Origin of the sequence: Curtobacterium sp. NPDC089991 (assembly GCF_044748425.1) — a bacterium.
In the GTDB taxonomy this organism is placed as follows: domain Bacteria; phylum Actinomycetota; class Actinomycetes; order Actinomycetales; family Microbacteriaceae; genus Curtobacterium.
Genome location: NZ_JBIVGB010000004.1, coordinates 168,067 through 283,409, shown reverse-complemented (window position 1 = coordinate 283,409; position 115,343 = coordinate 168,067). Strand labels below are relative to the sequence as shown.

Sequence of the window (115,343 nt, the reverse complement as noted above, 5' to 3'; positions counted from 1 at the left end):
GCAGCAGGCTCGGGCCATCGCGACGGGCGTCGAGCACTGGCGCACCCACTGGCCGCGCAACACGGGCGTGGTGATGTGGCAGCTCAACGACCTGTGGCCGGTGTCGTCGTGGTCGGCGATCGACTCGGCGGGGCGGCTGAAGCCGCTCGCGCACGAGCTGCGTCGGTTGTACGACGACGTCCTGCTGACGATCCGTCCCGTGTCGCGGGTGGCGGTCGCGCCGTCCGCCGTCTCCGGGCCGGCTGCTTCGCCGGCGTCGTCGCCCGTCTCACCGGTCTCCGGAGCGGTCGCGCCCGCCTCGCCGGTCGCGTCCGGTGCGGATCGGACGGGAGGCCCGGATCACCCCGGCCACTCGGCCTCCGCAGGCGAGACGGCTGATCTGGGCGACGTGGCGGACACCCTGTCCCTCGGCGTCTCGCCCGGTGCGTTCGGGTCCTCGCCCGTCGAGGTCGCCGTCCGGTCCACGCGCGGCGGCCACGACAGCGTGGTGCGCGTGCGACGGGTCACCACGGCCGGCACGATCCTGGCCGAGGCGTCGTTGCCCGTGCGCTTGTCGTCCGCCGGGGTCGCCGTCGTCGCCCTGCCCGAGTCCGTCGGCGTGGTCGACGACCCCGCGCGGGAGCTCATCGTGGCGGACATGGACTGGCGTCGGGCGGTCTGGACACCGGGCCCCGACGTCGACGTGCGGTGGGAACCCGCGCGGTACCGCACCTGGTTCACACCCGTCGACGGCGGGCTCGACCTGACCGTCGAAGCCGAGACGCTCGTCCGCGACCTGCTCGTGCAGCCCGACCGGGTGACCGCGTCCGGTGTGGTGGACCGCGGGTTCATGACCCTGCTGCCCGGGGAGCGGGTGACCTTCCGGCTCACCGGTGTGACCGAGGCCGACATCCCGGCGCTCCGTGCCGAACCCGTCCTGTGGAGCCTGGACCGCGCGCTCGAACATTGATATACAGAACGACACAGTGATATATTTTGTGGTGCGCCGCTCGCTGTCGTGACCCGACGACTCCGGCGTCCGGTCGACCTCCCGTCGGCCCGGTCGACAGGAGGACCCCACCATGTCGCTCGCGATGCGCCCACCCACCGCTGCCATCACCGTTCCCCCCGCCGCCGCACCGACCACCGCGCCGCCGTCGGCACCCGCGGGTGGTCGCCGAGGCTTCGCCCCCGCCGTTGCCCTGCTGGACGTCGGACTGCTGGTCCTGGCGTTCGCGGTCGCCCACGTCGCGCGCTTCCCCTGGGAGCTGTCGGCCGTGCGACCCCAGGCCGGCTGGATCGAGTTCGCGACGGCTCCGGTGATCATCCTGGTCTGGATGGCCCTGCTGTCGATGTTCCGCACCCGCGACCCACGCATCGCCGGCATCGGCAGTGACGAGTACCGCCGGCTCGTCACCGCGAGTCTGGTCGCCGTCGCCGTGGTGGCGGTCGTGGCGTACGCCGCGCAGCTCGACCTGGCCCGGGGGTACGTGGCCATTGCCTTCCCGCTCGGGCTCCTCTTCCTCGCTGTCGGGCGGAAGGCCGTCCGCACCGTCCTGGCGCGCAGTCGTGCTCGCGGGCAACGGTTGCAGGACGTCCTGATCGTCGGTGACACCGAGGACGTCCGCTACGTCGGGCGACGGATCGCCGCGACGCCCAGCGCCGGGTACCGGGTCCGCGCGGTCGTGACCGACTGCGAGCCGGTGGGCGCGACGATCGACCTCGGTTCGGCGTCCGTCCCGGTGGTCAGCGGGATCGACGACGTCCTCGCGCTGGCTCGTTCCGAGGGAGTCTCGGCGGTCGTCGTCGCCGGCGCCGTACGCGGCGGGCACGAGCGACTGCGCCGCCTCGGGTGGCAACTCGAGGAGCACGGCGTCGAGCTCGTCGTGTCGTCGCCCCTCGCGGACATCGCCGCGGGTCGCGTGCACGAGCGTCCCGTCGACGGCCTGCCCTTGATGCACGTGGAGACCCCCGACTACCGCCGTCGCACGGGCAAGCGTCTGCTCGACGTCGTCGGAGCCGGCTTCGGTCTCCTGCTGCTGGCGCCCGTGCTCGCGGTGATCGCGCTCGTCATCCGGCTCGACGACCGCGGTCCGGTGTTCTTCCGCCAGACCCGTGTGGGCCGTGGGGGCGCGGAGTTCTCGATCCTGAAGTTCCGCACGATGTGCGTCGACGCCGAAGCGCGGATGGCCGCACTCCAGGCAGTGAACGAGGGTGCGGGCCCGCTCTTCAAGGTGAAGGACGACCCCCGCGTCACCCGCGTCGGGGCGTTCTTGCGGAAGACGTCGCTCGACGAGCTGCCGCAGTTGTGGAACGTGCTCACCGGTTCGATGAGCCTGGTCGGACCCCGCCCGGCGCTCCCGCGCGAGGTCGCCCTGTACCAGGACTTCGCCGACCGCCGACTCCTGGTCACCCCGGGGATCACCGGCCTGTGGCAGGTCAGTGGCCGGTCGGATCTGGACTGGGCCGAGGGTGTGCGGCTCGACCTGCACTACGTCGAGAACTGGTCGTTCCTGCACGACCTGGTGATCCTCGCCCGGACGGTGCCGTCGGTGCTCCGGTCGCGCGGCGCGTACTGAGGGCGCTGCGGCGGATCGGCCCGGCACCTTCCCTGTGCGAACGGTGTCCGTTCCGGGTCCCGGCCTGGGCATCGGGGAGCGGGAGAGTTACGATGGGGGGAACACGGACTTCCGCCGCGTGGGTCGAAGAAGACCTGCGGACGGCGACCAGTTCCAGATCAAGGAGTCATGATGCTCGGAAACCTCGGCGGCGTACATCTGCTGATCATCCTCGGGATCGTCATCCTGCTGTTCGGCGCGACGAAGCTCCCGGCGCTCGCCAAGGGCCTCGGGCAGTCGATCAACATCTTCAAGAAGGAGATGACCGACGACGAGAAGAAGGCTCAGGCAGGCGACACCACGGTGCAGAACACCGCGGCCCCGACCAGCACCGTGCCGAACGCTCCCGCCGAGCCCGCCGCCGGTCCGATCCTGAACCCCGGCCCGAGCGCGCAGCCGAACACCGACTCCCGGCGCTAGAACACCAGCTCAGGACACCCAGCCCCGTCCTGTCGGCAGCCCCCGCGACCACATCGGTCGCGGGGGCTTCGTCGTGCGGGGCGCGCAGCGGTCCGAGGGGGCGCAGGATGAGCACATGACCACTGCCGCACCCCGCGCGACCGCGCCGCTCCGGGACGACCGGCGCACCGTGCTCGTGGTGGCGATCCTGTCGTCGTTCGTCGTCGGGCTCGACTCGAGCGTCGTCAACGTGGCGCTCCCCGCGATCCGACAGGAGCTCGGCGGCGGACTCGTCGTGCAGCAGTGGACCGTCGACGCGTACCTGGTGACGCTCGGCTCGCTCATCCTCGTCGCCGGATCGCTGTCGGACGTGTTCGGCCGGGTCCGGATCATCACGTGGGGGCTCGTCGTGTTCGGGATCGCCTCGGTCGCGTGTGCGATCGCCCCGACGGGGGAGTTCCTGATCGTCTCGCGGGCGTTCCAGGGCGTCGGCGGCGCCCTGGTGACCCCGAGCGCGCTCGCCCTCATCGTGGCGGCGTTCCGCGGGGCAGCGCAGTCGAAGGCGATCGGCACGTGGACCGCCTGGTCGAGCGCGTCGACGATCCTCGGACCCGTGGTCGGCGGGCTGGTGGTCGACAGCATCGGCTGGCGGTGGATCTTCGTGCTCACCGCCGTCCCGATCGCGGTGACGATCCCGCTCGTGCTGCGGATCACCGGTGACGTGCACCCCGCCGTCCGACCGCGCATCGACGTGGTCGGCGCCGTGCTGGCGGTCGTCGGGGTCGGTGGGGCGGTGCTCGGGCTCATCGAGCAGGAGCGGCTCGGGTGGGGCGCGCCCGTGGTGGTCACCGCGCTCGTGCTCGGTGCCCTGGCACTCGGGGCCTTCGTGCCGTGGGAACTCCACGTGACCCGGACGACCGGTTCGCCGCTGGTGCCGCTCGCGCTGTTCCGGGCCCGCAACTTCGCGGTGGGCAACCTCGCCACCCTGTCGATCTACGGCGCCCTGAGCATGGTCTTCTTCGTGGTCACCCTGTTCCTGCAGGAGGTCTGGGGGTTCCCCGCCTGGCTCGCCGGTCTGGCGACGCTGCCCCCGACGGTGGTCCTGCTGCTGGTCTCCTCGGCCGTGGGCGGGCTGGCGGGACGGTTCGGGCCGCGCTGGTTCATGGCCGCGGGCCCGGCGGTGGCAGCGGTCGGTGCGCTCCTGATGCTGCTGGTCGGTGCGCAGCCGGACGGGTACTGGATCGCGGTGTTCCCGGGCCTCGTGCTCATCGGGTTCGGGATCGCGCTCATGGTGACACCGCTGACCAGCGCCGTGCTCGGGTCGGTGCCGCAGTCCGAGGCCGGCGTCGGGTCGGCCGTGAACAACGCGATCGCGCGGATCGCCGGGTTGGTGATGGTCGCGCTCGCGGGCGTGGTCCTCGGCGGCGAGATGAGCGTCGCCGGCCTGCACCGGGCGGTCGTCGTCATGGCGGTCCTCCTGCTGGCCAGCGCGGTCGTCAGCGCCGTCGGGATCCGGAATCTCCCGGCGCCGACGTAAGTTGAGTGCAGTAGACTCAAGTGCAACACCACCGCAACGAAAGGACGGAACGCATGGCGAACCTCCAGGGTGCTCCTGACTCGCAAGAGCGACAGAAGACCGCCCTCGAGCAGTACGGCGTCGACCTGACGGCGATCGCTCGCAGCGGCAAGCTCGACCCGGTCATCGGACGCGACTCCGAGATCCGACGCGTCAGCCAGGTGCTCACCCGCCGCACCAAGAACAACCCCGTGCTCATCGGCGAGCCCGGCGTCGGCAAGACCGCCGTCGTCGAGGGGCTCGCGCAGCGCATCGTCGCCGGCGACGTCGCCGATTCCCTCAAGGACAAGCGGCTCGTCTCGCTCGACATCTCCTCGCTCATCGCTGGCGCGAAGTACCGCGGCGAGTTCGAGGAACGCCTCAAGGCCGTGCTCAAGGAGATCAACGACTCCGACGGGCAGGTCATCACGTTCATCGACGAGCTGCACACCCTGATGGGTGCCGGTGGCGGCGAAGGGTCCGTCGCGGCCTCGAACATGCTCAAGCCGATGCTCGCGCGCGGCGAACTGCGGCTCATCGGGGCGACGACGCTCGACGAGTACCGCGAGTACATCGAGAAGGACGCCGCCCTCGAGCGACGCTTCCAGCAGGTCTACGTGGGGGAGCCCAGCGTCGAGGACGCCGTGGCGATCCTCCGCGGGCTCAAGGAGCGCTACGAGGCGCACCACAAGGTCACGATCAACGACTCCGCACTCGTCGCAGCGGCCAGCCTGTCGAACCGGTACATCTCCGGTCGGCAGCTGCCCGACAAGGCGATCGACCTGATCGACGAGGCCGCCAGTCGGCTCCGCATGGAGATCGACTCCAGCCCGGTCGAGATCGACGAGCTGAAGCGGAACGTCGACCGGCTGCGTGTCGAGGAGTTCGCGCTCAAGCAGGAGAAGGACGACGCCTCGAAGGCCCGGCTGGAGACCCTGCGGAACGAGCTGCGCACGCGCGAGGAACGACTGGGCGAGCTCGAGCAGCGCTGGCAGGCCGAGCGGGCGAGCCTGAACCGCATCGGTGAGCTGAAGCAGCAGCTCGACGACCTGGGTGTCCGCGAATCCCGCGCTGAGCGGGACAACGACTTCGAGACGGTGTCCCGCATCCGGTACAGCGAGAAGCCCCGGATCGCAGCTGAGCTCGCCGCCGCCGAACAGGCCGAGTCCGCCGACCGCATGGTGAACGACAGCGTCACCGACGAGGACATCGCCGCCGTGATCGCGCAGTGGACGGGCATCCCCCTCGGGCGGCTGCTGCAGGGCGAGACCGAGAAGCTCCTGCACCTGGAGAACGAGCTCGGGCGCCGGATCATCGGGCAGCGCACCGCCGTGAACACCGTGTCCGAGGCCGTCCGTCGCACCCGCGCCGGCATCTCCGACCCGGACCGTCCGACCGGATCGTTCCTGTTCCTCGGACCGACCGGCGTCGGCAAGACCGAGCTGGCCAAGGCACTCGCGGAGTTCCTGTTCGACGACGAGAAGGCCCTCGTCCGCATCGACATGAGCGAGTACGGCGAGAAGCACTCGGTCTCGCGGCTGATCGGCGCCCCGCCCGGGTACGTCGGCTACGAGTCAGGCGGGCAGCTCACCGAGGCCGTCCGGCGTCGCCCGTACTCCGTCATCCTGCTCGACGAGATCGAGAAGGCGCACCCCGAGGTGTTCGACGTGCTGCTCCAGGTGCTCGACGACGGCCGGTTGACGGACGGGCAGGGGCGCACGGTCGACTTCCGGAACACGATCCTCGTGCTGACGTCGAACCTCGGCTCGCAGTTCATGACCGACCTGACGCTGACGGACGAGCAGCGCGAGGACGCCGTGCGCGAGCTCGTGCAGCAGGCGTTCCGGCCGGAGTTCATCAACCGCCTCGACGACATCGTGGTGTTCCAGGCCCTGACGGCCGACGACCTCGGTCAGATCGTGTCGCTCTACGTCGACCGGCTCGCCCGACGCCTGACCGACCGCCGGCTCGAACTCGCGGTCACGCCCGAGGCGCGCGGGTGGCTGGCCGAGCGCGGGTACGACCCGCTCTACGGCGCACGGCCGCTCCGCCGCCTCATGCAGCGGCAGATCGACGACAAGCTGGCGCGCGCGATCCTGTCCGGTGACGTCCGAGACGGCGACACCGTCCGGGTCGACGTCGCCGAGGACGGCGACGGTCTGACCGTCGAGCCGTTCCAGCTGGCGGAGGTCGTCGAGGAGTAGGCGGCGGCCGCGGTGGGTGGGGTGACCAACGGGAGGCCCGGTGCCGGTTCCTGGGACCCGGCACGGGCCTCCCGGGTTGGCTGCAGGGCATGCCTGAGATCCGCGCGATCCGTCGCCTCACCGACACCGTCGAGCACGCGAGCGTGCTCGACAAGGCCGTCGACATCGACCGTTCGGTCGTGAACGCCCTCGCCCGGCCGAAGGCCCTGCGGCAACTGCTGCACGGTGTGCCGTTCGGGCACCCGCTGCACCCGCTCATGGTGCAGGTACCGCTCGGGGCCTGGATCTCGGCCGCCGTGCTCGACGTCTTCGGCGGGAGGGGCAACGCGAAGGCCGCGAAGACCCTCGTCGGCGTCGGCCTGGTGTCGTCCGGCAGTGCGAGCCTCGCCGGGTACGTGGACTGGTCCGAACTCGACCGCGAGCAGCTGCGCACGGGATGGGTGCACCAGGCCGTCAACTGGGTCGGCATCTCGCTGTACGGCCTGTCGTGGTGGCAGCGCAAGAACGGCAACCACGGCGCCGGCAAGCTGCTCGGGTTCGCCGCGCTCGGTGTCGTGGGGGTGGGCGGGTACCTCGGCGGACACCTGGCGTACCGCCAGCGCGCCGGCGTGAGCGACCACGGTGAGGTGCCGTTCGACGCGTGACCACTGATACGGAAACGTTATGTGGACGAAACGCGGTACGTGAAATGCTCGTCCCATGGATCGACTCAGCACCGACACCGTTCCCCTGACCGGCCTTCCCGCCCGCGGCGGCCTCGAGTTCATCGTCCACATCGACGAGGCGGCGGGGGTCGTGTCACTCGACCTCACCGCCGCGTGACCAGCCGTGCGGGTCCTGGTCGTCGATGACGAAGCAGCCCTCGCCGACCTCGTCGCAAAGGGCCTGTCGCGGCAGGACATGGCCGTCGACGTCGCCTACCGCGGCGACCACGCCGACGAACTGCTGGCCGTGAACGACTACGACGTCGTGGTGCTCGACCGTGACGTGCCGGGCGTGCACGGCGACGAGGTCGCACGTCGGCTGGCGTCGCGCGGCAGCCTGACCCGCATCCTCATGCTCACCGCGGCGACGACCCTGACGGACCGCGTGCACGGCCTCGAGCTCGGCGCCGACGACTACCTGGCCAAGCCGTTCGAGTACCCCGAGCTCGTCGCCCGCGTCCGGGCGCTCGGCCGCCGCAGCGTCGCACCGGTCGCGCCCGTGCTCGAACGCGCCGGGATCGTCCTCGACACGAACCGCCGGATGGCCACCCGTGACGGCCGACCGCTCGACCTGACCTCGAAGGAACTCGGGGTGCTCGAGGCGCTCCTGCGAGCCGACGGTCGCATCGTCTCCGCCGAGGAACTGCTCGAGAAGGTCTGGGACATGAACATCGACCCGTTCACCGCTGCCGTACGGGTGACGATGTCGAAGCTCCGCAAGAAGCTCGGCCGCCCCGATCCGATCCGGACGGTCCCGGGCGAGGGGTACGCCCTGTGAGACGGGTCCGACGGACCTGGAGCATCCGGGCGCGCACCGCCCTGGCGTTCGCGCTCGCGGCGATGGCGCTCGCCACCGGGGTGGTGGTGTTCTCGAACGTGATGTCCCTGGCCGGGGTCGGTGCGGGTCTCGACACGACGGCGATCCGCGGAGCCTCCCCGGCGGAGACGTTCGTGACCGCCTCGCCGGTGCCGATCGGCGAGCGCTCGGCAGCGCACGACGCACCCTCCACCACGGTCGCGGTGGTCCGGCTCGTCGCCGTGCAGCAGTGGCAGTGGTCCGCGATCGGCATCGCCGGGGCGGGCCTCGTCGCCGGTGGCGTCGGGTGGCTGGTGAGCAGGCGCATGCTCCGACCGATCGACCGGATCACCGCGACGGCGAACCGGATCACGGCGTCGAACCTGCACGAACGCATCGCACTCGAGGGCCCGGACGACGAACTCCGACGGTTGTCCGGCACCGTCGACGACCTGCTCGACCGGCTGCAGACCGCGTTCGAGAGCCAGCGACGGTTCGTCGCGCAGGCGTCGCACGAACTCCGGACCCCGCTCGCGGTCCAGCGTGCCGCGATGCAGATCGGGTTGCACGACGGTGCCGGCGCCGATGACGTCCGAGTGGTGCGCGAGGAACTGCTCGAGCAGAACCGGCGCACCGAGCACCTCGTCGAGTCCTTGCTCGTCCTCGCGGAGGCCGATCGAGGGCTCGCAGGCGTCGGGACGTCGATCGACCTCGTGGCCATCGCCGACGAGGTCGTCGCGGGAGCCGCCGGGAGTGCGCACGAGGCGGGCGTGACCATCACCCACGAGGGCCGAGCTGCGCCTCCTGGCAGACCCACCATCACGGGTGAGCCGATGCTCGTCCGGCAGTTGCTCGTCAACCTCGTCGGCAACGCCGTCGAGTACAACGAAGCCGGCGGCTTCGTCCGCGTCACCACGCGCAGCGACGGCCTCGTCGTGGAGAACTCCGGGCCGGTCGTGCCGGACGAGGTCGCGCCACTGCTCGTCGAACCGTTCCGACGCTGCCCCGAGGTCGCATCCGGCGGTCGGCACAGCGGCCTCGGCCTGTCGATCGTCGCGTCCATCGTGCACGCGCACGGGTGGCGACTCGTCGTCACCGCGCGCCGTGCGGGCGGCCTGCGCATCGACGTTTCGTCGGTGTGACCCCACGCGTACCGGGGACGAAACACCGGGTCCGCTGTGCTGGTCCCATGAAGCCATCCACGAAACACTCCACCACCACCACCATCGTCGCCGTCGCCGCAGCCGTCGTGCTCTTGCCCGGTCTCCTCGCCGGCTGTTCCGGAGCGCCGTCGACCGACTCGACCGACACGGCCTCGGGCGGCGGCAAGGGGGCCGGGGCCTCGCTCGCGTCCTGCATGCGTGACCACGGGTACGACATGCCGGACCCGTCGTCGGATGGGAGCACCCTGTCCCTGTCGGCTCCCGACGGCATCGACGACGAACAGTGGAAGGCGGACCTGCAGGAGTGCATGGGCGACGCCGGAGCCGGTGAGGGGTTCCAGGCGGCGAAGCCCGCCGGGACGCCGGAACAGCGGAAGCAGATCGCGGAGTGCATCCGTGAGAACGGGTTCGCCGACTACCCCGACGGTGATGATGCGATGTCCACGTACCGGCCCGACGACCAGGACGCGTTCCAGGACGCGTCGTCGACGTGCTTCGACGAGGTCCTGGGCAAGGGCGGCAGCTCCGGTTCGAACACGACGGTGCAGCCGTGACGACCGTCCTGACCAGGCGTCGAGCGCTCGTCACGAGCGCGTGCCTCGTCGCGGTGCTCGCCGCAGGCGCTGGCACGTGGTTGTTCATCGACCTGCAGGCTGCGCCGTCCTCGGCAGCAGCCGAGTCCGGGAAGCAGCAGCACCCGACCGCCGCGGTCACGAAGGGCGACCTGACGGACTCGAAGGTGTTCGCCGGGACCCTCGGGTACGGCACGGCCACCGGGGTCCCCGGCGCCGCCTCGGGCACGCTGACCTGGCTCCCCGCGCCCGGGCAGGTCATCAGGAGCGACGAGTTCCTGTACGCGGTCGACGAGCGCGGGGTGCGGGCGATGCACGGCACGGTGCCGATGTGGCGCTCGCTCGAACGCGGGCTGACGGGCACCGATGTGCAGCAGCTCAACGACAACCTCGCCGCGCTCGGGTACGACGTCGCGCAGGACGACTCCTTCGGCCCGCGGACGCAGCGCGCCGTGCGGCAGTGGCAGGAGGACCGGGGGCAGGAGGTCACCGGCGTGCTGACCTCGGCGGACATCGCGTTCGTCGACGGGGACGTGCGTGTCGCGACCGTCGACGGGAAGCTCGGCCAGCCGGCGGAGGGAGGGAGCGGTGACGTGCTCTCCGTCACGAGCACGAAGCGCATCGTCGTCGCCACCGTCTCACAGCGCGACGCCGAACGGCTCGCGGTCGGCACGGAGGTGCGGGTCAGGATCAACGGCGCCGGGGCACCGACGACGGGCGAGGTCACCGACGTCCAACCGAGCTCGGGAGACGACGCCGGGTCCAAGGTCGACGTGTCCGTCGCGTTCGACCCCGGCTCGCGACGGCTGCCCGCTGCGGCGTCCGCGCAGATCGACGCCGCGGGAGCCACCGAGAAGGACGTCCTCTCCGTGCCGGTCGCGGCACTCGTGACGACGGGGAACGGCGCGTACGCGGTGGACGTGGTGCGGCGCGACGGCACGACGAAGCGGGTTCCCGTGACCCCCGGGTTCATCGCCGACGGCCGGATCGCGATCACCGGGAAGGTCGCGGAAGGCGACCGCGTGGTGGTGCCGGGATGAGCGGCACGGGGCCGGTCCTCGCCCTGCGCGAGGTCACGAGGACCTACGGCGACGTCGGCGCGCTCCGCGGGGTGACGCTCGACGTCGCCGCCGGGGAGCTCGTCGCGGTCGTCGGTCCGTCCGGGTCCGGCAAGTCCACGATGCTCAACATCGTCGGGACCCTCGACCGTCCCACGCAGGGCTCGGTGTCGATCGCCGGGAACGACGTCGCGACCATGTCCGACAACGCCTTGTCCGCGCTGCGAGCCGAGCACGTCGGTTTCGTGTTCCAGCAGTTCCACCTGCACGCCGGTGCCACCGCGGCGGAGAACGTCGCCGACGGGCTCCTGTACTCGGCGACCGGGCGACGTGAACGGCGCCGACGTGCCCACGAGGCACTGGAACGGGTCGGCCTCGGGCACCGCACCGACCACCGCCCGACCCAGCTCTCCGGGGGTGAGAAGCAGCGCGTGGCCATCGCCCGCGCGATCGTCGGGAACCCCACGATCCTGCTCGCCGACGAGCCGACCGGCGCGCTGGACTCCGCCTCCGGTACGGCGATCGTGACGCTCCTGCGTGCGTTGAACGCCACCGGCACCACGGTCCTCGTCATCACGCACGACCTGGGCCTCGCAGCCTCGTTGCCGCGGCAGGTCCGGATGCGTGACGGTCTGGTGGAGCACGACTCGGCGGTCGGGCCGGCTGGGCCGCACCAGTCCGCTGCGGACATCGCCGCCGCCATCGGTGGTGGCCGGTGACCGGCGTGCGAGCACGGTTGGGTGCCGCTGACCTGCTCCGGCTCGGGGTGTTCGGGCTGCGCACCAGACCTGGCCGTGTCGTCCTGTCGGCGCTCGGCATCGCGATCGGCATCGCCGCGATGATCGCCGTCGTCGGGATCTCGTCGTCGAGCAAGGCGAAGCTCGACCAGGTGCTCGACGCCCTCGGCACGAACGTGCTCACCGCCACGCAGGCCCAGGGGTTCGGCGACGTGCCGCCGTTGCCGTCCACCGCACTCGAGTCGGCACTCCGCCAGGACGACGTGCAGTCGGCTGCCGCGGTCGGCACCGTGGTCGACGCGGCCGTCTACCGCAACGAGTTCATCCCGCCGCCGGAGACGAAGGGCATCGGCGTGATGGCGGCTTGGGGCGACGTGCCGCGCGTGCTCGGCGGCGAGCTCGGGTCCGGGCGCTGGATCGATGACTCGGTCGTGGCTCCGCCGCAGGTGGTGCTCGGTGCGGCCGCCGCGTCGGCACTCGGCATCGACCGGGTCCGTGCCGACAGCCGCGTCTGGATCGGCGGGCAGTGGGTGCAGGTGGTCGGGATCCTGGAGCCGATCGCGCTCGCCGACGACCTGGACAGCCAGGTGTTCGTCCCCCGCGGCCTCGCCCGGCAGCTCGGGTTCGACGGGGCGCCGACCGCCGTCTACACCCGCGTCGACCCGTCGCGAGTCGCACCAGCACGGGACATCCTGGCGAATGCGATCAGCCCGGGGTCCCCGCAGGACGTCGGCGTGACCCGACCGTCCGACGCGCTCGCCGCGAAGGACGCCACCGACGACTCGTTCACCGGGTTGCTCGTCGGCATCGGCGGCGTGGCCCTGCTCGTCGGCGGCATCGGCGTCGCGAACACGATGGTGATCACCGTGCTGGAACGTCGTGCCGAGGTCGGGGTGCGGCGAGCCCTCGGAGCGCGGCGGCGGAACATCCGCGACCAGTTCCTCGTCGAGTCGCTGCTGCTGTCGTTCCTGGGCGGGGTGGCCGGTGTGGTGATCGGGGTCGGGGTGACGGTCGCCTTCGCCCTGGCGCAGGGGTGGCCGGTGGCAATCCCGCTGTGGGCCGTCGGCGGCGGGCTCGGCGCGACCGTCGTGATCGGCGGTGTGTCCGGGTGGTACCCGGCAGCGCGCGCAGCGCGCATCCCACCGACGTCCGCCCTGGCGGCCGTCTGAGGCCGTGGTGGTGATCCGGGAGGCCCGGTGCCGGTCTGCGGGACCGGCACCGGGCCTCCCGGTCGTTCCGTCCACCCCGTCGACGCGCGGCGCAGATCATGGCTGGTCATGACCAGTCGTGTCAAGCATTGGCGACGATCTGTTCGCCATCCGTGATCCCCCGGAAACACGCGGATCGAACCCGCTCACAGGGACCGATCCAACGGTTGACAAGGGCTCTCGGAAGGTTTTCTATTGCGAATACGCAACGACCTTTCATAAAGGCCGGACCAAGGGAGTCAACGTGACACGCACGCGTTTCGCCGCACTCGGTGCGCTCGGCCTGGCGGCCGCGCTCGCCCTCACCGGGTGCTCCGCCGGAAGCAACGGAGCTTCCGACGGCGGCACGAAGGCCATCGGCACACCCGATGGCAAGGGCAAGACCATCACCGTCTGGATGATGAACGGCGACCTGAGCGACAAGGTCCTCGACGCAGCTCAGAAGCAGTTCACGAAGGACACCGGGGCGAAGGTGAAGATCCAGACCCAGCAGTGGGACGGGATCACCACGAAGCTCACCACGGCGCTCGCCCAGGACGACGCCCCGGACGTGGTCGACCTCGGCAACACCCAGGTGCCGGTCTACGCAGCGGCCGGCGGACTCATGGACCTGACGCCGTACCGCGACGAGCTCAAGGACGGCCAGACCTGGCTCACCGGGCTCGAGGGGCCGGCCACGGTGGACGACAAGCTCTACGGTGCTCCGCTGTTCGCCGGCAACCGTGCCGTCGTCTACAACAAGAAGGTCTGGAAGGACGCCGGCGTCACCGACGTGCCGACCACCTACGACGAGCTCACCGCCGACCTGGACAAGGTCAAGGCCGCCAACACGGCGAGCGACTTCTCCGCCTTCTACATGCCCGGCCAGTACTGGTACGGCGGGCTGCAGTGGGTCTGGGACGCCGGCGGCGAGATCGCCTCCGACAAGGACGGCAAGTGGACCGGGAAGCTCGACTCCGACGACGCCGTGCAGGGCCTGACGGCGTGGAAGACGTTCCAGAACGACTACTCCGCGAAGTCGACGCAGGACATCAACACCGACAAGCCCTCGCAGAGCGACGTCTTCGCGCAGGGCAACACCTCGGCGTTCCTCGGCTCGGCGTGGGAGATCGGTTCGATCACCACCGCGAAGCCGGCGCTCGCCGACCAGATCGGCACGTTCCCGATGCCCTCGCAGACGGACGGCAAGACGCAGCCGGTGTTCCTCGGTGGCTCCGACCTCGGGATCCCGGCGAAGGCCGCCAACCAGGACCTCGCGCTGTACTACCTGAAGATCCTGACCTCGAAGGAGTTCCAGCAGGACCAGGTGTTCGGTGTGGACGGCTGGGAGCCGAACTCGACCGAGCTGCTCGACGCCGTGGCCGACGACGTCGACACCCTGCACAAGCCGTACTTCGCGGCAGCGGGCACGAGCCGTCCGACCCCGGCGACGCCGGGCTGGGCGACCATCGAGGGCGACGCGTCGTTCCAGTCGATGTTCGCGGACATCGCCACCGGGCGGAAGTCGCCGGAGCAGGCCGCCGAGGGCTTCTCGAAGCACCTCACGACCGCGCTGAACGCGCAGCAGTAGTCGATGACCTCCACTGCAGAGCAGGCGACCGGTTCGGAGCAGTCCGAGCCGGTCGCCGGCGGCGGGGGGACCGGGGGCGCGGGCACCGGGGGCACCGGGGGCAGCGTCGGTGCCGGGTCGGGGCGGCCGGTTCGTCCCGGCCGCGGGGCGCGTCGTCGGTCGGTGGTGGCGTCGCGCGCACCGCTCGTCCTGCTGGCGCCCGCGGCGATCCTGCTGCTCGCGCTCGTCGTCTACCCGCTCGTCCGGCTCGTCGTCATCTCGTTCCAGGATTACGGACTCCGGGCGATCTTCACCGGGGAAGCCGGGTTCGCGGGGGTCTCGAACTACACGAACGTCCTGACCGACGCGTCGTTCTGGCCGGTCATCCTGCGCACCGTCCTGGTCACCGGGGCGATGGTGCTCGGCACGATCGTCATCGGGATGGGCGTCGCGCAGCTGCTCACCCGGTTGGGCGTCGGGATGCGCACCGTGGTCAGCGTCGTGCTCGTGCTGGCCTGGGCGATGCCGAACGTCGCCTCGAGCCTGGTGTGGCAGTGGCTGTTCCAGCCCTTCTACGGCGTGCTCAACTGGCTCATCACGCAGCTGCGGGTGTTCGGCGACCACACGCAGGACAACTGGGCGTCGCACCCCGGGCAGGCGTACACGATCGTGCTCACGCTCGTGATCTGGCAGGCCGTGCCGTTCGTCGCCCTGACGCTCTACGCCGCACAGTCCCAGATCGCGCCGGAGTACTACGAGGCCGGGGCGCTCGACGGTGCCTCGACGTGGACGATGTACCGCGCGATCACGCTGCCGGCACTCGCCCCGACGCTGCTGCTCGTGTCGATCCTGTCGGTGATCTGGGACTTCAACGTCTTCAACCAGATCTGGTTGCTCACGAGGGGTGGTCCGGAAGAGGCCACCCTGACGCTCGGCATCTGGACGTTCGTGAAGTCGTTCGTCTCCAACGCCTACGGCCAGGGGGCCGCGATCGCCGTCATCTCGACCGTGATCCTCGGCGCGCTCACCAGCTACTACATCCGCCGGCTCGTCCGCAGCGGGGAGGAGGACCTGTGACCGTCTCGAATGCTGCGCCGGTGCGGGCGCGGAAGCGGAAGCCGCGCGTGGTGGCGAACACCATCGCGGTGGTGTTCTGCCTGGTGTGGGTGTTCCCGATCTACTGGATGGTGAACACCGCCTTCAAGCCGGCGGACGAGGTCACCACCATGACCCCGATCTGGGCACCACTGCACCCCACGCTCGACAACTTCACGCGCGCGCTCACACAAGAGGGCTTCCTGGTCTACCTGCGGAACTCGACCATCGTCGTGGTGGCCGCCGTGCTGCTGTCGATCGTGGTCGGGTTCCTGGCATCGGCGGCGCTGTCGCGGTTCCGGTTCCGCGGGCGGCGGGCGATCCTGGTCGGCATCCTGTTCGTGCAGATGATCCCGTCGGGCGCACTGCTCATCCCGCTGTTCCTGTCGTTCCAGACGCTCGGTCTGCTCAACAGCTACGTCGGGCTGATCCTGGCGTACGTCGCGAGCGTGCTGCCGTTCTCGATCTGGGTGATGCGCGGGTTCTTCGTAGCTGTACCCGTCGAGATCGAGGAGGCCGCGAAGGTCGACGGGGCCGGCACCTTCCGGATCCTGTGGAGCGTGCTGTTCCCGCTCGTGATGCCGGGAGTCATCGCCACGAGCGTGTTCGCGTTCATCGCGGCGTGGAACGACTACCTGATCGCGTACGTGATGCTCAAGGACCAGGGGATGTACACGCTGCCGGTCTGGCTCGCGGGCTTCTCGACGAACAAGGGCACGGACTTCGGCGGGCTGATGGCGGCGAGCGTGCTGTTCTCGATCCCCGTGGTCGTCTTCTTCCTCATCGTGCAGCGCCGCCTGGTCAGTGGCATGACCGCGGGAGCCGTCAAGGGCTGACGTGCTCGACCGAACACCCCGTCGCACACGCGCGGCGGGGTGTTCGTGCGTGTGGGGTGTTCGTGCGTGTGGGGTGTTCGTGCGTGTGCCGTCCGTCGAGGTTCCACGACATGCCGCGTGCTGGACGCCGAGGTTCCACGGACGGGCTGTGGGCGCCGCGAGATGCCGAGATTTCGGAACCTCGGGGGAGGGGGCGGGGACGGAGCGGGGGAGCGGGACGAGTGCGGGTGGTTGTGTTTGTGTGGGTTTGTGGCTTATGGTTCCTGAAACCCACGGGAACGAAGGAGTTCGGGCATGTACGCAACCGAGCGGCACGATGCGATCGCAGCAGCGCTGCAGGACGCCGGCCGGGTCTCCGTCGCCGATCTGGCCGAGCACTTCGACGTCACCACCGAGACCGTGCGCCGTGACCTCGACACCCTCGAGTCCGCCGGGGTCCTGCGCCGCGTGCACGGGGGAGCGGTGCCCATCGGCCGCTCGAGCGTCGTCGAACTCTCCGTCGCCGAGCGCGAAGGGCAGCACGGTTCCGCGAAGTCCGAGATCGCCCGAGCCGCGATGCGCCTGGTGCCCTCGACCTTCACCGGCTCGATCGCGATCGACGCCGGCACCACCTGCGCCGCTGTCGCCGCCGAACTCGCACGCTGGGAGCCCGCCACCGCCGGCGCGACCCTCACCGTCATCACGAACTCCGTCCCGATCGCCGCGACCCTGCAGCACAGCGAGCACGTCGAGCTGCACCTGCTCGGTGGCCGGGTGCGCGGGGTCACGAGCGCCGCCGTCGGGACCGCCACCGTCGAGCAGATCAGCGCCCTGCGGCCCGACATCGCGTTCGTCGGCACGAACGGCCTGTCCGCCGGCTTCGGGCTGAGCACCCCGGACGAGTACGAGGCCGCGGTCAAGGGCGCCTACGTCCTCGCCGCCCGCCGAGCCGTCGTGCTCGCCGACGCCGCGAAGCACGGGGTCGAGGCCCTGATGCGCTTCGCCCGGCTCGACGAGATCGACACCGTGGTCACCGACCAGGAGCCGCCGGCCGACCTCGCCGGCGCCCTGACCGACGCCGACGTCGAGGTCGTCGTCGCATGAGCCGCCGCATCGTCACCGTCACGCCGAACCCGAGCCTCGACCGCACCATCGAGCTCTCCGGCGAACTGCAGCGCGGCGCCGTCCAGCGTGCCATCCGCTCCACCGCGGAGCCCGGCGGCAAGGGCGTCAACGTGTCCCGCGTCGTGGTCGCGAGCGGTGGGGACACCATCGCCGTGCTGCCCGGCGACGAGCTCGACCCCGTGCTGCTCGGCCTCGCCACGCGCGGCATCCCGACCGCCGCCCTGCCGATCGGTGCGCCGCTCCGCTCGAACGTCACCGTGACCGAGCCGACCGGCACCACCACGAAACTCAACGAGCCCGGTCCCTCGCTCGCCGGTCGGCTGGACGACCTGGCCGACCTGGTCGCCGACACGGCCGCGGCGACCGCCACCGGACCCGCCGCCCGCTGGGTGGTCTTCGCCGGCTCGCTCCCGCCCGGACTCCCCGACGACGCGCTCGCCGTGCTCGTCCGCGCCGTCCGCGCACGCCACGGTGAGGACGTCCGGATCGCGGTCGACTCGTCCGGCGTCCCGTTCACCGCACTGCTGCAGTCCGGCGAGCGGATCGACCTGGTCAAGCCGAACGCCGAAGAGCTCGCCGAGGTCGTCGGCGGCGACCCCGACACCTACGAGCAGGACCTCGACGCCGCCGTGGCCGCTGCCGAGCGGTTGCGCGACCGGAACGTCGGCTCGGTCCTGCTGACCCTCGGCAGCGCCGGCGCCGTGCTGGTGTCGGACGAGGGCGCCTTCGCCGCCGCAGCACCGCGGATCGTCGCCCGCTCCACCGTCGGCGCGGGGGACTCCTCGCTCGCGGGCTACCTGCTCGCCGAGGTGGCCGGAGCGTCCCCCGAGCAGCGCCTCGCCCAGGCCGTCGCGACCGGAGCCGCCGCCGCAGCCCTGCCCGGCAGCGACGTGCCGGCCCTCGACCACACCGACCCGACGGCGATCTCGGTCCGGGTGCTCACGACGCACCCGGCGCCCGAGCCCGCCTGACCCCCGCCCCAGCTCGAACACCCCCACTCCCCGAACACCTGCACGACCCGCGCGATCAGCGCCATTGCGAAGGAGCAAGCACATGTCCGCAGACTCGAGTCCGCGCCTCATCAGCGCCCAGCTCGTCGGCCTCGACGAGGACCTCGGTGCCACCTCGGCCGACGTCATCCGCGTCCTCGCCGACCGCGTCGCCGCGACCGGCCGCGCCGCCGACGGCCGGGTCCTGGCCGAGGACGCCATCAAGCGCGAGGCCAGCGTCGGCACCGGGGTTCCCGGCGGCATCGCGATCCCGCACGCCCGTTCGGCATCGGTGTCCGAGCCGACCCTGGCGTTCGCGCGTCTCGCCCGGAAGGTGTCGTTCGGCGCCCCGGACGGCGACGCCGACATCGTGTTCATGATCGCCGTGCCCGAAGGGGCCGACAAGGACCACCTGACGGTCCTCTCGACCCTGGCCCGTGCGCTCATCCGCGACGACTTCACCGCCGCCCTGCGCGCCGCAGCCACCCCGGACGAGATCGTCCAGCTCGTCGACCGCGAGGTGAGCGGCGAGGTGTCCGAAGCCGGCGTCGGGAAGGCGAGCAGCGCCTCCAGTCCGACCGCCGCACCCGCGCCGGGCCGCAAGGTCTTCGTCGGCGTCACCGCCTGCCCGACCGGCATCGCGCACACCTACATGGCGGCCGACGCCCTCGTCGCCGCGGCGCAGCGCGCCGGTGCCGAGATGCACGTCGAGACCCAGGGGTCCTCGCAGGTCGAGCCCCTCGACCCCGCCCTCATCGCCCGTGCCGACGCCATCGTGTTCGCGGTCGACGTCGACGTCCGCGACCGCGGTCGCTTCGCCGGCAAGCCGCTCGTTTCCGGACCCGTCAAGCGCGGCGTCGACGAGCCCGACAAGATGATCGCCGAGGCCATTCGTGCCTCGGACGACCCGAACGCCGCACGCGTCCAGGGCGGTGCAGCCGTCGACGGTGCGTCCACCGCCAAGAACGAGCACTTCGGCCAGGCGCTCAAGCGCTGGCTGCTCACCGGCGTCAGCTACATGATCCCGTTCGTCGCGGGCGGCGGGCTGCTCATCGCGCTCGGCTTCCTGCTCGCCGGCTACGGCATCGCGCTCACCCACGGTGACGACGGCGTGAACAACGCGGTCTTCGCGCTCCAGCACTACAACCTGGTCGACCTGCCTCCGGAGGGGCTGCGCTACTACCTCGGTGCCGCCGCGTTCCAGATCGGCTCCGTGTCGCTCGGCTTCCTCGTCGCAGCGCTCGCCGGGTACATCGCCTACGCCATGGCCGACCGACCCGGCATCGCGCCCGGCTTCGTCGCCGGTTCCATCGCCGTCTTCATGAACGCCGGGTTCCTCGGTGGCCTGATCGGTGGCCTCATCGCCGGTGCCGCGGCGTACTGGATCGGTCGCATCCCGACCTGGCGCTGGCTGCGTGGCCTGATGCCCGTCGTGATCATCCCGCTGTTCGCCTCGATCATCGCCTCCGGCCTCATGCTGCTCGTGCTCGGTGGACCGATCGCCTGGCTCATGACCCAGCTGACCGAGTTCCTCAACTCGCTGTCCGGCGCCTCGGCGATCCTGCTCGGCATCATCCTCGGCCTGATGATGGCCTTCGACCTCGGCGGCCCGGTCAACAAGGTCGCCTACGCGTTCGCCGTCGCCGGGCTCGGCGCCGGGACCGCCACCAACGTCGTGCCGTTCGAGATCATGGCTGCCGTGATGGCTGCCGGCATGGTGCCGCCGCTCGCCCTGGCACTCGCGTCGACCGTCCTGTACCGCAAGGGCTTCACGAAGCCCGAGCGCGAGAACGGCAAGGCCGCCTGGCTGCTCGGGGCGTCCTTCATCTCCGAGGGAGCGATCCCGTTCGCCGCGGCCGACCCGCTGCGCGTCATCCCGGCGTCGATGGTCGGTGCCGCGGTCACGGGTGCGATCTCGATGGCTGCCGGTGTGACCTCGCGGGCGCCGCACGGTGGGATCTTCGTGTTCTTCGCCATCGGGGACGTCGCGATGTTCATCGTCGCGATCCTGGCCGGCACGATCGTGTCCGCGCTGGTGCTCGTCGGGCTGAAGAAGTTCGTGCGTCGGGCCCCGGCGGCGGACGCCGCCGTGTCCGAGACGGCAGACGACCGCGTGGCCGTCGCCGTGTAGTCGACGTCACCGCGTGACGGACGGGAGGCCCGGAGCCAGCTGGCGCCGGGCCTCCCGTCCGTCCGTGGTCGCGACGCACCGCCGGCCGCACGTCGGGCGGTCACGTTCCGTCGCTGGCGTGGCGCCCAAAAGACGAGACGTGACCGCGCGCCGGCACTGAACGGGGTGTCGTGACCACGCGAGGAGCACGCGCGTCCCCCTACTCGGCGATGTTGGCCGTGATCGCGTCGATGTAGGCGGCGCGGTCCTCGCGCGAGTGCGGCCGCCCCGGGACGCCCGGACGCTGCTCCCACGGGAACGGCCCGGCCTCGTGCCGGTACTCGATCCCCATCGCCTCGAGCCGCGCCGTGTGCTCGGCCAACCGCCCGCGGAACTCGGCGACGTCGCGCGGCCCGGTGACGTCCGCCGACCAGAGCGCCTCGGCCAGGGCGGCCACCCGCGGGAACAGCTGGTAGTCGAGCTTCCGCGCGGTGTCGACGTGCTCGGTCCACATGTTGCCTTGGCCGCCGATGACGTGGGCGCGCTCGGACTCGGTCAGGCCGGACGGCACCGGGTCGAACCCGAAGACGTCGTCGACCGTCAGCACGATGGACACCGGGATCGGTTCGGTCGCCAGGTCGCTCTGGCGGTAGTCGAGGTAGGCCTGGTCGTCGGGCGACGAGATCACGTCGTGCCCGCGCTTCGCCGCCGTCCGGGCGCCGGTCAGACCGCGCCACGACACGATGGTCGCCGAGGGGTCGAGCGTGCCGCCCTCGAGGATCTCGTCCCAGCCGAACGCCTGCCGCCCGTGCGAGGCGACGTGTGCCGCGAGCTGCCCGATGATCCAGGCCTGCAGCTGCTCTTCGTCCTCGAGCCCGAGTGAACGCATGCGCTCCTGCGTGCGGGGGTCCTCGACCCACTGCACCTTCGGGCACTCGTCGCCGCCGATGCCGATGTAGCGGGAGGGGAAGAGCGCGATGACCTCGTCGAGGACGTCCTTGAAGAAGTCGACGGTGCTGTCGTCGGCGTTCAGGACGTCGTCGGCGATGCCCCACTCGGTCCAGACCTCCACCGGCGTCTCGGGGTGCACGCCGAGCGACGGGTAGGCGGCCAAGGCGGCACGGACGTGTCCGGGCGTCTCGATCTCGGGGACGACGGTGACGAACCGGTCCGCTGCGTAGGCGACGATCTCGCGGATGTCGTCCTGCGTGTAGTACCCGCCGTGCGGGCGGCCGTCGAACGCTGCGGGGTGCAGCACACCGTCGGCGTCGGGGACGTGCGCGCCCACCTGGGACTCGCGGCGCCAGGACCCGACCTCGGTCAGGCGCGGGTACTTCCGGATCTCGATGCGCCAGCCCTGGTCCTCCGTCAGGTGGAAGTGCAGCCGGTTGATCCGGTGCGCCGCGAGCTGGTCGACGACGCGCATGACCTCGTGCTTGGTGCGGAAGTGCCGGGCGACGTCGAGCATGACGCCGCGCCAGGCGAAGGCGGGGGCGTCCTCGACGATGGTGGACGGGACGGACCATGGCCCGGTGCCGACGCGGCCGCTCCGGTACACGTCGGCGGGCAGCAGTTGGAGGAGCGCCTGGACGCCGTAGAACACGCCGGCGGCCGAGCCGCCCGCGACGTCGACACCGTCGGGTGTGACGGTCAGGCGGAAGGACTCGGCGCGCTCGCCCTCGGGCGACGGCGGACCGGCGGGCAGGGAGGGATCGTCGGTGACGCGCAGCGAGATGACGCCCGTCCGCACCGACCCGTCGGCGGAGGCCGCCCCGTCGACGGCCACGTCCTCCGCTGCGTCGCGGACCGGCTGGCCGGTCGACGCCCGGAGCGTCTGCTGCAGGTACAGTCGGACCGATCCGCTCGCTGCGTCCGCTGCGATGCGGGTCGACGGGGTGATCTCGAAGGCGCCGGTACCGGGAACGGCGCGGCGCGGTCGTGGGATGAGCATGTCGGAGTCCACCATTCCTCAATGATCTTTCGTAATGTGGAGGCTATGGCCGTGGACGAGACCGTGTCAACGATCCCGAGTGTCGTGGGGACGACGCCGGGTGTGCTCCGACTCATGAACTCCCGGGCCATCCTCGACGAGCTCCTGCGCGACGACGCGTCGCGCACCGTGACCGAGCTCAGCCGCACCGTCGGGCTCTCCCGCCCCACGGTCGAGGCGGCGCTCGCAGACCTGGTCGACGAGGGCTGGGTGACCGAGGCCGAGGCGATCGCCACCCCGAACAAGGCCGGCCGCCGGGCCAAGCGCTTCGCCGCGGACGCCACCGCCGGTTCCGTGCTCGGCGTCGACCTCGGACTGCACGGCATCGTCGGCATCCGCGCCGACCTGCGCGGGAACACCCTCACCCGGGTCGAGGAGCGCTACGCCGACCTCGCCGACGCGGAGCAGGCCTGGACGAGCGTGCAGGACGTCGTCCGCCGCCTGACGGCCGACTCGGAGGCGTCACCGGTCCTCGCCGCCACGTTCGGCGTCCCCGCCGTCGTCGACCGCGCCGGCGAGATCGACTACACGGTCGCGGTGCCCGAGTGGGTCGAGCGCCGCGTGCCCGGCCGGATCCAGGACCTCTTCCCCGGCATCGCGACGTTCTTCGACAACGACGCCAAGCTCGCCGCCACCGCCGAGGCGATGTGGGGGCGCTTCCGGGGCGTCCAGGACGGCCTGTACCTGGTGATGGGTCGGCAGATCGGTGCGGCCTACGTCATCGACGGGGCGTTGGCGCGCGGGGCGCGCGGTGCGGCTGGCGAGATGGGCGGCCTGGCCTCGACCGGGTGGCCCGGTGCGCCGGCCCGCCTGGAGGCCCGGATCGCGTCCGACACGGACCTCGAGTCGGTCTTCGCCGCGGCCGGGCGCGGGGGCGCAGCGCCGGGTCGCGTCGGCGAGGACGGTCCGGACCCGGCGGCGGTCGACGTCGTCCGCGCCTTCGCGGACGACGTGGCACCGGGTGTCGTGCAGCTCGTCACGACGATCGACCCCGAGGTCGTGGTCGTCGGGGGCGAGGTCCTGCCGGCGGCGTCGGTGTTCGCCGAGGCGCTCGCCGCGGTGGTCACGCCCCAGCTCCGGCACCCCGTCGAGATCGTGCCGTCGACGGTGGGTCGTGACGCCGTCGCCCGCGGTGCCCTCGCGCGGTCGCTGACGCACGTGCGGACCTCGCACATGGGACTCGGCTGACGTTCAGGTACCGCGCCGGGTCCTGACAGGGCGCTCAGGGATGCTGGGGGCATGACGACTGCCGTGACCGCCCGTGCCATGACCGTCGCCACCGGCGACTCCACCGCTCCCTCGGACCTCGGCGGACTCTCCGGCCTCGTGCTCCAGATCATCGACGCCCTGGGGGAGTGGGGCGTCGCGCTCATGCTCTTCATCGAGACGGTGTTCCCGCCGATCCCGTCCGAGGTCATCCTGCCGCTGGCCGGGTTCCTGGCGGGTGCCGGGCAGATGAACCTCGTGCTCGTCCTCGCGCTGGCGACGCTCGGGTCCTACCTCGGGGCGCTGGTGCTCTACTGGCTCGGCGCGAAGATCGGGTTCGAGCGCACCACGCGGTGGTTCGGCAAGCTGCCCCTGGTCGACGAGGACGACTTCCGCAAGGCCGCCGCGTGGTTCCACCGGCACGGCAAGAGCGCCGTGTTCTTCGGCCGGTTCGTCCCGATCGTGCGGAGCCTCATCTCACTGCCCGCCGGTGCTGACCGCATGCACCTCGGCACGTTCTCGGTGTTCACGATCATCGCGAGCGGCATCTGGAACAGCGCCCTGGTGCTGCTCGGTGCTGCCTTCGGCTCGCAGTACGACCGCGTCGAGCAGTACACCGAGTGGATCGACCGGGTGCTCTACGTCGCGATCGCGGTCGTCGTGGTGACGTTCGTGGTCCGGCGGGTCCGACGGTGGCGCGCGGACCGCCGCGCGGACGGGGGCGGCAACGGCGACGGTGCCGCGAGCGGGGGCGCACGAGGTCGTCGTCGCGCCGAGCCCGCCCGCGACTGAGTCGGTCGTCGTCAGGCCTTGGTCAGCGCCGACTCCTTGTGCGCGGCCTGCTTGCCGCTCTTCTCCGACTCGACGATCCAGTACGGATCGTCGTCGGTCGGCTTGAACGTCTGACCGTCGAACTCGAAGTCGCTCGTGCGCTTCCGCACGAGTTTCCCGGTCGTCTTCCCTTGCGAGGTGTTCCAGTGCACCTCGTCACCCTTCGTCAGTGCCATCGCTGTCCTCCTTGCGTGATCGCTCACCCTGGTCGGAGGTCGAACGGTACCCTGATGCATCCGCATGAACACAGGGAAGTACGCCGATCACGATGTCATAACACCCGCCCAAAAGCGGGGTCGGACGCGTACCGTTTCTCGTGAGCCAACACGCCGGCAGCAGCCGCGGAACCTGCGGCTCCCGACGGAACGACGGACACCATGACCCTGCTGGACGGCTTGCGGACGGAGACGGTCCTGTCGGGCCGGTACCGACTGGTGAAGCTCATCGGCACGGGTGGCATGGGGACCGTCTACGAAGCCCGCGACGAGCACACCTACCGCGCCGTCGCCGTGAAGCTCTTCGCGACGCCGGACAAGATGACGACGGCCGACCGCGTCCGCCAGGAACGCGAGATCCGGCTCCTCAGCATGCTGTCGCACCCCGGGCTCATCCCGCTCTACGACGCCGGCACGCACGACTTCCCCGACGGCCCGCACCGGTTCATCGTGATGGAGCTCATCGCCGACACGACGCTGCTCCGCCGACTGTCCGAGGGGGCCCTGCACAACTACGAGGTGGCCGACCTCGGCGCCCAGCTCGCCGACGCCCTGGCCTACGTGCACTCGCGCGGCATCGTGCACCGGGACGTCAAGCCCGCCAACATCCTGATCAGCGACGAGGGCTCGTCCGGCTTCGCCCGGACCGTGAAGCTCACCGACTTCGGCGTCGCGCACTTCGTCGACGGCTCCCGCCTGACGAACGACGGCACGATCATCGGCACGGCGGCGTACCTGAGCCCCGAACAGGTCGCCGGTGAGCCGATCAGCTTCGCCACCGACGTGTACTCGCTCGGACTGGTGCTGCTCGAGTCCCTGACCGGCAAGCAGGAGTACTCCGGCACCCTGATCGAGGCGGCACTGGCCCGCCTGCGGCACGACCCCGAGATCCCGGACGACGTCGCCTCGGAGTGGCGCGAACTGCTCAGCCGGATGACCGCCCGCGACCCGGAGCGTCGTCCGACCGCGGTCGCGATCGCGAACGCCCTGCGGGGCGGCTCCACGCAGGTCACCGGCCCCGTGCCGCTCGGACCCGAGCGGGTCAAGCACCAGCGCGACCACCGGATGCACCGGGCGGCCCACCGGCACGCGAAGCGCGGGACCTTCTCGGCTGTCCGCCGCTGGCGTCGGCGGAACGTGCTCGTCGGCTCGTTCGCGGCGTTCGGCGTGCTGGTCGCGTGCGGCTCCGCCTACGTCGCGGGCATGCTGCACTGACGTCGCGAGCTCGTCCCGTTCGTCCGTGGTCCCTGGCAGGATGGACAGCATGACCGACCAGCGCTGGATCAAGATCTGCGGCCTGTCGACGCCCGACACCGTGGACGCCGCCGTCGATGCGGGCGCCGACGCGGTCGGGTTCGTCTTCGCCGCGAACAGCCCCCGCACCGTGACGGCCGACCTGGCGAAGGAACTCGTCGAACGGCTGCCGGACGGCATCGACGCCGTGGGGGTCTTCCGCGACCAGAAGATCGACGAGATCGTCGGCATCGCGTCCGAGGTCGGGCTCACCACCCTGCAGCTGCACGGTGGCGAGGCCGCGACCGACTTCGCCCGAGCCCGTGACGCCGGCTTCTTCACCATCCGAGCCCTCGCGGCCGAGGACTACCTGCGCGAGACCGCCGAGCAGCGCGCCTCGTACGACCACGACCTGCTGCTGCTCGACGCCGCCGTGCCGGGCAGCGGTCGACTGATCGACCCCGCTGTGATCGAGGGCGGGATCGACGAGGCCTGGATCCTGGCGGGCGGCCTGACCCCCGCCAACGTCGTCGCCGCGGTCGAGGCGCTCGACCCCGACGGTGTCGACGTGTCGAGCGGCGTGGAGTCCGAGCGCGGCGTGAAGGACCCGGCCAAGATCCGCGCGTTCGTCGAGGCCGTCCGCAGCCTGGGCTGACGCGGGGTCAGCTGCCGCGCCGTCGGCTGCCGCGCGGTCAGCGCAGGGTCGGGATGAGCTCGGTCAGGAAGGCGTCGGTGTCCTCCCAGCCCTCGACCGCGTGGCACGGCACACCGAGGGCCTTCACCGGGTAGTCGTTGCCCTCGGGGTCGAGCCGGTCGCCGACGAAGAGCATGTCGTCGAGCGCGATGCCGGTGATCTCGGCGAGACGCTGCATGCCGTACGCCTTGTCGATGCCCTTGCGGGTGATGTCGACGCTGGTCGAGCCGCCGGATCGCACCTCGAGGTCGGGGAGCTCCGCCTGCACGCGTCGACGGAGGTCGTCCTTCTTCGCGCCGGTCGGGTCCCACTGCTTCTTGACGTCGACCGGAGCGGCCTGGCCGAGCGCGGAGAACGTGATCTGCGACCCGCGGTCCTCGAGGATGTCACCCCAGGTCTCGGACTCCCAGTAGCCGGCGTCCTTCGCGACGGACTCGACCGCTGCGAGGGCGCGCGCCTTCTGGTCGTCGGTGAGGTCCTCGGCGTACTGCAGGGCCCAGTCGTCGTCGGACCAGCGGTAGTACCGCGTGCCGCACGTCGGCAGCAGGTGCAGGTCGTCGAGGGTCAGGCCGTCGCGGTGGCGGAGCGGGGTGACGAGTTGCTGCTCGAACTGCGTGAAGTTGCCGCCGGAGATGACCGCGACCGGCACGACCTCGAGCAGGGACGCGAAGGTCTCGAGCATGCGGGGGTCGAGGGAGGACTTCGACGGGGCGAGGGTGTCGTCCAGGTCGAAGGCGACGAGGCGGGGCGTGGTCATGCCCCGATCCTGCCAGAGGCCACCGATCACGTGCCGGGTGCGGTGCTCACAGCGCCCGGCACGTGCGCGATGTCTGCGGGGTCACGCGCGGTCACGCGGGTCAGGCGCGGTGCGTCGCGGGGACCCGGTCGCGGTCGTACGTGATGTCCGTGTAGCCGTGCGGCGCCGGGTTGCCGTCGTCGTCGAGGTTCACGAACACGACCTCGTCGATGGTGAGGATGCTGCGGTGCGTGAAGAGGTTGCGCGCCTCGGCCCGCATCGTGAGCGAGCTGCGGCCGAAGCGGGTGGCGACGAGGCCGATCTCGACGATGTCGCCCTCCTTCGCCGAGGACACGAACTCGATCTCCGACATGTACTTCGTGACGACCTTGCCGTTGCCGAGCTGGATGATCGCGTAGACCGCGGCCTCTTCGTCGATCCAGCGGAGCAGGCTGCCGCCGAACAGGGTGCCGTTGGCGTTGAGGTCCTCGGGGCGGACCCACTTGCGGGTGTAGAAGTTCATCTCGGGCTGCATGTCACGACATTCTACGCGGCGGCAGCGGCAGCGGAGACGACAGCGGCCGCGCCCCACAGGGACGCGGCCGGACGTTGGTACCGAGGACTACTCCTTGACGAGCACGACCTCGTCGAGCGGCAGGCGGGTGCGCGGTGCGACCTCGCGCTCGGCCGCCTTCTCGTCGAGCTGCGACGGGTGCGCCACGGTGCCGATGGCCGTGACGGTGAAGGGCAGGAAGCGCTCCGGCAGGTCGAACGCGGCGCGCAGGCCGGCGGCGTCGATGCCCGCCATCTGGTGCACGTGCAGGCCCTCGGCGTGCGCCTGGACGGTCAGGGCGGCGAGCGACTGGCCGAGGTCGTACTGCGCGAAGGGACGCTCGTCGCCGTCCTCGGTCACGGTCTCGAGCACGCCGACGACCAGGGCGCTGGCACGGAAGGCCCAGGCGGCGTTGAAGCCGAGCAGGTTCTCGTTGATCTTGCGGAACGTCTCGGTGCCACGACGGCCCGCGATGAAGCGGCGGGGCTGGAAGTTCATGGCCGACGCGGCCCAGCGGGCGGCCTCGAGGACGGCGTCGAACTGTTCGTCCGAGATCGTCGCGGTCTCGTCGTAGGAACGGGGGCTCCAGCGCTCTTCGAGCAGGGGTACGAGGGGCTGGCTGGAGTCGGTGGACCGGGTGAGGGTGTCGGCGTTCGTCGAGGTCATGGTGCCTGCAACGGTATTCGATGCGAACGCATTTCCGAGCTGAGCGACGTCACATGGTGCAAGGATGGACGCGATGGGTGGCGTGTTGACCGGCTTCGCGATCATCGGCGCGATCATCGCCGGTGGGTACGTCGTCGGGCGCATCGGACTGCTCGGCCCGCACGCACAGTTCGTGATGAGTCGCCTCGCGTTCTTCGTGCTCATGCCCTGCCTGCTCTTCCACACCATCGCCTCGGCCGACATCGAGTCGCTGCTGTCCCCGATGCTCTGGGTCTCGCTGCTGAGTGCCGCCGTGGTCGCACTCGGAGCGGCGGCCGTCTTCCGGTTCGTGCTGCGGCGTCCGGTCACCACCACGACGGTCGGGGCCCTGGCCGCGAGCTACGTCAACGCGAACAACATCGGCCTGCCGGTCGCCGTGTACGTGCTCGGGCAGGCGACCGCGGTCGTGCCGGTGATCCTGCTGCAGCTCATCGTCATCGCGCCGGTCGCGTTGACGATCCTCGACGCCGCGACCTCGGGCGCCGGCGGCTGGGGACGCCGGATCTCCGGGCCGTTCCGGAACCCGATCATCATCGCCTCGCTGGTCGGCCTCGTGTTCTCGGCGACCGGCACCACGCTGCCCGACCCGGTGCTCGAGCCGTTCTCGCTGGTCGGTGCGGCAGCCGTGCCCGTTGTCCTGCTGTCGTTCGGGATGAGCCTGCACGGTGCCGCGCCGCTGCGGGACCCGGCGATCCGGACGGACGTCATCGTGGCGTCGTCGATCAAGCTCGTGGTGATGCCGGCGGTCGCGTACGTGTTCGCCCGGTTCCTGTTCGGGCTCGGCGACCAGGACGTCTTCGTGCTCACCACCCTGGCGGCGTTGCCGGCGGCGCAGAACGTGTTCAACTACGCGCAGCGCTACGACGCGGCGGTCCCGGTCGCCCGCGACGTGGTGCTCCTCTCGACGATCGGCTCGGTCCCCGTCCTGGTCGCGATCGCCGCGCTGCTGCACCCGTAGCGCGCCCTGGGCGCACCGCGAGGCGGACGGGAGGCCCGTGGCGGGGCCGCCCCGTGCCTCCCGTCCGCCGTGGGGTCGCGTGCACCGCGGATGGTGAGCAGGAATGGTCGGGTCGCGGTCACCGACTCGACCATTGCTGCTCACGAAGCGCATCGGGGGCGCGCGTACGCTGACACCCACGGGGCGGACCCGCCTCGGGACCACGACGGACGGAGACCTCCGATGGACACGATGGCGATGATGAAGAACATGTCGATGACGGACATGCCCATGGAGATGGACATGGACGTGATGCAGGACACGATGATGGCGATGAACGCCGCGTCGATGGCCGCCACGATGTGCTCCGCGAGCGACATGCGCATGGGCGGCGACATGGCCACGTGCGCAGCGATGTGCTCCAACACGGCGATGATGGCCGACACCGGCATGCGGATGATGATGCGTCCGGCCGGCATGGACCTGCCGAGCATGCAGGCGATGCTCATGGCCGTGATGACGATGGGCACGATGTGCGCCGCCGAGTGCCGGAAGCACATGGACATGGACGAGTCGTGCCGCTACTGCGCCATGGCCTGCGACGAGATGGTCGCGAAGTGCGAGGCGATGCTCGCCTCGATGTCCGCCTGAACCAGGCCGACCGTCTGCGCCAGGCTGTCTGCCTTCACTCCATGCTGCGTGCCGTGGTCTGACGACCGCCGGCGCTGAGGATCTCCGCCACCGGGTGGTGGGCGACCGGATCGCCGACCGACAGGAAGGCGTCGGCGTCCGCCACCCGGAGCTGGGTCACGCCGCCGTCCAGGAACACCACGACGGCGTCGGCGGGACGGGTCTCGACGACGATTCCGTCGCGCCAGGCGCCGGGGGCCGCGTTCGCCATGACGCGCTGGATGGGAAGGATCGTCGTGCGGGACATGGCTTCACCTGCTCTCGAAGGGGTTCGGTGCAGGAAATCTACGTCGGCGCCGTCACCTGCTCAACGAGGGCGGACGCCGGGCGTAACAGAACGCGTCACGGCCGCGTGACCACTCAGAAGATCATCGGGCGGTCGTCGTCGAGCGACGTGTCCAGGTCGAGGTCGACCACCACGGGGACGTGGTCGCTCGGGGCGTCGCCCTTCCGCTCGTTGCGGTGGATCGAGGCATCGGTGACGACGTCGGCGAAGGCCTGCGAGCCCATCACGAAGTCGATGCGCATGCCCTCGTTGCGCGGGAACCGCAGCTGCTTGTAGTCCCAGTAGGTGTAGCCGTCGGGCACGATCGGCCGGACGACGTCCTGCAGCCCCTTCGCCTCGAACGCCCGGAACGCGGCGCGCTCGGGTTCGCTGACGTGGGTGTGGCCCTCGAACACGCGGACGTCCCACACATCGGTGTCGAGCGGTGCGACGTTCCAGTCGCCCATCAGCGCGAGCGGGGTCTCCGGCGACGCGGCGATCCACTCGGCGGTGCGGTCGGCCAGCCGCGCGAGCCAGTCGAGCTTGTACGTGTAGTGCGGGTCGCCGACCTCGCGCCCGTTCGGCACGTACAGGCTCCAGAGCCGCACGCCGTCGACGGTGACGCCGATGGCCCGGGCCTCGACGGGCAGGTTCGGCCCCTCGTGCCCCTTGAGGAAGCCGGGCTGGCCGGGGAAGTCGCGGGTCACGTCCTCCATCGGCAGCCGGCTGGCGAACGCGACACCGTTCCACTGGTTCAGGCCGTGCGCCTCGACGTGGTAGCCGGCGTCCTCGAACGCCTGCACCGGGAACTGCTCCGGCTTGCACTTGATCTCCTGCATGCCGAGGACGTCGACGTCCTCGCGCACCAGCCAGTCGACGACCCGCCCCACTCGGGTGCGGACGGAGTTCACGTTCCAGGTCGCCACGCGCATGGCATCGAACCTACCGGGGACGACCGACCCCGCCGTGCAGCGCGCCGCCTGCCGCTCTCGGGCGCAGCGCGGCACGATGGTGTTCGCTGGAAGTCCAGCAAGCGAGCGCAGGAGGCACTGATGGCATCGACGACGAACCGCGTCGACGGGACCGTGACGACCGGCACCACCACCACGCAGGTCACGGCCAAGGGCAAGACGATCATCGACGACACCGTCGTCGCCAAGGTCGCGGGCATCGCCGCGCGTGACGTCCCCGGCGTCTACGCCCTCGGCGGGAACGCCTCACGGGCCTTCGGCGCCATCCGCGACGCGATCGGCTCGAGCGCGCTCGGCCAGGGCGTCCGCGTCGAGGTCGGCGAGACCCAGGTCGCCGTCGACCTGACGATCGTCGTGGACTACCCGATCCCGATGATGGACGTCGCGTCCGCCGTGCGCGCCGCCGTCACGAGCGCCGTCACCGAGCTCGTCGGGCTCGAGGTCACCGAGGTCAACATCGCGATCAACGACGTGAACATCCCCGCACTGAACGGCACCGCCGACGACCTCGACGGCGAGGTCCGCGAGGGCCGGGTCCGGTGAACGCCACCGTCGTCGGGATGGGCGTCGGCGCCCTCCTCGCGATCGTCGCGGTGACCCTCGGGTTCTGGGCGTTCGTGGTCGTCGCCGTCTGCATGGCCGTCGGCGGCCTGGTCGCCCGCATCGTCGCCGGTGACGTCGACGTGCGTCGCCTGGTCGACGTGCTGCGCGGACGCCGGAGCTCGTCGTGACCGACGCCGCCGTCGCCACGGTCGGCGACAGCGGCTCCCGGCTCCGCGGCTCCGACCGCATCGGCACGTCGGCGCTCGTGCACACCGCCCAGGCGGTCGCCGCCGAAGCGCTGCGCGTGGCCTTCCGGGAGGTCCGTGCCCGGGTCTCCGACGACGGCCGCGGCGCGCTGGCGGTCGAGATCACCGCCCCGCTCACCCTGCCCGTGCTGGGGACCCACGCGGTCCCCGACGAACCCGTCGTCACGAGCGCGCACCGGGCCCGCGGCACGATCGCCGAGCGCCTCCGGACCATCACCGGCCGACAGGTGTCCCGGGTGACCGTGACGTTCGCGTCGTCGGTCGTCGACGTCCCGCGGAGGGTCCGGTGACCGCCGTGGACGGCCGGACTGTATCGGTTCCCGACGCCGGCCCTGCACCGTCCACCGAGCACGCCGCCACGTACCGCCGTCTGCTCCGCCGCGAGACCCACGTGTCCCGGTCGGGCGCCGTCGTCATCGCGATGCTCATCACCCTCGTGCTCGCAGCCGCTGCCGTCTTCGCCGGTGCCCTCGTGCTGCTCGACCAGAACGTCCTCGGCGTCGACCCGCGTGCCGTGGTGGACGCCGCCCTCGCCGCGCCGGACGGCCTCGACACCACGCTCGTCGTCGGGATCGCGGCGATCGTCGCCCTCGTCGGCCTGGTGCTCCTGCTGCAGGGGTTCCTGCCGCAGCGGCGTCCGCGCCACGCGATGGCATCCGACCGGCTCGCCGTCGTGGTCGACGACGAGGTGCTCGCCTCCGCCGCGGCACGTGCCGCCCGTTCCGTCACGCGGCTCGGGCCGGATGCCGCCGTCGGCACCGTGGGCCGCCGGACCGTCGAGGTGGTGCTGCGTCCCGCCGCCGGCGTCGACGTTCCCGCAGTGGCCGCGACCGAGGCCGTCGAGCACGAGTTCGCGGGGATCGACGCGCTGCCCGCCCTCGCTGCACGGGTGCGCGTCCAGCCGACCGGACGGGTGGACGGATGAACGCGACCAACCGTGGGCTCGGCCGGACGGCACTCGTCGTCGTCGGGCTCGTCCTGTTCGTCGCCGGGGTCGGTGCGATCCTGGTGCAGACGGCCCAGGGCCTGCCGCTCGTGGCGTCCTGGTGGCGCACGGCCGGCGACGCACTCGCGGGCCTCGGCACGGACACGTCGCGCGATGACTCCCTGCTGTCGTGGACGTGGGTGCTCGGCGGCGGGGTCGTCGTCGGCATCCTGGCGATCGTGGTGCTGACGACGCTCGGCGGTGGCCGTGCGGGCACCGTCGTCGAGAGCGACGGATCAGCTGACGGCGTCGCCGGTTCGGTGCGCGTCGAGTCCGCGGCCGTGCAGCACGCGCTGTCGTCGGCGATCGGGGAGCTGCCGCAGGTGGCCTCGCTCGCGGTCGACGTCTACCGCGTCCGCGGCGGCCGGGCGATCCGGGTGCGGGTCCGTCCGCGCCGGGGTGCATCACCGCGCGAGGTCACCGAACGGGTCGAGGCCGTCGTGGCCGACCTGGACGCCCTGCTCGGTGAACGCCTGCCGGTCCTGCTCGAGATCGCACGCGGTGGGGCCGGGTCCTCGCGCCCGGACCGCGTGCACTAGGTCGGTCGTGGTGCGGTCGATCGGCGGGCTGCCGGGGTCGAAATCCGTCGTCCCCGTGCCGCTGGTGGTCGTGGAGGCCGCCCGGGGCCGCGAGGTCGCCCTGGTCTGGCACAACGAGATCGGCGGCACGACGTTCCGGATCGGCCCCGACGAGCACGCCGAGGAGTTCGTCAAGGTCCTGCCGCACGCCTACGGCCGGTGGATCGGCAACGAGGCCGCGCGACTGGAGTGGGCGTCACGGTACGTGCGGGTGCCCGAGGTGCTCGACCACGGTGCGGACGACGACGGCGTGTGGCTGCACACCCGTGCCGTCCCCGGGTGGAGTGCCGTCGACCCGCGGTGGCACGACGAACCCCGGACCGCGGTGGTCGCGGTGGGCGAGGGCCTCCGCGCGTTCCACGACACCCTGCCGGTGGACGACTGCCCCTTCGTGTGGTCGACCGTGGCGCGGCTCGACCGGGCCCGCGCGGCGGGTGCCGACACGGATCGTCTCGGGCCGGAGCCTCCCCGCGACCTGACGGTGGTGTGCCATGGAGACCCGTGCACGCCGAACACGCTCATCGGCGCTGACGGCCGGTGGAGCGGGCACGTCGACCTGGATGCCACGGGTGTCGCCGACCGCTGGGCGGACCTGGGGGTGGCGACGATGGCGCTCGGGTGGAACTACGGGCCCGGGTGGGAGTCGTTGTTCCACGAGGCGTACGGGGTGCCCGACGACCCGGAGCGGACGGCCTGGTACCGCGCGCTGTGGAACGCCGACGTGGACGACCTCGGGGACTAGAAGGCGACGCCCCGCGCGGACATGAACGGCACCGGGTCGGTCGTGGCGCCGTTGATGTGCACCTCGATGTGGCTGTGGCACCCGGTCGACTGGCCGGTCGACCCGACGAGCGCGATGAGCTGCCCCGCGGAGACCTGCTGGCCGATACCGACCCGGAAGCCGCCGTTGACGATGTGACCGTAGGCCGTCTGCACGCCGTTGCCGTGGTTGATGCGGACGTAATTGCCGTAGCCGCCGTACCAGCCGACGTAGTCGACGGTGCCGGCCGACGCGGCGACGATGGGCGTCGAGCAGCCGCTGGCCAGGTCGGTGCCGTCGTGCTTGATGACGGTGCCGTAGATCGGGTGCACGCGGTAGCCGTACGGGCTGATGACGTAGCCGCTGGCCGGACGGACCCAGCCCTGACCGCCACCCGAGCCGGCGGAGCCGCCACTGCCCGAGCCGCTGCTGCCGGAGCCGCCACCGCCGCCGGACGATCCGCCGCCGGCGTTCGCTGCTGCCGCTGCCGCCGCGGCCAGTTCTCGGGCGGCACGGGCTTCGGCCTCGCGCGCGGCCTTCGCCTCGGCTGCCTTGCGGACGCGCTCACCCTTGGCGAACTCGGCCTCGGTCCGGACACGGCCGGAGACCAGGGTCGCGAGCTGGGCGTCGAGACGGGCCTTGTTCGACTGCTGTTCGTCGTACGCGGTCTGCACGGCGTCGGAGGCGGCCTGCGCCTCTTGCATGCGGGCCTCGGCCTTCGCGGCGAGGCTGTCGAGTTCTTCGGAAGCGCGGTCGGCCTGGGCTTCGAGCGAGCGGGCGACGCCCGCGTCGACGCTGGCGGCGGCCTGGACACGCTCGGCCTGTTCGGACAGCTTGCTCAGCGCGCCGAGGTCGTAGAGCAGGTCGCGGGCGTCCTCGCCCTTGGTGAGCACCGAGGTCGTGACGTCGGCACCGCCCGAGCGGGCCATCTGCGCGGCGAACTGGCCGGCCTGCGCGGCGCTCTGGTCGGCGACCTTCGCGTGTTCGTCGGCGTCGGCGCGGAGCTTCTGCTCCTTCTCGGCGGCGTCCTGCGCGTCGGACTGCGCGTCGAAGAAGACGTCGCCGAGTTCCTTCGCCTTCGCCTGGGCGGCTTCGACCTTGGCGTCGAGGTCGCTGATGATGCCCTTGATCTCGGTGATCTGCCCCTGCTTCGCGGATTCCTTGCCGCGGGCGTTCTTGACCTCGTCCCACGTGGGGTAGGTCACCGCCTGCGCAGTGGGTGCATCGACGACGACCGTACCGACGAGGCCCGCGAGTGCCAGTCCGGTGACGGCGAGGCGGAGGCGCACGGAGGCACGAGGGGTGCGGTGGCTGGTGGGGCGAGACATCGACCACGAGCCTATACATCCGTACAGAGAAGATCGGACGCCGACGCGCCGCTGTGGACAACTCCTAGAACCCGCGCTCCTGACGGATCTCGTCCGCACTGCCGACCACGTCGCGCCGGAGGACGTCCGCGCCGGAGGTCCCCGCGTAGTCGTAGACGTCGAACCCCGTGCAGTGCGTGATCGTCGCCGGGGCACCGAGGGAGTCCTCGACCGCGGTGGTCCACAGGTCGTGCGACCCGACCACCACGAACGTCGGGTCGGCGTCACGGTAGGCCCCGAGGTCGACGAGCCACGGGTACGTGTCGAAGGTGTCGCGGACCTGCAGCAGCTGCACGTTCGTCGCGGAGTACGTGGCGAGTGGCCGCACCGTCCAGAACTGGCCGACCCCGGTGACCGATCGTCCGTCCGCCCAGCGGTCCAGGCAGGACGACGGCGTGTACCGGGCGGTGGCGACGGCGTGCGCGGTGCTCGGTGCGGTGGCGACCCCGGCGGCGAGGACGGCGACGGCGGCGATCGCGACGGTGGCGCGGACCCCGCGGAACGGCCGGTGCACGCGGGTACGGCGGACCGCGGTGCGCGTGAGTTCGGCCACCGCGACGAGGGCCAGCAACGGTGCGGTGACGACGGGCTCGAGGTACCGCGGCGTCTCCGACCCGACGAGGACGACCCCGATCGACGCCGCGACCACGGTCACCAGGGGCAACGCGGTCGCGACGAGCACGGTGCGTGCGGTCCGGACCCGCCAGGCCCACACCGTGCCGCCGACGGTGACGAGCACCCCGACGAACATCAGGAACAGCCCGGCGTCGCCCGCCGCCGTGCCGGCTCGCACGTCGGTCAGCGCCGCGAAGAACTGCAGGGTCTCCACCGCGCGCGACGGCCGGACGTAGGTGGACGGGTCGAGCGACACGAAGGGCTGCAGCGGGATCCGCGCCAGGTACCCGAGCAGCGACCCGACCGTCACGGTGCCGGACAGCAGCAGCGCGGGACGCCACGGCACCCGGCGCACCGCCGCCAGCAGCAGGAGCGTGACCACCACGGGTGCGGCGGACCACGGCACGTACAGCGGGTTCGACGCGGTCGTGCAGAGCGCCACCAGTCCGAGCACCACGAGCACGACGACCGACGCCCGCCCGACCCGCACGGCGCGGAGCACGAGCACCGCGGTGCCGAGCATCGCCAGCACCACGCCGTAGTAGTACGTCGTGGTCAGCAGCAGGGACGCCAGCTCGAGCGACGTCGCGGTGCCCGACGACTCCGTCAGCACCAGCAGGGTCACGAACGCCACGCTCGCCGCCGACACCGTGACTCGGGCCGCTCGTCCGGCCGACGGCATGAGCTCGTTCGCGGCAGCCCGCACCAGCGCGTACACGGCCAGCAGGACGAGCACCCCGTTCAGCGCCAGGGCCTGCTGCGGGGTACCCGTGACGAGGGCACAGAGCAGGTAGACCGGCAACTCGGGGAAGAAGAAGAGCGCCGGGGACATCGCCCACTCGAACGGTTGCCCGAGCTGCATCGACCGGTGCACCAGGGGCAGCAGCACCGAGTCGCCGTCGTACCAGAGCAGGGCGACCCGTTCCGTGGCGACGACGTGGCGGAGGGCGATGACGGACAGGGCCAGCGCGACCAGGGCGCCCAGTGCCTCCCGTCCGATCGCCCCGGCCACACTGCCGGACCGACGGCCGCCGGACGGAGCCGGCGCCACGGCGGAGCGACGCGGTGCTCGGGGCATGTCCCGGAGCGTACCGAGGGCTGCTCGGGACGACCCCACAGGACGGGGGAGCGCGCTGCGAGTCCGACCGGCTACCCTTGTGCGCTGTGACCGACGCGCGCGAACAGTTGATCCAGTACATCTCCTCCGAAGCGGTGTTCCACGGCGACTTCACCCTGACCAGCGGGAAGAAGGCGACGTACTACATCGACCTGCGGAAGGTCAGCCTGGACCACCGGGTCGCGCCGCTGATCGGGCAGGTCATGACCGAGCTCGTGCAGCAGGTGCCGGACGTCTCGGCCGTCGGCGGACTCACCATGGGTGCCGACCCCATCGCCAGCGCCGTGCTGCACCAGGCCGCCGCACAGGGCCTGACCTACGACGCCTTCGTCGTCCGCAAGGAGCCCAAGGACCACGGCCGCGGCAAGCAGGTCGAGGGTCCTGACCTCAAGGGCAAGCGCGTCGTCGTGCTCGAGGACACCTCCACCACGGGCGGCTCGCCGCTCAAGGCGGCCGAAGCGCTCGAGCGCGAGGGCGCGATCATCGCCGCCGTCGCGGTCGTCGTCGACCGCGACACCGGCGCCAAGGAGACCATCGAGGCAGCCGGGTACCCCTACTTCGCGGCCATCGGGTTGGCTGATCTGGGGCTGACCGCGTGAGCGGGGAGCGTCCGGACGACGCGCGCGACCCCGAGGACACGGCCGGCCCCGCAGCGGCGGCCGACGGTGCCGACGGGGTGGACGGCCAGGAGGCCCGGCGCGCGTCCGACCCGGACGCTCCGTTCCACGGTCTCCGCAGCGCCGCGGACATCTTCGGCGCCCCGCGGGGCGAGGAGGACTGGCCCTCGCGACGAGAGCGCCGCGAGGCCGAGCGCACCGCACGCGAGACGGGCGCACCGTTGCCGGAGCCGTTCGAGGCTGCGACCCCCGAGGCGTCGGCGCCCGAGGCGCCCACCGCGCCTGCTGCTCCGGTGCTGGACGACGGCGCGACGCAGGCCATCTCGATGCCCGAGCAGCTGTCGGCGCCGTCCGAGAGCCCGGACGCCGCCGCCGAGCACGAGCGCTCCACCCTGCGCGACCGCATCCCGCCGGCCGCCGTCGTGCCGCCGAACCCCACTGCGCCGCACCCCTCGTCGATCGTGCTCCCGACCGCGCAGACCCACCGCGACGAGCGCGCCGCGGCGTCGCAGGCCATCGAGGACGAACGTCGCCGCGTCGACCCGTTCGGCGAGGGCCGTGCCGACGTCGACTGGCTCGGCCGTGCGACCGGCTCCGGCGCACCCGTCCCGCCCTCCGGGCCCGTGGCACACCAGCCGCTCGGCGTCGAGAACGTGCTGCCCCCGTCCGAGGAGCCGCCGAGCTTCACCGACCTGCTCCGGATCGCCGGCACGGGGTCCGTGCCCACGCAGGGCGCCGGACCGGACCGGCCGTTCGACTGGGCCATCCGCGACGACGAGACCGGCGAGGTCCCGACGACCCTGACCGGCGACTCCTTCGACACGACGGCGTTCGGTGGCAGCGGCTCGTGGTCGCTGGCGGACGAGACCGACTCCGAGGACGAGGTCGTCTCCGGCGAGGTCGACACCCCGGTCGACGGGGTGCCGCAGGCGCCGCGGACGTTCCCGGTGCCCCCGGCGGTGCCGACTGCTGTTCCGGCTGCTGCCGTGCCGCCTGCTGCTGTGCCACCGGGGGCTGCCGTGCCGCCTGCTGCTGTGCCGCCGGCGGTTCCCGGTGCCGGGCCGGTGGCTCCCGCGGAGCCGACCGAGGCCCCGGACGCGACCCGCTCCGCTGCCGAGGGTGACGGGGCGGACGCGGCCACGGGCCTCCCGGACGCCGCGACCACCGCGCTGCCGGTCGCCGGGACGCCCTGGTGGTCCGAACCCGACGCGACCGTGCCGCCGACCGCTGCGCCGCCCCTCGTCGAACCCGCGGCGTCGCCCGCCTACCCGGCGCACCTGCCGCCCGCGGTGGGCCAGGACCTGGACGCCGTCCTCGGCCTGCGCCGGGACGACACGGGGGCGCAGCCCACGGCGTTGCCGGCCGCGGCGCCGGACGAGCTGGACCAGTCCGAGTGGGACGGCCGCGAGACCAGCGACACGAGTGCGATCAAGGACCTGTTCGGTACCGAGGCCGTCGGGCAGCTCGGCGGCACGGGCTACGACCCGGAGGACACCGGGACGCGGATGATGCCGGCGGCCGCGGTGCCGTCGGCGGCTGCCGGTGCCGGTGCCGGGGCGTCGTCGCCTGCTCCCGCTCCGTCGGGCCAGCCGGTCGAGCGCGACAACTTCATCAACCAGGGTGCGGCGCGCCTGCGGAGCGAGGGCAAGCGCGGCAAGCAGCTGCTCGTCTACGGCTCGATCGCCCTGATCGTCGTGCTCATCGTCCTGGTGTTCCTGCTGTCGAAGTGGATCCTCGGCAACAACATCTCCGACCAGGAGATCGCGCCGACGAAGTCCCCGGCGGCAGCGTCATCGGCTCCGGCGACTCCTTCGACTGCGGCGTCTGCCGCTCCCTCGGACGAGGCCGCTGCTCCGGCTGCGACGCTCCAGTTCGCCACCACGCCCGCGCTGCCGGGCGAGCACGCCTGGACCGACCTGGCCGGCGGGGAGTGCCTGTCGCCGTTCACCAACGCCTGGGCGCAGAGCTTCACGGTCGTCGACTGCGCGACGCCGCACATCGGGCAGCTCACCGCACGGATCGCCGTCGACGGGGACGCCTACCCGGGGGCCGAAGCCCTCGCGACGCAGGCGGCCGACCAGTGCCAGTCGGACGCGGCGCTGAACGCTTCGGCGGCTGCGGCCGTCGGGGACGTGCAGGTGCAGGGGTCGTACGCGCCGGACCAGGCGACGTGGGACCAGGGCGACCGGTTCATCTCGTGCTTCGTGACCCGGTCGTCGGGGCAGGAGCTCACGGCGTCGTTGGCGCCGGGGGCGTAGGGCGGCTGCGGCTGCTGCTGCGGCCGGCTGTCGGCGGCGGCTGTCGGCTGGACGAGTGCGTGCGGGCGCATCTTCCGACGATCCACGACGTGATCGACGCGTGTTCTGTCGGCACATGCGCACGCATCGGATGCGTGTGCAATGAGCGACGTTCCACGAGTTGATCGTCTGGTGGATCGTCGGAACATGCACACGCATCCGTGGCGCGCGAGCCAGGCCGCGGTCGGTGGTCGCCGGGTCAGGCGGCCGCGGGGACCTTCGCCGACACGTCGGACAGGGTCTGCAGCTCGTCGGCGCTGAGCTCGAGCTCAGCCGAGGCCAACAGCGCCGGCAGCTGCTCGGTGTTGCGGGCGCTGGCGATCGGCGCGACGACGTCCGGCTGCGCCTGCAGCCACGCCAGGGCGACGGTCGCGAGCTCGGTGTCGCGGGCCTCGGCGATGGTGGACAGGGCGTCGACCACGGCGAGCCCCTCGTCGTTGAAGTAGCCCGACACCTGGCCCTCGCGGTCCTTGCCGGCGAAGTCCTCCTTCGAGCGGTACTTGCCGGTCAGGAACCCGGCGGCGAGTGCGAAGTACGGCACGACGCCGAGGCCGTGCGCGTGGGCGAGCGGTGCGATGTCGGACTCGTACGGCTCGCGGGTGACGAGGTTGTAGTGCGGCTGGATCGCGACCGGCTGCGCGAGGCCGTTCTCGGTCGCGATGCGGATCCACTCCTCGGCGCGGTCCTTCGAGTAGTTCGAGATCGCGGTGTAGCGGACGATGCCGTCCGTGACGAGCTGGTCGAAGGCGTGGACGGTCTCCTCGAGCGGGGTCGACTGGTCGTCGAAGTGCGCGTAGTACAGGTCGATCCGGTCGGTGCCGAGGCGCTGCAGGCTGGCACGGGCGGCAGCGGCGACGGTGTCCGCGCCGAGGCCCTGGAACTGCGGGTGCTGCGAGCCCTTCGTGGCGATGACGACGTCGTCACGCTTGCCCGAGGCCGCGAGCCACGAACCGATGACCCGCTCGGACTCGCCGCCCTCGTTGCCGGGGGCCCACGCGGAGTACACGTCGGCGGTGTCGATGAAGTCGCCGCCCGCCGCGGTGTAGGCGTCGAGGACCTGGTGGGAGGTCGACTCGTCCGCCGTCCACCCGAAGACGTTGCCGCCGAGGGCGAGGGGGAACACGTGGAGGTCGCTGGTACCGATGCGGGGCATACGGGGGTCCTTTCGTGGTCGGGCGAGCGGTCCTCGATGCGAACCGCTCCTCGGCCGACGCTATGCCCCGAGGCTTGACACGGCCCCGGTGGCAGCGGGTTGCATGGACCCATGACCGCACTCACCGATGCCCTCGCCGACCTCCGTTCCTCGGTGCGGCTGCAGGCCGTGATGGCCGCCGGGACCACCCCGGACGCGGGCGACCTCGACGTGCTCGTCGAGCAGTGCGCCGTCGAGCCGGACTTCTTCGTCCGCGACATGCTCACCTGGGCGCTGACCCGGCACCCGTCGGCCGACGTCGTCGCGCGGGTGGTCCCGTCGCTCACCCGTTCCGAGCCTCAGGCCCGTAGCCAGGCGTTGCACACCCTGTCGAAGGTCGGCGACCCGTCGGCTTGGCCGTCGGTGCGCCCGTTGCTGGCGGACCACGACGACGACGTGCTCCGCGCCGCCTGGCGGACCGCCGTCGCGCTCGTGCCCGACGACGAGCGGGGCGACCTGGCCCGGACGTTGGCGGTGCAGCTCGGGGTCGGTCCGCGCGACCGGCGGCTCAGCCTGTCGCGGGCACTGGTCGGGTTGGGCGAGGAGACGGTGGCGCCGGTGCTCGCAGCGGCTGCAGCCCGGGGCTCCGACGCCGTGCGGGACCACGTCGCCGACACGGAGCGGCTGTTGCACGACCCGGACGCTGCGTCCGCGCTCGCCCTCGAACGGGCTCGGCGCGAGGTGGCGCTCGGCCGCACCCGGTCCGCCAAGGGCTAGGGCCGGTGGGCGCGCCCGGCTGGGCGGGTCGAGTGGTCGAGAACCGTCGGCGTCGCGGTGGTGGGGCGGGCGCGTCGCGCGGTCACGAAACCCCGTGCCCTGGGCGCCGAGTGGTCGTGAACCGTCGGTCGCGGGGCTGTCGGGCGGCGGTCCCTGACCGCTCGGCGGACGTGAGCGGGGTGTCGTGACCAGTGGGGGCGACGGACGGGAGGCGCGTGGCGGCCGCGCACCGGGCCTCCCGTCCGACACCACGCGCGTTCGCGGGCCGCGGTGCGGTCGCAACGCCCCGTGCCCTGGGTGCCGAGTGGTCGTGAACCGTCGGTTGCGGGGCTGCCGGGCGACAGATGGTGACCGCTCGGCGGACGTGAGCGGGGTGGCGCGGGCGGGCCCGCTCAGTCGGCGTCGGGAGCCAGCCAGATCGCGGTCGCGGCGGCGGCGGGCAGGTCGACGAGCGCCTCGGCGCCGTCGGCCCCACGTCGGGAGACCGCGATGACGCCGGCGTAGTCCCGCACCCGCTCGACCCGCAGGTGGGTGCCGAGACCGACCCCGAGCTCGTCGAAGTACCGCAGCAGCGAGGGGTCGTCGTCGGACACCCGGTCGACGGTGCCGCACGCGCCGGGCTCGATCGCACCGAGCAGGGTGCCGAGCGTGGCGGGGACGGTGCCGTCCGCGGCGGGGATCGGGTCGCCGTGCGGGTCGTGGGTCGGGTGCCCGAGGTCGGCGTCGACCCGGTCGAGGAACCGCTCCGACACCGCGTGCTCGAGCGCCTCGGCCTCGGTGTGGACCTCGTCCCAGGTGTAGCCGAGGCGGGACACCAGGAACGACTCGATCAGCCGGTGCCGCCGGACCATCGCGACCGCGACCTGCTGCCCGAGCGGCGTGAGCACGACGCCGTAGTACGGGGTGTGCTCGATGAGGCCGTCGCGGTCGAGCTTCTTCAAGTTGCCGGACACCGTCGAGGCCGACACCTTCAGCGTCGCCGCGATGTCCCGCGTGGCCAGTCCGCCGCCGCCGCGCTCCCCGGCCTTCCAGATGAGCTTGACGTAGTCCTCGGCCATGGTCGACAACGAGGGCAGGCGCATACCGCCAATCGTACGGCTGCACTGGTACAACCGGGACGTGCACCAACCCCGTCGTCGCCGCTGGCCGGTCCCGCCCTCGCTGCTCATCGGCCTCGCGCCCCTCGTGGTCTTCGCGGCGATCAGCGCGTGGCGGTCACGGCCGAGCGACGACTACCCGACACTCGGCCAGACTGTCGACAGCGTCGTCCGTGCCCTGGTGATCCCCGAGGGCATCGCCGCCGTCGCGCTCGCCGTGGTCGTCACCGGGCTCGGGTGGTGGCGGATCGCGACCGTCGACCGCACCCGGACGCCGCTGCGCTGGTCCGCGCTCGCACCGGCGCTGGTGCTCGTGGTGTGCCTGGTGCGGCTGCCCCTGATCGACTGGACGGCGCTGCCCGCGCACTACTTCCTGCTGCTCACCGTCGGGGTGCTGTTCGTCGGGGTGTTCGAGGAGCTGATGGCCCGGGGCATGCTCCTGGTCGGGTTGCGTCGCCGGGTGCCCGAGTTCGGGGTGTGGGCGCTGTCGTGCGTGCTGTTCGGGCTGCTGCACCTGCTCAACGCGCTCGCCGGGGCCGGGATCGGACCGACGATGATCCAGGTCGTGTTCGCGGCGTCGTTCGGCTCCACGCTGTACGTCGCCCGCCGAGTGACCGGTTCGCTGCTCGTCCCGGTGCTGCTGCACGCGTTCTGGGACTTCGGGTCGATCGGGTACTCCGCGACCGCTGACCCGTCGGACACGGGTCGCGTCGTGGTGCTCGGCCTGATCGGGCTGTTCTCGTTCGCCGTCCTGGGCTTCGGGATCGTCGCGGGCGGCATGGTCGCGTGGCGCGACGACCGGCCGCGTCGCCTGGCGAAGCGGTGGCGTTCCGTGCCGCCGATGGCGGCCTTCGCCCTGGAGGCCCGTGGCGACCTGGCAGCGCCGGCTGCGGCCCGGTAGCGGCCCGGCTCCAGAGCCGGGCGCGCGGGCGCGCGGGCGCGCGCAGCAGCGCCCGGTGGCGCGGGCCGTCAGGGCTTGCGACCGACCGCGAAGACCCGACGGAACGGGTACACGGTGCCGTGGGCGCTCGCCGGGTACGCCTCGCGCAGCGCCGCCCGGTACCGGTCGACGTACTCCGCCGTCAGCGCACCGGAGGGGTCGGCGGCGTCGAGAGCCGCCAGTGCCGGTCGCAGCCCGGTGCCGCGCACCCAGTCGAGCACCGGGTCCTCGCCCGGCAGCAGCTGCGCGTAGGTCGTCTCCCAGGCGCGGGCGGCGAACCCGGCGTCGAGCATGATGCCGAGGTAGCCGGCGGGGTCGAGCACCGGGTCCTCGCGCAGGACACCGTCGAGCGCTGACGCCCAGGGACCGGAGGTCCCGATCGACCGCATCAGGGCGTGCGACGGGGACCCGAAGTTGCCCGGCACCTGCATCGCGAACCACGATCCGGACGGCATCGCGTCGAGCCACCGCGGCAGCAGCTCCACGTGCGACGGTACCCACTGCAGCGCCGCGTTCGTCACGACCACGTCGTCGGTCGGCCCGGGCGTCCAGTCCTCGATCGCACCGAGCTCGAACGACAGGTTCGGCAGGTCGGCCAGAGCGGGGTCGGCCGCAGCCGACGCGAGCATCTCCGCCGAGCTGTCGATCCCGACCACCGGCGACGAACGCCACCGCGCTGCCACCGTGGCGGTGAGGGACCCGGGACCGCAGCCCAGGTCGACGACGCGCCGCGGGGCCTCCCGTCCATCGTCCGCTGGCCACGCGACCTGCGCGACCAGGTCGTGGAAGGGGCGCCCGCGGTCGTCCGCGAACGCGGCGTACCGCGACGGGTCCCAGCGCACCGCTACAGCTCGACCTCGAAGGGGGCGGTGCGCACGAGCTCGTGCACGCCGGAGATGACCTCGCTCGGACGGAACGGGTAGCGGTCGATCTCGGCCTGGTCGCTGATGCCCGTCATCACGAGGACGGTGTGCAGCCCCGCCTCGATGCCGGCCTGCACGTCGGTGTCCATCCGGTCGCCGATCATGCCGGTGTTCTCGGAGTGCGCGCCGATGCGGTTCATCGCCGAGCGGAACATCATCGGGTTCGGCTTGCCGACCACGTACGGCTGCTTGCCGGTCGCCTTCTCGATCATGGCGGCGATCGCACCCGTGGCGGGCAGGACGCCTTCGGCCGACGGGCCGGTGGCGTCGGGGTTCGTGACGATGAAGCGGGCGCCGTCGCGGATCAGGCGGACGGCCTTGGTGATCGCTTCGAACGAGTAGTTGCGGGTCTCGCCGACGACGACGTAGTCGGGGGCGGTCTCGGTCATGATGAACCCGGCTTCGTGCAGGGCGGTGGTCATGCCGGCCTCGCCGATGACGAACGCCGAACCGCCGGGCATCTGGGACTTGCAGAAGTCGGCGGTGGCGAGGGCGCTCGTCCAGATGCGCTCCTCGGGGACGTGCAGGCCCGAGCTCCGGAGCCGGGCGCTGAGGTCACGCGGCGTGAAGATCGAGTTGTTCGTCAGGACGAGGAACTCGGTGCCCTCGTCGAGCCACTGCTGGATGAGCTCGGGGGCACCGGGGAGGGCCTGGTTCTCGTGGACGAGCACGCCGTCCATGTCGGTCAGCCAGCACTCGACGTCGTCGCGGGTCGCCATGGCCTCACCCTACTGCGCACGGCCGACGGGCCGGCCCGTCAGACGGGTTCCTTCGAAGGGGCCGGGAGGCGCGGATCGGCTCTTGCGCGTCGGCTCCGGACCCGAGATGGTCGAGTCACCGAACGCCACTCGGCTTTGCCCTAGGCTTTTCGTGACACGTACCGAATCAAGGAGAACCCGCCGTGCTCGTCGAACCCGGATCCCCGACCGCCACGCCCCGCCCCGCTGCGGTGCCGGACCTGGAAGCGGCTCCCGATCTGGTCGAGGCGACACCGCGACGACGTCGGGGCCGGCCCAACGTGCTGAGCCGCGAGCAGGTGATCGACGCCGCGACGGCGATCGCGAACGAGGACGGCCTCGACCGCCTGTCGTTCCGTGCGCTCGGGGTGCGGCTCGGCGTCGCGCCGATGACCGTGCACCGGACCATCGGCGGCCTCGACGACCTGCACGGTGAACTCGTCCGTCGCACCGTCGACGAGTTCACCGCCACCTTCGTCTGGCCGGACGAGTGGCACGCCGTGGTGCGCACCTTCGCCACGACGTTCCGCGACCTGATGCGCACCCACCCCCTGGTGCTCGAGTCGCACAGCCGGCGCGGGGCCCTGGTGTCCACCGAGTCCGACGCCGTCGTGGCGAAGGTCGTCGGGGCGCTCCGCTCCGCCGGGCTGGCCGATGCCGAGGCGATGTACGCGTTCTTCGTCGTGTACGACTTCGTGGTGGGGCACACCTCGGTGGAGATCGGGCGTGGAGATGCCGAGGCCGGGCGTCCCGAGCGGCACGCGCTCGTCGGAGAGCTCCTGGGGGAGCACTCGTACGACGCACGCTTCACGCTCGGGCTCGACGTCCTCATCGCCGGGATCGAATCGCGCGTCCGCTGAATTTCGGTACGCTTCCCAACAAAAAAAGATGTGAGATACCGTCTTTCACGATGTCCACTCAGTACCAATCCCCACAGTCTTCCGTTCCGCAGTCCTACGGTTCCGTCCCGCACCGCACGAACACCCTCGCGATCATCTCGCTCGTCGCGGCGTTCGTCGCACCGCTGATCGGGTTCATCCTCGGTCTCGTCGCGATGTCGCAGGCGCGCAGACGATCCGAGGGGGGCCGCGGCCTCGCGCTCGCCGCGGTCATCGTCGGTGGGGTGGTCACGCTGCTGTACATCGGGCTGTTCGTGACGATCGCGGTCCTCGCGGCGAACACCCCCGATCCGACGTACTCGTACTGACCGACCACGCACGTCGATCATGAGCACCACCGATCCGGCCGCCGCCCTCCGTGCGAAGGCCGCCGCGCAGCAGGGCAGCGCCCGTGCACTCGTCCTGACGATCGTGTGGGCGGCGCTCCTGCTCGCCGTCGGCGTCGTCGCCGGGTACGCGCTCGGGTCCGTCCTCGGCACCATCCGGGACATGACCGTCAACAGCGTGTTCTCGGACACGCCGGACCCGGAGTACCCGTGGTGGGCGATGCCCGTCGCGGTCACGGGGTCGGTCGTCACGCTGGGCATGTACTCGAAGTGGAACCACCGCTTCGCAGGCCGGGCGTCGGAGTTCGTCGGGGTGGGACCGGTGAGCATCTGGCTCGTCGGCGCCGCAGCCGGGCTCTGGTGGACGACCGCGACGCAGTGGGCGCCCGTCGACCGCGTCGGGACCACCGTCGACCCGGCGTTCGGCCGCGACGAAGTCTGGGGCATCGGCGGCTGGATCTGGTACGCCGCTGCGTGGTGGATCCCCGCACTGGTCACCGCGCTGGCGCTGGTCGCCCTGATCGGCGGGACGGTTGCACGCCGCGGGCAGGGCGGCCGACGCGGTCGGCTCGAACAGCTGCTGCGTGCGGGGCGCCGGGTCGACGGGATCGTCACCGCGGTCAGCGGCTCGACCGCCCACGACGCCTCCTTCACGCTGCTGCGCTGGACCTTCACGTTCACGGACCTCCAGGGACAACAGCGCTGGGTCGACCGGACCGAAGGGTTCCGCGACGGAACCGGCCCGGTGCTCGGAGCGACCGTCGTCGTCGTGTTCGACCCGACCCGTCCGAGTGATCGGAAGCGCATCTTCGCGGCGACCAACGCCGGTGCCGTTCCGGAGGACTTCCTCCGCCCGGGTACGCAGTGACACCGTGACGCGGCGGGCGTTCGGCTGGAACACGGTCGTGGGACTCGCGCCGACCGGCCCGGTTCGCCGCGGCTCTACCCTGGAGGCGTGACCGACGAGCCCGCCCCGACGCACGAACTGACGACGAACGGCGTCGGCCCGCACCCGGAGCCCTGGCCGGACGACCCGCGGCTCGACCCGGAGCTGCTGGCGGCGGGGGACTCGCGGAACGTGCTCGACCACTTCCGGTACTGGTCGATGGACGCCATCGTCGCCGAGCTCGACACCCGCCGGCACGCGTTCGACGTGGCGATCGAGAACTGGCAGCACGACCTGAACATCGGGTCGATCGTGCGGAGCGCCAACGCGTTCCTGGCCGGCACGGTGCACATCATCGGGCGGCGGCGCTGGAACAAGCGCGGCGCGATGGTGACCGACCGGTACCAGCACGTCCGGTACCACCCCGACGTGCAGGCGTTCCTGGCCGCGATGGCCGAGGAGCAGCGCCCGGTGATCGCGATCGACAACACCCCTGGCGCCGATCGCATCGAGACCGCGGCGATCCCGGAGCGGTGCGTGTTCCTGTTCGGCCAGGAGGGCCCCGGGCTCACCGACGAAGCGGTGGCCGGGGCGTCCGGGCACCTGGAGATCACGCAGTTCGGTTCGACGCGGAGCATCAACGCCTCGGCGGCGGCTGCGATCGTCATGCACTCGTGGATCGTGCAGCACGCCGGTGTCCCCCGGACGGGGTGAATGGCAGGGTGAAAAACCCTCGTTTGGGCGACACGTGTCCGTGAGCATGCCCAGGATGGACCTGGCGACCTGTGAGGCGGTCGCCGTTTCCTGATCCCACCCGGCAGCGTGGACCCGACCACTCCCAAGGGTCTGTTCGACGTGCCCGGAAGGTCACTGCTTGCTGCTCGCACCACGCCCCCGCCACCGTGCGGAGACCGCCGTTCGACCCCGCTGGTTCCGGGGTCTGGCGATGGCGCTCGCCGTGCTCATCCCGACGGCCGGCGTCGCCCTCGGCACCGAGGGCATCGCCCAGGCCGCCGTCGTGCAGTGGGGTGTCGGCGGTGACCAGGCGCCGAACTACCAGGCGACGGTCAACGGCGACTTCACGATGACCGGCAACGGGGTCCTGGCGTGCTCGGGTGCGGCACTGACGGCGACGAACACCAGCGGTTCGTGCACGGACCTGCACGCCAACAACCCCGGCTCGGGCGTCTCCACGTCGTACAACGACTACTTCAAGATGGTGAACTCGAACACCGTCAGCGGGTTCAGCACGAACTCGTCGACCGGCTCGATCACGATCCCGTCCGGCGCGACCGTGGCGAAGGCGTACCTCGACTGGAGCGCCAACACCGGGGTCTTCACCGGCTCCGGCAACGTGACCTGCTCGGGCAACTCGGCGAACGGTTCGCAGTGGTACGCCACCCGTCCGGACGCGGCCTCGGGCTACCGGACCCAGGGCGTGCAGCTCAAGGTCGGCTCCGCGGCGATCCGCACCGTCACGCCCGACGCCCTGCTCGAGGACCCCGCATCGCAGGCCAGCGCGCTGTACTACTCGGGCTCCGCTGACGTCACGAGCGCCTTCGCCGGCGCCACCACCGGGTCGGCGCTGCCGGTCAGCGCCGGCAACATCTGGGCGGCGGTCGGTGCCGGGTGCTACGCGGGCTGGTCGCTGACGGTCGTCTACGACTACGGCAAGTACATCCCCGGCAACACGAACTCCGCCCCGCACAAGGTCATCTACTACCAGGGGCACGTGCGCGAGGCGGCGTCGGACAGCCCCCTCACCGTGAACTTCACCGGCTTCTCGGCGCTGCAGTCCGGTGTGAAGTTCGGCTACACGCTCTACGAGGGCGACCGCGGCATCACCGGCGACTACATGCGGTACACCCCGCAGGGCGGCTCACCGACCGAGGTGCTCAACACGAAGAACGCCGCGGGCAACATCGGCGTCGGGCAGGCGGACGGCTCCGCGCGGTACACCCAGACGAGCGACACGTCGACGTTCACGAACCAGAGCGTCGACGTGCACACGCAGACCCTGTCCGGCGTGGACAAGGGCGACACCTCGATGACCCTGACGGTCGGTACGAGCGGGGACTCGTACCTGCTGCAGAACGCCGTGCTGTCAGTGCCGACCGCCGCGCTCAGCGTCGTGAAGACCCTCGACGGCACGGTCAACGACCAGTACCGCACCGCGACCGAGAACACCGCGTACTCGGTCACCGTGACGAACAACGGGTCGGTGGCGCTGTCGAACATCCAGCTGACGTTCCCGGACACCGAGACCTGCACGCCGTCGTCCACGATCGCGGGGCCGCTCGCGTCCGGCGCGACCGCGACCGTGCGGTGCACCGGCCCACCGCCCACCGCGGCGTCCACCACCAGCTCCGTCACCGCGACCGGCCAGGTCGCCGGCGACACGAGCGTCACCGTCGCCGACACCGGGTCGACCAACACCTACCTGTCGTCGCTGGCCCTGACGAAGACCTCCGCCCTCGCCTCCGGTGCCACCGGCAAGGCGGGCGACACCGTGAACTACACGTTCACCGCCACGAACAACGGCACCGGACCGCTCACCGGCGTCGCGATCACCGACCCGCTCTCCGGACTCTCCGCACTCACCTACGGCACCTGGCCGTCCGGCACGAGCGGGTCGCTCCAGCCCGGACAGTCCGTCACCGCGACCGCCACGTACACGCTGACCCAGACCGACGTCGATGCCGGCTCCGTCGCGAACACCGCCACCGTCACGGGCACCGACCCCGACGGCGGCCCGAAGCCCACCGCGACCGCCTCGCGCACCCAGCCGCTCACCGCGGCCAACGCCCTCGCCCTGACGAAGTCCGGCGCCCTCGCCTCCGGGTCGACCGGCCGCGTCGGCGACACCGTGAACTGGTCCTTCCGCCTGACCAACACGGGCGCCCAGACCGTCACCGCCGCGACCATCACGGACCAGGTCGCCGGGGTCTCAGCGATCACCTACGGCACGTGGCCGCAGGGAACGACCGGCAGGCTCGGTCCCGGGCAGTCCGTCACCGCCACCGCGACCGCGACCCTGACCCAGGCGCAGGTCGACGCCGGCACGGTGACGAACACCGCGACCGCGTCGGGCCGGAGCGCCACGGGCAGCACCGTCACCGCGCCGACGGCCAGCGCATCGGTCGCCGTCCCGGCCGCGAACGCCCTCACCCTGACGAAGTCGGGTGCGATCGCGTCGGGGTCCACCGGCAAGGCCGGCGACACCGTGAACTGGTCGTTCCGGTTGACGAACGCCGGCAACCAGACCGTCACGACCGCATCGATCACCGACCGGCTCAGCGGGGTCTCCGCGATCACCTACGGCACCTGGCCGTCGGGCACGAGCGGCACGCTCGCACCGGGACAGTCCGTGACCGGGACCGCGACCTCCGCCCTCACACAGACCGACGTCGACGCGGGCAGCGTCGTGAACACGGCCGGTGCCGCTGCCAAGGGGGCGACGGGGTCGACCGTCACCGCGACCGACGCGACGGCGACCGTGGCGGTGACCGACGCCTCCCGGCTGACCATCGTCAAGGACGGGAGCCTGGCGTCCGGCGCGACCGGTCGGGCCGGCGACACCGTCAACTGGACCTTCACCGTCACGAACGGGGGCAACCGCACCCTGACCGGCGTGACCATCGCCGACCCGCTCGCCGGGATCTCGGCGATCGCGTACGGCAGCTGGGCCTCCGGCACCACCGGGAAGCTCGCTCCCGGACAGTCCGTCACCGCGACCGCCACGTCGACGCTGACGCAGGCGCAGGTCGACGCCGGAGCGATCACGAACACCGCGACCGCCTCGGGCACGAACCCGTCCGGCACCGCCGTGACGAGCGGACAGACCTCGAAGACCGTCGACATCGCCGCCGCGCAGAAGATCGCCGTGACGAAGAGCGGCTCGCTCGCGAGCGGCGCGACCGGCGGCGTCGGCGACACCGTGAACTGGCGCTTCACCGCGACGAACACCGGCAACACGACCCTGTACGGCGTCGCGATCGCCGACGAACTCGCCGGCATCTCAGCGCGCACGTACTCGTGGCCGGGCGCCACCGGACGCCTCGACCCGAACCAGACCGTCACGGCGACCGCCACGTCGACCCTGACCCAGGCGGACGTCGACGCGGGCAGCATCGTGAACACCGCGACGGCAGCCGGCACCACGCGCGCCGACGGCTCCGGCCAGTCGGCGTCCTCGACGACGACCGCGGCGGTCGCGCTGTCCCGCGCACCCGGCATCGCGATCGCCAAGTCCGGCGCGCTCGCGGCCGGGTCCACCGGCGCCGTCGGCGACACCGTGACCTACACGTTCACCGTCCGGAACTCCGGCAACACCACGCTCACCGGCGTCACCGTCAGCGACCCGCTCACCGGGCTGTCGTCGATCGCGTACTCGTGGCCGGGGACCAGCGGCCGGTTGACGCCGGGGCAGACCGCGACGGCGACGGCGACCTACCAGCTCACCCAGAAGGACGTCGACGCGGGTGCGGTCCGGAACACCGCGACCGCGAAGGGCACCGCACCCGACGGCACCACCGCCACGAACGCGGCGTCCGCGACCACGACGGTCCCGGCGTCGCCCGCGCTCACCGTGTCGAAGACCGGTGCCCTGGCGGCCGGCGCGACCGGAGCCGCCGGGGACACCGTGGACTACACGTTCACCGCGCGGAACACCGGCAACCAGACCCTGACCTCGGTCACCGTCGCCGATGCCCTGGCCGGCGTCTCCGCGGTGACGTACGGCACGTGGACCTCCGGTACGGTCGGCACGCTCGCCCCCGGGCAGTCCGTCACGGCGACCGCCCGCCTCACGCTCACGCAGGCCGACGTCGACGCCGGCAGCGTGGTCAACACGGCGCAGGGCTCGGCGCGGACGCCCGCGACGACGACCATCACGGCGAGCTCGCCGAACACCCTGCAGATCCCCTCGAGCGGCACCCTGTCGTTCGCGAAGTCCGGCGTCGTCGCGGGCTCCGGCACCCCGTCGGCCGGCAGCCGGGTCGACTGGACCTTCACCGCCCGCAACACCGGGAACGTCACGCTCACCGGCGTCGCGATCGCCGACCAGTTGCCCGGCCTGTCCGCGGTCACGTACTCGTGGCCCGGGGCCACCGGCCGACTCGCACCCGGTGCGACCGTCACGGCGACGGCCACCTCGACGCTGACCCAGGCGCAGATCGACGCCGGCACCGTCCGCAACACCGCGACGATCGCCGGGTCGACCCCGAACGGCACGGCCGTGAACCAGGTCGCCGCTGCCTCGGTGTCGGTGGACCGCACTGCCGCGATCAGCGTCGCGAAGTCCGGCGCGCTCGCTGCCGGGTCGACCGGTACGGCCGGCGACACCGGCACGTGGACACTCCGGATCACCAACACGGGCAACACCACGCTGACGACGGTACGGGCGACGGACTCCCTCGCCGGGCTCTCGGCACTCACCTACGGCACGTGGCCGTCCGGCACGGCGGGCACGCTCGCGCCGGGGCAGACCGTCACCGCGACGGCGACCGGCACCGTGACACAGTCCGACCTGGACGCCGGGTCGGTCACGAACACCGCGACGGCGACCGGCACCGGTCCGTCCGGCACGGCGACCCCGACGGCGCAGGGCTCCGGCACGATCCCGCTCGCGGGCAACCCGGCGCTGACGTTCACGAAGTCCGTGGCGACGGACGCCGGGTACACCGGCGCAGCGGGCGACACGCTCGACTACACGTTCCTCGCCACGAACGCCGGCAACCAGACGCTCACGGGCGTCACGATCACCGATCCGCACGCCGGCCTCGGCACCCTGACGTACCGGTGGCCGGGGGCCGCCGGGCGACTCGCCCCCGGACAGTCCGTCACGGCGACGGCCCCGTACACGGTCACGCAGGCGGACGTCGACGGCGGCACGGTGTCGAACCGCGCCACGGTGTCCGGCACGAACCCGCAGGGCACCGCCGTGGCGACCCCCGCGACGGCCGCGCAGACCATCGCGCCGGCGCCGGGGATGACCGTCACCAAGAGCGCGGTCGTCGGCGGCACCGGTCGTGCCGGTGACACCGTGACCTACCGCTTCGACGTCGCCAACACCGGCACCACGACCCTGCGCGGCGTCGCCGTCACCGACCCACTGTCCGGCCTGTCCGGCATCACGTACGGCACCTGGCCCTCGGGCACCGCGGGCACACTCGCGCCGGGGCAGACCGTCCGCGGCACGGCGACGTACACGATCAGCCAGTCGGACATCGACGCCGGCAGCATCGTGAACACCGCCTCGTCGTCGGCGACGACCCCCGGTGGCGGCACCGTCCGTGCGACCGGCACCGCCACGGTCACCCCGGCCTCGGGTGCCCCGGCCATCGCCCTCGCGAAGACCGAGCGCCTGGCCACCACGGCCACGGGGGTCGCCGGCGACACCGTGCGGCTCGGCTACACGATCACGAACAGCGGCAACCAGACCCTGACGAACGTGGCGCTGACCGACGACCAGTCCGGTCACTCCGCGTTCACGTACGGCACGTGGCCGTCCGGCACCGCCGGCACGCTGGGCGTCGGACAGTCCGTGACCGTCACGGCGACGTACACGCTGACCCAGGCCGACGTCGACCGCGGCCGGGTGTCGAGCGACGCGACCACGACCGGTGTCTCGCCCGGCGGGACCACCGTGCGGGCGACCGACACCGGCTCCGTCGTGCCGAAGCGCGTCCCCGGGGTCGCGCTCACCGAGACCGGATCCGTGACGACCGGCAACGGCGGCGTCGGCTCCGTCGTCACCTGGACGTACCAGGCGACGAACACCGGCACCGTGACGCTGTCGGTCCCCGAGGTCGTGCACGCCCTGGGCGGCACCGTGACGTACGCGTGGCCGAACGCGCCGAACAGCCTGGCACCGGGTGAGACCCTCACCGCCACCAGCACCTCGACCGTGACCCAGGACGACGTCGACGCCGGGTCCCTCGTCGACACCTCGTCCGTCATCGGAACCGCGCCCAGCGGAACCGACCCGGCGACCGTCACCGCGACGTCCGCCGCCACCGTCCGCACCTCGGACGCCGCCCCCGGGCTCGCCGTCAGCAAGGTCCAGACCTTCGACGCCGACGGCTCGAAGACCCGCGCCGCGACCGCCGGCGACCAGGTCGACATGCGGTACGTCGTCACCAACACCGGCAACGTCACGCTCACCGTCGTGGGCGTGCAGGACGCGCAGCGCGGCATCTCGAGCGTCGTGTTCGCCGACGGTGACACCACCATCACGCTCGCGCCGGGCCGCTCCGCCACGGCGACCGCGACCTACACGATCAGCCAGTCCGACGTCGACTCCGGCGGCATCCGTTCCGCCGCGACCGCGTTCGGCACCACGCCCGCCGGGGTGCGCGTCACCGCGACCGCCACCGACGGCGTGACCATCACCCCGCAGCCCGCCGTCACGCTGACGAAGACCGCCCGCTACGGCACCGGCCCCTCCGGTGCGGTGCAGAGCGGCCAGGTCGGCGACACCGTGGTGTTCTCGTTCCTGGCGACGAACACCGGATCGGTGACGCTCACCGGGCTCGCGCTCCGCGACCAGCTGCTCGGTCTCGCGCAGGCGACCCCGGTCGACGGCTCCGCCACCCTGCGCGACGTCGAGTGGTCCGGCGGCAGCGCCGGGTCCCTGGCGCCGGGGGAGCGGGTCCGTGCCACCGCCCGGTACACGGTCACGCAGGCCGACGTCGACGCCGGCAGCATCACGAACACCGCGACCGTCTCCGGCGCGACGCCGGCCGGTTCGACGACCAGCGGCGACGCGACCGTCACGATCGCCACCGACGCCGAGAACACCGCGGCGATCGGCATCGTCAAGCAGGCCACCGTCCCCGGCACCGGGACACCGGCGCCCGGCGACCCGGTGCTGCTCGGCTACACCGTCACGAACACCGGCGACTTCACGCTCACCGGTGTCGGCATCACCGACGCCGGAGCCGATGCCGGAGCCGACCCGGGGCCCGGCGGCACCGGAGCGATCGCCTACGGCACCTGGCCGTCCGGCACCACCGGCCGGCTCACGCCCGGGCAGACCGTCACCGCCACCGCTGTGCACACCCTGACCCAGGCGGACATCGACGCCGGCTTCGTCACGAGTCCGGCGCGCACGACCGGCACCCCGTCGAACGGCGGCGAGGCCGTCACCGCGACGAGCTACCGCACCGTGCCGATCACCCAGGTGAACTCCTTCGTCTTCTCGAAGCAGGGAGCGCCCTCGGGCAGCACCGCCGTCGTCGGCGATGCGCTGACCTTCACGCTGACCGCACGCAACACCGGCAACACGACCCTCGACCTGCTGCAGATGACCGACCAGCTGCAGGGCGTCGGCGTGCTCGAGTACCGCTGGCCGGACCCCGCGAAGCCCGGCGTCGTCGGGCCGGGCGAAGCCGCGACCGCGACCGCCGCGTACACGATCAGCCAGGCAGACGTCGACTCCGGCAGCGTGCTGAACCGCGCGAACGCCGTCGCCAGCCCGCCGACCGGGTCCGCGATCACCCGGACCGCGACGAGCACCACCGGTGTCGACGCCAGCACGCCGACCATCACGCTCGACAAGACCGAGGCCCTGGCCGACGGCGACGCGGGTGTGGCCGGCGACACCGTCCGGTTCGGCTACACGATCACGAACGCCGGCACGACGACCCTCACCGGGGTCGCCCTGACCGACGAGCAGCCCGGCCTCGGCGCCGTCGCGTACGGCGCCTGGCCGTCCGGCACGGTCGGGTCGCTGGCGCCCGGACAGTCCGTCACGGCGTCCGCGACCTACCGGCTGACACAGGCGGACGTCGACCGTGCCGCCGCGGACACCGCCGACGGCATCGCGCTGTCGAGCGGCGCGACCACCACGGCGACCGACCGTCGCAGCGGGGCCGCCGTCACCGCGACCGACGACGGGACGGTCACGCTCACGCCGACCTCGGGCCTCAGCACGCGGAAGACCGCCGCGACCGTCGGCACCGGGAACATCGGGGCGGTGCAGGTCGGCGACGTCGTCCGCTACACCGTCACGTCGACGAACACCGGTCAGACCACGCTCACCGGCGTCACCGTGTCCGACCCGCTCGCCGGCCTCGGCACGCCGACGACGACGTGGCCGAACACCACCGCGGGCACGCTCGCCCCGGGGCAGGCCGTCGTCGTCACCGCCGACCGCACCGTCACCCAGGACGACGTCGACGCCGGGTCGATCGCGAACACCGCGACCGCGGTGGGGACCACCCCGGCCGGCACGACCGCGTCCGGTTCGGGCACCCGCACGGTCGTGACCACGTCGGGCGCTCCCGGCATCACGGTGCAGAAGTCCGAGACGCTGCCGTCCGGTGCGACCAGCCGGGCCGGCGACACGGTCGACCTGACGTTCACCGTCACGAACCGCGGCGACGTCACGCTCACCGACGTCGACGTGACCGACTCGCAGCAGGGCGTCTCCGCCGTCCGGTTCGACACCTGGCCGTCCGGCACCGCCGGCCGCCTGGCGCCCGGCCAGTCCGTCGTCGCCCACGCCACGTACACCCTGACGCAGCAGGACGTCGACCGGGGCACCGTCACGAGCACCGCGACGACCACCGGTGTCCCGCCGCGCGGCGCCGCCGTGTCCGACTCGGACGAGGGCTCCGTCACCATCACCCCGCGCGGCACGCTGTCGATCGACAAGACCGGCACGCTCGGCGGCGCGACCGGAGCGGTCGGCGACACCGTCCGCTACGGCTTCCGGATCACGAACACCGGCACCGTCACGCTCACCGGCGTCGGCGTCGCGGACGTCCTGTCCGGCGTCTCCGACGTCGAGATCGCGGACTGGCCCGCAGCAGCTGGCCGCCTCGAGCCGGGGCGCACCGTCACCGGCACCGCGACCTACCGGGTCACCCAGGCGGACGTCGACGCGGGCAGCGTGCTCAACGACGCCACCGCCACCGGCCGCACGCCGGCCGGCGACCCGGTCACGGCCTCGGACACCGCGACCGTGCCCCTCGCCGCCGCGGCGCCCGGGATCCGGCTCGACAAGACCGAGCAGCTCGCGCCCGGCGCCGCCGGCGTGGCCGGCGACACCGTCCGCCTCGGCTACACGGTCACCAACACCGGCACGGCGACGCTGTCCGGCGCCGCCCTCGACGATGCGCAGGCCGGCCTGTCCGACATCGCCTTCGGCACGTGGCCGTCCGGCGTCGGCACGCTCGCACCCGGCGAGTCCGTGACGGCCACCGCCACGTACACGCTCACCCAGGCGGACGTCGACCGCGGGTCGATCGGCAGCACCGCGACCGCCACCGCCACCAGCCCGAAGGGGACCGAGGTCGCCGACGGCGCCCAGGCGGCGGTCACGCTGACCGCGCCCGCCGGGGTGTCGGTCGCGAAGCGCGCCGCGTACGCCGACGGCGGCACCGGTCGTGTCGGCGACACGGTGGACTACACCTTCACCGTCACGAACACGGGGCAGGTCACGCTCGACGCCGCCCGCGTCACCGACCGGCTCGCCGGCCTCGGCACGGTCTCGGTCGGCTCCGGTCCCCAGGACGACGGTTCGCTCGCGCCCGGGCAGTCGCTCGTCGCCCGCGCCGCGTACACCGTGACGCAGTCGGACGTCGACGCCGGCAGCATCGTCAACCAGGCCGTGGTCACCGCGACCCCGGCCCGAGGCGACGACGTGTCGGCATCGGACAGCGCGACCGTCCGCACGTCGGACGGTGCGCCCGCGATCGACATCGTCAAGACGGAGCGCCTGACCGGGTCCGGAGCACCCTCGGTCGGCGACACCGTGCGCCTCGGGTACACGATCACGAACACCGGCAACCAGACGCTCACCGGCGTCCGTGCGACCGACGCGCAGATCGGGACCTCGACGGTCACCTACGGCACCTGGTCCGGCGGCACCGTCGGCCGGCTGGCCCCCGGGGAGTCCGTGACGGCGACCGCCACGTACGCCCTCACCCAGGCCGACGTCGACGCGGCCCGCGTCGAGAGCGCCGCCACCGCCACCGGCACCACCCCGACGGGAGGCACGGTGCGCGCCACCGACACCGCCGGCGTCGACCTCGCCGCGGCTCCAGGGCTGTCGCTCAGCAAGCAGGGTCGGCTCGCGCCCGGTGCCACGGGCGCCGCCGGTCAGGGCATCCAGTACACCTTCGCCGCGACGAACACCGGCAACGTGACCGTCGAGCTCCTCGACTTCCGCGACCGTCTGGCCGGACTCACCGACCCGACGGTCGGCGACTGGCCCGGCTCGGTCGGGGTCCTCGCACCCGGACAGACCGTCACCGCGACGGCGACCTACACGATCCTGCAGTCCGACGTCGACGCCGGTTCCGTCGCGAACACGGCGACCGTCGTCGGGCGTGCTCCCGACGGCACCGACGTCACCGGCACCGACGGTGCGACCGTCGAGACCGCCGCGTCCGGTCCGCGCATCGGCGTCGTGAAGACCGCGACGCTCGCCGACGGCGCCACCGGCAGGGCCGGCGACCGCGTCGAGTACCGCTACGACGTCACGAACACCGGCAACGTCTCGCTGTCCGGCGTCGGCGCCACCGACGACCAGACCGACGTGTCGGCGATCACCTTCGGCACCTGGCCCGGCACCACCGGCCGGCTGGCTCCGGGACAGACCGTGACCGCCACGGCGTCGCACGTGCTCACCCAGGCCGAGGTCGACTCCGGCGCCCTGACGAGCACGGTCGCCGCGACCGGCACGGCTCCGGGCGGCGTCGGGGTCCGCGACACCGACACCCGCTCGGTGACGATCGCACCGGATGCGGAACTGGCCTTCTCGAAGACGGCTTCCTACGTCGACGGCGGCACGGGCCGGGTCGGCGACACGGTCCGCTACACGCTGCGCGGCGAGAACACCGGCACCGTGACGCTCACCGACGTCACCGCGACCGACCGCCTGGCGGGGCTCTCGCCGCTCGACGCCGACTGGCCGGCAGCCGAGGGCACCCTCGCCCCCGGAGCCGTGGTCACCGCCACCGCGGAGTACACCGTCACCCAGGCCGACGTCGACGCCGGCAGCATCGTGAACCAGGCGACCGCGTGGGCGAGCCCGCCCGCCGGTGCGCCGGTGACGGCGACCGACGGCGTGACGGTCCGCACCGTCGACCCGGACGCCGCCATCGCACTGGTGAAGGACGAGCGCGTGACCTCGGGCACGGGCGTCGCAGGCGACACGGTGACGTTCACCTGGACGATCTCGAACCCCGGCAACCGCACGCTGTCCGACGTCACCCTCGACGACGACCAGCGCGGCCTCGGCACCGTGACGTACGGCCGCTGGCCCGGAGCGGTCGGGTCGCTCGCCCCCGGGCAGACCGTCACCGCTTCGGCCATGTACACGCTGACCCAGGCCGACGTCGACCGTGGTTCCGTCACGAGCACCGCGACGACGACCGGCACCGTGCCCTCGGGCGACGTCGTCACGGCCACCGCGGCCGGTGGGGTGGACACGGTCCGGACCGCCGCGTGGACGATCGACACGACCGGCGCACTGGCCGGCGGCGCCACCGGCGTGCTCGGTGACCGCATCGACTGGACCTACCGCGTCACGAACACCGGCACGGTCACGCTCACCGACCTGGCCGTCACCGACGCGCTGCCCGGCGTGGGCGACCCCGCCGTCGTCACGTGGCCGAACGGCACCGCGGGCACCCTGCTGCCCGGACAGTCCGTCACCGCCACCGCGCGGTCGACCGTCACCCAGACGGACGTGGACGCCGGGAGCGTCGTGAACCGTGCGGCAGCCGACGCTGCCGTCCCGTCGGGCGTCACCGACCCCGGCGTGCAGCGGGACAGCGCCACCGTGGCCCTGCGGAGCGCGACCCAGCGCATCGACGTCACGAAGACCGCGCGCCTGGCCGACGACGCCTCCGGACGGGCCGGTGACACCGTCGCGTTCGGGTACGTCGTCACCAACACCGGCACGTCGACGCTCACCGGGGTCACCCTCGCCGACGAACGACCCGGCACCCAGGCGATCGCGATCACCTGGCCGGGGCGGACCGGTGTGCTCGCGCCGGGCGAGAGCGCGCGTGCGACGGCGACCACGTCGTTGACGCAGGCCGACGTCGACCGGGGGACCCAGGCCTCCCGTGCGACCACGACCGGCACCGGACCCGGCGGCACGACCGTCACCGCGACCGACTCGGCCGCCGTCACGATCACCGGCCGTCCGGCCGTCGCGCTCACCGAACGGGGCGCGCTCGCACCGGGCGCGACCGGCGCGGTCGGTGACACCGTCCAGTGGACCTACGTCGTGACGAACACCGGATCCGTGACCCTCGACCGCACCGCCCTGCAGCAGCAGCTCGGCGGCACCGCGACCTTAGGCACCTGGCCGGACGACTCCGGGGTCCTCGCGCCCGGGCAGTCCGTCACCGCCACCGCCACGTCGGTCATCACGCAGGCGCAGTTCGACGCGGGCAGCGTGACGAACCCGGCCACCACGACGGCGACGGCACCGGACGGTTCCACCGCGACCGCCGATGCCTCGGCCACGGTCGAGACCGGACCAGCCGACGCCCGCATCGGCATCACGAAGTCGGCCGCCCTGCCCGACGGTGACACCGCGCCGCGGGCCGGGGACGTCGTCACCTTCACCTACCGCGTCACCAACTCCGGCACCTCGACGCTGACCGGTGTCGGCGTGACGGACGCGCAGGACGGTGCCGGCCGACCGACCTTCGACTGGCCGGGGACCGCGGGCACGCTCGCGCCCGGGCAGGTCGTCACCGCCACCGCGAGCTACACGCTCACCCAGGCGGACGTGGACCGCGGGACGGTCGGCAGCACGGCGACGACGACGGGCACCCCGCCGGCCGGCACGGACGTCGAGGCCACCACGGACGCGAGGCTCGTGCTGCCCGGGTCGCCGGAGCTCGAGGTCGCCAAGACCGGCACGCTGGCCGACGGCGCCACCGGTTCGGTCGGTGACACGGTCGACTACCGCGTGACGGTCCGCAACACGGGGACGACCACGATGCGGGACCTCGCCGTCAGCGACCCGCTGCCGGGCCTCGGCGCACTGACGTTCCCGGACGGGTTCGACGGGACACTCGCACCGGGCGACTCGGTGACCGCGACCGCCGCCGCCACCGTCACGCAGGACGACGTCGACGCCGGCAGCGTGGTGAACACCGCGACGGCGATCGGCAACCCACCCACCGGGGCACCCGTCACCGCCACCGGCAGCACCACCGTGCCGCTCGCCGCCGCGACCGCCGGCATCTCGATCGAGAAGCGTCAGCAGCTCGCCGACGGCGCCACCGGACGTGCGGGCGACGACGTGACCTTCACGTTCACGGTGACGAACACCGGCAGCACGACCCTGCGCGGCGTCACCGTCGCCGACGGCCAGCCGGGCCTCGGCGCCGTCACGGTCCGGTGGCCGGACGCGAGCGGTGTCCTGCGGCCGGGGGAGACCGCGACGGCCACCGCCGTGTACACGCTGACCCAGGCCGACGTCGACCGCGGTTCGATCACGAGCACAGCGACCACCGCGGGCACCACACCCGACGGCGCCGCCGTGCAGGACACCGACGCCGGCACCACGACGGTCACCGGCACGCCGGCACTGCTCGTCACGAAGCGCGGCTCGACCGTCGGCGACGCCGTCGGCGGAGCCGAGGTGCGCTGGACGATCGACGTGGCGAACACCGGCACGGTGACGCTCACCGACGTGACCGTCTCGGACGAGCTCGCGGGCTTCACCACCACCGGCACCACGTGGCCCGCCGCCGCTGGCACGCTGGCACCTGGCGAGACTGCACAGGTCTCGGGCACCTCGGTCGTCACGCAGGCCGACGTCGGTGCCGGCGGGGTCGTCAACACGGCCCGTGCGACCGGCACGGCACCCGACGGCACGGCGACCGCCGGCGGTGGCGCCGCGACCGTGCCGACCACGGCCGCGCCCACGCCGCCGGCCGGTCCGCACCTGACGCTCGACAAGCGGAGCACGCTCGCCCCCGGTGCCACCGGAACGCTCGGCGACCGCGTGGACTACACGTTCACGGTCACGAACGACGGTGACGTCCCACTCAGCGGCGTCCGGATCGACGACCCGATGGCACGACTGTCCGGGATCACCTGGAGCTGGCCGGACGAACCGGGCGTGCTCGCGCCCGGTGAGCAGGCCGTCGGGACGGCGACGTACGTCGTCACCCAGGCCGACGTCGACGCCGGCTCGCTGGTGAACACGGCGACCGTGCACGGCGACGCACCCGGCGGCATCGTCGTCGGCAGCGAGCCGTCCACCGCCGGGACCCCGCTCGGCGGCCACGGCGCGCTGACGATCACCAAGACCGTGCAGTACGCCGCGGGGACCGACGGCACCGTCGGGCAGGAGCTGCGGTACGGCTTCACCGTCGTGAACACCGGCACCGTCACGCTGCGCGACGTCCGCGTCGACGACCGCATGCCCGGACTCTCCGACGTCGTGTACGGCCAGTGGCCGGGCGCGACCGGGACCCTCGCCCCGGGGCAGCGCGTCACCGCCACCGCGACGTACACCGTCGGACAGTCCGACGGTGCGTCCGGTAGCGTCGAGAACAGCGCGACGGCGATCGGCACGCCACAGCCCGGGACCCTGCCCGGTGACGAACCGATCGTGTCCGCGCCCGACACCGTCCGGATCGTGGTCCGCCCGGCCGCGGGGGTCCCTGCCCTCGCGTTCACCGGCGCTGACCCTGTACCGGCCATCGCCGTCGCCGCACTCCTGGTGGCGCTCGGCATCGCCACGGCGGCCATCGGGAGCCGTCGCCGCACCCGGAAGGAACACCGATGACCCTGCGCCCCACGCGCTCCCTGTCCGCCCGTCTGTTCGCGATCGCCGGCGTCGCCGCGCTCGGCCTCGGCCTGGCCGGCTGCTCCGGCGGCGACACCCCGGACGGCCGCGCCTCGTCGACCCCGAAGGCCTCGGCCACCGAGCGTCCGGCGATCACCGACGTGGACACCCCGGCCGGCGGCACGGGCGACTACGTGGGGGCGCTCAAGGACGTCCAGGTCAGCTCGTGCAAGAAGTCCGGGTCCGACTGGGCCGTCACCGGCACCGTCGAGAACCCCGCGAAGAGCGCGCAGGGGTACCGCATCTACGTGTCGCTGCTCAAGGGCCAGTCGGACACCCGCGCCGTGAAGGAGGTCGACGTCGCCTCGGTCGCCGCCGGCGCCTCGGACGAGTGGTCGACGACGATCGGGACCGCCGAGAGCGGGTTGTCCTGCGTGCTGCGCGTGGAGCGGTTCGCCGCCTGAGCGCGGCCGACCTGCTCCCGTGTCGCCGCTGCCCCGGCCCCACACCACCGCTCCCGTGAGCGGTGTCCGGCGTGCGCCGACCCCGGAGATCGGACGGCCGCGACTCGTCGCCCGGATCGAGGCCGCGCTGCGTGCCGGACGTCCCGTGGTGGTGTCCGGGCCGCCGTCCTCCGGGGTGACGACGCTCGTCCGGGAATGGACCGGATCGACCACGCGGGCCGTCGCCGTCGGGCTGCGGCCGGACCGCCCCGAAGCCGACGCCGTCCTGGTGGTCGACGACGCGCACCTGTTCGGCGTCGACGGCATCCAGGCGCTCCTGGATCAGGCATCGCACGTGCCGGTGCTGCTCGCCGGCGCCGCGGGGCCCACACTCGAGCAGATCGCGGACGACACCGGCGCCGTGGTGCTCGGCGCCGGCGACCTGGCGTTCGACGCCACCGAGACCGCCACCCTGCTCGGTCGGGCCGTCGGCGTGGTCGTCGCCCCCGTGGTCGTCGCCCGGACGGTCGAGGGCGTCGGCGGTCTGGTCGGGGTGCTCGCGGCCGCAGCCGGTGCCGTCGCCGCCGAGGACCGGCCGCCCGTCGACCTCGGCACCCGGTTCCACGGCGCCGTCGACCACGCGACCGCCGCGTGGATCGACACGATCGACGACCCCGGACTGCTGACCTTCAGCGAACACGCCGCCGTCGTGCAGTCGGCGCCGATCGCGTTCCTGACCGAACTCGGCGTCGGGCCGGTGGACGACCCCGCGTCGGCGTACCGGGCTGCGGCCGCGGCCGGGCTCGGCGCACTGGGCTCGGCGGGACCCGGGTCGCGTGCCGGTGCGGGTTCCGCGTTCACCTGGTTCGACGCCGTCGCACGGGCGTTGCGAGCCGCCGGGACGATCCGGCACCCCGAACGACACCGCGAGGTCGTCCGCCGCGCCGCCGCCTGGGCCATCACCCACGACGACACCGTCACGGCCGTCGACGCCGCCGTGCAGCTCGACGACCTCGACCTGCTCTCCGACGTGCTCACCACGTCCTGGACGCGCCTGACCGGCCCCGGTGCGCCCGCGATCGCACGGCTCCTCGACCCCATCCGGCCCCGACGCGCAGCACGGCACCCCGTCGTGCTCGCCGCGATCGCCCGCGCCGAGTCCGCTGCCGACCGGCACCACGCCAGGGCATCACGGGTGAACGCCGCGATCGTGCCGTCGGTCGCCGCGGCCATGGGCAGCGCGCACCCCGCCGAGGCGGTCTTCCTCGGCGCCGTCGAGAGCCAGGCACGGCGGGTCACCGGCGACGACGCCGGCGCACGCGCGGTCGCGACCACGGTCCGGGAACGGTTGCACGCGCTCGACGCGACGGCCGCCGACCGGCTGGCACCGCGCCTCCCGTTCGTCCTGCAACAGCTCGCCGCGACCGCGCTGGCGGACGGCGACGTCGAGACGGCGCTCGCCACCCTGGCGACGATCGAACCGGTGGACGGGCCCGACGGGGTCCTGCAGCGGGCCGCCGTCGACGGCCTCACCGCCCTCGTGCACGCCCTGGCCGGCGAGGTCGACGTCGCACGGCGCCTGCTCGCCCACGACGGCGCACTCGACCTGCCCACCGGGACGCTCGCGAGTGCCGTCGTCGCCCTCGAGGACGGCGACACCGACACGGTGCTCGCGTTGCTGCACCGCGTCGACCCGCTGTTCGGCGCGTTCGAGCACTGGCCCATCGTCCTGACACTGCGGGCGCGCGCCACCACCATCGCCGGCCGGGTCCCGCCCGCCGACCAGCTCGCCGCCCACGACGCCGAGGTGCTGCGGTACCGGCTGCGGAGCACCGCCGGAGGAGTCGGCGCCCGGCTCCTCGGTCGCGCCCGGGTGCGGCTGCAGCTCGCCGCCGGCCAGCTGCAGCACGCCGAACGGGGACTCGACGCGCTCGGGCCGGTGCGCGGCTGGAACGCCGCCGAGCACATGGGCGTCGCACTCGCCCGCGCCGAACCGGAGCGCGCGCTGGAGATCGTCACCGCGGTGGCCGTGCTCGGCGGCTACGAGGCGAGGACGACCGCGCTGCTCGTGCTGCTGCGCGCCGTCGCACTGCGGCGGACCGGGGACGTGCTCGGGGCGGTCGCGGCCTTCCGCGAGGCGATCGACCTGTTGGACCGGTACGGCATGCGCGGCGAGCTGCTCACGCCTCCGCGGGACGACGTGCTGCAGCTGCTCGAGGTCGCCGAGGACGAGCGGGCGCGGGAACTCTTCGCCTCGGTCGGTCGGCTGCGGTCCGTGCTGCCCGGGCCCGACGTGTCGGTGGTGCTGTCGGAGCGGGAGTCCGTCGTGCTCGGGCTGCTCGCGGCACCGGACAGCGTGCCGGAGATCGCGTCGGAGCTGCACGTGTCGGTGAACACCGTGAAGACCCAGGTGCGGAGCGTGTACCGGAAGCTCGGGGTCTCGACGCGCCGCGAGGCCGTCGAGCAGGGCCGGTCGCTCGGGCTGCTCGCGTAGCGCGCGGCGCGGCGCGGCGCGTGCGTTTCGTGAGCAGAAATGGTCGGGTACGGGCACTGGACCCGACCATTTCTGCTCACGAAGCGGGCGGGGCGGACGCGGGACGGGCCTCCCGGCAGCCGCGTCAGCGCGGGGCGGTCGTGCGGCGCGCGACCAGGCGAGGCTCGACCAGGGACTCGGTGGCGGCCAGCCCCGGGTCGGCGATGCGGGCGAGCAGGCGCTCGCCGGCGCCGCGGCCGATCTCGACGCTGCGGTCGTCGATGCTCGTCAGGCCGACGTAGCGCGTGGCGGCGACGGGGGTGTCGTCGTAGCCGATGACGGAGACGTCCTCGGGGACCCGGAGTCCGCGTTCGGCGAGTTCGGACAGTGCTCCGAGGGCCATCACGTCGTTGGCGGCGAACACCGCGGTGACGTCGGGGTGCTCGTCGAGCAGGGCGCCGAGGGCGCGGGAGCCGGCCTCTTCGGTGGGTTCGCCGGGCAGGACCACGACGGCGGGACTTGCACCCGCACTGGCCGCGACGGTGCCCTCGAACCCTGCGCGGCGTTCCTTCGACGCCGCCGAGCTCGCCCCCACGAAGCCGAGCCGCGTGTGGCCCAGCGCGAGCAGGTGCTCCGCGGCCATCCCGCCGCCGGCCCGGTCGTCGTTCGCCACGGTATCCGCGCGGGGGATCGACACGCGCCCGCCGGCGATGACGACCGGCATCGAGGCCGGGATCGCCAGGTCGGTGTCGGGTTCGCCGGCGATGACGATGCCCTCGACGCGCATGGACAGGAAGCCCTCGACCGGCGAGGCGTCGAGCCCCGTGTTCAGGAACCGGTCCGCGACGACGAGACGGTGACCCTGGTCCTGCAGGGCCTCGCGCAGCCCGGTGAGCAGGTCGACGAACCACTGGTTCCGGAAGTCGTCGAGGACCACGCCGACGGTGCGGCTGCGGGTGCCGGCGAGGGACACCGCGGCGGTGGAGGGCCGGTAGTCGAGCTCCTGGATCGCCGTGAGCACGGCGGCCCGGCGCTGGTCACTGACCCGGGGGGAGCGCTGCAGCACCAGGGAGACGAGGGACTTCGAGACCCCGGCGCGCGCGGCGACGTCGTAGATGGTCGCGGGTTTGCCGTCTCCCATGATGCGCTTCGACCTCCGTTGGTTCGTCCGTCGATCGTAGCGGGCGGCGGGGTTCCGTTCGGTGCGTCGAGTGAGCAGAAGACGACGGGTGCTGGATGCTCACCCGTCTTCTTCTGCTCACTCGGTGCGCGGTGCGAGTCCTCCACACGGGAGGCGCGGAGTGCGTTGTGCACAGAACAAACGTTCGGCCTGCGGAGGCGGGGCGCGGGGCGCGAGCGTGGTGCGCATGCAACCACGCGCACTTCCGCCATCGCTCCGCGGGCGAGCGTTCGACGTCGGAGCCGCTGACCGTGCGGGTGTTCCGCGTGAACGGCTCCAGCGCCGAGACCTCGTCTGCCCGACGCGGTCCATCCGCTGGGCGCGTGACCGTCAGCCGGACCAAGTCCAGCGAATCCAGGCACTGCGACCGGTCCTGTTGCCTGGCCAGTTCATCAGCCACCTGTCGGCCGCAGTCCTGTGGGGGCTCCCGATCATGTGCTCTGACGACGATCCGGTCCACATCACGAGCGTGCTGCCGCAGACCCAAGCCCGTCGGAGCGGGGTGGTCGGGCACCGCATCGCGGCAGAGCGCGCGTCGGTCCGACTTCGTCGCGGCATGCCGGCGAGCGCGCCTGACGCGGTCTGGGTCGAGTGCGGCGCGATGCTCGACGCCGACGAGCTGGTCGTGCTCGGCGACGCGATCGTCACCGAGCGCCGCTGTGCGACGACTCCGGGCGACCTCGCCGTCGCGCTCGCCGCAGCCGGCACCCGCCGTGGCGTCCGCAAGCTGCGGACGGCACTCGAACTCGTGCGGGTCGGTGCTGGCTCACCGCAGGAGACCCGGGCGCGACTGACGATCGTGCGTGCCGGATTGCCCGAGCCGGAGCTGCAGGTCGACGTGCTCGACGAGGCCGGGCGCTTCGTGGGGCGTGTGGACATGGCGTACCCGCAGCAGCGCATCGTGATCGAGTACGAGGGGGACCAGCACCGGACCGACGCCGAGCAGTGGGGGCGTGATCTGCGGCGCTACCGCGATCTCGAACAGCTCGGCTGGGCGGTCGTCCGGTGGACGAAGTCGGACCTGGGCGTGCACGTGTCCGGCGCCGTCGACCACCTGAGGGAACTGCTTGCGCATCGGACTCGTCTCGCTCCTCGCTCCGGTCGCACCGAGTGAGCAGAAGACGACGGGTCGCCTCGGGCCACTCGTCGTCTTCTGCTTACTCGGCGAACGCGGGGCGCGCGACGCTGCCGCGCCCCCGCGCCCCCGCGCCCCCGCTACCCGATCAGGCTCGGGCGCAGGTCGCGCAGCGTGCGGGAGCGGGTCTGCCGCGCCGTGACCACGAAGGACACGAGCAGCGCCCCGAGCAGCCAGCAGAGCAGCACGCCCGCGTCGGACCACGCGGCGCCGAGGTTCCCGCCGTACATCGTCTGCCGGATCGCGTCGACCGAGTACGTCATCGGCAGCGCGAAGTGCAGCGCCGCCAACGGCCCCGGCAGCGTCTGCCACGGGAACGTGCCGCCGGCGGTGACGAGCTGCACGAGCATGAGCACCAGGCCGAGGAACTGTCCCACCGACCCGAGCAGCACGTTGAGCGCCATGATGACCGCCGCGAAGGTCGCCGAGGCGAGCACCATGATCCCGATCGTGCCGCCGACGTGCACCACGTTGAGGTCGAGGGCGAACCGCACGATGAAGAACAGCGCGACCATCTGCACCAGGCCGAGCAGCGCCGGGGTCAGCCAGCCGCCGAACACGACCGCGAGGGGCTTCCGCACCGCGGTGATCGCCCGCTTCGAGATCGGCTTGAGGATGAGGAACAGCGCGTACATGCCGATCCAGGCTGCGAGCGAGATGAAGAACGGCGCGAGGCCGGCGCCGTAGTTCGACGCCGCGGCGACGTTGTCGTCCCCGACCTTCACCGGGTCGGAGATGACCGAGGCCTGCGACTCGCGCTCCGAGGCGTTCGACGCGGGGATCTTCGTGCGGCCCTCGTCGAGCGACGCGGCGAGCTTCGATGACCCGGTCTTGAGCTTGTCCAAGCCGGAGACGAGCGACGAAGCACCCTTGTCGGCGGACGCTGCGCCGGTCGCGAGCGACGAAGCACCTGACGACAGCGTGGGTGCGGCGGACGCGAGCGCAGACGTGCCGTCTGCGACCTTCGCGGCACCCGTTGCGAGCGTCGACGCCCCGTCCGCCGCCGACGAGATGCCCGAGGTCAACGTCGGCGCCGCTGCAGCCAGCTTCGACGTCCCGGCGGCGAGCGTGTCCGAGCCGTCGGAGAGCTGCTGGATGCCACTCGTCAGCGACGGAGCCTTCTCGGCGAGCTGCGATGCTCCGGCGGACACCTGCGCGCTGCCGGTCTTGAGCTTCTGCAGGTTGCCGGACAGCGCTCCGGCACCGGTGCCGAGATTGGCACTGCCGGTCTGCAGGTTGTCGAGCCCGGCGAGCAGCTCGGTCTTCTGGTCAGCGCTGAGCACCGTCGACGCCTGCACGACGGGCTTCAGCGACGCGACGAGTTCCGGCGACTGCGCGGAGAGCTGCTGGACACCCGCGATGAACGGTGCGGCCTTGTCGGCGAGGTCGGCGTTGCCGCTGGCGACCTTCGATGCACCGGCCGCGAGCGTCGCCGAGTCCGCAGGCAGGGTCGACGTCTGGTCACGGAGCTGGTGCAGCCCGGTCTGCAGCTGCTGCGCCCCACTGTCCAACTGCTGCGTCTGCGACGGCAGCGCCGCCGTCTGCTGCTGCGCACTCGCCAGCCCTGAGGCGAGCGTGGAAGCACCCGACGCCACCTGCTGCGCCCCGCTGTCCAGCTGCTGGGTCTGGGACGGCAACGACGCCGTGCCGGAGGCGAGCTCCGCCGCGCCGGACGACAGCTTGCCGGTGCCGTCCGCCAGCTTCCGAGCTCCCGAGTCCGCCTTCGCGGTGCCGGAGGCGAGCTGATCGGCACCGTCGACGGCGTCGCCGAGGCTGTCGCGGACGTCGGCGAGCCCGACGAGCAGGGTCTTCGCCGCCTGCTTGCCGACGCGCTCGGCGACGGCGGTGCGCATGGTCTTGCCCGCCTGCTCCGCGATGGTCGAGGCCAGGTACGAGTTCGTGTCGGCCGTCGTCATGACGAGCTTCGCCTGCGTCGGGTCGTCGGACTGCGCGGACACCAGGTGCTCGGAGAAGTCGTGCGGGATCGTGACGACGAAGTCGTAGGTGCCGTTCCGCACACCGGAGCGCGCGTCGGCGGCGGTCGTCTTCGTCCACTTGAAGTTGGCGCCGTCGATCGCCTCCTTCGTGACGTCGGTGCCGTAGTCGACCTGGTCGCCGTCGAGGGTGGCGCCGGCGTCGAGGTTCACGATCGCCGCGGGGATCTGGTCGAGCTTGGCGTACGGGTCGCGGTTCGCCCACAGGTACGCGCCGCCGTACAGCAGCGGCACGATCATCAGCGCGATGAACGCCAGTCGTGCAAGCGGGGTCGCGGTGAGTCGCGCCAGTTCGGCGCGGACGAGCGAGGTGGTGGTCACGGGGTTGCCTCCGTCGGGACGGTTGCGGATTCTGCGGTGACGGAAGGGCCGGACGGGAGGCCCGGCTCGGTTCCGTCGGACAGGGCCGCGTCGTCGGGACCCTCGGTCTGGAGCGCGACGTGCGTCGCGGCGTCGTCGTGCGTCTGGATGGTTCCGGTCGTGTCGACGGTGTCGAGCAGCGTCTCGACGGTCGCGGCTGCGGCCTTCGAGGTGACGAGCACGATGGTCACGCCGCGTCGGGCGACGTCGCGGAGGACCGCGAACCACTCCTCGACGGCGCCGCCGTGCCGCTCGGGCGAGGTGACGACGAGGCCGGTCACGCCGTCGCGGAGCAGGGCGAGCTCGACGAGCAGTCGGACGCGCACGGCGGTCGGCACCCGCTGGACCGGGGTGTCCGCGTAGTGCCCCAGGCCGAGTTCCTCGAGCACGGTGTCGACGTGGTCGCGCGAGGGGCGCTGGGCGGCGAACGCGAGCTCCTCGCGCACGATCTGCTTGACCGTCATCACGGGGAAGGGCTCGGCGACGCCCGGGGTGTCGACGAGGGCGAAGGCGCGGCGCACGGCGGCGGCGTCCTCGTGCCCGTCGAGCAGCAGCCGCCCGGTGTCGGGCTGCATCCGGCCGCCGGCGACGAGCGAGGCGAGCACGGGGGCCTGCTCAGTCTCGACGGCGACGACCCCGGGGTGTCCGGGTGCGGCGACGGCGGAGACGACGGGCAGTGCTGCGCCGGGCTCCTCGCCGATGCCGACGTGGTCGAGTTCGAGCGTCATGCGGGGTCCTTCACGGGGGAGACAGCGGAGCCGGTGGCCGGGGCCGCGGGTTCGGACAGCAGTGCGGTGCGCCAGTCGATGCCGGCCATGCCGAGCGCCGACAGCACCACCATGCGCCGTCCGGCCTCGTCCGGGGTGCCGGACCGGGTCGCCTCGTCGAGGACGGCGATGCACGCACCCTCGACCAGACGCCCGAGGGTGGCGGGGTCGACGTCGTCGCGCATGGCGCCCTCGGCGATCCCGAGGGCGCACGCCTGACGGACCTGGGCGCGCAGGGGTGCGAACACCTCGGCGACGGGCTCGGCGAACGGGCTGCGCACGGCGACCCGGGCCATGGACCGGACGTGCGAGACCTCGGTCCAGAGGGTCACGGCGATCGCGGCGAGCCGGGCGGCCGGCGGCAGCTCCTGCAGGTCCGAGGTGGTCGGCATGGCCGCGGCGATGCGAGCGGCGCCGGAGGTCACGACCTCGCGCACGAGGTCGTCACGTGACGGGAAATGTCCGTACACCGCGCGGCGCGAGAGTCCGGCGGCCGCGGCGATCGTCTCGATGGAGGCGTCCGGATCGCGCTGCAGGCATGTCCGTGCTGCGTCGAGGAGGGCTGCCCGGTTCTCGGTCGCGTCGCGGCGGGGTGCGCGTGCGGGGTGGGAAGCAGTGGTCACGAACCCCATCGTAATAACGTGCACACGTGTGTGCAACTTAACAGGAAGACCGGCCCTCGAACGGGGGTGTCCCCCAAAGTGCGGACTGCCCTTTCTGAATGTAAGCGCATAACTTCACAGCAATCTCATGCGAACCACGGACTGAGCCTGGAGTGCCCTCTTTGAACCGTGCAACACCGAACCACGACCCGAACCCGACCCCGAACCCGACCCCGAACTCCCATCGCATCGCACGCGTCCTGACCGCTGGCATCGCCGCCGTGGCCCTGACGTGCGGCGGCCTCGCAGTCGGGGGCGCGGCCTCCGCAGCTCCGGCCGGGGTGTCGGTGGCCGACCTGAAGCTCTCTGCACCACTGCGCGACGCCAAGCCCACCAAGACCGTCGCCGCCTTCGTACGCACGACCGGCCAGGGTGCCCTCGAGGTGGACGCGAACGCGAAGGGCGGTGACCTGACCAAGTCCAAGACGCAGTCCTCGGCAGCGAAGAGCCGCGTCAAGGCGATCGAGTCGACGACCGCGGCCGTCCGCGCCGCCGTGAAGCGCGCCGACGCCGACTCCACCGAGCTCTACTCGACCGAGTACACCGTCCCCGGTGTCGCGGTCGTCGCCGACGTCTCCGCGCTGCAGGACATCGCGAAGCGTTCCGACGTCGAGAGCATCATCCCGCTCACGCCGAAGAAGATCGTCGAGCCGACGGTCAACGCCGACGCGAGCGCCGCTCCGTCCGGTGTGGACCCGAGCCTCGTGAAGCCGGGCGCCGACGGCGTCTCGCCGAAGAACGCCGCGAGCGACGTCTACACGCGCTCGCTCAACGCCTGGCAGCAGACCGGCCACACCGGCAAGGACGTCAACGTCGCCGTCCTCGACACCGGCCTCGACTACACGCAGGCCGACTTCGGCGGCCCCGGCACCACCGCGGCCTACCAGCAGGCCCTGGCGAACGCGAGCTCCGGCGCCCCGGACCCCAGCCTGTACGACGCGTCGAAGTTCCTCGGCGGGTACGACTTCGCCGGCGCGACCTACAACGCCGACCCGACCGACCCGGCCTACGACCCGGTGCCGGCTCCGGACGACAACCCCATCGACGGCAAGGGCGGCGACCACGGCACGCACGTGTCCGGCTCGATCGCGGGCTACGGCCTGACCGCCGACAAGCAGCAGTTCGACGGCGACTACACCAAGCTCACCACGCAGCAGGTGCAGGACATGTGGATCGGTCCGGGCACCGCGCCCGAGGCCGGCCTCTACGCCCTGAAGGTGTTCGGTGACGGCGGCGGTTCGACCGACGTCACGGGCGCCGCGCTCGACTGGGTGGGCCAGGCGCTCACCGAGGGCAAGGACATCAACGTCCTGAACCTGTCGCTCGGCTCCGACTACGGCGCACCGGACGACCCCGACAACGCCAAGATCGACGCGCTGACCGCCCGCGGGGTGCTCCCCGTGATCGCCTCGGGCAACGCCGACGACTTCACCGACATCGGTGGCTCGCCGGGCAACGCCGAGGGTGCGCTCACCGTCGCCGCGAGCGCCACCGGCCAGTCGCTCTACGACGGCGTGCAGGCCACGGCCCCCGCGAACGTCGCGAAGACCTACCGGTCGCAGTACTCGCAGAACTTCACGGGAACCCTGCCGGTCGAGGGTGACGTCGTCGTCCCGACCAGCAACATCGACGGCTGCGCCGCGTTCAGCGCCGCCGACGCCGCGAAGATCGCGGGCAAGGTCGTCTGGCTGAAGTGGACGGACGGGGCGCTCGAGTGCGGCTCCGGCGTGCGCTTCAACAACGTCCAGGCCGCCGGCGGCATCGGCGTCCTGCTCGCGGGCACGATCAACACCTTCGACTCGGGCATCGCCGGAAACGCGACCATCCCCGGAGCCGAGCTGACGCTGGACGCCGCCACGAGCCTCCAGGCAGCTGCCAAGGCGGGGACCCTGCACGTGCGCCTCGCGGACGAGCTCAAGGGCTTCGAACTCGCCACCGACCCGGAGGCCGTGAACACGCTCGCCGCGTTCACCAGCCGGGGCGTCCACGGGTCGTTCAACGACATCGTCAAGCCGGACATCGCCGGCCCCGGGGTCAACGTGATCTCGGCGGCCAACGGCACCGGTGACGGCCGCATGTCGATGAGCGGCACCTCGATGGCCACGCCGGACGTCGCGGGCATCGCGGCGCTGACCTTCCAGGCGCACCCGGAGTGGAGCGCACCGCAGGTCAAGGCGGCGCTCATGAACACGGCGACGCACGACGTCAAGGACGGCTCGCGATCGGCGACCCTGCTCCGGCAGGGCACCGGCCGCGTCGACGCCCTGCAGGCCGTGACCGCCGGCACCACCGTGCGGAGCGTCGAGAACGACCTGCTCGTCACCGCCTCGTTCGGTGTCGTCGAGGTCTCGAGCGCGACGACCGAGAGCCGCACCCTCCAGATCGCGAACACCGACGGCGTCGCGCACACCTACGACGTGGCCTACCAGCCGCAGGTGTCGCAGCCCGGCGTGACGTTCGCGCTCAACACGAAGCGTGTCACCGTTCCGGCGAACCGCACCGCGACGGTGAAGCTCACCTTCACGATCGCCGACCCGACGAAGCTCCGCCGCGTCATCGACCCCACCCAGGAGTCGGTGCAGCAGGGCTACCAGCGCGAGTTCGTCACCGCCGCCTCGGGCATCGTGGCGTTCACGCCGACCGACACGACCGCGGTGCCGCTGCGCGTCGGTGCGTACCTCGCACCGAAGCCCGTCAGCTCCGTGCAGGGTCGCTCCACCGTCGCCTTCACCGGCCCGGGCAAGTCGGCCGACCTGACGCTCAAGGGGCGCACGGTCGACCAGGGCGGCCTGACGACCGGCTACCACGCCGCCGTCGCACCGTTCGTACTCGGCGGGACCGACCCGGTCGAGTCGTTCCCGGCGGGCTCGGCGAAGCGCTCGCTGCAGGCAGCGGACATCCGCTCCTACGGCGCGAGCTACGACAAGGCCTCGGACACGATCGCGTTCGGCATCCAGACGGCCGGTCCCGACGCCAACCCCGGCGCCGTGACCAACGTCGAGGTGCTCATCGACACGAACCGTGACGGCGAGCCCGACTACCTGGTCTACAACGCCAAGTCCGCCGCGGTGGACGCGACGTTCGCGACGACGATCGACCTGGCCAAGGCCGCGTCGGACGACCCGGACGTCGACCCGGTCGTCGACGTCCAGCCGCTGAACGGCGGGGCACCCGGCCAGGACGTCAACACCTTCGACAGCTCGGTGAAGGTGCTCACGACCACGGGTGCGCTGATCGGCGCGAAGGGCAAGTTCACCTACTCGGTCCTGACCGAGTCGGCGTACGCCCCGGGTGCCGCGACCACGGGTTCCTCCGTGGTGGACGAGACGAAGAGCGCCTCGTTCGACCCGTCGAAGCCGGCACTGTCCTTCGCGCAGGGCCGCAGCACCGGCGTCCTGTTCGCCGACTCCGGCGCCCTCCGGGTCACCCGAGCGTCGGGTGTCACGAAGGCCACCGTGCTGCTCCTGCACCTCGGCAACGCGTCGGGCAAGCAGGCCGGCACGTCGACCATCTCGGTGACCCCGCCCACGCTCGCGCTCGCCGCGGGCAGCAAGGTGACGGTCAGCGGGACGGCGAAGGTCGGCTCGAAGCTGTCGGCCAACCACGGCAAGTGGAGCACGACGAAGGCGACGTACAAGTACCAGTGGCTCCGCGACGGCAAGGTCGTCGGGAAGGCCACCGGTGCGACGTACAAGCTCGGCACGTCCGACGCGGGACACAAGTTCTCCGTCAAGGTGACCGCGCACGCCTCGGGCTACAAGGACGGAACCGCGACGTCCAAGTCGACCGCGAAGGTGTCGCGCAAGTAGTCGCCGCGAGCGCGTCCGCGCGCCGCACATGGTGAGCAGAAGATGTCGGGTCCCGCGTTCGGACCCGACATCTTCTGTTCACGGAACGGGATCCGGCGGACCGCAGACGCGGAATCGGGACAGGTAGTTAGACAAACTAGTTATCGGGTGCCAGGGTTGCAGCATGCAGAACACGCTGAGCCAGCTCCGGGCCAACCCGACCGAGTGGCGCCGCCGGGGGCTCACCCCGCCCGACGTCGTCCAGGCGATGATCGAGCAGCGTCTCGCCGAGCCCGGCTACTCGCAGCCCGTCGGCGACCCGTCGTACCAGGACTTCTTCCGCGCCTGATCACGCGGCGTGCGAAACGGACGGACGGGAGGCTCGGTGCCAGCTGGCACCGGGCCTTCCGTCCGTCACCTGGGTGCGTACCGGGCGTTACTCGCCGACCTTGTCGTCAGCCGCCTGCTGGGCCTTGTCGATCTGGTCGCCGTGGCCGCCGCCGGTCGCCTTGTCGGCCGCGTCGCCTGCCTTGTCGAGGCCGGCGTCGGACGCCTGCTCGCCCTTGTCGCTGTTCGCGAAGTCCTTGGCCTTGTCACCGAGGTCACTCATGTCGTGCTCCTTCCGATGGTGGATCTGACCGGTACGACGGTGCTCCGGAGCCACCGAGCGTCCACACAGCCTGTGTGGTCCGGACGAGAGGTCGCGGTACCGGTGACTACGCGACCATCTGCACGACGGTGCCGAGCGGGAGTGCGTTGATCGCATCGACGGCATCACCGTCGAGGCGGACGCACCCGTGGGACACCGCTCCGCGGGCGACGGATTCGTAGTGCACGCCGATGAGCCCGCCGTCGTCACCGCCGAACGGCTCGTCCGCCGCTGCGGAGTGCAGCGTCGTCAGGTTGATCTGGTGCACCGTCTGGTCCTGGGCGGGATCCAGGTACCTCGCCTGGATGTAGCCGACGACACCGGTCGGGGTCGGAGTGTCCCCGGCACCGACGCCGGCCGGGAACTCGTGCACGACCTTGCCGCTCGCAGCGACGATCAACACGGTCTGGTCACCGACGGAGATGACGACGTGGTCGTCGAGCGCGTCGCCCTGGTGCAGCAGGTCGCGGCGCATCCAGCCGGCGGTCTGCGCTGGAGCGCCGCCCGGTGCAGTTGACGGCAGTGCCTGTCGGCTCGGGGTCATGACGAGGGCCCAGTCGCCCTGGAACCGCAGCGGGACGACGACGGTGGGGTCGCCGAGGAAGTTCTCGGCTGCGAGTCTCGCGACCGGCTCGGTGCGGTCGTCGCCGTAGAGCGGCGCGTCGCGCTGGATCGTGTACGCGTGTCCTGCGGCCTTCGGGACGTCAAGGTCGTACGAGGGCAGGAGCCCGCCGATGACCGCGTCGTACCGGGCCTCGGGGAGTGCTGCAACCGTCTTCGTCGACGGTGCGCGGTAGGGCGCGGCGGACGCCGTCGGGGTCGCCGTGGCGGTACCCGTGCTGCTCGCAGCGGTCGGGGCGGGATCAGCGTGGCAGGACGCCAGGCCGAGCGAGAGCAGCACTCCGGCGGCGACGGCGAGGACGAGGCGAGCTGAGCGGGTTGCGTGCATGTGCGGATTCCGGGTCGGGACGGCGAACGGGGACGCGACGATCCGTCGCGCCCCCGCTCGGTGGATGGTTCCGGTGTCAGCCGCTGACGACCGGGAGTGCACCCACGGCCGGGGTGCGGCCGACGGCCGGAGCGGCGCCAGCGCCGGTCTCGGTGCCGGTGCCGGTGCCGGTGCCGGGGGTCGCGCCCTGGTCGCCGCCGTCGACGGGGGTGGTGCCCTCGTCGCCGCCGTCACCCGGGGTCGTGCCCTCGTCGCCACCGTCACCGGGGGCCGCTGCCACGGCGGGCAGCGTGATCGAGAACTCGATGTTGCCCTGGCCCTGGCCGCCACCGACCTGGTTGACACTCAGGTCCTGCTCGACAGCAGCCGAGTCCGAGAAGGTGCCCGTGGTGGACCAGTTGCCGTCGGCGTCCACGATCGTCTGCGGAGCAGCGCGGTTGCCATCGGTGTCCAGCACGTTCACGGTGTCGCCCACGGCGCCGGTCCCGGTGAAAGTCACGGTGCGCGAGTCGACGGTGTCGCCGTCGGTCGGGCTGGTCAGCGAGAAGTTGAAGTCCGCAACCGCGGCTTCGGCGCGAGCCGTGACGGTGACGGAGTCGACCGTCGACAGGTTCGCGCGCTGCTCGTTGATCGTGTAGGTGTGCTCGTCGGTGTCGGTGCCCGGGATCTCGTACGAGATCGTCCAGGTGCCGTCGTCGGAGATCGGGGTGCGGCGGACGGGGTAGCCCACGTCGAAGTTCACCGTGTTGCCGACGGCGCCGGTACCGGAGACCGTCAGCGTGCGGCCGGAGACCGACTGCGACGTGACGGCGAAGGGCAGGACGGCAGCTTCCGCACGAGCGGTCACGGTCAGCGACTCGACCGTCGACAGGTTCGCGCGCTGCTCGTTGATCGTGTAGGTGTGCTCGTCGGTGTCGGTGCCCGGGATCTCGTACGAGATGGTCCAGGTGCCGTCGTCCTTGATGGCGGTGCGCTGCACCGGGAACCCCGCGTCGAAGTTGACGGTGTTGCCGACTGCGCCGGTGCCGGAGACCGTCAGCGTGCGGCCGGAGACCGACTGCGACGTGACGGCGAAGGGCTTGTCCGTGGCTTCGGGGGCGGCGGTGACCGTCACCGAGCCGTCCTGGTTCAGGCCCTTGAGCTGCTCGAACGTGTACGTCTGCGCAGTCGTGTCCGTACCGGGGATCGTGTACGAGATCGTCCAGGTGCCGCTCGCCGGGATCTCCTGGCGGGTGTTGCGGAAGTCCTCGTCGAGCTGGATGTTCTCACCGGGGGTGCCGGTGCCGCTCACGGTCAGCACGCGGCCGGAGACCGACTGGCTGGTGATGGACAGGTCGGCCGGGTCGGCCATCGCGGGGGCGGCGGCGAAGGTGACGCCACCGATCACGATCGCGGCGCACGCGGGGAGCGCGAGCGCCTTCTTGCTCCAGAGAGCCTTGTTCATCGTCGAACTCTTCTTTCCGTGCTGCATGAGGGCACGACTGTTCTGATGCATCCGGGCGCGTTGCAGCGTCCGGTGGTGCTCACGCGAATCTCGCGCTGGCTGAACGGAGTGGGTTGGACTCCGACGTGACGCCGACAGGGAAACCGACGTCGCGGTGCACGATACGTCGTGCTTCCCGAGATGTTCCGGCCTGGAACTATTTGTCCCCCCTTGTGGGGACGTTCGGCATGCACCGACGCGTAATGAGGACAATTCACCGACGCGGCGACGGTGCGGGCGACCGTGTCCGATGGGTGGCGCGCGAGTGACCAGCCGATAGACTCGGGTGGACCACCGGCCCGCCTGGTCGCGTGAGGTCCTCCGCCAACGTGAGGAGAACCAGATGCCCGCAGCAGTCATCATCGGAGCCCAGTGGGGCGACGAGGGCAAGGGGAAGGCCACCGACCTCCTCGGCTCCCGCATCGACTACGTCGTGAAGTTCAACGGCGGCAACAACGCCGGCCACACCGTCGTCGTCGGCGGCGAGAAGTACGCGCTGCACCTGCTGCCCTCCGGCATCCTCACGCCCGGCGTCACGCCGATCATCGGCAACGGCGTGGTCGTCGACCTCGAGGTGCTGTTCCAGGAACTCGACGCGCTGAAGGCCCGCGGCGTCGACACCTCGAAGCTGCTCGTGTCGGCGAACGCCCACCTCATCACGCACTACCACCGCACCATCGACAAGGTGACGGAGCGGTTCCTCGGCAAGCGCCAGATCGGCACCACCGGTCGCGGCATCGGCCCGTCCTACGCCGACAAGATCAACCGCGTCGGCATCCGCGTCCAGGACATCTTCGACGAGAACATCCTGCGGCAGAAGGTCGAAGCGGCCCTCGACCAGAAGAACCACCTGCTCGTCAAGGTCTTCAACCGCCGCGCGATCGACGCCGAAGAAGTGGTCGAGTCGCTGCTGTCCTACGCCGAGCGACTGCGCCCGATGGTCGCGGACACCGCCCTCGAGATCCACCGGGCACTGGAGCGCGGCGACACCGTCCTGTTCGAGGCCGGTCAGGCGACCATGCTCGACGTCGACCACGGCACCTACCCGTTCGTGACGTCGTCGTCGGCGACCGCCGGTGGCGCAGCGACCGGTTCCGGCATCGGCCCGGGCAAGCTCGAGCGCATCATCGGCATCGTCAAGGCGTACACGACCCGCGTCGGTGCCGGTCCGTTCCCGACCGAGCTCTTCGACGAGTCCGGCGAGTTCCTGCGCGCCAACGGCTTCGAGTTCGGCACCACCACGGGCCGTCCGCGCCGCTGTGGTTGGTACGACGCCCCGATCGCCCGGTACACCGCGCGCATCAACGGCGTGACCGACTTCGTGCTGACCAAGCTCGACGTGCTGACCGGGCTCGAGACGATCCCCGTCTGCGTCGCGTACGAGGTCGACGGCGTCCGCGTGGACGAGGTCCCCGTGAACCAGTCGGACTTCCACCACGCGAAGCCCGTCTATGAGGAGTTCCCCGGCTGGACCGAGGACATCACCGGCGCCCGCTCGTTCGACGACCTGCCGAAGAACGCGCAGGACTACGTGCTCGCGGTCGAGGCGATGTCCGGCGCGCGGATCTCCGCGATCGGTGTCGGTCCGGGCCGCGACGCCATCGTCGTCCGGCACGACCTGCTCGGCGCCGGCGCCTGACGATGCGGGTCCTGTTCGTCTGCAGCGGCAACATCTGTCGTTCACCGCTCGGCGCGCAGGTCCTGACGGCGCGACTCGGCCCGGACGCTGCGGCGTTCGTGGTCGAGTCCGCCGGCACCATCGCCGACGACGGTGCCGCGATGGACGGCGCCGCCGCGGCACAGTCCGTCCGGCTCGGCGGTGACCCGTCGGGGCACGGCTCGCGCTACCTGACGGCCGCGATCGTCGAGGAGGCCGACCTGGTGCTGACGGCCGAACGGTCGCACCGCGCGGCCGTGGTGTCGCTCGCACCCCGGGCGACGAAGCGGGCGTTCACCATCAAGCAGTTCGCGCGGGTGCTCGCGGGGCTCGAGCCCGGTGACCTGGCCGACGTGCACTCGCCCGAGGCCCTGGTCGAACGGGTCGCACGCCTGCGCGGCACCGTCCCGCCGCCGGCCGACCCCGCGGACGACGACGTCGACGACCCCTACCGCCGGTCCGAGGCGACCCACGCTCGGGTCGCCGACGAGATCGACGCCGCGCTCGCGTTGATCGCCGACGCCCTCCGGGCCGCGCTGCGCTGACGCCGCGCTGCGCCTGACACCGCGCTGCGGCAGCCGCCGCGCTGCGCCTGGTGCGAGGTTGACCACTCGGTGCAGGGCTCTGTCCGCGCACGGAGTGATCAACCTCGCACCAGGCGGCAGCCGCCGCCGCACCGCGCCACCGCCTGCATCCTTCGATGCAAGTCCGGCAGGTGCATCCCTGCGCCGGTCGTCCCGCGACGCCGCAGTTCCTAGCGTCGTGTGCATGACGAACACCACCGAAGTCCGGCCCTCCGCCGGCACCACTCCGCAGGACCGTGGGGGTGTCCGCGGCGTCATCGCCCGGCACCCGCTCGCGTCCTTCTTCACCCTCGCGCTCGGCCTCAGCTGGCTGGCGTGGATCCCGTACATCCTGTCGCCGCACGGCCTGGGCGTGTGGGACCTGCACTTCCCCGAGGTCCTCGGCACCGCGCAGTTCACCGGCGTGCTGCCCGGAGCGCTGCTCGGCCCGTTGGGCGGCGCGTTCATCGTCACCGCGGTCGCCGACGGCCGTCCGGGGCTGCGTCGCTGGGTCGGTCGGTTGTTCCGTTGGCGGGTCGCCTGGTACTGGTACGCCCTGGCGCTCGTCGTCGTGCCGGCCGTGATCGTCGCGTCCGCGCTGCCCTTCGCCGGCGGTGACGTCCGTGCCCCCTCGGCCCTGGCCGTCGCCATGCTCGTGCCCGGCCTGGTCATCCAACTGTTCTCCACCGGTCTGAGCGAGGAGCCCGGCTGGCGCGACTTCGCCCTGCCCCGGCTGCAGCACCGCTTCGGCGGGCTCGGAGCCGCTGCGATCCTCGGTCCGATCTGGGCGCTCTGGCACATGCCGCTCTACCTGAGCGACTGGGGCGGGTGGCCGAACGCACACTGGAGCGAGCCCGTGGTCTTCGCCCTGTTCACGATCACGTTCAACGTCGTGATGATCCAGGTGTTCAACAAGACCGGCGAGAGCCTGCCCCTTGCCCTGCTGCTGCACGTCGGCGTGAACAACACGATCTCGACGCTGTTCCCGGAGATGTACCCGAGCATGACCGCCGGCACGCTGATGATCGGCCTGACCATCACCTCGACCGTCGCCGCCGCGGTGCTCCTCGTCGTGACCCGCGGCCGCCTGGGCTACGACCCCGCCCGCCGTGCGCTGCCGATCGACGCCCCGGTCCCCGCCCGCACCCGCCTCGTAGGATCACACGATGGCCTCCGCTGACCCGCGCACCCGCACGCCGCGCGACGGCGACCCGCGCACCCGTCCGCCGCGCGACGGCGACCCGCGCGCCCGCGACCGCCGCGTCGACGTGCTCGTCGCGCTCGGCACGGCCGTCGTGGCCCTCGGCCTGCTGATCGGCCTGCCGCCGCTCGACGCCCTCGAGCCGGACGGCCCCGCCCTGGCCCTGCGGGTGCCGGCACCGTTCACCGCCGCGTGGACCGTCCTGGCGATCGGCCTGCTGGTCCAGTCCGCAGCCCTGCTCGCCGCCCGTCGGGTGCCACGGACCGTGCTCGTCGCGGTGTCCGCGCTGCCGGTGCTGGTCGCCGCGCTCGCTCCGCAGTCGCTCGACCTGTTCGGCCTCACCGCCCTGCCGGTGGTCGTCGCCGTGGTCCTCGCCGCCCTCCGTGTCCCGCTCGCACGCCTGTGGCCGACCCTGCTGGTCGCCGGCGCGCTGGTGGCAGCCGGCAGCGCGGTCCTGTCCGCGGTCGCCGGCGGAGCGCTCCGGGGCGACGTCACGCAGGGACTGTCCGGCGCACTCGGCCAGGGCGTCCTGCAGGCCGTCGGCGCCGTCGGGCTCCCGCTCCTGGTCACCCTGCTGGTGCGCTCCCGCCGCGAGGTCCGCGCCGCCCGCACCGCCGAGGCGAGCGCGGTCTTCCGTGAACAGGACGCCCTGGTCGACGCCGCGGTCTCCCGTGAACGTGCCGCCATGGCCCGTGAGCTCCACGACATCGCCGCCCACCACCTGTCCGGCATCGCCCTGATGGCCGCCGTGATCGACCGGCAGATCGACAGCGACCCGGAGCGCGCGCACGAGGGTGCCCGTCAGGTGCGGGAGCAGAGCACCGCCGTCCTCGACGACCTGCGCCGTCTGGTCGGGCTGCTGCGCGAGGACGTCCCCGCCGAACGTGCGGTCGAGACGGTCGCCGGCATCGTCGACCTGGTCGAGCGTGCCCGGTTCCGCAGCGACGTGCGCCTCGAGGTGCTCGCTGGCGACCACCCGCGCGGAGCGCAGGCGCTGGCCGACGGCGTCGGCCCGCTCGCGCAGCTCGCCGCCTACCGGACGGTGCAGGAGGCGCTGGCCAACGCCGCCCTGCATGCCCCGTCCGCCCCGTGCACGGTCACCGTCGACGACCGCGACCCGACCCGGGTGGTGATCCGGGTGGAGAACGCACCGGCCGCCGCTCCGGCAGCGCCGACCTCACCGTCGGGCGGCAACGGCCTGCGGGGGATGCGCGAGCGGGCGGACCTGGTGGGGGCGAGCCTCCAGACCGGTCCCACCGCCACCGGCGGATGGCTAGTGGAGCTGGCGCTCGGACGGGAGGCACCTGCCGCACCCGCGCAGGCCGCCGACGGTGGCGAGGTGGTCGCGTGATCCGCGTGCTGGTGGCGGACGACCAGCCGCTGGTCCGTGCCGGGGTGTCCGCGCTCCTCGGCGCGGAGGCCGACATCGAGGTGGTCGGCGTGGCCGCCGACGGCGGCGAGGCGCTCGCGCTGGCGCGCTCGTTGCGGCCCGACGTCGCCTGCCTGGACATCCGGATGCCGGTGGTGAACGGCATCGAGCTCGCGCGGCTGTTCTGCGCTCCCGACGCCGACCCGGCGATCCCGGTGCTGATGCTCACGACGTTCGACCTGGACGACTACGTGTTCGGTGCGCTCGAGGCCGGTGCCTCCGGGTTCCTGCTGAAGGACGCCGAGCCGGACACCATCGTCGACGCCGTGCGGCAGGTCGCCGCGGGGAACGGGACGCTCGACCAGGCCCTGACGCGGCGGGTGCTGCGCGAGTTCGTGTCGCGGCGGAGCCTGCAGCCGGTGTCGGGGGACCGGGCCGACGGGGTGCTCACCGCCCGCGAACGCGAGGTCCTGCTGCTGCTCGCGCAGGGGATGTCGAACGAGGAGATCGCGGTCGCACTCGTGCTCGAGGTCTCGACCGTGAAGTCGCACCTGGCACGGATGCTGCCGAAGCTCGGGGTCCGGTCGCGGTTGCAGGCCGTGGTGTGGGCGTACCAGAACCGGATCGTGGCGGTCCCCGAGCCGTAGGACGCTGCGCTACCGGCGGAGCACGTGACGGTCGCGGCTCGCAGCGGCACCGGCCACGAACTGGAGCACGAGCAGGACGAGCAGCACCACGATCGGCACGGTCCAGCCCCCGGTCGCGGTGTGCAGCAGGCCGAGGCCGAGCGGCCCGAGGCCCGCCAGCAGGTACCCGATGCCCTGCGCCATCGTCGACACGTGGGCGGTGTGCCGGGCATCGGGGGAGCGCCACACGATGTAGCTCAGCGACAGGCTGATCGCGCCGCCCTGACCGAGTCCGAGCAGCGTCATCCACACCCAGGCGCCCACGGCCGGCGCGATGAGCAACCCGGCGAACCCGGCGGCGCAGAGCACCACGACGACCAGCACCGGCAGCCAGGCCGGGCGCAGGCGTCGGGCGATCGCCGGCCCGGTGATGCCGGTCAGGATCCCCGGCAGGCTCGAGTACGCGAGCATCAGTCCCGCGGTGTGCGCCGAGACGCCGGCGTCCTGCAGCACCGTCGGCACCCACGTCAGGAACGCGTAGTACGACAGGCTCTGCAGCCCCATGAAGCCGGTCACGGCGATCGCCACGGGGTCGCGGAGCAGCCGCGCGAAGGTCGGTTCGTCGGCGGCACCCGCGCCGGTGGTGCGGGTCGGGGCGTCCGGGCGCTGCAGTGCTCGTGGCAGCCACACCACGAACGCGATCGCCGCGGGGATCGCCCAGAACGCCAGCGCCGGACGCCACGACCCGGCGAACGCGGCCATCAGCGGGACGACGGCCGCCGAGGCGATCGCCGCACTGAGGAACAGCGCCGTCGAGTACAGGCCCATCATCAACCCGACCCGGTGTGCGAAGTCGCTCTTGATCGCGGCCGGCATGCAGACGTTCGCCACCGCGATCGCCGCTCCGGCCAGCACCGTGCCGCCGTAGAGGGCCCAGCCGTGCGGCTCGAGCCGGAGCGCGATGCCGATCGCCAGCACCGCCATCGTCAGGCCGAGCAGCCGGTGCAGGCCGATGCGCCGACTGAGCACCGGGGTCAGGAACGCGAACGCCCCGAACGCGAACACCGGGATCGTCGTGAGCAGGCTCGCCGCCGACGGGGACAGCCCCAACGACCGCTCGATCGCCCCGAGCACCGGCCCGACCGAGGCCACACCCATCCGCAGGTTGATCGCGATGAGCAGCAGGCCCGCGCCGACGTACCAGCCGGCGAGGAGCCGCGGGCTGGTGGTCGTGACGGGGATCGAGGCGGTGGTCATGGGTCGATCCCACCACTGCTCGCCACCGGCCCGGAACACGTAGACTGCCGCCCGATGTCGGATTCCAGCCAGGTGCCGGTCGACGCGCGGACCGTCGACCTGCGCACCGAGGCCGCCTTCGCCTTCGCGCACGCCGAGACCGTCCCGACGCACACGCACCCGCTCGGCCACCTGGTGCACGCCGCCTCCGGCGTGCTGTCGCTCATCACCGACGACGGCGCGTGGATCGCGCCGCCCAACCGCGTCGCGTGGGTGCCGGCCGGTGCCGAGCACCGGCACCGGGCCCACGGGGCGACCGACATGCGGGTCGTGTTCCTGTCGGCGGACGCAGCCACGGGCCTCCCGTCCGGTCCGGCGGTGCTCGCCGTCTCGGCGCTGGCCCGGGAGGCACTGCTCGCGTTGACGACGGACGCTCGCCGTTCCGAGACGGCGATCGAGCACCTGCGGGCGGTCGTCGTGGACGAGCTCGCGTCCGCGCCGGAGCAGCCGCTGCACCTGCCGCAGCCGCGGGATCCGCGGCTGCGGCAGGTGGTGCGCGAGGTCGAACGGGACCTGACCCGGCCGCGCGGACTCGGCGAGCTGGCGCGCGAGGTCGGCGTGGGCGAGCGGACGCTCAGCCGCCTGTTCCGGCAGGAGACCGGGATGGGGTACCGGCAGTGGCGGTTACAGCTGCGGGTGCACCGAGCGCTCGTCCTGCTGGCCGGCGGGGCCTCGGTGACCGACGTCGCGGCGGCGTGCGGATGGGCGACGACGAGTCAGTTCATCGACCAGTTCACGCCGCTCGTGGGCATGACGCCCGGGGTGTACCGGCGGCGTCAGCCGGTGGTGAGCGGGTCGGCGGCGCCGGGGACGACGAGTCGCCAGACGCTGTCGTCGTCGTCGGGGTCGTCCTTCGTCAGGTAGAGGCGGAAGCGGCCCTCGTCCGCGAGGACGTCGCCGTCGAGGTACTCGACGGGTTCGCCGCTCGTCGTGCACTTGTCCGACGTGCTGACGACCTCGATGGTGGTGCCGGGGTCGTCGCCCTTGGCGACCTTCGTGACCTCGGCGTCGTGGACGTCGTAGACGCCGCCGATCTCGACCGTGCGGTCGGTCGTGGTGACCCGGGCGTCGACGACCAGGTCGGCGGCGTCCAGGCGCTCGGCCGCCGTCAGGGGGACGTAGTCGATGCAGGAGCTCACGGAGGTCCCCGGCCCGATCCCCTGGATCCGGCCGTCGTCGCCGCACCCCGTCAGCACGCCGCTCGCGAGCACGGCCACCACCACGACCGGCACGATCCGTCCCCAACCCATGGGATGAGTATCCCTCGCAGGTTGCTCCGTCGGGAGCACCGTGACCGGATCGTGCTGGTCCGATAAGCGAACAGGACCCGTTCGGGGGCTTTGGCGGGACGCGTGTGCCTGGTGTGGTGAATGCATGCACATCGAAACGCCGGATCCGGCGTCGCTCCGCTCGACGGTCGTCGAGGGGATGATCCGCGCGCTCCGGGCCCGCCCGCTGCACGAGGTGACCCCGGCCGTCGTCGCGGCCGAGGCCGGAGAATCGGTCGACGTCGTCGACCAGACGTTCCCGAGCTGGGACGGCCTGCTCCTGGCGACGATCGACCGCTGGAACGACCAGCGCACCACGCCGCTCATGCCGCTCGCCGAACAGCACGGCACCGTGCCGTTCCTGCGTGCGATCGTCACCGCCAACATCGCCGACCCGTCGCTCATGCGGTTCCTGACCGCCAGCCTGAACATCGCCGCCTCGCCGGAGCACCCGCTGGCGCCGATGCTGCACTCCCGCTGGCGGCGCTTCCACGCGTTCGTGCAGCACTCCCTCGAGCGGGACATCCTGCTCGGCCGGGAGCCGCGGACCATGGAGCCCGCACGTGGTTCCGAGCAGCTGCTCGCGACCTACGAGGGGCTGCAGCTGCAGTCGATGGTGCGGCCGGAGATGGACCTGCTGGAGTCCTTCGACCGGGCCGTGACCCGCCTGCGCGAAGGATGGTCGCGGACCTACGTCGCGCCCGTCTGGGACCTCGACCTGGTGAGCTGACCCGGACCCTCGTGGGCTGACCCAGACCCTCGTGGGCTGACCCAGACCTCGTGGGCTGACCCAGACCCACCACAGACCACGGACGCTAGGGCGTCCGAGGGCAGACGCAGCCGTCTGCATGCGAGACCGCTCGATTCGGGTTCGAGCGGAAGCGCACCCACCGTGCCGCCGCTCGATTCGGGTTCGAGCGGCGGCACGCACACCGATCACCCACGTGGCACCGCGACGACGCCGTGCCGGCGAGGAACGCACAGCACATGCAGCACCTGACGATCTCGGTCGCGGCCGAGCCCTTCGACCTCGAGGACGCCGTCCGGCTGCGCGCCGCGGCCCGGATCGAGGTCGACCGGATCTACGGGCGCTCGGCCGACACCGGACGGCCGCTCACCGGGGCGACCGCCGCCGTGCACGTCATCGCCCGCGACCCCTCGGGCCTGGCGCTCGGCACCGGGTCGCTCAGCGCCGCGGGGGACGGGGTCTTCGAGATCCGCCGGCTGTTCGTCCGACCGGACTCCCGCGGGCAGGGCGTCGGCGACCTGCTCGTGCTCGAACTGCTCGCGCAGGCCGAAGAGCTGCAGGCACCGGCGGTCGTGGCGGAGATGGGAGTGCTGCAGCCCCACGCGGCCGCACTGCTCGTCCGGAACGGGTTCGTGCGGATCCAGCCGTTCGGGCCGTACCGCGAGGACCCCGAGTCGGTCTGCTTCTCGCGGGCGCTCTGACGGGGCGGCTGCCGGGCGGCTTCGCGGTTCGGCTACGGTCGAGACATGGGGAACGACGACGTGGCCGGGCAGCAGCGGCGGGACCGGAACCGGTGGTGGCTCTGGTGCGTCGGCGGGTTCGTGCTGTCGCTCGGGCTGCTGCTCGTGCTGGGGCAGTGGTTCCCGGTGAGCGCTGGGGTCCTCGTCGGCTGGTTCGTGCTCGCGTTCTCGATGCGGGCGATTCCGTCGGGCCGTCACTTCTCGGGGAACTCGGCCAGCACGATCGCCGCGTTCGTGCTCACGGTCATCGGCCTGGGCCTGCTGATCGGCGTGGTCTGGCCGAGCCGGGGCGAGGCTGACCCACGCATCGAGGGGATCGTCCTCGGAGCAGTGCTCACCGCGGTCGGTCTGACGTGGATGATCGTCGTGGAGAAGCGGTTCTCAGCGCGCCGAGTCGAGGGCTGACCTCGTCACGTGCGCTCCTGGCGTGCCGGGTGGGCGGGCAGCGCGGAGGTGTCAGCCGGTACCGGTGCTCGTCGGATCGCGATCACGGTCACATCGTCGTCGTGCGCGACCTCGTCCGCCCGCGCGGACAGGGCCGCCACCAGTGCTGTGGGCTCGGAGCCGCAGGCCCGTGCGAGATCGGCAACGGCGTCGACGGTGTCCTCGCGCCCGCCGAACAGGTCGAGCACGCCGTCGCTTAACGAGATGAGCAGGTCGCCGGTGTCGAGGAACCCCTCGGTCGTCGCCCACTCGTCGCGGAGCCCCATCCCGAGCGGGAGGTCGCTCGACCGGAGCCGATCCACGGCACCGTCCGACCGGAGCACCAGGCTCAACCCGTGGCCGGCGTCCGCCCACCGGAAGGTCCCGTCGGTGGAGATGCGCGCGTGGAACAGCGTGGTGAAGGTCACGTCGGTCGCGCTGCCCTCGGCCGCGAGCCCGTCGGCCGCCCGCAGCAGCGCCTCGGACGGGTCGTCGACGGTGCGGGCACTGCGGACCGTGGCCCGCACGGCCGCTGCGATGAGCCCGGCCCCCACGCCCTTGCCCATCACGTCACCGAGGCTGACGGCGATCCCGGTGTTCGTCTCGTACCAGTCGAAGAAGTCTCCACCGACCGACTTCGCCGGCAGGCAGGCGCCCGCCACCGCGACGTCCGCGCCCAGGTGGTCGGTCGATGTCGGCAGGAGCGACCGCTGGACGGCGGCGGCCCGGTCGATCTCCGCACGGACGCGCTCCTCGCCCAGCCGGGCAGCGCGGACGTTGCGCCGCGCTCGCCGCGAGAGTTCCTGCACGACCGCCGCGACCGTCCCGAACACGATCACGGTGACGCCGAGACGGACCAGCTCGCTCGCACCGGGCACGTTCGTCGGCGTCAGGAAGTAGGGCGCCATGATCACGAGCGTCACGCCCAGCGCCGCGTACACGACGGTCAGGCGCCCTCGCAGGGACCCGCACCAGACGACCGGCAGGACGGCGAGCGAGGTGAAGACCGAGGCGCTCGCGCCCGTGCTCGTTCGGAACAGCGCGATCGCCACGAAGTCGAGCACCAGCAACGCCGGCACGAGCCCGACGGAGTGCGGCAACGCCAGTGCCACCGCAGCCACGACCGTCGCGAGACCGGTGACCGCGAGGCTCGCGACGAACAGGCCGTCGTCCGTCACCTGGAGCGTCGGTACCGTGATCGAGAGGACCGCGCCCAGTGCCAACAGCGCACTCAGCGGAGCCTGCCGGGCGAGGGGGCTCTCGAGGATGCTGGTTGGGCGAGACATTCGAGAAGGACGTTACCGGTCGGGGCGGCTCATCGTGCGGTCGGTGTCAGCGCGGCCAGGTGAGGACGACCGCCACGGTGTTGAACAGGACGTGCGCCACGATCGCCCCGCCGATGCGTCCGGTCATGGCGACGAGCGTCCCCGTCAGCAGACCGAGCACGAACGTCGTCACGAAGACTTCGAAGCCCGCGACCGACGACGTGGTCGTGCTGATCGCGAGGTGCATCATCGCGAAGGCGAACGCGGTCACCAGCACCGCGAGGAACCGCGTGCGTGGCGTCAGCTCGGCCGACAGCCGACGCTGCATGACACCCCGGAACACGATCTCCTCGAGCACCGGACTGACCAGGCACACCCCGATCGCCGAGACCACGAGCAGCAGGACGTTCGGGGTACCGAGGGTCGGCTGCGGCGTCAGCCCGGTCGCACCGAAGAACACCACGGACAGCACGGCGTCGAGCCCACGGCACACGACGACGATGCCGATCGCCGCGACGACGTCGGCCCACCCGAGTCCGAGCCGCCGCACGAGGACGGCCGGGCTGGACTTCCGGAGTACCCACCCGACACCGAGCACGAGCGGCACCCACACGGCCAGGTCCGCAGCGAGCACCTGCATGATCGGCGCAGGTAGACCCCCAGTCCGGGCGACGCCACCGACGATGCGGGGCAGCAGCACGGCGACCAGGAGCGCGATCACGATGACCTGCAGGTCTCGCACCGCCGAGGAGGGACGGGCGGCGGTCGACGCGTCCGGTTCGGGCTGCATGTCGCCACCGTACGGGACACCGGAAGGTCCGCACGGGTGTCAGACCCGCGGCCGTCTTCGCCAGCGCTTTCTCCCCGCCGTGAGCGCCTGTCAGTTAGGCTTCCAGCGCGCGGCACAGGACAGGGCTGCGAGTCGCGCTGCTGCCAGGCCACCCGTTCACCAGGGTGGGCGCTCGGTGCTCGGGGGAGGTGCTGATGACGACCGCTCGTGGAAGCTCGCTGAGTCCTGTCGTCGGTCCTGCCGGTCGGCTCGATTTCCTCGACGGAGTCCGTGGTGTCGCAGCAGTTGCTGTTGTGCTCGAACATGCCTTGGAGGCTTGGGTGCCGGGGTTCTCGCGGGTTTCCCTCACCTACCTGAGCGTCGGACGCGTCGGCGTCGTCGCGTTCTTCCTCGTCAGCGGCTACGTCATCGGGCTGACGCTGTCCAAGCAGACGATTCCGGTCTTCGTCGTTCGGCGGTTTTGGCGGTTGTTCCCGGTCTACTGGCTGGTTCTCGCATTCGCGATCGTTGTGGACCTCCCGACCAATCCCTTGATGGATCCCGGCGTCCCGGTATTCCTGCTCAACTTGACGATGCTTCAAGGAATCGTCGCGCTGCCGAGCATCCTCGGGAGTGCATGGACTCTCGGTCCCGAGCTGCTGTACTACGCCCAGACGAGCATCAGCAAGTACCTGGGGAAGCTCGAGCTGTCCGTGTACCTCGGTTACCTCTGGCTCGCGCTGTACGGAGTGTTGTCCCTGATCGGTGCGGCGATCGGTAAAGAGCTTCCCGCGACCACTCCTCTGATGCTCTTCTTGGCATCCTTCGGACACAGCGTCTACCTACGCGACACCAAGGGGAGCCGAGTTTGGATCGGCTACTTCCTCTCCGCGGCCATCATTGTTCCGCTCTGCAGCATCCCGCTCATCGCGTCGCAGGACGAACCGCTCGCGGGGTACGGCATCATCGGGTTCAACCTGTCGACCGCTGTCGGGGTCGCGCTGTTTGCGATCTTCTACTTCACACGAGGTGTGCGAGTCGCACCCTCGCTCCTCTGGCTCGGAGGCATCAGCTACGCGCTGTACCTCATCCACCTCCCGCTCATCGAGGTCCTGCGGAAGGCGGTCGTGTTCGCTCCCTGGGGGATACCCCTCGCGGTGGTGTTCTGCGTCGTCATAGCGTGGGGTGTGCATCGCTTGATCGAGGTGCCGCTGATCCGGGTCGGGCGTTCCTTGTCCGCCGAACGCCGTCCTTCCGCCAAAGCGACAACGCCTTGAGCCCCGTCGTCCTCCAAACCCAAGGGAAGGGGCCCCAGTTCGGGCTCCTTCAAGAGACGCGGAGCAACCCGACCCGGGACAGACCCATCCGTGTGGCACTATTTCTATGCCGAACGCTGGGACGATCCCGGTCGACCTGCGACAGGGACTTTGCAGGACACGGCAACTTCCGGGGAAGGGTGCCGCGTGGAGCTACGCGACTACATCGCGGTCTTGCGAAAGGGGTGGGTCTTCATCCTGGTGCTGGCACTGGTCGGCGTCGCTGCCGCGGCGGGTTTCTCGCTGCTGAAGCAACCGGTCTACGCCGCCTCGGCGCAGGTCTTCGTCTCGACGCAGACGAGCGGCAGTGCGAGTGACCTTGCGCAGGGCAACACCTTCACGCAGCAGCGTGTGCTGACCTACTCGAACCTCGTCGAGACGCCGATCGTGCTCCTGCCGGTGATCTCCAGCCTGAAGCTCGACATGACGTCCGACCAGCTCGCGGAGCTCGTCACCTCGGACGCGCCGCTCAACACGACGCTCATCTCCATCACCGTGAACGACACGAGCGCCAAGCAGGCCGCCGACATCGCCAACGCGACGTCCGAGAGTCTGACGAATGTCGTGCAGAACATCGAGGCCACCGACGCCGACGGTACGAGCACGGTCAAGCTCACCCGCGTCAAGGAAGCCCAGGTGCCGAGCGCACCGGTCAGCCCGAACGTGCCGGTCAACGTCGTGCTGGGCCTGCTCGTCGGCCTCGCGCTCGGCGTCGGCGTCGCGGTCCTGCGCTCGACGCTCGACAACCGTGTCCGCACCGAGTCGGACGTCGAGAAGATCAGCGAGAAGCCGGTCGTCGGCGGGATCGCCTACGACAGCAAGGCCTCGGAGCGCCCGCTCATCGTGCAGGTCGACCCGCGCAGCCCGCGCGCCGAGTCGTTCCGCACGCTCCGCACCAACCTGCAGTTCCTCGACCTCGGTACCGGTTCGCGCACCTTCGTGATGACGTCGTCGGTCGAGTCCGAGGGCAAGAGCACCACCGTCGCGAACCTCGCCATCGCGCTCGACAGCGCCGGGTTCCGCGTGATCCTGATCGACGCCGACCTGCGCCGCCCGAAGATCGCGACGTACATGGACCTTGAGGGCGGTGCCGGGCTCACCGACGTGCTCATCGGACGCGCGACGATCGAGGACGTCGCCGTGCCGTGGGGCCGCGGCAACCTCGTCGTGCTCCCCGCCGGGCCGATCCCGCCGAACCCGTCCGAGCTGCTCGGTTCCCGCGCGATGCAGGACCTGATCGCCGGCCTGGAGGAGCAGTTCGACTACGTCCTGTTCGATGCCCCGCCCCTGCTGCCCGTCACGGACGCCGCGATCCTGTCGAAGAAGGCCTCCGGCGCGATCGTCGCCGTCGCCTCTGGCCGCACCCACAAGGGCCAGCTCGCCGGCGCGGTCAGTGCGCTCGAGAACGTCGGTGCCCCGATAGCTGGCTTCGTCATGACGATGATGCCGACGAGGGGACCGGGTGCGTACGGCTACGGCCGCTACGGCTACGCGTACGGCTACGGCCTGCAGGACGAGGACACCCCCATGCCGAAGCCCCCGAAGCGCGGCCGCGTCGCAGCTACCCGCGGAGTCGCTCGATGACGGCGGTCCGCACGTGAGTCCGCGCCGAGGGTCCCGCACCCTCGGCAGCGTCTTCTCGCGCCGCACGCTCGTCTGGGTCGCCGTGATCGTCGTCATTCTGGTGATCATCGACGTGCTGCTTGTCGCACTCGCGCTGGAGCGCACGGCGCCTTCGTCGAACGGAACGCCCGGACCGGTGCCGACTTTCTCCAGCTCGCCCCGGTCACCGGATTCCGCGACGGCCGAGCCGTCGGTGACCGCCACGGCAGCCCCCGCAGGGACGGTCCCGCCCGGCCGCCGTCTACTCTCCGCAGTCGACGGTCAGCAGGCATGGCGGGCATCCAGTGGGGAGTGTGACGGAACCGATGGGGTGCTGGAACACACCGTGGACGGCGGAACGACGTGGACCCCGGTCGGCCTCGGAGCCGGATCGGGCGCAGTGCTGGCGCTCCGCGCCGGCACGGACAGCGTCTCGGTCGTCATCGGCACGGGCGACGACTGCGAACCGACAGTCCGAACGTCCGTCGACGACGGTCGGTCCTGGAAAGACGGCGCCGCCGGCGCAGCCGGAGCCGGCGTCGGACCCGACGGGCTGATCCTGTCGACGGGCACCGTCGACTCTCCGTGTGCGGACCCCATCGAGGCCTACGAGGGCGAGTTCACCACCGCGGTCGTCTGCGCCGATGAGGTGCGGTGGCGCTCCGGCGACGGAGACTGGGTCGGTGTGCCACTCGTCGGCGCTCGATCGCTGGCGGACGACGGTGACTCGTACCTCGTTGCGCGCGTCGGTGCTGCCGCGTGCGCCGGTGCGGAGATCCGGTCCCTGCCCGCGGTCGGTGTGACGCCGGCTACGAAGTCCACCGTCGTCGGATGCGCGGCGGACGCTGACCCGGACGGAGGGCTTGCCGTCGCGCGTGTCGGTGGTGCCGTTTGGCTCTGGTCAGGCGGAGCAGCATTTGTCTCCCGCGATGGTGGCGCCTCATGGTGACCCTCACCAGTCGACAGACCACCGCCGCGGTGCCCTGGGCGAAGAACTACGCGCGTCGGCTCGTGATCACCGACATCCTCGTGCTCATCTGGGTCGTCTTCGGCGTGCAGATCGCGTGGTTCGGTTTCGACAGCGCGGCAGTCAGCGGCAGCGTCGCGGACCTGGCCATCGGGTACACCGCAGTCTCACTTGCGATCATCGTGGCCTGGCTCGTGGTCCTCGCGATCTACGACACTCGTGACCACCGGTACGTGGGGACCGGATCAGCGGAGTACCGGCGAATCGTCGACGCCTCGATCCGTCTCTTCGCCTTCGTCGCGATCGTCGCGTACGTGTTCAAGATCGACCTCGCTCGCGGTTACATCTTCATCGCATTTCCCCTCGGGATCCTCGTCCTGATGTTGAGCCGGTGGATCTGGCGGCAATGGCTCAATGCCCAGCGGCACAGCGGTCGATTCTCCGCCCAGGTGCTCCTGGTTGGTTCTCGATCGAGCGTCGAACACCTCGCGGGGGAACTCGCGCGACATCCGGAGGAGGGCTACCGGGTGGTCGCGGCGTGTGTCCCCGACGGAGTCATCGGGGAAACGCTCGCTGGCATGAACGTCCCGATCGTGGGCCGTATCCCCGACGCATTGGCGGCTCTCAACTCGAGCGGCGCCGACACCGTCGCCGTTACGAGTTCCGAGGAACTCGGAGCCCAGGCCGTCCGAGAACTCAGTTGGGGTCTTGACGGCGGCCGACAGCACCTCATCGTGGCGCCGAGCCTGACGCAGATCAATGGGCCTCGTATCCACACGCGACCGGTTGCCGGCCTGCCTCTGATCCACGTTGAGATGCCTCGCTACGAAGGGTCGACGCATCTGCTCAAGCGCACCTTCGACGTCGTTGGTTCGGCGCTGCTCGTCACGCTGTTGTCGCCGGTGTTGCTCGTGCTCGCTCTCCTAGTCAAACTGACGAGTGCGGGGCCGGTCTTGTACCGGCAGGAGCGAATTGGTCAGAACGGTGAGCCATTCCGCATGCTCAAGTTTCGCTCGATGCGTGTCAACGCCGACGACGAGCTCGCGGCGTTGCTCGCGCGGCAGGGGACGTCGGACCAGCCTCTGTTCAAGGTCGAGAACGACCCCCGGGTGACATCGATTGGGCGTTTCTTGCGCAGGCACTCGCTGGACGAGTTCCCCCAGCTGTTCAACGTCCTGAAGGGATCGATGAGCCTTGTCGGACCTCGTCCCCAGCGTGAAGGCGAAGTCGCGATGTACGACGATGCCGCGCGACGGCGACTGCTCTTGAAGCCCGGCATGAGTGGGCTGTGGCAAGTCGGAGGCCGGTCCTCACTTGGATGGGAAGATGCCATCCGGCTTGACCTGTACTACGTCGAGAACTGGTCGATGACCGGTGATCTCGTCATCCTCTGGCGAACGGTGAAGGCAGTTCTGCAGCCGGGCGGTGACGCCCACTAGACCGGGCGCTTACGCGCTCGTGGCCGGCGCGAAGTCAGCGACGGTCGTGACCGGACGGCCTTCTGCGAGCGCCTCCAGAGCCGCGATCGTGCGTTCGGTCGCTCGGCCGTCACCGTACGGATTCACCGCCTGCGACATCTCCGCGTACGCGTCTTCTGACCCCAGCAGATCGCCCACCGAACGGACGATCTCCGACGCGTCGGTCCCGACGAGCTTGACGACACCGAAGTCGACCGCCTCCGGCCGCTCAGTGGAGTCGCGCATCACGAGCACCGGCTTTCCCAGTGCGGGCGCCTCTTCTTGGATGCCACCGGAATCGGTGAGCACGATCGAGCACGCATCGAGCAAGTAGACGAATTCGCCGTACCCGACTGGCTCCGTGATCAGAACGTTCGGCAACGACTGCAGTGCAGGCAAAAGGGCTTCGCGGACAGCAGGGTTCTTGTGGACCGGAAGGATGATGAGGAGATTTGGGTGGGTGATCGCCAAAGTCCTGAGTGCCGAGGCGATCTGCTCCATCCCTCCGCCGAGGTTCTCCCGCCGATGCGACGTGACCAGGAGGATCCTCCGATCGGTCTTGATCGCTTCCTCCAACGCAGGGTCGGAGAACGAGACGTGATCGCGGGAACGTGCTTCGAGGAGAGCATCAATGACGCTGTTCCCCGTGACGACGATCGTGTCAGCGGCCACGCCTTCGTTCAGGAGGTTCTGGCGGCTGTGTGGTGTCGGAGCGAGGTGGAGCGAAGTGATCTGGGTCAGGAGCTTCCGGTTTCCCTCCTCGGGGAACGGGAGGCGTAGATCATGGCTCCGGAGCCCGGCCTCGAGGTGCACGACGGGGATCTGGTGGTAGAACGCAGTGAGACCCGCAGCGAAGGCGGTGGATGTGTCTCCCTGCACCATCACCGCGTCGGGCTTCTCAGAGGTGAACAGGACGTCGAGCCCGCGCATCGTGGCCGTGGTGATGTCGACCAGCGTCTGGCGCGGCTTCAAGATCGCCAGGTCGGTGTCCGGGACGATCCCGAAGACCTCGTTCACCTGGTCGAGCATCTCCCGATGCTGACCGGTCACTGTGACGTGCGAGACCAAGGTCGGGTGCGACTGGAGGGCTTTGACGATCGGCGCAAACTTGATGGCTTCTGGGCGGGTGCCATAGATCGGCATGATGTTCAAGTTGATCTCCGAGCGACGTGGGGAGCTCGTGTGCCCCCAAGCGAGATTCTAAAGGCCGAAAGACCCCTGTTCGGATGGATCTTCGTGGCAGAATGACCGAGCGCGGGACTGGCCAGGTCTGCCGCGGAAGGGGACCTGTTGCCACGTCAGACCGTTGCGGATCGTTCCGTAGTGGATCCGCGACGGGCCCCCGCGACCGTGACCCGTGCTGCCACCTTCGGTGTCACCGTGATCATGCTTGCGCAGTGGATCCTGCCGACTGTCGGTTTCGCACTGCTCGTGCAAGACCGTGGGCCGGTGCGCGGGACGGCTGTTGTGCTGCTCGCGCCGCTCGTATTCGCCGGTGGGGTGTTCCTCGCTAGTCGCATTGGTTCTCGAGGTCTGGTTGGGGAGCCGGACGAGCCGGCGTGGCTTCCCGCATTCCTCCGCGGTTGCATCTTGGTCCTGGGGGTGCTCGCGGTGTTGCACTTCTCCGCCGTCGGCATCCCGCTGCTGAGCAGCAGCGTCGAGACGAGCCGGTTCGACATCGGTTCGAGTGGGCTCGGGGGATTTCCGAGCCGTGCGGTCCTCTACGCTCTGCCGATCGCGGCGTTGATCGGCCTGGCAACCATCCGGGATTCCTCGAAACGCTCCGCGGTGACCCTTTGGGTCCTGTTCGCCGTGACCCAGGTCTTCCTCGGATTCAAGGGCGGCCTCATCGAGGTGCTCATCATCACCGCTCTCGGGCTGGCGATCCGGTACGGACGCCTCGGGCTCAAGCAGCTTGCCGGGTTCGCCGCCGGGGCAGTGGTGGCCGTCGGGTACGTCACGTACGTCGGCTCGAAATACCAGACGCTCGCCGGTTCGGACGCCGGTATCGCCTACGTGATACGGCGATCGACGAGCGACGCGATCATCGCCGGGTACACAGCGCTGACCGCTCGCCCAGTGGGGATCTCAGACCACACCTCAGTGCTGTTGCGTGACCTCGGCGTGCTCTTTGGCCGTTACCTGGGGACTGCCCCAGAGGGGTACTCCTTCGACGAGCTGGTCTCCTCGGTCGTAACAGGGACGCCGATTCAGCGAGGGGCCTTCCTCGTGCCGGTGACAGTGGGTGGACCCGTCTACCTGCTCTACAGCATGCCGGTCCTCGCTTGCGTCCTCGTCCTCCTCGCGCTCGGGGTCGTCTGGCGGTCGGCAGTCGTTCGTCTGCGACAGGCACGGGGTCCGTTGCTCACCGTGGGTGCTGGCGTGCTGGTGTACGGCATTCGCCTGTTCCTGATGAACGGCAACGGCGCCTACCTCCTGATCAACCTGACGTTCACGTTCGGGTTGTTGGTGATCTGCGCATGCATCGGTCACGTGTTTCTCGGACGGCGTCGAACACCGGCTGTCATCGCTGTGGGGAGACCGCTTCATTAGCTCGCAACGAATGCGCTTCGCCTTCTTCCAGGCTGGACCGATCGCGGTCGTGGGGACCACGCTCCTCGTGTGGCCGCTCCTCGGCCGGCTCCTGCCACCGGCTCCCGTCGGTCAGCTGTCTGGGGTCCTCGCGGTCAGCAGCATCCTGGCGCCGGTCGTCACGCTCGGCGCGCATCTGCACGTCGCGAACCGTCTGGCGAGGGAGCCCGTGAGGGCCGGTGGGGCCGACGGCCGTCTCGTTCGATTGCTGCTCGTTGTCCTGATCGCGGTCGCGGCGCTCAGCGTCATCGGCCTGGTGTGTGCGCCTGGCAGTTCGGTCCTTCGAGTGTCGGCAGTTGTCGCGGCAACCGGTTGCTCGATCCTGGGGCTCGGGGTGATCCGTGGCCTGAACAGAGCCGGTTTGTACGCCGCGGTGACGATCTGGTCGCAGTTCCTGTCACTGCTCCTGCTCTCCATGGTCGCCGGGATCACCGGTTCCCTCGACGCCGGTCTCATCGTCTACGTCGTCGCCTTGGTCCTGGGCACGGTCGTGGTCGTGCCACTCGTGAACCGGCAGCCTGACGTGGACACGCAGGGCCGCGCTCTGCGAATCGGCCTGCAGTCGCTCGGTCTCGTGCCGCACCTCGTGCTTGCGGTCGCCACTCTTCTCCTTGCGAGGATCATCGTCGGGCTGATCACCGGTCCGGTCGGACTCGCGGGGTTCCAGTACGCCTCGTTGCTGATCGGTGGAGTGACCACCATCGGGGCTTCTCTCGACGCGCACTGGTCCACCCGGGCTCAAGCAGCGGCGACTGCGTCGGAGCTGAGGAGCTTGCTCAACCGGAACCTCGTTCGGATCCAAGCAGTGCTCGTGGCCGTCGCGGCCGCAGTCGTGTTCTTCGTCTTCGTGTTCCTCCCCTTCTGGCTTCCGCCCACGTACGACGCCGACGCGGTCCGGGGCGCCGTCCTCGTCTCGCTCAGTGCCGGTTCGTTCCAAGCGCTCGCCGACAACAGAGCAGCGGCACTGATGTGGCTCGGGCGGTCCGGGGCGGTGTCGGTCGGGACGACCGTCGGCGTGGTCATCGCATCAGGAAGCTGCTTCCTGCTGGTCGTGACGTACGGCTGGGAGGCCGCAGGTGCTGCGATCGCGCTCGGGACCGCATCACGAGCGCTGATCACCTCTCTACTCCTCCGGCGCGCCGAGCCGGCTCTCGGCCTTGACCGCCCGGCCGTGATGGCCTCGACTGCCGCTGTTGGTCTCGTCCTCATGGCCGTTCTCCTCACGCAGATCTGAAGAAGGCGCAATGCGAATCCTGATGCTGACGAACAGCTACGTCGACCGGACCCGGGGCGGTGTCGAGCTGCACGTCTTCAACCTGGCCAAGGAGCTCGAGGCGGCCGGCCACGCGGTCACGGTAGGGCGAACCAGCCCGGGCGCGAGCCAGCTTTCGGTCGATGGACCCGAACTGTGGGTCATAGATCCCCACACGACCGCGACCGAGGGGCGCGCGCGGACCCGACGAAGCACCGGAAGTGGTCGGTTCCTCTCGAACTTCCTCGCTCGCGTCCAGATCGGTCGGCGGATCGGTCGGACGCTGCAAGGTGTGGACTTGGAGAAGCGATTCGACGTCATCCACCACCACGACTTCGTCACGAGTGCCGTCATCGCGCGACGGCTCCGTCGCACCGGTGTTCGGCAGGTCTGGACGAACCACCTCGGAGAGTTCCTCATCCTGCGTCGGATCCCCGTGGTTGGACGGTGGATCACGAGGTGGCTCACAACGCCGTTCCAAGCAGCGACGGGGCCATCGCAGGAGCTCGCAGACCAAGCGGCCGTGCGGTGTCCGATCCGCTACGTCCCCAACGGCGTCGACGTGATGACCTTCCGGCCGGCAAGTGGCGTCGAGCGCCAGGATCTCCACAACGAACTGGGCATTCCTGCGGCGGAGACCGTATGCATCGTTCCCCGTCGTTGGGCTCCGAGCAAGGGGGTGGTCTTCGCCGCCGAGGCGATCACGCTGCCGGAGTGGCCGACCGAGGTCGCCGTGGTGTTCGTGGGGGCCGGTGAGTCGGACTTCCCCGAGTACGCACAGGAGGTCCGGGGGCTCCTCGCGCACGCACGGTGCAGTGTCGCGGTCGTCGATTCGGTCGACGCCACGGGAATGGCGAGCTACCTCCGCGCGGCGGACGTGTGCGTCATCCCGTCGCTCCTGGAAGCAACCAGCCTCTCTGCGTTGGAGGCGATGGCGAGCGGACTTCCGCTCGTCGCGTCCGACGTCGGAGGGCTTCCCGAGCTCGTGAATGACCACACCGGCGTGCTCGTTCCTCCGCGTTCGCCACTCGAGCTGGCCAAGGCGGTGTCGCACCTCGTCGCGCTCCCTGTCGAAGCGCGGCTCGGCATGGCGGACGAGGCGAGGCACTTCGTCGAGCGGTCGTACGCGTGGTCGAACATCGCGAGCCGTATCAGCGAGATGTACGAGGGGGCATCGTGAGGATCGCCTATGTGTCACACGTGAGCAGCCGGTGGATCAAGCAGCGCCCGCACTTCCTGAGTGAGGCGCTCGGCCGCATTGAGGGCGTTGACATCGCCTTCTTCGACTCGCTGTTCGTCAAGCGCGGTCGGTTGGTCAGGGACCAGCGCCTTTCCGTGCCTGTACGGCACCTGCCCCTCGTCCCGCAGCGTCTCCGCGAGCGGCTCAAGGCAGCAGACGCTCTACTGAGTGCGGTGTCCGCCCTGCTTCTCCTCGTGCTCTGGCGGCCGCACGTTGTCGTTGTCACCCACGCGAGACACCAGCGCCTCGTCCGGGTGCTCCGTGCCGCGCGGGTGCGGATCGTCTACGACTGCATGGATCTCAACCGCGAGTTCTCCGACGCGACCCAAGCGGACATCGATGCAGAGCACCGGCTGAGGGCGGCGGCCGAAGTCGTGTGGTGCTCGAGTGCGGCCATCGCAGACGACATCGACTCGACGCACCCGGGGACGAAGACCCGGGTCGTGAGGAACGCCCTCGATCGAACGAGCGCAGAGTCGGTGTTCGCGGCGCCCGGTGCGGTCGAGGCCGGCGCAGTGCGGTACATCGGCACGGTCTCGGAATGGTTCCGGTTCGAGGACGTCCTCGCCCTGCTCGATGCTGCCCCTGATGTCCGAGTGGAACTCGTGGGTCCGGCCGACGTGCAGGTCCCGAGCCATCCGCGACTTGTGGCGATCGGCCCGAGGCCGCATGCCGAAGTCTTGTCGCTCATGGCGACGAGTGACGTCCTGGTGATGCCATTCGAGATAACTCCACTCGTCCTCGGCGTCGACCCCGTCAAGGTGTACGAGTACGTCGTCTCGGGGCGCCCAGTCGTGTGCTCCGACTACCCAGAGCTCGCCCACTTCGGCTCGGACATCTCACGGGTCGCCGGAACGGAGCCCTTCGTCAGTGCGGTCCTGGCGAGCAAGGGCGCTCCAGGTCGCACCCAGACGGACGTCCGGTTCTTCGTGGACCAGAACAACTGGGATACCCGAGCTCGGTCTGCCATGGGGGCGCTGTGAGCGCGGTCGCTGTCGTCATCGTCTCGTACCGGTCGGAAGTCGCCGCCGTCGCGGCGGCGCGGTCGGTGGCGTTCGATCCAGACGTCGTGAGCGTCACGATCGTTGACAACTCCGCGAGCGAGCAGCGACACGAGGTGTTCCCACTCGACGACCTCAGCGAACGTGTCGTCGTCGTTCGACCCGAGCGGAACCTCGGGTACGCCGGAGGCAACAACGTCGGGATCCGCGCGGCCATCATCTCAGGACACGAGTACGTCCTGGTGCTGAACCCCGATGTCGATCTGGCGCCAGGCACGGTCCGCTCGCTGGTCGAGGAGCTGGTGGGGTCGAGTGCGCACGTCGTGTCGCCAGCGCTCGCCGAGACACTGAGCGGCCGGGAGGCCGTGTTGCGTCGCCCGGGCTTCGACCTCCTGGTCGGTCGTGGGGTGCTCGAAGCGCCTCTCGGACGACGGTTCACCCCGACCTTCTTCGGCGCTGCCTTCCTTGCGAGGGCTCGGAGCTTCGAGCAGTTCGGTCTCCTCGATGAACAACTGTTCTTGTACTGCGAAGAGATCGAGTTCGTCGAGCGACTCGGCCGGCAAGGGGAACGGAATGTGTTCCGCGTGGCCGAGGACGTCATCGTCCGACATGGGAGGGGTGGCACGGTCTCTCCGGGCGGCTACGACGCGGGCGCTCGATCGACGATTGCCTACGAAGAAGCTTCGCGGTCGGTCGTCGTCTTCGGCAAGACGTACCATCCGATCCGGGTCTGGTTGTGGATGCTCGCACGTCTCGCGATGGCGGGTGGGCTGATCACCCGCAACCCTCCGGCAGCCCGAGCGGTCGTTCGCGGGGTCGTCCGGGGACTCCGCAGCCGAACGGTCAGACCGGACGGCCCATGAGGGTGCGCCGACGAACCCGCGAGTTCGACTTGCTGGCTTCCTAAGATGAGCACCATGTCTGACGCGCCGACCTCCCGACGCGCGCAACGCCGCTGGCTCCTGTGGGGCGTCCTCTTCATCGTCCTGCTCGTGATCGCCGCGGTCGCCTGGGTGACGATCCGCGGGGCGCTGGCGAAGCAGGACCTCGAGTCGTCCGTCGCACACGTCGACACCCTGCGGTCGCAGTTGGCGAAGAGCGACACCGCAGCTGCACAGCGCACGGCGGTGCAGCTCGAGTCGAGTGCCGCCGACGCCCGGGCGAAGACGAGTGACCCGGTGTGGGCCGTCTTCGAGCACACGCCGTTCATCGGGGGCAATCTCCGCGCCGTCCGCCAGGTGTCCGCGATCGTGGACGACGTGGCGAGTGACGCCGTCCGTCCGGTCGCCGGGGTCCTGGGCGACGTGGACGTCGACGCGTTCAAACCCGAGGACGGCAAGATCGACCTGCAGCCGCTCGTGGCGGCGCAGCCGGCGGTCGCGAAGGCGACCACCGCGCTCAGCAAGGCGACCAGCGCGGCCGACCAGATCGACACCGGTGACACCGTGTCGGCGGTGACGGACGCCGTGAACCAGCTCCGGGCCTCCTTGGCGTCTGTTTCGGAACAGGCGGCAGTCGCGGACAAGGTGGTGCAGCTGGCGCCGGCGATGCTCGGCGACGGTGGCGCGAAGCAGTACCTCGTGCTCTTCCAGAACAACGCGGAGCTGCGTGCCGGCGGGGGGATCCCCGGAGCGGTGGCGCTGCTGGACGTCAAGGACGGTGCGATCTCGCTGGGCCAGCAAGCGTCGACGTCGGACTTCCCGCAGGCCGACGAGCCAGTGCTGCCGCTGACCACGGAGACGCAGGGCCTGTACGGCTCGATCACGGGGGAGTTCATCCAGGACGTGACTCTGACGCCGCGGTTCGACACCTCGGCGAAGCTCGCCCGGGAGATGTGGAAGCGGCAGTTCGGGCAGCGGGTCGACGGCGTGCTGTCGATCGACCCCGTGACGCTCGGCTACATCCTGAAGGCGACCGGACCGGTGAAGCTCGCCACCGGTGACGAGTTGACGTCGGACAACGCGGTGCAGCTGCTGCTCAGCGATGCGTACGCCAAGTACCCGGACCCGGCGGTACAGGACCTGTTCTTCGCGTCCGCGGCAAGCGCGGTGTTCACGAAGGTGTCCGAGGGCGGCTTCGACCCGAAGGAGTTCATCGCGGCGTTGACGACCGGCGTTGACGAAGGGCGGGTCAAGCTCTGGAGCGCCGACAAGAGCGAGCAGTCGGAGCTCACCGGGACCGCCATCGCGGGTGGTCTGCCGACGAGCGACGCGAGCTCGCAGCGGTTCGGCGTCTACCTGAACGACGCCACCGGCGCGAAGATGGACTACTACCTCGAGAAGACCGTCTCGGTCGGCAGTGAAGTGTGCCGGAAGGACGGTCGACCGACGTGGACGGTCGAGGTCACGTTGACGAGCACTGCCCCGGCGGACGCGGCGACGAGCCTGCCGGAGTACGTCACCGGGGCCGGAGCGTTCGGCGTGGCGCCCGGCGCAGTTCGGACAAACGTCGCCGTCTACGCCCCCTCTTCAGGGGTGTACGTCACATCCACTCAGGATGGCAAGACTGCGTCCCCGCAGACGGCGACGGACGGCGACCATCCCGTCGCGCAGTTCCAGACCACCCTCTCACCAGGGAAAAGCTCGACGATCCGGGTCCAGTACCTCGGTGGTCCGGACCAGGGGCGAACGCCGGTCGACGCGATGTCGACCCCCGGAGTTCACCACTCGGTTACGCAACCCCTGGTCACCAGCTGTGAATCCCCGGTAGATTGAGCGAACTTCGCCATCGCGCCTGCAAGTACGGGGGGCTGATCGCACTTCAATCCGCCGGAGACATCAGGGTCCACGAGCGGAGACATCAGGGTCTAGGGGACACATCCATGAAGAAGATCATCGCTGCGGTCGTCCTGGCTGCTGCTGCGTTCGTTGCCGTTCCGTCCGCTGCCAACGCCGCCGGCTACGTGCCCGCGTCGAACGTCAGCGTCTCGGGTTCAGCCGTTTCCGGTGGCACCGCGACCGTCGGCTTCGCCGCCGGTTCGTTCGTCGCCAACGAGACGGTCTCCGTCTCCGTGACCGGTGCTGGCGCCGTCACGCTGGGCGCGCTGCCCATCACCACCGTCTCCAAGACCTACACGGCGTCGTCGACCGGTGCCGCTGCGGTCTCCGTCACGCTGCCGCAGGGCGCGTCGGGCACCTACTCGCTCACCGCGACCGGCGCCACCTCGGGCAACGTGGCCACCTCGGCCCTGACGGTCGTCCCGGCCGACGGCACCGCCGTCGTCCCGGCCGCTGCTGCCGGCACCAACGGCAACGGCGAGCTCGCCTTCACCGGTTCCACGATCTCGATGCTCGCGATCTGGGTCGCCGGCGGCGCCGTCGTGCTCGGTGGTGGCCTGCTGCTGGTCCGCACCTCGGTCCGTCGTCAGCGCGAGTCCGTCTGAGTCTCGAGCCACTGAACGAAGCCCCCGGAGCGCATCGCTCCGGGGGCTTCGTCGTGTCCGGGTGTCAGCGACGCCGTCGGTGCGCCGCCCACGACAGCACCAGCACCCCGAGCAGCGCGCCCAGAACCGCACCCAGACCGTTCGCCAGGACATCGGCCAGTGACGCGGTGCGCGCGGGTAGGAAGAGCGCCTGGCCGGTCTCGATGCCGACGCTGACGACCAGGCCCGCGGCCGCACCGGCCCACCACCACCGCGCTCCTGCGAGCAGCACCACGAGCAACCCGAGCGGGACGAAGAAGACCACGTTCGACAGCGACTCGATCGTGCCGTAGCCGAACCAGCCGGGGGCCCCGTGGCGATGGGCGATCGCGATCACCCGGTCGAGCGTCGGACCGGCTACCGCGTCGACGGGTGAACCCCAGAACCCGACGAGCACCACCGCGACGCCGTAGGCGGCGGCGAGCCACGTCGCGACCCGACGGCTGCGGCCGGTGGCCGGGGCGCGCCCTGGATCGTGGGGACTGTCGGAGGTCACCCGACCGACGGTAGTGAGTCGGGCCTCCCGGATGGGCGTCTCCGTCATTCCGTGACGCATCTCGGAGGTCCGGAAAACGAGTACCCCGATCTGACGCGTGTACCCCGGAAAGACGTCACACCACCCCGGAAACCCGGGGGACGCCGATGGGTCGCATTGACGGAACCCGTGAATCAACGGGCATCGCTGGCGGTTCGGGCCGTGGTTCTCGTAGCGTTCTGGTGTCAGCAGATGTACCCCGGATCGTGAAGGAGAGCGACATGAGCATCACCGTCAACAACGCGACGCAGGCCGAGGTCACCCTCGACACCGACACGGTCGACACCATCGCGATCCTCGAAGCCGACGCGGCGACCTCGACGCGTCCGACCCGCGCCAAGGTCACCTGGGTGCAGGAAGACCAGGGCGAGTGGATCGCCGGCTACGGCGGGTACTTCGGTGGCAGCGTCGACAAGCGCGACGGCCGCTTCGTCGCCTCGGACACCTTCGGCCTGGTCGTCGGTGAGTTCGCATCGCTGGAAGAAGCGCAGACCAAGCTCGAGGACCAGCTCCACGTCATGCTCCCGTCGGTCATCCGACCGGTCGAGTAGGCGTCATCGGCGCCACCGCACCGCCGGCGCCCGTCCCACCACGCACCATCGGCGTCCGCGACGCCCGCAGCACCAGCACGCAGCACGCAGCACGCAGCACAGCCCGAAGGAGCACCACCATGAGCATGACCGCCGATCACCACCAGCAGACCGAAGTGACGCTGGACACCCGGACGATCGAGGTCATCGCCGAGATCGAGGCGCAGGTCGTCGCCGACACCGCGCCGGCTCGCGTCCGCATCAGCTGGGCGCAGCCCGACACCGGGCTCTGGGTCGCCAACTACGGCGGGTACTACGGCGGCACCGTCGACCGGCAGGGCACGCACTTCTTCGTCGCCGACACGTTCGGCGAGTACGTGGGGGACTTCCGCTCCCTCGACGAGGCCAAGGGCCGTCTGGCCGAACGGCTGCACGTGCTGCTGCCCGACGTGATCCGCGCCACCGCCTGATCCGGACCACGCTCGAACCCCTGAAACCCCACCGGATCCCGGTGGGGTTTTGCTGTGCCCCGAGCGGGTGACGTGGGCCTGTGACGCGCCTACCCCCACAACGAGTGGTCCCCCCTATTGGGGACCCGTTCCGTCCCCACTTCGGTATCGAGACCTGCCAGTATCGACCCGGCGCCAACGACCGTTCTCCCTGAACCGACGGCTGTTGATCAGCGCCCGCATCGTCTCGACCCGAAAGTGATCATGCTGCCTGGAAACCAGGGCACCGCTGTGCCTCGACGCCGCTTCGGCGTCCGAACCGTCGCCATGTTCGGCGCTGCGCTGCTCGTCGGCGCCGGTCTCTCGACGACCACGGCGGTCATCGCCGCTGAGCCCGCCTCGGCCGTCACCGCGATCTCGAACGGTGCGCTGGTGTGCGACCAGAACACGCTCTACGCCATCGACGGCACGGGCAAGGTCGTCGCGGTGGACATCACCACGGGCGACTCCAAGGGCACGACCGCCGACGTCACGAACCTCGGCACCGGCGCGAACAACGGCCTCGGCATCTCACGTGAGGGCCTGTCGATGTTCGCCGCGTCGAACAACGTCAGCGCCACGCTCCGGCAGTACGACCCGAAGACCGGGACCGCGTCGGACCCGATCGCCACGGACAAGACGCGGACCGTGATCCGCGGTGCAGTCAACCCGAAGAACGGCATCTACTACTACGGCGACAACACCGGCTGGCTGGGTGCATACGACCCGGCGACCAAGACGTACCTCGGCCAGGTTGGACAGATCAACGGTCTGAAGTCCGGCAACGGTGACTTCGCGTTCAGCTCGCGCGGCCTGTTCTTCGTCGTGGCGGCCGACACGGTCTACCGCGTCAACACCGACGAGGTCCCGAGCACCTCGGGCAGCACGGTCATGACCACCTCCGCGATCGCGACCCTGCCGGCAGGCACCAGCAGCCCGGGCATCGCGTTCTCGTCCGACGGCTACCTGTACGTGTCGAACACCGTGACCGCGAACAGCGTCTCCACGACCACGATCTACCAGCTCGACCCCACCTCGGGTGCGCAGGTCCGCAGCTTCCCGATCGTCGGCAACTACGCCGCCAGCGACCTGGCCAGCTGCAACTACGCCGACACCGTCACCGGTGAGTCGAGCGTCGACAAGCGCTGGAACACGGGCGACCAGTTCGGCCTCGCCATCACCGGCGGCGGCATCGACCCCACCAAGAGCGGCACCTCGGCGACGACGACCGGCCAGAGCACCGGCACCCAGTCGCAGCGCGCCGGCGCCGTCCTGAGCACGCCGAACAAGGACTACACGGTCACGCAGACCGCCTCGGGCACCACCGACCTGGCGAACTACGACACGTCGTGGGTGGCGCTCAACCAGACCACCAGCGCGGTCATCGCGAAGGGCACCGGGAACACGGGCACCTTCACGTTCCCCGCCGCCACGACCGCCGACGGCACCGACGTCATGGTGACCTTCACCAACACGCTCAAGGCCGTCCACGTCACCACGACCTCGGACACCGGCAACACGCCGAACGGCACGAAGCTCACCGTGCCCGCGAAGGGCGTGTTGGCGAACGACAGCGGCACCGGCCTGTCCGTCGTGTCGAACACCACGCCCGCCCACGGCACCGCGACCGTGCAGCCCGACGGCTCGTACACGTACACGCCGGCCGACGGCTTCTCGGGCACGGACACCTTCCAGTACACGGCGAAGGACTCGTCCGGCCAGACGTCGACCAGCACCGTGACGATCACCGTCGCCCCGGCGGGCACCGACGACGCGTTCAGCGTGCACGCCGGTCAGACCGTGACGGCGGACGCCAAGACGGGTCTGCTCGCGAACGACCACGGCACCGGCCTGACGGTCACGGGCAACACGAAGCCCGCCCACGGTGACCTGACCGTCGAGAAGGACGGCTCGTACTCGTACACCCCGACCGCCGGCTACTCCGGCCCGGACTCCTTCACCTACACGGCGAAGGACGGCGACGGCGCGGAGATCTCCGGCACGGTCACCATCACGGTGCTGCCGACCGCGGTCGCCGACACGATCACCGCGACGGCGGGGGCCACCACCCCCGGCACCGCCCCCGGCCTGCTCGCCAACGACCTCGGCTCGGACCTGACGGTCACCGGCAACACCAAGCCCGCTCACGGTGACGTCGTCGTCGCGAAGGACGGCAGCTACACCTACACGCCCACGACCGGCTACTCCGGCCCCGACTCCTTCACGTACACCGTCACCGACGGCACCGGGGGGACCGACACCGTGACCGTGACCGTGAACGTCGCCCCGCTGGCGAAGGACGACACCGTCCGCGTCGCCGCCGGCACCACGTACACCGCCGACACCCGCGCCACCGGCGTCCTGGGCAACGACCTCGGCACCGGCCTGACGATCTCGTCGAACACGAAGCCCGCGCACGGCGAGCTCACCCTCGACAAGGCGACCGGTGCGATCACCTACACGCCGGCCGACGGCTTCTCGGGCACGGACTCGTTCCGGTACACCGCGACGGACACCGCCGGTGCGCCGACGACCGCCACGGTGACCATCACGGTCAACCCGACGATCGCGAACGACACCACGACGACGAGCGCCGGCACCCCGGTGAACGTCGACGTGCAGCACAACGACCGCGGCTCGGACCTGGTCACCACGATCGTCACCGGTCCGGCGAACGGCACCGCCGTGGTGGCCGAGGACGGCACCGTCGAGTACACGCCGACGGGTGACTTCTCCGGCACCGACTCGTTCACCTACACCGTGACCGACGGCTCTAAGGTCACCACCGGCCCGGCGACGGTCACCGTCACCGTCAAGCCGGTCGCGAACGGCGACACGGTGGCGACGAAGTCCGGCGAGACGCTGACCATCGCGCCGGAGACGCTCACCGGCAACGACAAGGGAACGAAGCTGACCGTCACCGACGCGGCCGCTGTGCCGGACGACGACGGCACGACGCACGGCGACGTCGCGATCGACCCGGCCACCGGCACGATCACGTACACGCCGAAGCCCGGCTTCTCGGGCACCGACACCGTCACCTACACGGTGCGGGACGACTCCGGCCAGACCACGACCGGCACGATCACCGTCGTCGTCGGCCCGATGGCCACCCCGGACACCGCGACGGCCACCGCTGGCACCACGCTGACCGTGGGCGGGGACGGCGACGACCGCACGGGCGTGCTCGCGAACGACGAGGGCACGAAGCTCACCGCCACGGTCGACCTCGAGCCCGCGAACGGCGACCTCGAGCTGGCGGAGGACGGGTCGTACACGTACACCCCGAAGGACGGCTTCTCGGGCACGGACACCTTCACCTACACGGTGAAGGACCCCTCCGGCGGGACGGCCACGGGTGTCGTGACCATCACGGTCGAGCCCGGCACCGAGCCGGACGAGATCACGGTCAAGGCAGGCGGCAGCAAGACGGTCACCTCGGCCGAACTGACCGGCAACGACCACGGCACCGGGCTGTCCGTGCTCGACATCCCCGTCGGCAAGAGCGGCACGAACGGCACCGCAGTCCGGAACGACGACGGCACCGTCACCTACACGCCGAAGCCGGGCTTCTCCGGCACCGACGAGTTCACGTACACGGTCACCGACCGCAACGGCCTCACGAACACCGGCACCGTCTCCGTCCGGGTCACCCCCGTCACGGCGGGTGGCTCCACGACCACCGACGCCGACGGTTCCATCACCGTCCCGGCCGACAAGGGTGTGCTCGACGGCGCCACCGGCACCGACCTGCACGTCACGGACAACACCGACCCGTCGCACGGTGACGTCGTCGTCGACAAGGACGGCGGCTACACCTACACGCCGAAGCCCGGCTACTCCGGCCCGGACTCGTTCGACTACACCGTCACCGACGGCTCCGGCGGCACGACCACCGGCACCGTGACGATCGTCGTCGCCCCGAAGGCCGTCGCCGACACCGCGACCACCACCGCCTCGACCCCGGTCGACGTCGTGGTCACGGGCAACGACTCCGGCACGAAGCTCACCGTCACCGCGGTCACCAAGCCCGGTCACGGCGAGGCCGCGATCACCGGAGGCGGAGCCGGAACCGGCAACACCGGCACCGGCACCGTCACGTACACGCCGGCCGACCGCTTCTCCGGCACGGACACGTTCACCTACACGGTGACCGACCCGACCGGCGGCACCGCGACGGCGACCGTCACGGTGACGGTCAAGCCCGTCGCCGTCGCGGACACCGTGCGCACCAGCGCCGGCACCGCGCTGGCGATCGCCGGCACGACGCTGACCGCCAACGACCACGGCACGACGCTCACGGTCACCGGCCACGGCGACGCCGCGCACGGCACCGTGACCAAGGGCACCGAGCCCGGGTCGCTCGTCTACCTGCCGAAGAAGGGCTTCTCCGGCACGGACACGTTCACGTACACCGTCACGGACGGCTCCGGCCAGACCACGACGGCGACCGTCACCGTCCTGGTCGGCACCATGGCGACCCCCGACACCGGCCGCACCGCCACCAACGGCACCGTGACCGCGACCGTCGGCACGGGCGTCCTCGCCGACGACGAGGGCACCGACCTGTGGGCGAAGCTCGACCGCAAGCCGGCACACGGCACCGTGGCGCTGGCGAAGGACGGCTCGTACGTCTACACGCCGGAGCACGACTGGTCGGGCATCGACACCTTCACCTACACGGCGATCGACCACGACGGCAACACCGCGACCGGCCTCGTGACGATCACCGTCACCCCGACGGCGACGAACGACAAGGCAGCCACGAAGGCCGGCAAGTCGATCACCGTCGCCGGCCCCGGCGTGCTCGGCAACGACCACGGCAGTGACCTGACGGTCGTGACCTCCGGCAAGGCGGGGCACGGCACGGTCTCGATCGCCGCGGACGGCACGTTCGTCTACACCCCGGCGAAGGGCTTCTCCGGCACCGACACCGTGACCTACCGGGCACAGGACGGCTCGGGTCAGCAGGTCGACGCCACGGTCACCGTCACCGTCGGCATCGACGCGACGAAGGACGCCGGCCACACCATCGCCGGCACGCCGATCGCCCGCGACGCCGCCCACGGTCTGCTCACCAACGACCAGGGCACCCGCCTCACCGCAGCGCTGGACCGGGGGCCAGCCCACGGCACGGTGACGGTCCAGCCCTCCGGCGCGTACGTCTACACCCCGGCCGCCGGCTTCACCGGCACGGACACCTTCACCTACACGGTGACGGACGCCTCGGGGCAGACCACCACCGCCACCGCCACGATGACGGTCGTCGCCGCCGCGGTCGCGAAGGACGACTCCGCCACCGGGACCGTCGGGCACCAGGTCACGATCGACCCGCTCGACAACGACTCCGCCTCGGGCGGCGCCACCTTCGAGACGGGCACCGTGCACCTGATCGACCCGGAGACGGGCAAGCAGTCCGACCGCGTCGTCGTCAGCCACGAGGGCACCTGGACCGTCCGCGACGGCAAGGTCGTCTTCACCCCGGCGAAGGGCCACACCGGCACCACCTTCATCGGGTACACGGTGACGGACAGCAACGGCCAGACGGTGACGGCGACCATCACGGTCACCTACCCGACCGGCATCGCGGCAGCGGTCCACACCGCGGAGCTCGCCTTCACCGGCGCGACCGGCCTCGTCGGCCTCGGCCTCGCGGCGATCGCACTGCTCCTGGCCGGCGTGCTGCTCGTGACGCGTCGCCGCATCGCGGCGGGCATCGCAGCCACCCCGGGGATCCGACGCAGCGCGCGTCCGTAACCACCGCGGTCGACCGGGAGGCCCGGATCACGTCAGCCGACAGGCGCACGTGATCCGGGCCTCCCGTCGTCGTGCCGTGGTCGCGTCCGACGCACGCCGTCACGCGGGGCGGTGCGGCTCCGCCGCTCGCTAGCCTCGGAGGATGAGCGACCGACCCACCGCACCCGGCCGACCCACCGCGATCGTGACCGGTGGGACCAGCGGCATCGGACGCGCCGTCGTCGAGGAGCTCCGCCGGACCCACGAGGTGATCGCCGTCGGGCGTGACCGCGTGCGGCTCGACGAGGTCGGGGCGCTCGACCACGTCACCGCCGTGCAGCTCGACCTGACCGACGCCGCCGGGTTCCCGGCCTTCGCCGACTCGGTACCGGAGCTCGACGTCCTGGTGCACAACGCAGCGATCGTCGAACGCCTGCGTGTCGAGGACGCCCGCGCCGAGGACTGGCAGCGCGCCTTCGCCACCAACGTCATCGCGCCGGCCGAGCTCAGCCGGGTGTTCCTGCCACACCTGCGCCGGGCCGCCGGGTCGGTCGTCGTGATCAGCTCGGGTGCCGCGCGACGGGCCGTGCCGAACAGCACCGTGTACTCCGCGTCGAAGCACGCGCTGCAGGCCGTCACCGACGGGCTCCGCCAGCAGGTCAGCGCCGACGGGATCCGGGTGAGCACCGTCGCGCCGGGACCGACCGACACCCCGCTCGCGCACACCGGCGATCGGTACGGTCCGGCCGACCCCGACGTGGTGCGAAGCGAACCGTCGACCGTCGCCTCGGCCGTGCGGTTCGTGATCGACGCCCCGCGGGACTCCCAGATCGCCGAACTGTGGGTGCGCCCGAGCGTCGAGTAGGGCGGCGTCTCGCTGGCTACGCCACCGGTTCGATGAGCTGCGGGCCGTCGTTCTTCACGCTGTTCACGGTGCGGGCGACCTCGTACTGCTCCAGGCCGGCCGCGACCGTCAGCGACTCGTGGTCGAGCAGGGCCAGCAGGTCGTCGGTGCCGAGGCCCCCGGCGCCACCGGTGCCGCCGCCGAGCCAGTCGTCGTAG

General features: G+C 71.4%; 96 protein-coding genes (2 of these 96 only partly in view). 69 read left to right on the top strand and 27 right to left on the bottom strand.

Annotated elements, in window-relative coordinates:
• The 19 genes from ACIPV1_RS13455 to ACIPV1_RS13365 all read left to right on the top strand — a co-directional run.
• Positions 1-949: the final stretch of a glycoside hydrolase family 2 protein gene (locus ACIPV1_RS13455; RefSeq protein ID WP_402726613.1), read on the top strand. Its footprint begins 1,793 nt before the window's first position; 949 of the gene's 2,742 nt are visible here — the last part of the coding sequence; its start codon lies off the left edge, out of view; the stop codon is at positions 947-949.
• 112 nt (positions 950-1,061) lie between these two features.
• Positions 1,062-2,558, top strand: coding sequence for a sugar transferase (locus tag ACIPV1_RS13450; RefSeq protein ID WP_402726612.1), 1,497 nt, complete (start codon positions 1,062-1,064; stop codon positions 2,556-2,558).
• Positions 2,559-2,726: 168 nt separating this feature from the next.
• On the top strand, positions 2,727-3,017 hold the full coding sequence (gene tatA / locus ACIPV1_RS13445; RefSeq protein ID WP_333924556.1) for a twin-arginine translocase TatA/TatE family subunit: 291 nt from the start codon (positions 2,727-2,729) through the stop codon (positions 3,015-3,017).
• Between the two features lie 115 nt (positions 3,018-3,132).
• On the top strand, positions 3,133-4,533 hold the full coding sequence (locus ACIPV1_RS13440; RefSeq protein WP_402726611.1) for an MFS transporter: 1,401 nt from the start codon (positions 3,133-3,135) through the stop codon (positions 4,531-4,533).
• Positions 4,534-4,586: 53 nt separating this feature from the next.
• The gene (locus ACIPV1_RS13435) at positions 4,587-6,755 is read left to right on the top strand and encodes an ATP-dependent Clp protease ATP-binding subunit (RefSeq protein ID WP_402726610.1); all 2,169 of its coding nucleotides are present in this window, start codon (positions 4,587-4,589) and stop codon (positions 6,753-6,755) included.
• An 89-nt stretch (positions 6,756-6,844) separates the two neighbouring features.
• Positions 6,845-7,399, top strand: coding sequence for a DUF2231 domain-containing protein (locus ACIPV1_RS13430; RefSeq protein WP_131921345.1), 555 nt, complete (start codon positions 6,845-6,847; stop codon positions 7,397-7,399).
• A gap of 55 nt (positions 7,400-7,454) precedes the next feature.
• Positions 7,455-7,577, top strand: a complete 123-nt coding sequence (locus ACIPV1_RS13425) for a hypothetical protein (protein WP_260154542.1) — start codon at positions 7,455-7,457, stop codon at positions 7,575-7,577.
• 6 nt (positions 7,578-7,583) lie between these two features.
• Positions 7,584-8,237, top strand: a complete 654-nt coding sequence (locus tag ACIPV1_RS13420; protein ID WP_123293542.1) for a response regulator transcription factor — start codon at positions 7,584-7,586, stop codon at positions 8,235-8,237.
• Positions 8,234-9,397, top strand: a complete 1,164-nt coding sequence (locus ACIPV1_RS13415) for a sensor histidine kinase (protein ID WP_402726609.1) — start codon at positions 8,234-8,236, stop codon at positions 9,395-9,397. Before ACIPV1_RS13420 ends, ACIPV1_RS13415 begins: the two co-directional genes overlap by 4 nt.
• A gap of 47 nt (positions 9,398-9,444) precedes the next feature.
• Positions 9,445-9,972 carry a hypothetical protein gene (locus tag ACIPV1_RS13410; RefSeq protein WP_402726608.1) on the top strand — a complete coding sequence of 176 codons (528 nt, stop codon included), beginning with the start codon at positions 9,445-9,447 and terminating at the stop codon, positions 9,970-9,972.
• Positions 9,969-11,030: a peptidoglycan-binding protein gene (locus ACIPV1_RS13405; protein ID WP_402726607.1), complete on the top strand. Its 1,062-nt coding sequence runs from the start codon at positions 9,969-9,971 to the stop codon at positions 11,028-11,030. Before ACIPV1_RS13410 ends, ACIPV1_RS13405 begins: the two co-directional genes overlap by 4 nt.
• Complete coding sequence (locus ACIPV1_RS13400; RefSeq protein WP_402726606.1) at positions 11,027-11,767, top strand: ABC transporter ATP-binding protein; 741 nt, start codon at positions 11,027-11,029, stop codon at positions 11,765-11,767. The genes ACIPV1_RS13405 and ACIPV1_RS13400 overlap by 4 nt, the downstream gene beginning before the upstream one ends.
• Positions 11,764-12,954, top strand: a complete 1,191-nt coding sequence (locus ACIPV1_RS13395; protein ID WP_243692484.1) for an ABC transporter permease — start codon at positions 11,764-11,766, stop codon at positions 12,952-12,954. The genes ACIPV1_RS13400 and ACIPV1_RS13395 overlap by 4 nt, the downstream gene beginning before the upstream one ends.
• Positions 12,955-13,237: 283 nt before the next feature.
• Positions 13,238-14,563, top strand: a complete 1,326-nt coding sequence (locus tag ACIPV1_RS13390; RefSeq protein ID WP_131881211.1) for a sugar ABC transporter substrate-binding protein — start codon at positions 13,238-13,240, stop codon at positions 14,561-14,563.
• 3 nt (positions 14,564-14,566) lie between these two features.
• Entirely contained in the window at positions 14,567-15,619 is a 1,053-nt protein-coding gene (locus ACIPV1_RS13385) for a carbohydrate ABC transporter permease (RefSeq protein ID WP_402726605.1), read from the top strand.
• Complete coding sequence (locus ACIPV1_RS13380) at positions 15,616-16,473, top strand: carbohydrate ABC transporter permease (RefSeq protein WP_243650121.1); 858 nt, start codon at positions 15,616-15,618, stop codon at positions 16,471-16,473. The genes ACIPV1_RS13385 and ACIPV1_RS13380 overlap by 4 nt, the downstream gene beginning before the upstream one ends.
• Before the next feature lie 294 nt (positions 16,474-16,767).
• Positions 16,768-17,556 (top strand): DeoR/GlpR family DNA-binding transcription regulator, encoded by a 789-nt coding sequence (locus ACIPV1_RS13375; protein ID WP_123340051.1) that lies wholly within the window; start codon positions 16,768-16,770, stop codon positions 17,554-17,556.
• Positions 17,553-18,548: a 1-phosphofructokinase family hexose kinase gene (locus ACIPV1_RS13370; RefSeq protein ID WP_123937436.1), complete on the top strand. Its 996-nt coding sequence runs from the start codon at positions 17,553-17,555 to the stop codon at positions 18,546-18,548. The genes ACIPV1_RS13375 and ACIPV1_RS13370 overlap by 4 nt, the downstream gene beginning before the upstream one ends.
• Positions 18,549-18,630: 82 nt before the next feature.
• The gene (locus ACIPV1_RS13365; RefSeq protein ID WP_402726604.1) at positions 18,631-20,697 is read left to right on the top strand and encodes a fructose-specific PTS transporter subunit EIIC; all 2,067 of its coding nucleotides are present in this window, start codon (positions 18,631-18,633) and stop codon (positions 20,695-20,697) included.
• Between the two features lie 199 nt (positions 20,698-20,896).
• Here the strand turns inward: ACIPV1_RS13365 and ACIPV1_RS13360 are convergent, their stop codons facing one another.
• Positions 20,897-22,642 carry a beta-N-acetylhexosaminidase gene (locus tag ACIPV1_RS13360; RefSeq protein ID WP_402726603.1) on the bottom strand — a complete coding sequence of 582 codons (1,746 nt, stop codon included), beginning with the start codon at positions 22,640-22,642 and terminating at the stop codon, positions 20,897-20,899.
• Positions 22,643-22,678: 36 nt separating this feature from the next.
• Between ACIPV1_RS13360 and ACIPV1_RS13355 the strand changes: the two genes are divergently transcribed.
• Entirely contained in the window at positions 22,679-23,854 is a 1,176-nt protein-coding gene (locus ACIPV1_RS13355; RefSeq protein WP_402726602.1) for an ROK family protein, read from the top strand.
• Positions 23,855-23,905: 51 nt separating this feature from the next.
• Complete coding sequence (locus ACIPV1_RS13350) at positions 23,906-24,664, top strand: DedA family protein (RefSeq protein ID WP_402726601.1); 759 nt, start codon at positions 23,906-23,908, stop codon at positions 24,662-24,664.
• Positions 24,665-24,675: 11 nt separating this feature from the next.
• Here ACIPV1_RS13350 and ACIPV1_RS13345 read toward each other — a convergent pair whose 3' ends face one another.
• Entirely contained in the window at positions 24,676-24,879 is a 204-nt protein-coding gene (locus ACIPV1_RS13345) for a DUF2945 domain-containing protein (protein WP_123293555.1), read from the bottom strand.
• 201 nt (positions 24,880-25,080) lie between these two features.
• Here ACIPV1_RS13345 and ACIPV1_RS13340 point away from each other — a divergent pair, with 201 nt between their 5' ends.
• Together ACIPV1_RS13340 and ACIPV1_RS13335 are read left to right on the top strand one after the other, a co-directional pair.
• Positions 25,081-26,133, top strand: coding sequence for a serine/threonine-protein kinase (locus ACIPV1_RS13340; RefSeq protein ID WP_123293556.1), 1,053 nt, complete (start codon positions 25,081-25,083; stop codon positions 26,131-26,133).
• A 49-nt stretch (positions 26,134-26,182) separates the two neighbouring features.
• Positions 26,183-26,806, top strand: coding sequence for a phosphoribosylanthranilate isomerase (locus ACIPV1_RS13335; RefSeq protein WP_123293557.1), 624 nt, complete (start codon positions 26,183-26,185; stop codon positions 26,804-26,806).
• 37 nt (positions 26,807-26,843) lie between these two features.
• On the opposite strand, the gene ACIPV1_RS13330 is transcribed toward ACIPV1_RS13335, so the two are convergent.
• The 3 genes from ACIPV1_RS13330 to ACIPV1_RS13320 form a co-directional block, all read right to left on the bottom strand.
• Complete coding sequence (locus ACIPV1_RS13330) at positions 26,844-27,602, bottom strand: HAD-IIB family hydrolase (protein ID WP_111086181.1); 759 nt, start codon at positions 27,600-27,602, stop codon at positions 26,844-26,846.
• 100 nt (positions 27,603-27,702) lie between these two features.
• Entirely contained in the window at positions 27,703-28,116 is a 414-nt protein-coding gene (locus tag ACIPV1_RS13325; protein ID WP_111086180.1) for an acyl-CoA thioesterase, read from the bottom strand.
• A gap of 87 nt (positions 28,117-28,203) precedes the next feature.
• Complete coding sequence (locus ACIPV1_RS13320) at positions 28,204-28,800, bottom strand: nitroreductase family protein (protein ID WP_111086179.1); 597 nt, start codon at positions 28,798-28,800, stop codon at positions 28,204-28,206.
• Between the two features lie 73 nt (positions 28,801-28,873).
• Here ACIPV1_RS13320 and ACIPV1_RS13315 point away from each other — a divergent pair, with 73 nt between their 5' ends.
• Entirely contained in the window at positions 28,874-29,797 is a 924-nt protein-coding gene (locus ACIPV1_RS13315; RefSeq protein WP_402726600.1) for an AEC family transporter, read from the top strand.
• Between the two features lie 222 nt (positions 29,798-30,019).
• The gene (locus tag ACIPV1_RS13310; protein ID WP_402726599.1) at positions 30,020-30,427 is read left to right on the top strand and encodes an aldehyde dehydrogenase; all 408 of its coding nucleotides are present in this window, start codon (positions 30,020-30,022) and stop codon (positions 30,425-30,427) included.
• Between the two features lie 34 nt (positions 30,428-30,461).
• Here the strand turns inward: ACIPV1_RS13310 and ACIPV1_RS13305 are convergent, their stop codons facing one another.
• Both ACIPV1_RS13305 and ACIPV1_RS13300 read right to left on the bottom strand, forming a co-directional pair.
• Positions 30,462-30,713, bottom strand: a complete 252-nt coding sequence (locus ACIPV1_RS13305) for a nuclease (protein WP_402726598.1) — start codon at positions 30,711-30,713, stop codon at positions 30,462-30,464.
• A gap of 113 nt (positions 30,714-30,826) precedes the next feature.
• The gene (locus ACIPV1_RS13300; protein WP_402726597.1) at positions 30,827-31,663 is read right to left on the bottom strand and encodes an exodeoxyribonuclease III; all 837 of its coding nucleotides are present in this window, start codon (positions 31,661-31,663) and stop codon (positions 30,827-30,829) included.
• A 120-nt stretch (positions 31,664-31,783) separates the two neighbouring features.
• Between ACIPV1_RS13300 and ACIPV1_RS13295 the strand changes: the two genes are divergently transcribed.
• Genes ACIPV1_RS13295 through ACIPV1_RS13270 form a run of 6 tightly spaced genes read left to right on the top strand, consistent with a single transcriptional unit; the run spans position 31,784 to position 34,816 of the window.
• On the top strand, positions 31,784-32,245 hold the full coding sequence (locus ACIPV1_RS13295) for an Asp23/Gls24 family envelope stress response protein (RefSeq protein WP_402726596.1): 462 nt from the start codon (positions 31,784-31,786) through the stop codon (positions 32,243-32,245).
• Positions 32,242-32,433, top strand: coding sequence for a DUF2273 domain-containing protein (locus ACIPV1_RS13290; RefSeq protein WP_111086173.1), 192 nt, complete (start codon positions 32,242-32,244; stop codon positions 32,431-32,433). Before ACIPV1_RS13295 ends, ACIPV1_RS13290 begins: the two co-directional genes overlap by 4 nt.
• On the top strand, positions 32,430-32,801 hold the full coding sequence (locus ACIPV1_RS13285; RefSeq protein WP_402726595.1) for a hypothetical protein: 372 nt from the start codon (positions 32,430-32,432) through the stop codon (positions 32,799-32,801). The genes ACIPV1_RS13290 and ACIPV1_RS13285 overlap by 4 nt, the downstream gene beginning before the upstream one ends.
• Entirely contained in the window at positions 32,798-33,436 is a 639-nt protein-coding gene (locus ACIPV1_RS13280; RefSeq protein ID WP_159573554.1) for a hypothetical protein, read from the top strand. Before ACIPV1_RS13285 ends, ACIPV1_RS13280 begins: the two co-directional genes overlap by 4 nt.
• Positions 33,433-34,035: a hypothetical protein gene (locus tag ACIPV1_RS13275; protein WP_402726594.1), complete on the top strand. Its 603-nt coding sequence runs from the start codon at positions 33,433-33,435 to the stop codon at positions 34,033-34,035. Before ACIPV1_RS13280 ends, ACIPV1_RS13275 begins: the two co-directional genes overlap by 4 nt.
• Before the next feature lie 7 nt (positions 34,036-34,042).
• Positions 34,043-34,816, top strand: coding sequence for a phosphotransferase (locus ACIPV1_RS13270; protein ID WP_402726593.1), 774 nt, complete (start codon positions 34,043-34,045; stop codon positions 34,814-34,816).
• Here ACIPV1_RS13270 and ACIPV1_RS13265 read toward each other — a convergent pair.
• On the bottom strand, positions 34,813-36,162 hold the full coding sequence (locus ACIPV1_RS13265) for a peptidoglycan DD-metalloendopeptidase family protein (protein ID WP_402726592.1): 1,350 nt from the start codon (positions 36,160-36,162) through the stop codon (positions 34,813-34,815). The two genes, ACIPV1_RS13270 and ACIPV1_RS13265, sit on opposite strands and share 4 nt — an antisense overlap.
• Before the next feature lie 64 nt (positions 36,163-36,226).
• Entirely contained in the window at positions 36,227-37,894 is a 1,668-nt protein-coding gene (locus tag ACIPV1_RS13260; RefSeq protein WP_402726591.1) for a hypothetical protein, read from the bottom strand.
• An 86-nt stretch (positions 37,895-37,980) separates the two neighbouring features.
• Here ACIPV1_RS13260 and pyrE point away from each other — a divergent pair, with 86 nt between their 5' ends.
• Both pyrE and ACIPV1_RS13250 read left to right on the top strand, forming a co-directional pair.
• Positions 37,981-38,532 carry an orotate phosphoribosyltransferase gene (gene pyrE / locus ACIPV1_RS13255; protein WP_071404348.1) on the top strand — a complete coding sequence of 184 codons (552 nt, stop codon included), beginning with the start codon at positions 37,981-37,983 and terminating at the stop codon, positions 38,530-38,532.
• Positions 38,529-40,808, top strand: coding sequence for a septum formation family protein (locus ACIPV1_RS13250; RefSeq protein ID WP_402726590.1), 2,280 nt, complete (start codon positions 38,529-38,531; stop codon positions 40,806-40,808). The genes pyrE and ACIPV1_RS13250 overlap by 4 nt, the downstream gene beginning before the upstream one ends.
• 238 nt (positions 40,809-41,046) lie before the next feature.
• Here ACIPV1_RS13250 and ACIPV1_RS13245 read toward each other — a convergent pair whose 3' ends face one another.
• Positions 41,047-42,000 (bottom strand): aldo/keto reductase, encoded by a 954-nt coding sequence (locus ACIPV1_RS13245; RefSeq protein WP_402726589.1) that lies wholly within the window; start codon positions 41,998-42,000, stop codon positions 41,047-41,049.
• Between the two features lie 111 nt (positions 42,001-42,111).
• Here ACIPV1_RS13245 and ACIPV1_RS13240 point away from each other — a divergent pair, with 111 nt between their 5' ends.
• Entirely contained in the window at positions 42,112-42,756 is a 645-nt protein-coding gene (locus ACIPV1_RS13240) for a HEAT repeat domain-containing protein (RefSeq protein ID WP_402726588.1), read from the top strand.
• A 392-nt stretch (positions 42,757-43,148) separates the two neighbouring features.
• Here the strand turns inward: ACIPV1_RS13240 and ACIPV1_RS13235 are convergent, their stop codons facing one another.
• Entirely contained in the window at positions 43,149-43,838 is a 690-nt protein-coding gene (locus ACIPV1_RS13235) for a metal-dependent transcriptional regulator (protein WP_402726587.1), read from the bottom strand.
• 37 nt (positions 43,839-43,875) lie between these two features.
• Between ACIPV1_RS13235 and ACIPV1_RS13230 the strand changes: the two genes are divergently transcribed.
• Positions 43,876-44,754, top strand: coding sequence for a lysostaphin resistance A-like protein (locus ACIPV1_RS13230; RefSeq protein ID WP_402726586.1), 879 nt, complete (start codon positions 43,876-43,878; stop codon positions 44,752-44,754).
• A gap of 68 nt (positions 44,755-44,822) precedes the next feature.
• On the opposite strand, the gene ACIPV1_RS13225 is transcribed toward ACIPV1_RS13230, so the two are convergent.
• Both ACIPV1_RS13225 and ACIPV1_RS13220 read right to left on the bottom strand, forming a co-directional pair.
• Positions 44,823-45,635, bottom strand: coding sequence for a methyltransferase domain-containing protein (locus ACIPV1_RS13225; protein WP_402726585.1), 813 nt, complete (start codon positions 45,633-45,635; stop codon positions 44,823-44,825).
• Positions 45,636-45,637: 2 nt separating this feature from the next.
• The gene (locus tag ACIPV1_RS13220; RefSeq protein WP_111086157.1) at positions 45,638-46,435 is read right to left on the bottom strand and encodes an HAD-IIA family hydrolase; all 798 of its coding nucleotides are present in this window, start codon (positions 46,433-46,435) and stop codon (positions 45,638-45,640) included.
• A 182-nt stretch (positions 46,436-46,617) separates the two neighbouring features.
• Here ACIPV1_RS13220 and ACIPV1_RS13215 point away from each other — a divergent pair, with 182 nt between their 5' ends.
• From ACIPV1_RS13215 to ACIPV1_RS13185, 7 genes are all read left to right on the top strand, one after another.
• On the top strand, positions 46,618-47,313 hold the full coding sequence (locus ACIPV1_RS13215) for a TetR/AcrR family transcriptional regulator C-terminal domain-containing protein (RefSeq protein WP_134195373.1): 696 nt from the start codon (positions 46,618-46,620) through the stop codon (positions 47,311-47,313).
• A gap of 50 nt (positions 47,314-47,363) precedes the next feature.
• Complete coding sequence (locus ACIPV1_RS13210; RefSeq protein WP_131921319.1) at positions 47,364-47,660, top strand: DUF4190 domain-containing protein; 297 nt, start codon at positions 47,364-47,366, stop codon at positions 47,658-47,660.
• A 19-nt stretch (positions 47,661-47,679) separates the two neighbouring features.
• Positions 47,680-48,546: a hypothetical protein gene (locus ACIPV1_RS13205; RefSeq protein WP_131921318.1), complete on the top strand. Its 867-nt coding sequence runs from the start codon at positions 47,680-47,682 to the stop codon at positions 48,544-48,546.
• Positions 48,547-48,633: 87 nt separating this feature from the next.
• A complete protein-coding gene (locus ACIPV1_RS13200) occupies positions 48,634-49,278 on the top strand; it encodes a TrmH family RNA methyltransferase (RefSeq protein ID WP_402726584.1) in 645 nt (214 codons plus the stop codon).
• Between the two features lie 160 nt (positions 49,279-49,438).
• A complete protein-coding gene (locus ACIPV1_RS13195; protein WP_402726583.1) occupies positions 49,439-64,336 on the top strand; it encodes an AraC family transcriptional regulator in 14,898 nt (4,965 codons plus the stop codon).
• Positions 64,333-64,800, top strand: a complete 468-nt coding sequence (locus ACIPV1_RS13190) for a hypothetical protein (RefSeq protein ID WP_402726582.1) — start codon at positions 64,333-64,335, stop codon at positions 64,798-64,800. Before ACIPV1_RS13195 ends, ACIPV1_RS13190 begins: the two co-directional genes overlap by 4 nt.
• Positions 64,801-64,855: 55 nt before the next feature.
• Positions 64,856-67,273: a LuxR C-terminal-related transcriptional regulator gene (locus tag ACIPV1_RS13185; protein ID WP_402726581.1), complete on the top strand. Its 2,418-nt coding sequence runs from the start codon at positions 64,856-64,858 to the stop codon at positions 67,271-67,273.
• 124 nt (positions 67,274-67,397) lie between these two features.
• Here ACIPV1_RS13185 and ACIPV1_RS13180 read toward each other — a convergent pair whose 3' ends face one another.
• Entirely contained in the window at positions 67,398-68,393 is a 996-nt protein-coding gene (locus ACIPV1_RS13180; protein WP_248704987.1) for a LacI family DNA-binding transcriptional regulator, read from the bottom strand.
• 472 nt (positions 68,394-68,865) lie between these two features.
• Between ACIPV1_RS13180 and ACIPV1_RS13175 the strand changes: the two genes are divergently transcribed.
• Positions 68,866-69,546: a DUF559 domain-containing protein gene (locus ACIPV1_RS13175; RefSeq protein ID WP_402726580.1), complete on the top strand. Its 681-nt coding sequence runs from the start codon at positions 68,866-68,868 to the stop codon at positions 69,544-69,546.
• A gap of 101 nt (positions 69,547-69,647) precedes the next feature.
• On the opposite strand, the gene ACIPV1_RS13170 is transcribed toward ACIPV1_RS13175, so the two are convergent.
• The 3 genes from ACIPV1_RS13170 to ACIPV1_RS13160 are packed head-to-tail and all read right to left on the bottom strand — an operon-like array spanning position 69,648 to position 73,311.
• Entirely contained in the window at positions 69,648-71,882 is a 2,235-nt protein-coding gene (locus tag ACIPV1_RS13170) for a YhgE/Pip family protein (RefSeq protein ID WP_402726579.1), read from the bottom strand.
• The gene (locus tag ACIPV1_RS13165) at positions 71,879-72,649 is read right to left on the bottom strand and encodes a hypothetical protein (protein WP_402726578.1); all 771 of its coding nucleotides are present in this window, start codon (positions 72,647-72,649) and stop codon (positions 71,879-71,881) included. The genes ACIPV1_RS13170 and ACIPV1_RS13165 overlap by 4 nt, the downstream gene beginning before the upstream one ends.
• Positions 72,646-73,311: a TetR/AcrR family transcriptional regulator gene (locus ACIPV1_RS13160; RefSeq protein WP_111086194.1), complete on the bottom strand. Its 666-nt coding sequence runs from the start codon at positions 73,309-73,311 to the stop codon at positions 72,646-72,648. Before ACIPV1_RS13160 ends, ACIPV1_RS13165 begins: the two co-directional genes overlap by 4 nt.
• A gap of 161 nt (positions 73,312-73,472) precedes the next feature.
• Here ACIPV1_RS13160 and ACIPV1_RS13155 point away from each other — a divergent pair, with 161 nt between their 5' ends.
• Both ACIPV1_RS13155 and ACIPV1_RS13150 read left to right on the top strand, forming a co-directional pair.
• Positions 73,473-77,159 carry a S8 family serine peptidase gene (locus tag ACIPV1_RS13155; RefSeq protein ID WP_402726577.1) on the top strand — a complete coding sequence of 1,229 codons (3,687 nt, stop codon included), beginning with the start codon at positions 73,473-73,475 and terminating at the stop codon, positions 77,157-77,159.
• Between the two features lie 163 nt (positions 77,160-77,322).
• The gene (locus ACIPV1_RS13150) at positions 77,323-77,487 is read left to right on the top strand and encodes a hypothetical protein (protein WP_159573348.1); all 165 of its coding nucleotides are present in this window, start codon (positions 77,323-77,325) and stop codon (positions 77,485-77,487) included.
• An 87-nt stretch (positions 77,488-77,574) separates the two neighbouring features.
• Here the strand turns inward: ACIPV1_RS13150 and ACIPV1_RS13145 are convergent, their stop codons facing one another.
• From ACIPV1_RS13145 to ACIPV1_RS13135, 3 genes are all read right to left on the bottom strand, one after another.
• Positions 77,575-77,748 carry an antitoxin gene (locus ACIPV1_RS13145; protein WP_123293590.1) on the bottom strand — a complete coding sequence of 58 codons (174 nt, stop codon included), beginning with the start codon at positions 77,746-77,748 and terminating at the stop codon, positions 77,575-77,577.
• Between the two features lie 106 nt (positions 77,749-77,854).
• A complete protein-coding gene (locus tag ACIPV1_RS13140; RefSeq protein ID WP_402726576.1) occupies positions 77,855-78,736 on the bottom strand; it encodes a L,D-transpeptidase in 882 nt (293 codons plus the stop codon).
• 76 nt (positions 78,737-78,812) lie between these two features.
• Entirely contained in the window at positions 78,813-80,180 is a 1,368-nt protein-coding gene (locus tag ACIPV1_RS13135; protein WP_123937470.1) for a hypothetical protein, read from the bottom strand.
• 382 nt (positions 80,181-80,562) lie between these two features.
• Here ACIPV1_RS13135 and ACIPV1_RS13130 point away from each other — a divergent pair, with 382 nt between their 5' ends.
• The 5 genes from ACIPV1_RS13130 (at position 80,563) to ACIPV1_RS13110 (ending at position 85,656) form a co-directional block, all read left to right on the top strand.
• The gene (locus ACIPV1_RS13130) at positions 80,563-81,858 is read left to right on the top strand and encodes an adenylosuccinate synthase (RefSeq protein WP_111086193.1); all 1,296 of its coding nucleotides are present in this window, start codon (positions 80,563-80,565) and stop codon (positions 81,856-81,858) included.
• A 2-nt stretch (positions 81,859-81,860) separates the two neighbouring features.
• A complete protein-coding gene (locus tag ACIPV1_RS13125; protein WP_131847040.1) occupies positions 81,861-82,421 on the top strand; it encodes a low molecular weight phosphatase family protein in 561 nt (186 codons plus the stop codon).
• Positions 82,422-82,644: 223 nt separating this feature from the next.
• A complete protein-coding gene (locus ACIPV1_RS13120) occupies positions 82,645-83,619 on the top strand; it encodes a type II CAAX prenyl endopeptidase Rce1 family protein (protein ID WP_402726575.1) in 975 nt (324 codons plus the stop codon).
• Positions 83,606-84,991 carry a sensor histidine kinase gene (locus tag ACIPV1_RS13115; protein ID WP_402726574.1) on the top strand — a complete coding sequence of 462 codons (1,386 nt, stop codon included), beginning with the start codon at positions 83,606-83,608 and terminating at the stop codon, positions 84,989-84,991. The genes ACIPV1_RS13120 and ACIPV1_RS13115 overlap by 14 nt, the downstream gene beginning before the upstream one ends.
• On the top strand, positions 84,988-85,656 hold the full coding sequence (locus ACIPV1_RS13110) for a response regulator transcription factor (protein ID WP_123937474.1): 669 nt from the start codon (positions 84,988-84,990) through the stop codon (positions 85,654-85,656). Before ACIPV1_RS13115 ends, ACIPV1_RS13110 begins: the two co-directional genes overlap by 4 nt.
• Before the next feature lie 9 nt (positions 85,657-85,665).
• Here ACIPV1_RS13110 and ACIPV1_RS13105 read toward each other — a convergent pair whose 3' ends face one another.
• On the bottom strand, positions 85,666-86,892 hold the full coding sequence (locus tag ACIPV1_RS13105; protein WP_402726573.1) for an MFS transporter: 1,227 nt from the start codon (positions 86,890-86,892) through the stop codon (positions 85,666-85,668).
• Between the two features lie 54 nt (positions 86,893-86,946).
• Here ACIPV1_RS13105 and ACIPV1_RS13100 point away from each other — a divergent pair, with 54 nt between their 5' ends.
• Positions 86,947-87,795 carry a helix-turn-helix domain-containing protein gene (locus ACIPV1_RS13100; RefSeq protein WP_173169774.1) on the top strand — a complete coding sequence of 283 codons (849 nt, stop codon included), beginning with the start codon at positions 86,947-86,949 and terminating at the stop codon, positions 87,793-87,795.
• Here the strand turns inward: ACIPV1_RS13100 and ACIPV1_RS13095 are convergent.
• Positions 87,708-88,181: a hypothetical protein gene (locus ACIPV1_RS13095; protein ID WP_173169773.1), complete on the bottom strand. Its 474-nt coding sequence runs from the start codon at positions 88,179-88,181 to the stop codon at positions 87,708-87,710. The genes ACIPV1_RS13100 and ACIPV1_RS13095 overlap by 88 nt on opposite strands.
• Positions 88,182-88,305: 124 nt before the next feature.
• Here ACIPV1_RS13095 and ACIPV1_RS13090 point away from each other — a divergent pair, with 124 nt between their 5' ends.
• The 3 genes from ACIPV1_RS13090 to ACIPV1_RS13080 all read left to right on the top strand — a co-directional run bounded on the left by ACIPV1_RS13090 (position 88,306) and on the right by ACIPV1_RS13080 (position 90,092).
• Positions 88,306-88,929 carry a TetR/AcrR family transcriptional regulator gene (locus ACIPV1_RS13090; protein ID WP_123340091.1) on the top strand — a complete coding sequence of 208 codons (624 nt, stop codon included), beginning with the start codon at positions 88,306-88,308 and terminating at the stop codon, positions 88,927-88,929.
• 257 nt (positions 88,930-89,186) lie between these two features.
• Positions 89,187-89,648: a GNAT family N-acetyltransferase gene (locus ACIPV1_RS13085; protein ID WP_123937479.1), complete on the top strand. Its 462-nt coding sequence runs from the start codon at positions 89,187-89,189 to the stop codon at positions 89,646-89,648.
• A 45-nt stretch (positions 89,649-89,693) separates the two neighbouring features.
• Positions 89,694-90,092 (top strand): hypothetical protein, encoded by a 399-nt coding sequence (locus ACIPV1_RS13080; RefSeq protein ID WP_402726572.1) that lies wholly within the window; start codon positions 89,694-89,696, stop codon positions 90,090-90,092.
• 5 nt (positions 90,093-90,097) lie between these two features.
• Here ACIPV1_RS13080 and ACIPV1_RS13075 read toward each other — a convergent pair whose 3' ends face one another.
• Positions 90,098-91,396, bottom strand: coding sequence for a PP2C family protein-serine/threonine phosphatase (locus ACIPV1_RS13075; RefSeq protein ID WP_402726571.1), 1,299 nt, complete (start codon positions 91,394-91,396; stop codon positions 90,098-90,100).
• Between the two features lie 46 nt (positions 91,397-91,442).
• The gene (locus tag ACIPV1_RS13070) at positions 91,443-92,165 is read right to left on the bottom strand and encodes a lysostaphin resistance A-like protein (RefSeq protein ID WP_402726570.1); all 723 of its coding nucleotides are present in this window, start codon (positions 92,163-92,165) and stop codon (positions 91,443-91,445) included.
• A gap of 194 nt (positions 92,166-92,359) precedes the next feature.
• Here ACIPV1_RS13070 and ACIPV1_RS13065 point away from each other — a divergent pair, with 194 nt between their 5' ends.
• The 4 genes from ACIPV1_RS13065 (at position 92,360) to ACIPV1_RS13050 (ending at position 97,468) form a co-directional block, all read left to right on the top strand.
• Positions 92,360-93,421 carry an acyltransferase family protein gene (locus ACIPV1_RS13065; protein ID WP_402726569.1) on the top strand — a complete coding sequence of 354 codons (1,062 nt, stop codon included), beginning with the start codon at positions 92,360-92,362 and terminating at the stop codon, positions 93,419-93,421.
• 186 nt (positions 93,422-93,607) lie between these two features.
• Positions 93,608-95,044 (top strand): polysaccharide biosynthesis tyrosine autokinase, encoded by a 1,437-nt coding sequence (locus tag ACIPV1_RS13060; RefSeq protein ID WP_402726568.1) that lies wholly within the window; start codon positions 93,608-93,610, stop codon positions 95,042-95,044.
• A gap of 364 nt (positions 95,045-95,408) precedes the next feature.
• Positions 95,409-96,011 carry a hypothetical protein gene (locus ACIPV1_RS13055; RefSeq protein WP_402726567.1) on the top strand — a complete coding sequence of 201 codons (603 nt, stop codon included), beginning with the start codon at positions 95,409-95,411 and terminating at the stop codon, positions 96,009-96,011.
• Complete coding sequence (locus ACIPV1_RS13050; RefSeq protein WP_402726566.1) at positions 96,005-97,468, top strand: sugar transferase; 1,464 nt, start codon at positions 96,005-96,007, stop codon at positions 97,466-97,468. The genes ACIPV1_RS13055 and ACIPV1_RS13050 overlap by 7 nt, the downstream gene beginning before the upstream one ends.
• A 9-nt stretch (positions 97,469-97,477) precedes the next feature.
• On the opposite strand, the gene wecB is transcribed toward ACIPV1_RS13050, so the two are convergent.
• Positions 97,478-98,629, bottom strand: coding sequence for a non-hydrolyzing UDP-N-acetylglucosamine 2-epimerase (gene wecB, locus ACIPV1_RS13045; protein WP_402726681.1), 1,152 nt, complete (start codon positions 98,627-98,629; stop codon positions 97,478-97,480).
• A 237-nt stretch (positions 98,630-98,866) separates the two neighbouring features.
• Between wecB and ACIPV1_RS13040 the strand changes: the two genes are divergently transcribed.
• From ACIPV1_RS13040 to ACIPV1_RS13010, 7 genes are all read left to right on the top strand, one after another.
• Complete coding sequence (locus tag ACIPV1_RS13040) at positions 98,867-100,039, top strand: hypothetical protein (protein ID WP_402726565.1); 1,173 nt, start codon at positions 98,867-98,869, stop codon at positions 100,037-100,039.
• A 49-nt stretch (positions 100,040-100,088) separates the two neighbouring features.
• Positions 100,089-101,312: a hypothetical protein gene (locus ACIPV1_RS13035; RefSeq protein ID WP_402726564.1), complete on the top strand. Its 1,224-nt coding sequence runs from the start codon at positions 100,089-100,091 to the stop codon at positions 101,310-101,312.
• 10 nt (positions 101,313-101,322) lie between these two features.
• Positions 101,323-102,510, top strand: coding sequence for a glycosyltransferase family 4 protein (locus ACIPV1_RS13030; RefSeq protein ID WP_402726563.1), 1,188 nt, complete (start codon positions 101,323-101,325; stop codon positions 102,508-102,510).
• Positions 102,507-103,553, top strand: coding sequence for a hypothetical protein (locus ACIPV1_RS13025; protein ID WP_402726562.1), 1,047 nt, complete (start codon positions 102,507-102,509; stop codon positions 103,551-103,553). The genes ACIPV1_RS13030 and ACIPV1_RS13025 overlap by 4 nt, the downstream gene beginning before the upstream one ends.
• Entirely contained in the window at positions 103,550-104,434 is an 885-nt protein-coding gene (locus ACIPV1_RS13020) for a glycosyltransferase (RefSeq protein ID WP_402726561.1), read from the top strand. Before ACIPV1_RS13025 ends, ACIPV1_RS13020 begins: the two co-directional genes overlap by 4 nt.
• A gap of 54 nt (positions 104,435-104,488) precedes the next feature.
• Complete coding sequence (locus ACIPV1_RS13015; protein ID WP_402726560.1) at positions 104,489-106,285, top strand: DUF4012 domain-containing protein; 1,797 nt, start codon at positions 104,489-104,491, stop codon at positions 106,283-106,285.
• 107 nt (positions 106,286-106,392) lie between these two features.
• The gene (locus ACIPV1_RS13010; protein WP_123293616.1) at positions 106,393-106,953 is read left to right on the top strand and encodes a sortase; all 561 of its coding nucleotides are present in this window, start codon (positions 106,393-106,395) and stop codon (positions 106,951-106,953) included.
• A 64-nt stretch (positions 106,954-107,017) separates the two neighbouring features.
• Here the strand turns inward: ACIPV1_RS13010 and ACIPV1_RS13005 are convergent, their stop codons facing one another.
• Positions 107,018-107,488 (bottom strand): VanZ family protein, encoded by a 471-nt coding sequence (locus tag ACIPV1_RS13005; RefSeq protein WP_402726559.1) that lies wholly within the window; start codon positions 107,486-107,488, stop codon positions 107,018-107,020.
• Between the two features lie 260 nt (positions 107,489-107,748).
• On the opposite strand from ACIPV1_RS13005, the gene ACIPV1_RS13000 reads away from it, so the two are divergent.
• The 4 genes from ACIPV1_RS13000 to ACIPV1_RS12985 all read left to right on the top strand — a co-directional run bounded on the left by ACIPV1_RS13000 (position 107,749) and on the right by ACIPV1_RS12985 (position 115,146).
• Positions 107,749-108,078, top strand: coding sequence for a hypothetical protein (locus tag ACIPV1_RS13000; protein ID WP_111086112.1), 330 nt, complete (start codon positions 107,749-107,751; stop codon positions 108,076-108,078).
• A gap of 119 nt (positions 108,079-108,197) precedes the next feature.
• Entirely contained in the window at positions 108,198-108,527 is a 330-nt protein-coding gene (locus ACIPV1_RS12995; RefSeq protein WP_181437589.1) for a hypothetical protein, read from the top strand.
• A gap of 306 nt (positions 108,528-108,833) precedes the next feature.
• Positions 108,834-114,302, top strand: a complete 5,469-nt coding sequence (locus ACIPV1_RS12990; protein WP_402726558.1) for an Ig-like domain-containing protein — start codon at positions 108,834-108,836, stop codon at positions 114,300-114,302.
• A gap of 142 nt (positions 114,303-114,444) precedes the next feature.
• On the top strand, positions 114,445-115,146 hold the full coding sequence (locus ACIPV1_RS12985; RefSeq protein ID WP_111086110.1) for an SDR family oxidoreductase: 702 nt from the start codon (positions 114,445-114,447) through the stop codon (positions 115,144-115,146).
• A gap of 16 nt (positions 115,147-115,162) precedes the next feature.
• On the opposite strand, the gene ACIPV1_RS12980 is transcribed toward ACIPV1_RS12985, so the two are convergent.
• Positions 115,163-115,343, bottom strand: partial view of an SOS response-associated peptidase gene (locus ACIPV1_RS12980; RefSeq protein WP_194648504.1) — the end only. Its footprint extends 569 nt past the window's final position; the window shows 181 of its 750 coding nt (coding positions 570-750); the start codon falls outside the window, past its right edge; the stop codon is at positions 115,163-115,165.

What these genes read in the sequence shown, in the direction of transcription:
- ACIPV1_RS13450 (WP_402726612.1), top strand. Translation starts at nt 1,062, where the DNA reads ATGTCGCTCGCGATGCGCCCACCCACCGCTGCCATCACCGTTCCCCCC.
- tatA (WP_333924556.1), top strand. Translation starts at nt 2,727, where the DNA reads ATGATGCTCGGAAACCTCGGCGGCGTACATCTGCTGATCATCCTCGGG.
- ACIPV1_RS13440 (WP_402726611.1), top strand. Translation starts at nt 3,133, where the DNA reads ATGACCACTGCCGCACCCCGCGCGACCGCGCCGCTCCGGGACGACCGG.
- ACIPV1_RS13435 (WP_402726610.1), top strand. Translation starts at nt 4,587, where the DNA reads ATGGCGAACCTCCAGGGTGCTCCTGACTCGCAAGAGCGACAGAAGACC.
- ACIPV1_RS13430 (WP_131921345.1), top strand. Translation starts at nt 6,845, where the DNA reads ATGCCTGAGATCCGCGCGATCCGTCGCCTCACCGACACCGTCGAGCAC.
- ACIPV1_RS13425 (WP_260154542.1), top strand. Translation starts at nt 7,455, where the DNA reads ATGGATCGACTCAGCACCGACACCGTTCCCCTGACCGGCCTTCCCGCC.
- ACIPV1_RS13410 (WP_402726608.1), top strand. Translation starts at nt 9,445, where the DNA reads ATGAAGCCATCCACGAAACACTCCACCACCACCACCATCGTCGCCGTC.
- ACIPV1_RS13400 (WP_402726606.1), top strand. Translation starts at nt 11,027, where the DNA reads ATGAGCGGCACGGGGCCGGTCCTCGCCCTGCGCGAGGTCACGAGGACC.
- ACIPV1_RS13385 (WP_402726605.1), top strand. Translation starts at nt 14,567, where the DNA reads ATGACCTCCACTGCAGAGCAGGCGACCGGTTCGGAGCAGTCCGAGCCG.
- ACIPV1_RS13375 (WP_123340051.1), top strand. Translation starts at nt 16,768, where the DNA reads ATGTACGCAACCGAGCGGCACGATGCGATCGCAGCAGCGCTGCAGGAC.
- ACIPV1_RS13370 (WP_123937436.1), top strand. Translation starts at nt 17,553, where the DNA reads ATGAGCCGCCGCATCGTCACCGTCACGCCGAACCCGAGCCTCGACCGC.
- ACIPV1_RS13365 (WP_402726604.1), top strand. Translation starts at nt 18,631, where the DNA reads ATGTCCGCAGACTCGAGTCCGCGCCTCATCAGCGCCCAGCTCGTCGGC.
- ACIPV1_RS13360 (WP_402726603.1), bottom strand. Translation starts at nt 22,642, where the DNA reads ATGGTGGACTCCGACATGCTCATCCCACGACCGCGCCGCGCCGTTCCC.
- ACIPV1_RS13350 (WP_402726601.1), top strand. Translation starts at nt 23,906, where the DNA reads ATGACGACTGCCGTGACCGCCCGTGCCATGACCGTCGCCACCGGCGAC.
- ACIPV1_RS13345 (WP_123293555.1), bottom strand. Translation starts at nt 24,879, where the DNA reads ATGGCACTGACGAAGGGTGACGAGGTGCACTGGAACACCTCGCAAGGG.
- ACIPV1_RS13340 (WP_123293556.1), top strand. Translation starts at nt 25,081, where the DNA reads ATGACCCTGCTGGACGGCTTGCGGACGGAGACGGTCCTGTCGGGCCGG.
- ACIPV1_RS13335 (WP_123293557.1), top strand. Translation starts at nt 26,183, where the DNA reads ATGACCGACCAGCGCTGGATCAAGATCTGCGGCCTGTCGACGCCCGAC.
- ACIPV1_RS13330 (WP_111086181.1), bottom strand. Translation starts at nt 27,602, where the DNA reads ATGACCACGCCCCGCCTCGTCGCCTTCGACCTGGACGACACCCTCGCC.
- ACIPV1_RS13325 (WP_111086180.1), bottom strand. Translation starts at nt 28,116, where the DNA reads ATGCAGCCCGAGATGAACTTCTACACCCGCAAGTGGGTCCGCCCCGAG.
- ACIPV1_RS13320 (WP_111086179.1), bottom strand. Translation starts at nt 28,800, where the DNA reads ATGACCTCGACGAACGCCGACACCCTCACCCGGTCCACCGACTCCAGC.
- ACIPV1_RS13315 (WP_402726600.1), top strand. Translation starts at nt 28,874, where the DNA reads ATGGGTGGCGTGTTGACCGGCTTCGCGATCATCGGCGCGATCATCGCC.
- ACIPV1_RS13310 (WP_402726599.1), top strand. Translation starts at nt 30,020, where the DNA reads ATGGACACGATGGCGATGATGAAGAACATGTCGATGACGGACATGCCC.
- ACIPV1_RS13305 (WP_402726598.1), bottom strand. Translation starts at nt 30,713, where the DNA reads ATGTCCCGCACGACGATCCTTCCCATCCAGCGCGTCATGGCGAACGCG.
- ACIPV1_RS13300 (WP_402726597.1), bottom strand. Translation starts at nt 31,663, where the DNA reads ATGCGCGTGGCGACCTGGAACGTGAACTCCGTCCGCACCCGAGTGGGG.
- ACIPV1_RS13295 (WP_402726596.1), top strand. Translation starts at nt 31,784, where the DNA reads ATGGCATCGACGACGAACCGCGTCGACGGGACCGTGACGACCGGCACC.
- ACIPV1_RS13275 (WP_402726594.1), top strand. Translation starts at nt 33,433, where the DNA reads ATGAACGCGACCAACCGTGGGCTCGGCCGGACGGCACTCGTCGTCGTC.
- ACIPV1_RS13265 (WP_402726592.1), bottom strand. Translation starts at nt 36,162, where the DNA reads ATGTCTCGCCCCACCAGCCACCGCACCCCTCGTGCCTCCGTGCGCCTC.
- ACIPV1_RS13260 (WP_402726591.1), bottom strand. Translation starts at nt 37,894, where the DNA reads ATGCCCCGAGCACCGCGTCGCTCCGCCGTGGCGCCGGCTCCGTCCGGC.
- ACIPV1_RS13245 (WP_402726589.1), bottom strand. Translation starts at nt 42,000, where the DNA reads ATGCCCCGCATCGGTACCAGCGACCTCCACGTGTTCCCCCTCGCCCTC.
- ACIPV1_RS13240 (WP_402726588.1), top strand. Translation starts at nt 42,112, where the DNA reads ATGACCGCACTCACCGATGCCCTCGCCGACCTCCGTTCCTCGGTGCGG.
- ACIPV1_RS13235 (WP_402726587.1), bottom strand. Translation starts at nt 43,838, where the DNA reads ATGCGCCTGCCCTCGTTGTCGACCATGGCCGAGGACTACGTCAAGCTC.
- ACIPV1_RS13220 (WP_111086157.1), bottom strand. Translation starts at nt 46,435, where the DNA reads ATGGCGACCCGCGACGACGTCGAGTGCTGGCTGACCGACATGGACGGC.
- ACIPV1_RS13210 (WP_131921319.1), top strand. Translation starts at nt 47,364, where the DNA reads ATGTCCACTCAGTACCAATCCCCACAGTCTTCCGTTCCGCAGTCCTAC.
- ACIPV1_RS13205 (WP_131921318.1), top strand. Translation starts at nt 47,680, where the DNA reads ATGAGCACCACCGATCCGGCCGCCGCCCTCCGTGCGAAGGCCGCCGCG.
- ACIPV1_RS13190 (WP_402726582.1), top strand. Translation starts at nt 64,333, where the DNA reads ATGACCCTGCGCCCCACGCGCTCCCTGTCCGCCCGTCTGTTCGCGATC.
- ACIPV1_RS13180 (WP_248704987.1), bottom strand. Translation starts at nt 68,393, where the DNA reads ATGGGAGACGGCAAACCCGCGACCATCTACGACGTCGCCGCGCGCGCC.
- ACIPV1_RS13175 (WP_402726580.1), top strand. Translation starts at nt 68,866, where the DNA reads ATGTGCTCTGACGACGATCCGGTCCACATCACGAGCGTGCTGCCGCAG.
- ACIPV1_RS13165 (WP_402726578.1), bottom strand. Translation starts at nt 72,649, where the DNA reads ATGACGCTCGAACTCGACCACGTCGGCATCGGCGAGGAGCCCGGCGCA.
- ACIPV1_RS13150 (WP_159573348.1), top strand. Translation starts at nt 77,323, where the DNA reads ATGCAGAACACGCTGAGCCAGCTCCGGGCCAACCCGACCGAGTGGCGC.
- ACIPV1_RS13145 (WP_123293590.1), bottom strand. Translation starts at nt 77,748, where the DNA reads ATGAGTGACCTCGGTGACAAGGCCAAGGACTTCGCGAACAGCGACAAG.
- ACIPV1_RS13140 (WP_402726576.1), bottom strand. Translation starts at nt 78,736, where the DNA reads ATGCACGCAACCCGCTCAGCTCGCCTCGTCCTCGCCGTCGCCGCCGGA.
- ACIPV1_RS13135 (WP_123937470.1), bottom strand. Translation starts at nt 80,180, where the DNA reads ATGAACAAGGCTCTCTGGAGCAAGAAGGCGCTCGCGCTCCCCGCGTGC.
- ACIPV1_RS13130 (WP_111086193.1), top strand. Translation starts at nt 80,563, where the DNA reads ATGCCCGCAGCAGTCATCATCGGAGCCCAGTGGGGCGACGAGGGCAAG.
- ACIPV1_RS13125 (WP_131847040.1), top strand. Translation starts at nt 81,861, where the DNA reads ATGCGGGTCCTGTTCGTCTGCAGCGGCAACATCTGTCGTTCACCGCTC.
- ACIPV1_RS13120 (WP_402726575.1), top strand. Translation starts at nt 82,645, where the DNA reads ATGACGAACACCACCGAAGTCCGGCCCTCCGCCGGCACCACTCCGCAG.
- ACIPV1_RS13115 (WP_402726574.1), top strand. Translation starts at nt 83,606, where the DNA reads ATGGCCTCCGCTGACCCGCGCACCCGCACGCCGCGCGACGGCGACCCG.
- ACIPV1_RS13105 (WP_402726573.1), bottom strand. Translation starts at nt 86,892, where the DNA reads ATGACCACCGCCTCGATCCCCGTCACGACCACCAGCCCGCGGCTCCTC.
- ACIPV1_RS13100 (WP_173169774.1), top strand. Translation starts at nt 86,947, where the DNA reads ATGTCGGATTCCAGCCAGGTGCCGGTCGACGCGCGGACCGTCGACCTG.
- ACIPV1_RS13095 (WP_173169773.1), bottom strand. Translation starts at nt 88,181, where the DNA reads ATGGGTTGGGGACGGATCGTGCCGGTCGTGGTGGTGGCCGTGCTCGCG.
- ACIPV1_RS13090 (WP_123340091.1), top strand. Translation starts at nt 88,306, where the DNA reads ATGCACATCGAAACGCCGGATCCGGCGTCGCTCCGCTCGACGGTCGTC.
- ACIPV1_RS13085 (WP_123937479.1), top strand. Translation starts at nt 89,187, where the DNA reads ATGCAGCACCTGACGATCTCGGTCGCGGCCGAGCCCTTCGACCTCGAG.
- ACIPV1_RS13080 (WP_402726572.1), top strand. Translation starts at nt 89,694, where the DNA reads ATGGGGAACGACGACGTGGCCGGGCAGCAGCGGCGGGACCGGAACCGG.
- ACIPV1_RS13075 (WP_402726571.1), bottom strand. Translation starts at nt 91,396, where the DNA reads ATGTCTCGCCCAACCAGCATCCTCGAGAGCCCCCTCGCCCGGCAGGCT.
- ACIPV1_RS13070 (WP_402726570.1), bottom strand. Translation starts at nt 92,165, where the DNA reads ATGCAGCCCGAACCGGACGCGTCGACCGCCGCCCGTCCCTCCTCGGCG.
- ACIPV1_RS13065 (WP_402726569.1), top strand. Translation starts at nt 92,360, where the DNA reads ATGACGACCGCTCGTGGAAGCTCGCTGAGTCCTGTCGTCGGTCCTGCC.
- ACIPV1_RS13050 (WP_402726566.1), top strand. Translation starts at nt 96,005, where the DNA reads ATGGTGACCCTCACCAGTCGACAGACCACCGCCGCGGTGCCCTGGGCG.
- wecB (WP_402726681.1), bottom strand. Translation starts at nt 98,629, where the DNA reads ATGCCGATCTATGGCACCCGCCCAGAAGCCATCAAGTTTGCGCCGATC.
- ACIPV1_RS13030 (WP_402726563.1), top strand. Translation starts at nt 101,323, where the DNA reads ATGCGAATCCTGATGCTGACGAACAGCTACGTCGACCGGACCCGGGGC.
- ACIPV1_RS13015 (WP_402726560.1), top strand. Translation starts at nt 104,489, where the DNA reads ATGTCTGACGCGCCGACCTCCCGACGCGCGCAACGCCGCTGGCTCCTG.
- ACIPV1_RS13010 (WP_123293616.1), top strand. Translation starts at nt 106,393, where the DNA reads ATGAAGAAGATCATCGCTGCGGTCGTCCTGGCTGCTGCTGCGTTCGTT.
- ACIPV1_RS13000 (WP_111086112.1), top strand. Translation starts at nt 107,749, where the DNA reads ATGAGCATCACCGTCAACAACGCGACGCAGGCCGAGGTCACCCTCGAC.
- ACIPV1_RS12995 (WP_181437589.1), top strand. Translation starts at nt 108,198, where the DNA reads ATGAGCATGACCGCCGATCACCACCAGCAGACCGAAGTGACGCTGGAC.
- ACIPV1_RS12990 (WP_402726558.1), top strand. Translation starts at nt 108,834, where the DNA reads ATGTTCGGCGCTGCGCTGCTCGTCGGCGCCGGTCTCTCGACGACCACG.
- ACIPV1_RS12985 (WP_111086110.1), top strand. Translation starts at nt 114,445, where the DNA reads ATGAGCGACCGACCCACCGCACCCGGCCGACCCACCGCGATCGTGACC.